This window comes from Micromonospora sp. NPDC092111 (assembly GCF_044755745.1).
In the GTDB taxonomy this organism is placed as follows: Bacteria; Actinomycetota; Actinomycetes; order Mycobacteriales; family Micromonosporaceae; genus Micromonospora.
In genome coordinates this window covers 1-112,211 of record NZ_JBIVRQ010000002.1, presented here as the reverse complement: position 1 = coordinate 112,211, position 112,211 = coordinate 1, and the positions used below count along the sequence as shown (strand labels likewise).

Below are 112,211 nucleotides of genomic sequence, written 5' to 3'. Positions count from 1 at the left end.
GAGGGGGTGGCGCATGGCCAGTCGAGACCAGCGGCGTAAGTCCACCGAACGCGCCTGGTTCATCACCGCACCCCTGGCCCTGTTCGCCATCGTCTTCAGCACTGCGATCGGCGTCATCTCCGACCGGCCCTTCGGGGACTGGGGTCTGGCGTTTCTGCTTTTCGTGGCGATGACGGGGATCAGCATCCCGGTGCTGAACCTCATCGTCCGGCGCCAGTCGGTCGGGGTGACGCTGACCGAGGTTCCCCTCGTCGTCGCGCTCTTCTTCCTGCCGCCGCTGACGGTCGTCCTGATCTACACGCTCTCCCTGCTGATCTGGAGCGCGTCGCACCGCTTCGCGCCGGCCAAGTTGTGGTTCAACGTGGCGAAGGCGGCGGCGGCCACCTCGCTGGCCGGGATGATCCTGCTGGCCCTGCCGCCGTTGCGCGGGGTCGGTCCGGGCACCTGGGGCAGCCTCTTCCTGGCGGTCAACAGCATCACCCTGGTCAGCCTGCTCTCGGTGGCCGGGGTGCACGTGCTGTTGCAGGGCTGGCCGGCCGGCCGGGAGGCGCTGCGTACCGCTCCCTCGGTCTTCCTCACCACCTCCATCAACGCCTCGGTCGGCCTGCTCGTCCTGATCGCGTTGCGGGCCACCTGGTGGTCGGCGTTGTTGCTGGCCGCGCTCTTCGCGGCGTTGGTCCAGGTCTACCGTTCGTACTCCCAGTTCTTCCGGCAGCACCGCACGCTGACCGGGATGTACGACCTGACCCGCCTGCTGAGCACCAGCGCGGAGGGAGCACTCGCCGACATCCTGCTCGACCGGGTCCGGGGCCTCATGCAGGCCGAGTACGCCACGCTCTGGCTGCCCGCCCAGGGCCGGCATCCCGAGGTGCTGCTGACCGCCCGGGTCGACACCCCGGGGCTGCTCGACTTCGCCCCCACCCCGGCGGTCTTCCGGGAACAGGCCCGCGGCCTGGCGAAGACCCTCTCGATCGGGCGGCTGCTCGGTGACGACACCGCGTTGCGTGGTGAGGTGAGCGCCAAGCAGGTCAAGGACGCCATCGTGGTGCCGCTGCGCTCCGGCCAGGCGGTGATCGGCACCTTGGAGGTGACCAACCGGCTCAGCGACATCGGCCACTTCACCCAGAGCGACATTCCGGTCTTCGAGACCGTCGCCGCGCACGCCGCCGTCGCCCTGGAGAACTCCCGCCTGGTCGACCGGCTGCGGCACGACGCCTATCACGACGCGTTGACCAAGCTGCCCAACCGGCGGCGGATCACCGCCGCGCTGGCCGAGGCGGTGAAGATCCGGGCCCCCGGCGAGGTGGTCGCCGTGCTCCTCTTCGACGTGGACGGGCTGCGGCAGGTCAACGAGTCGCTGGGGCACGCCGCCGGCGACAAGGTCCTCGTCGAGGTGGCCGAGCGGCTACGCGCCTGTGCCCCGTCGTCCGCCCTGGTGGGCCGACCCGGCGGGGACGAGTTCCTGGTGACCCTCCGGCTGGAGAACGCGGACGAGGCCCTGGAGCTGGCCGCCCAGTTGCGGGAGCAGATCCGCGACGAGATGGTCTTCGACGCGCTCACCCTCGACGTGGACACCGCGGTCGGCGTGGCGGTGCACCCCGACCACGGCAGCGACGCCGCGACCCTGCTGCAACGGGTGGACCTGGCGGCCACCGCGGCCAAGTCGGTCCCGGGCAGCGTGCAGATCTTCAACCCGGCGCTGGAGTCGCGGTCGCTGCGCCGGCTCGGACTCGCCGGGGACCTGCGCCGCGCCCTCGACGAGGGCAAGCTGGAGGTCTACTTCCAGCCCAAGGTGACGCTGCGGGACCGCCGGCTGCTGGGGGTGGAGTGCCTGGCCCGCTGGGAGCACCCGGCGCACGGCACGGTCGCCCCGGAGGATTTCGTCGCGGTGGCCGAGCACACCGGCCAACTCGGCCGGCTCACCGAGTTCGTCCTCCGGGAGGGCCTGCGACGCAGCCGGGACTGGAGCCAGACCGGCCAGCCGCTCGCCGTCGCGGTCAACATCGCCGCCCGTACGCTCACCGACCGGTACTTCCCGGACCGGGTGCGGGAGCTGCTGACCGAGTACGACGTGCCGCCGCAGCTACTGACCATCGAGATCCCGGAGTCCGGGGTGCTGGACGGCACCGAACGGCCGATCCCCACCCTGCGCCGCCTGCGCGACCTCGGCGTACGGCTCGCGCTGGACGACTTCGGCACCGGGAACTCGTCGCTGGCCCAGCTCCGCCGGCTGCCGGTGCACGAGGTGAAGGTGGACCGGTCGTTCGTGCAGGGGATGGCGACCGACCCGGGCGACCTGGCGATCGTGAACGCGGTGGTGACCCTCTCCCAGCAGTTCGGCCTGGCGGTGGTGGCCGAGGGGGTGGAGAGCGAGCTGACCCTGGAACTGCTCCAGGACATCGGCTGCGAGATCGGTCAGGGTTTCCTCTTCAGCCGTCCGCTGCCGTACGAGCGGCTGGAGGCGTGGTTCGGTGCCCAGGTGGACCAGGAGACGACCGCCGTCCCCGGCGAGCTGCCCCGGCTGCGTGTGGTGCCCTGAGCTGGGCGGACATGGCACCAGGGGATCCGATTTCACCGCCGGCGCGGGTCCGTGTAATGTATCCCCTGCGCGACGCCCTCCGGGGTGATCGGGTAGGCCCCCTTAGCTCAGTCGGCAGAGCGTCTCCATGGTAAGGAGAAGGTCTACGGTTCGATTCCGTAAGGGGGCTCAGAGGGTCCGGCTGGACCCGCCTGCGGCGGTGTAGCTCAGATGGTAGAGCAAGCGGCTCATAATCGCTGTGTCGCCGGTTCAAGTCCGGCCACCGCTACTCTCGTCCTCCGGGCCAGATCCCGGTGGTGGGTGGGACGGGCGCCACAGGCGCCCACTTTGCATGTCTGCGCAATACCTGCGTAAGCTCATGTGCTGAAGTAGTTACCTTAGCGAGGAAGGCACTCCGCCGTGGCGAAGGCGACCGATGTCCGGCCGAAGATCACTTTGGCGTGTGTGGAGTGCAAGGAGCGCAACTACATCACGCGCAAGAACCGTCGTAACGACCCGGACCGCATCGAGCTGAAGAAGTTCTGCCCCCGGGACGGCAAGCACACGGTCCACCGCGAGACCCGCTGACCCGCGGCCGGCACCGCCGGCCCGGTCCCGAAGCGATACCCGGACGCCGATCCGCACGGATGGCGCGGCCCTGAGCCGCCCTCCCGTACGGGTCGGCGTTCGTGCTTGCCGTGTAGGTTCGGCGGCATGTCCCTGGACCCGTCCTTCGTCGGCCGGAGCTATCCGCCGACCGCCCCCTACCAGGTGGGCCGAGAAAAGATCCGCGAGTTCGCCACCGCCATCGGCGCCACCGATCCGGCCCACCACGACCCGGCGGCGGCCCGGGTGCTCGGCCATCCGGACGTGGTCGCCCCGCCGACCTTCCCGGTGTTGGTCACCATGGCCGCCACCCAGCAGATCGTCGAGGATCCGGCGCTCGGCGTCGACTACAGCCGGGTGGTCCACGGCGACCAGCGCTTCGCGTACACCCGTCCGGTGGTGGCCGGGGACGAGCTGGTCTGCGTGAACACCATCGAGGAGGTCACCAACCGGGGTGGGCACGGCTTCCTGACCACCCGCACCGACGTGGCCACCGTGGCCGGTGAGCCGGTGGTCGCCGTCTGGTCCAAGATCGTCGTACGTGGGGAGTCCTGACGTGGAGCTGCCGACCCAGACGTTCCGGGTGACCCGGGCGGACCTGGTCCGCTACGCCGGCGCCTCGGGCGACTTCAACCCGATCCACTGGAGCGACCGGACCGCCACGAAGGTGGGCCTGCCCGGGGTGATCGCCCACGGCATGTTCACCATGGCCCTGGTCGGCCGGGCGGTGGCGGCGTGGGCCGGTGCGCCCGACGCGGTGGTCGACTTCGGCGTCCGGTTCACCCGCCCGGTGGTCGTGCCGGACGACGACGAGGGCACCGAGATCACCGTCGACGCGGTGGTCAAGGAGGTCACCGAGGACGGCCTGACCAGGCTCGACGTGACCGCTAGATGCCTGGGGGAGAAGGTTCTCTCGCAGGCCAGGGCGACGGTCCGGACCGCCGGCTGACCGGTCGTCCGGACGCGGTGGGTGGTACCGGTTGGGAAAGTCGGGGCGGTACCCGTACACTGGTCCGCCGTGGGGCAAGTGACCCCTGCCAGGTCGGTTGGACCGGGTGGGGCGAGCGTTGCCGCACAGGGGTGTAGCTCAATTGGCAGAGCAGCGGTCTCCAAAACCGCAGGCTGCAGGTTCAAGTCCTGTCACCCCTGCGCCTCAGGCCTGACCGTTCCCGTGGGTCGCGCCGCCAAACGGCGGCGTCCGGCCCGTGGTGGTGGCATCGGCGGGGTGGCTCCGAGGCAATCGGAGCCCTTCGTCCGGTCCGCCGGCCGCGGCCCGTCGCGGGACGGTTGGTCCGGCCGGCGTGACCAGCGCCGCGTACGCCGCCCGGGCGTACGACCCGACATCCCGCGACGGAGGGCGAAGTGGCCGAGAGTAAGCGGCGCGGCGAGGACGCCGGCGACGACGGTCGGCGCGACGAGCGCGACGAGATCGTCGACGAGGTGGCCGCCGACGACGACGCCACCGAAGCGGACGAGCCGGTTTCCCGGGGTGGCACCGCGACGCGTTCGCGGGCCCGCGCCGAGTCGGCCGACAGCAAGCCGAAGACCCGTACCGAGACCGGCCGAGTAGGGCCGTTCGCCCGCATCGCGCGTTTCTTCCGCGAGGTGGTCGCCGAACTGCGTAAGGTCATCTGGCCGACCCGCAAGGAGCTGCTGACCTACACGGCTGTGGTGGTCACCTTCGTCGCGGTGATGCTGACGATCGTGGGCCTTCTCGACTTCGCGTTCGCGAAGGGCGTGCTGTGGGTCTTCGGCAACCCCAGCTGACCGGCCGACTGAGCCGATAGTGACGGAAGTGAGCGAGCGTGCCTGAGTACGACGAGACCGCCGAGACCACGGACGAGCAGTCCACGGTGGCGACGGCGGCCAGTGACGAGTCGGTCGAGGCCGCCAGCGAGCCGGAGTTCCCGACCACGGAGCCGGCACCGGACGAGGACTACGACCCGGTCGCCGAGCTGCGCCAGAAGCTGCGCTACGCGCCCGGCGACTGGTACGTGGTGCACTCGTACGCCGGCTACGAGAACAAGGTCAAGACCAACCTCGAGACCCGGATCACCTCCCTGGACATGGAGGACTTCATCTACCAGGTCGAGGTGCCGACCCGGGAAGAGGTCGAGGTCAAGAACGGCAAGCGGTCCCAGATCCAGGCCAAGGTCTTCCCCGGCTACATCCTGGTCCGGATGGAGCTGACCGCGGAGTCGTACTCGTGCGTGCGCAACACGCCGGGGGTCACCGGCTTCGTGGGGGCCACCGACCGGGCCGACCGGCCGGCGCCGTTGAGCCTCGACGAGGTGCTCAAGTGGCTGGCCCCGGCGGTGGAGACCGAGCAGAAGAAGGCCAAGCCCGAGGTGCGGGTCCTCGACTTCGAGGTCGGCGACTCGGTCACCGTCACCGACGGCGCGTTCGCCTCGCTGCCGGCGACGATCAGTGAGATCAACGCCGACCAGCAGAAGCTCAAGGTGCTGGTGTCGATCTTCGGCCGGGAGACGCCGGTCGAGCTGAACTTCAACCAGGTCGCCAAGATCTGACGACGTACCGGCGCCGGCGGTGGGCAGACGGCCCGCCGCCGGCGCTGTCGTCGGGCCCTCCGCCGGGCCTCGGCGCGGGGGCGGTCGGAGGTTGCGCTACTCTTGAACGTCGCCGTTGTCGCACCGCGCTGACCGTGCGCGCCCGCGGCCGGCGCATTTCCCAGTTTCAAGCCCCAGGAAGTGACATGCCTCCGAAGAAGAAGCTCGTCAAGACGTTCACGCTTCAGCTCAAGGCGGGCCAGGCCACGCCGGCGCCGCCGGTCGGCCCCGCGCTCGGCCAGCACGGCGTGAACATCATGGAGTTCTGCAAGTCCTACAACGCGCAGACCGAGGCTCAGCGGGGCGACATCGTCCCGGCCGAGATCAGCGTGTACGAGGACCGGTCCTTCACCTTCGTGCTGAAGACCCCGCCCGCCGCCCGGCTGCTGCTCAAGGCCGCCGGCGTGGACAAGGGCTCGGGCGTCCCGCAGAGCCAGAAGGTCGGCTCGGTGAGCCAGGCCCAGGTGCGTGAGATCGCCGAGAAGAAGATGGTCGACCTCAACGCCAACGACATCGACCAGGCTGCGAAGATCATCGCCGGCACCGCCCGGTCGATGGGCATCGTCGTCAACGACTGACGTCGGCCTCCGACTCACCCGATCAGTTCGTGGGAGGGCGCGCGGACGCCGCGGCCCGCCAGAGACCACAGGAGTAATCAGAGATGCAGCGCAGCAAGACCTACCGCAAGGCCGCCGAGGTCATCGACCGGGCGAAGCTCTACACCCCGGCCGAGGCCGTGAAGCTGGCCAAGGACACCACCAGCACCAAGTTCGACGCCACGGTCGAGGTCGCCATGCGCCTCGGCGTCGACCCCCGCAAGGCGGACCAGATGGTCCGCGGCGTGGTCAACCTGCCGCACGGCACCGGTAAGACCGCCCGCGTGATCGTCTTCGCCGCCGGCGCGAAGGCCGAGGAGGCCGTCGCCGCCGGTGCGGACGAGGTGGGCACCGACGAGCTCGTCGCCCGCATCCAGGGTGGTTGGCTGGACTTCGACGCGGCGATCGCCACTCCGGACCAGATGGCCAAGATCGGCCGGATCGCGCGGATCCTGGGCCCGCGCGGCCTGATGCCGAACCCGAAGACGGGCACGGTGACCATGGACGTCACCAAGGCCGTTCAGGACATCAAGGGCGGCAAGATCACCTTCCGGGTGGACAAGCACTCCAACCTGCACCTGATCATCGGCAAGGCCTCGTTCTCCGAGACCCAGCTGATCGACAACTACGCTGCGGTGCTGGACGAGGTGCTGCGCGCCAAGCCGTCCGCGGCCAAGGGCAAGTACCTCAAGAAGGTCACCCTGACCACCACCATGGGCCCGGGCGTCCCGGTCGACCCGAACGTGGTGAAGAACCTCCAGGAGACCGGCGCCGAGGGCTGACCGACTCCCGCGAAGGGCCCCGCCACGGACCGTGGCGGGGCCCTTCCGTGTCCGCGGGTTGTGGCAGGCTCGTCCCATGCGACTGGAGGAGGTCTGGCTCCGGTACCACCGGGGCGGCTCCTGGGTGCTGCGCGGCGCCACGGCGCGGCTCGACCCGGGTGAGGTGGCGGTCGTACTCGGCCGCAACGGGGTGGGTAAGTCAACCCTGCTCCAGCTCTGCGCCGGGGTGCTCCGGCCGGTGCGTGGCCGGGTCGTCGACCGCCCCCGCCGGGTCGGCTGGGTACCGGAGCGCTTTCCGGCCGACCAGCCCTTCACCGTCGCCCGCTACCTGACCGGGATGGGTCGGGCGGCCGGGCTCGACCGGGCCGGTGCCGACCGGGCGGTCGACCACTGGACGGCCCGGCTGGGCCTGACCCGGTTCCGCACGGTCCGCCTGCCGGAGCTGTCCAAGGGCACCGCGCAGAAGGTCGGCCTGGCCCAGTCGATGCTCCGCACACCCGGACTACTGGTGCTGGACGAGCCCTGGGAGGGGCTGGACGCGGCAGCCCGGGAGCTGGTCCCGGAGTTGGTCGACGAGGTGCTGGCCGGTGGCGGATCGGTCCTGGTCAGCGACCACCGGGGGGAGACCGTCCGGCTGCCGGGCGCCCGCCGCTGGACGGTGGACGACGGGCTGGTGTCCGAGGAGCCCTCCGCCGGTCCGGAGGCCGTCGCGGTGGTCGAGATCGCCGTCCCGGCCGCGCGGGTCGCCGGCACCGTCGCCCGGCTGCGCGCCGAGGGCCACCACGTTCTCCGGGTACGCGACCACGCCGTCCCACCGCCGGGGACGGCTGCGCCGCCGCTACCCGGTCCGTCTGCTGGGGCTGCACTGGTGTCACCCGGTTCGGCCACCGGGGCTGGGCCGGTGCCGTCCGGTTCGGCCGGTGACGCTGTGCCGCCGCGGTCCGGTTCGTCTGCTGGCGCTGTGGCGCTGTTGCCCGGTTCGGCCGGTGACGCTGTGCCGTTGGTGCCCGGTTCGGCCGCCGGGGCTGGGCCGGTGCTGCTTGGTTCGGCCGATCGCGCTGTGCCGCTGCCACCCGGTTCCCCCGCCGGGGCGGTTCTGCCGGGCGCCGGCGACCCCGGTCCCGTCCCATCCCCTGCGGGCCGGTCCGTCGGTGACCTGGCGCGGGACGGCCGGCCGGGCGAGGTGCCCCGCTGAGCGCGCTGGTCCGACTTCGGCTGGCCGGCTTCCTGCGTACCGGTCGGGCGATGGCGCCGCTGCTGGCCGGCCTGCTCGCCCTGGGCGTCTTCTACGGCGGCGGCCGGGCCGAGCCGGCCGAGGCGTACGGCGTCTCTGCCGTGGTGCTCTTTCCGGTGCTGGCCTGGCAGACCAAGATCGTGCTGGACGTCGAGCCGGACATCCAGCGCCGGATGGCACTGGTGCTGGTGGGCCCGGCCCGGGAGCGGGTCGCCGGGCTGCTCGCGGCGGCGGTCGCGGGCGTGGCAACGGTGGTCGTGGCACTGGTCTTTCCCTGGCTGGTCGGCGGGGTGGCCGTGCCGGCACCGGGGGACCCCCCGTTGGTGGCCTCGCTCACCCTCGGGCTCTGGGCGCACCTGCTCGCACTGCTGCCGGCGGGGGCACTGGGTGCCCTGGCCAGCCGGGCACTGACCCGCACCGCCGGGTACGGCGTCGCGGTGCTCGCCGTGGGCGCGGTCGGCACCTTGGCGCTGGGCCTGCGCGGCTCGGTGGCGCCCTGGTTGGTGCCGCCGGTGCTGGCGACCGCACGGGCGCTCGCCAGCCCACTGCCGGCCCACACCGCCCTGCTGCTCTCTGGCTGGGCGGTCGCCTGGGCCGGCGTGGTGTTGGCGGGCTACGCCTGGCGGCGGCGGGTCCGCCCCTGACGGTGAGGAGGTGGGAGCAGAGCAGGTCACCCGGCCAGCTCTGACTCAGCCGCTGACAGTCGGCCCCTGCGCGCGGCCGGAAGCACCCATGGTCGGCGAGCCGGCCATCCTCGATCTTGTCAACGCGGCCCCTGACCGCCGATCTCCTCTGCCGGGCGCACCGCGCTGCTGGCTGGGCGCACCGGCGCCGAGGCACCGCTGCCGGGCGCACCGCGCTGCCGGCTGGGCGCACCGGCGCTGAGGGCAGCGGGGCGTGGCTCCCGGCGGAGCTACACCCGCATCAAGATCGTGCTGGATCCAGGATGTAGTGGCCTCACGCGACTCGGAGGCCACTACATCCTGGAAGTTGTGCGATCTTGGAGCTGGAGCTGGAGCTGGAGCTGGAGCTGGAGCTGGAGCTGGAGCTGGAGCTGAAGCCGGAGCCGGAACCGGAGCTGGAAGCCGGCACCGGCACCGGCACCGGCACCGGCACCGGCACCGGCACCGAAACCGGAAGCCGGGAGGCGTGAGGCGAGGCGCCAGCCGGGAGCCGCCAGCCGCCAGCCGGGGAGCCGGGAGCCGGGAGGGAGGCGTGAGCGGGGGCACTCCGGATGCGATTTGGAGATGGCGCGGCCCGTCACGTAACCTAGCCCGGTAGTTCCACCCAGAGACCGCTGGTCACCGTGCTCCGGCACGGTCGAAGGCCCCGCGATGACGGGCGACCCGCGCAGGGCGGCAAGCGTAACTCGGTTCCTACCGTGGTCCGCCGACCATGGTGATCAGGCCGGCCCTCGCCCCGCGCGCCCTGCGCCGGGGCTTTTCTCGTTGTCGTGATGCCTCCGGCGCCGTCGCAGAGCTTCCGCTCGTCGACGGCGACCAGCTCCGAGCAACGAGAGAGGAGGGACATGGCGGACAAGCCGATCCGGGCCGACAAGGCCACGGCCGTCGCTGAGCTGACCGAGAGCTTCCGCAACGCGGGCGCTGCGGTGCTCACCGAGTACCGTGGTCTGACGGTTTCCCAGCTCACCCAGCTGCGGCGCTCGCTCGGCAAGGAGACCACCTACACGGTCGCGAAGAACACGCTGGCCAAGCGTGCCGCGACCGAGGCGGGCATCTCCGGCCTCGACGAGCTGTTCACCGGTCCTACCGCGCTGACTTTCGTTTCGGGCGACGTCGTCGAGGCGGCGAAGGGGCTTCGCGACTTCGCGAAGGCCAACCCGAAGCTCGTCATCAAGGGCGGTGTCTTCGAGGGCAAGGCCATTTCCGCGGCCGAGGTCACGAAGCTCGCCGAACTGGAGTCCCGTGAGGTGCTGCTGGCCAAGCTGGCCGGCGCGATGAAGGGCAACCTGAGCAAGGCTGCGGCCCTGTTCCAGGCTCCGCTCTCCAAGACCGCCCGCCTGGCGGCCGCCCTGCAGGACAAGCGCGAGAAGGAGGGCGCCGAGGCGGCCTGAGGCCCTCCCGGCGCACCCACGTTCTTAGTTTCCATTGTGAGAAAGGACGCCAGACATGGCGAAGCTCAGCACCGACGAGCTGCTCGACGCGTTCAAGGAGATGACGCTGATCGAGCTCTCTGAGTTCGTGAAGCAGTTCGAGGAGACCTTCGAGGTCACCGCCGCGGCGCCGGTCGCGGTCGCCGCTGCCGGTGGCGCTGCCGCCCCGGCCGAGGCCGAGCCGGAGAAGGACGAGTTCGACGTCGTCCTCGAGGCCGACGGTGGCAAGAAGATCCAGGTCATCAAGGTCGTGCGCGAGCTGACCGGCCTGGGCCTCAAGGAGGCCAAGGACGCGGTCGAGTCCGCGCCGAAGGCCATCCTGGAGAAGGTCAACAAGGAGACCGCCGAGAAGGCCAAGGCCAAGCTCGAGGGCGAGGGCGCCAAGGTCACCCTCAAGTGACCTGAGGTCGACCTCGGGTCGACCTTGGCGCGAGCCCGGCTCACGTGAGCTGGGGCACACCGCGTCGTGGCGGGCGGTGATCCGGTGACGGATCACCGCCCGCTGTGCTTGGTGACTCCGGGTGTGAGTGGCGTGAGCAGGGCGTCCGCACGCGGTGTGCGGCGTGGTGGCGCCGTCCTGCGGTAGCCCGCCGGTGGGAAACCCGGCGGAGACCCGGGATGAGGCCCTTGACGCGGCCCGGGCCTGCCAGGCACGCTGACACCAGCAAGACCTTCCGCGCTTGCGACGGCCAACTCTTGGGTATGGCTGCGGTGGCACCATCAGCGCCGCCACGCCCGAGCGGCCCGACAGGAACGTTGCGTTCCGAGCGGCCCGGTGAGCCCCTGTTTCCGGGGGAGCCGAGGCGCGTTCCGCAATGACCTGCGGGATGGGCTGGACAGCGGTTAGCCTCTCGGCTACACTGCTAGTTTGCGCTGCCTTCCGACTTGACCCCTGCTCGGAAATGTCCGTTTACGGATATTTCTGGCGGGGTCATTGGAGTGCACGCGTACCAGCCGTTCTGCAGCACCGGTCCTCGGAAGGACGCATCTTGGCAGCTTCCCGCCCTGCGAAGACCAGTCGTACGTCGAGCGCTTTCGCTCCCCGCCGAGTTTCTTTCGGCAGGATCACCGAACACCTCGAGGTCCCCAACCTCCTCGCCATTCAGAACGAGTCCTTCGACTGGCTCGTCGGCAACGAGGGTTGGCAGGGCCGGTCGGCGGACGACCCGCACGCACGCTCGGGTCTCGCGGAGATCCTCGACGAGATCAGTCCCATTGAGGACTTCTCCGGCACCATGTCGCTCTCCTTCTCGGCACCGCGCTTCGACGAGGTCAAGGCCTCGATCGAGGAGTGCAAGGAGAAGGACCTGACCTACTGCGCCCCGCTGTTCGTGACCGCGGAGTTCACCAACAACACCACCGGCGAGATCAAGAGCCAGACGGTGTTCATGGGTGACTTCCCGATGATGACGCCCAAGGGCACCTTCATCATCAACGGCACCGAGCGCGTCGTGGTCAGCCAGCTCGTCCGGTCCCCGGGCGTCTACTTCGACAAGCAGCCGGACAAGACCTCCGACCGCGACCTCTCCAGCGTCAAGGTCATCCCGAGTCGGGGTGCCTGGCTGGAGTTCGACATCGACAAGCGCGACACGGTCGGCGTCCGCATCGACCGTAAGCGTCGGCAGGCCGTCACGGTCCTGCTCAAGGCCATCGGATGGTCCGCGGAGCAGATCCGCGAGAAGTTCGGCTGGTCCGAGCTGATGATGACCACGCTCGAGAAGGACCACATCGCCGGCCAGGACGAGGCCCTGCTCGACATCTACCGCAAGCTCCGCCCTGGCGAGCCGCCGACCCGCGAGAACGCCCAGACCCTGCTCGACAACCTCTTCTTCAACCCGAAGCGGTACGACGTCGCCAAGGTCGGTCGTTACAAGTTCAACAAGAAGCTCGAAGTGGGTGTGCCGATCACCACCGGCACGCTGACCGAGGACGACATCGTCGCCACCGTGGAGTACCTCTGCCGGCTGCACGCCGGTGAGGACGGCTACGAGGCCGACGACATCGACCACTTCGGCAACCGGCGTCTGCGTACCGTGGGCGAGCTGATCCAGAACCAGGTTCGGGTCGGCCTGTCCCGGATGGAGCGGGTCGTCCGCGAGCGGATGACCACCCAGGACGTCGAGGCGATCACGCCGCAGACCCTGATCAACATCCGCCCGGTGGTGGCGGCGATCAAGGAGTTCTTCGGTACGTCGCAGCTGTCCCAGTTCATGGACCAGACCAACCCGCTGGCGGGCCTGACCCACCGGCGCCGGCTGAGCGCGCTCGGCCCGGGTGGTCTGTCCCGGGAGCGGGCCGGCTTCGAGGTCCGTGACGTGCACCCGTCCCACTACGGCCGGATGTGCCCGATCGAGACGCCGGAAGGCCCGAACATCGGCCTGATCGGCGCGCTCTCCACCTTCGCCCGGGTCAACCCGTTCGGCTTCATCGAGACGCCGTACCGGAAGGTCGTCGAGGGTCGGGTCACCGACCAGATCGACTACCTGACCGCGGACGAGGAGGACCGGTTCGTCAAGGCCCAGGCCAACGCGCCGCTCAAGGCCGACGGCACCTTCGCCGAGGACCGGGTCCTGTGCCGCCGTAAGGGTGGCGAGACCGAGGACGTGGTGCCCGGCGCCGTCGACTACATGGACGTGTCGCCGCGGCAGATGACCTCGGTCGCGACCGCGATGATCCCGTTCCTGGAGCACGACGACGCCAACCGCGCGCTGATGGGCGCGAACATGCAGCGCCAGGCGGTGCCGCTGGTCAAGGCGGAGTCGCCGCTGGTCGGCACCGGCATGGAGTACCGCGCCGCGGTCGACGCCGGTGACGTGGTGGTGGCCGAGGTCGGTGGGGTCATCGAGGACCTCTGCGCCGACTACATCACCATCCACCAGGACGACGGCCACCGCCGGACGTACCTGCTGCACAAGTTCCGCCGCTCCAACGCCGGCTCCTGCGTCAACCAGAAGCCGGTGGTCTTCGAGGGCGACCGCGTCGAGGCCGGTCAGGTCATCGCCGACGGTCCGTGCACCGACGAGGGCGAGATGGCGCTCGGACGCAACCTGCTGGTGGCGTTCATGTGCTGGGAGGGCCACAACTACGAGGACGCGATCATCCTGTCGCAGCGCCTCGTGCAGCAGGACGTGCTCACCTCGATCCACATCGAGGAGCACGAGGTCGACGCCCGGGACACCAAGCTCGGCCCGGAGGAGATCACCCGCGACATCCCGAACGTCAGCGAGGAGATGCTCGCCGACCTCGACGAGCGCGGCATCATCCGGATCGGCGCCGAGGTCGTCCCCGGCGACATCCTGGTCGGCAAGGTCACGCCGAAGGGCGAGACCGAGCTGACCCCGGAGGAGCGGCTGCTCCGCGCGATCTTCGGGGAGAAGGCGCGTGAGGTCCGGGACACCTCGCTGAAGGTGCCGCACGGTGAGACCGGCACGGTCATCGGCGTGCGTACCTTCTCCCGCGAGGACGGCGACGAGCTGCCGCCGGGCGTCAACGAGCTGGTCCGGGTCTACGTCGCCCAGAAGCGCAAGATCCAGGACGGTGACAAGCTCGCCGGCCGGCACGGCAACAAGGGCGTCATCTCGAAGATCCTGCCGATCGAGGACATGCCGTTCCTGGAGGACGGCACCCCGGTCGACATCGTGCTCAACCCGCTGGGTGTGCCGTCCCGGATGAACATCGGTCAGGTCCTGGAGACCCACCTCGGGTGGGTGGCCAAGACCGGCTGGAGCGTGGCGGGCGACGACACCGACTGGAAGCGTCAGCTCCGGTCGATCGAGGCGCACGAGTCCGAGCCGGACACCAACGTGGCCACCCCGGTCTTCGACGGTGCCCGCGAGGAGGAGATCTCCGGTCTGCTCGCGTCGACCCTGCCCAACCGGGACGGCAAGCAGTTGATCGGTTCCTCCGGCAAGGCGCAGCTCTTCGACGGTCGCTCCGGCGAGCCGCTGCCGGACCCGATCGCGGTCGGCTACATCTACATCCTGAAGCTCAACCACCTGGTCGACGACAAGATCCACGCCCGGTCGACCGGTCCGTACTCGATGATCACCCAGCAGCCGCTGGGTGGTAAGGCGCAGTTCGGTGGTCAGCGCTTCGGCGAGATGGAGTGTTGGGCGATGCAGGCGTACGGCGCTGCCTACGCCCTGCAGGAGCTGCTGACCATCAAGTCCGACGACGTGCTGGGCCGGGTGAAGGTCTACGAGGCGATCGTCAAGGGCGAGAACATCCCCGAGCCGGGCATCCCGGAGTCGTTCAAGGTGCTGCTCAAGGAGCTGCAGTCGCTGTGCCTCAATGTCGAGGTGCTCTCCAGCGACGGTGTGGCCCTGGAGATGCGGGAGACCGACGACGAGGTGTTCCGGGCGGCGGAGGAGCTGGGCATCGACCTGTCCCGGCGCGAGCCGAGCTCGGTCGAAGAGGTCTGAGGTGGTGGTTCGGGGCCGGGTCACCCGGCCCCGAACCCCGCCGGTTAGCTAGCAGTACAGACGACGACATAGGGGACATAGTGCTCGACGTCAACTTCTTCGACGAGCTGCGCATCGGCCTCGCCACCGCTGACGACATCCGTCAGTGGTCGCACGGTGAGGTCAAGAAGCCTGAGACGATCAACTACCGCACCCTGAAGCCGGAAAAGGACGGGCTCTTCTGCGAGAAGATCTTCGGTCCGCAGCGGGACTGGGAGTGCTACTGCGGTAAGTACAAGCGGGTCCGCTTCAAGGGCATCATCTGCGAGCGCTGTGGCGTCGAGGTGACCCGCTCCAAGGTTCGTCGTGAGCGGATGGGGCACATCGAGCTCGCCGCTCCGGTGACCCACATCTGGTACTTCAAGGGCGTGCCGAGCCGGCTGGGCTACCTGCTGGACCTCGCCCCCAAGGACCTCGAAAAGATCATTTACTTCGCCTCGTACGTCGTGACGAGCGTGGACGCCGAGTCGCGTCACCGCGACCTCTCGACCATCGAGAACGAGATCCTCGCCGAGAAGCGGCAGTCCGAGAACAGCCGCGACTCGGAGATCGAGAAGCGGGCCGCGAAGCTCGAGGCCGATTTGGCCGAGCTGGAGGCCGAGGGCGCGAAGGCGGACGTCCGGCGCAAGGTCAAGGAGGGCGGAGAGCGCGAGATGCGCCAGATCCGCGACCGGGCCCAGCGCGAGATCGACCGCCTGGACGAGGTGCTCGACACCTTCCGCAAGCTGGAGCCGAAGCAGCTCGTCACCGACGAACTGCTCTACCGCGAGCTGCGCGACCGGTTCGGTGAGTACTTCACCGGCGGGATGGGCGCCGAGGCCATCAAGGCGCTGGTCCAGAACATGGACCTCGACGCCGAGGCCGAGAGCCTGCGCGAGACCATCCGCTCCGGCAAGGGCCAGCGGAAGATCCGCGCCCTGAAGCGGCTCAAGGTCGTCGCGGCGTTCCTGAACACCCGCAACTCGCCGCTGGGCATGGTGCTGGACTGCGTCCCGGTCATCCCGCCGGACCTGCGCCCGATGGTGCAGCTCGACGGTGGCCGCTTCGCGACCTCCGACCTGAACGACCTGTACCGCCGGGTGATCAACCGGAACAACCGGCTCAAGCGACTGATCGACCTCGGCGCACCCGAGATCATCGTCAACAACGAGAAGCGGATGCTCCAGGAGGCCGTCGACGCGCTGTTCGACAACGGCCGCCGTGGCCGGCCGGTCACCGGTCCGGGTAACCGCCCGCTGAAGTCGCTCTCCGACATGCTCAAGGGCAAGCAGGGCCGGTTCCGCCAGAACCTGCTCGGCAAGCGCGTCGACTACTCCGGCCGATCGGTCATCGTGGTCGGCCCGAAGCTGAAGCTGCACCAGTGCGGCCTGCCCAAGCAGATGGCCCTGGAGCTGTTCAAGCCGTTCGTGATGAAGCGGCTGGTCGATCTCAACCACGCGCAGAACATCAAGTCCGCCAAGCGGATGGTCGAGCGGCAGCGGCCGGTCGTGTGGGACGTGCTGGAAGAGGTCATCGGCGAGCACCCGGTGCTGCTCAACCGGGCGCCGACCCTGCACCGCCTGGGCATCCAGGCCTTCGAGCCGCAGCTCGTCGAGGGCAAGGCGATCCAGATCCACCCGCTGGTCTGCACCGCGTTCAACGCCGACTTCGACGGTGACCAGATGGCGGTGCACGTGCCGCTGTCGGCCGAGGCCCAGGCCGAGGCGCGGATCCTGATGCTGTCGTCGAACAACATCCTCAAGCCGGCCGACGGCAAGCCGGTCACCATGCCCACCCAGGACATGGTCATCGGCCTCTACCACCTGACCCACCTCACCCCGGGTGGTACGGGCGAGGGCCGGGCGTTCAGCTCGGACGCCGAGGCGCGGATGGCCTTCGACGCCGGTGAGCTGCACCTGCAGACCCCGGTCAAGATCCGGCTGCGCGGCGTGATCGGTGTCGACAACGGCGCCGGCGCCGAGCCGTGGGCCGCGCCCGAGGGCTGGGTCGAGGGCGAGGCGCTGACCGTGGAGACCACGCTCGGCCGGGTCCTGTTCAACGAGACGCTGCCGCAGGGCTACCGCTTCGTGAACTACGAGATCCGCAAGGGCCAGCTCTCCGCGATCGTCAACGACCTCGCGGAGCGCTTCCCGAAGGTGGCCCTCGCGGCCACCCTGGACGGCCTCAAGGAGGCCGGCTTCCACTGGGCCACCTGGTCCGGCGTCACCATCGGCATGGAGGACGTCATCGCTCCGCCGCGCAAGCGGGAGATCCTGGAGCGGTACGAGAAGGAAGCCGACCGGATCGACAAGCAGTACCAGCGTGGTCTGATGACCGCCGAGGAGCGTCGCGGCGAGCTCATCGAGATCTGGACCAAGGCGACCAACGAGGTCGCCAAGGAGATGGACACCGCGCTGCCGCAGGAGAACCCGCTGTGGAAGATGATCAACTCGGGTGCCCGCGGTAACCTGCTCCAGCTCCGGCAGATCGCGGCGATCCGTGGTCTGGTGGCCAACCCGAAGGGTGAGATCATCCCGCGGCCGATCAAGGCCTCGTACCGGGAGGGTCTGTCCGTGCTGGAGTACTTCATCTCCACGCACGGTGCCCGTAAGGGTCTCGCCGACACCGCGCTGCGTACCGCCGACTCGGGTTACCTGACCCGTCGTCTGGTGGACGTCTCGCAGGACGTCATCATCCGCGAGGAGGACTGCGGCACCGACCGGGCCATCCCGATGCAGATCGGCGAGCGCCTGGAGGGTGGCAGGCTGGTCGTGCACGAGCACGCCGAGACCAGCGTGCACGCCCGGACCCTGGCCGACGACATCAAGGGGCCGGATGGCACCGTCGTCGCCGAGCGGGGCCAGGACATCAACTCCATCGGGGTCGACAAGATCGTCGCCGCCGGGGTGGAGACGGTGCGGGTGCGCAGCGTGCTCACCTGCGAGTCGAAGCTGGGCGTCTGCGGCGCGTGCTACGGCCGTTCGCTGCCGACCGGCAAGACCGTGGACGTCGGCGAGGCGGTCGGCATCATCGCCGCCCAGTCGATCGGTGAGCCGGGTACCCAGCTCACGATGCGTACCTTCCACACCGGTGGTGTCGCGGGTGAGGACATCACCCAGGGTCTGCCGCGTGTCCAGGAGATCTTCGAGGCCCGGATCCCGAAGGGCAAGGCGCCCATCGCCGACACCCCGGGCCGGATCCGGATCGAGGACGGCGAGCGGTCGCGGAAGATCATCGTGGTGCCGGACGACGGCAGCGACGAGATCGTCTACGACAAGATCTCCAAGCGGGTCCGGCTGCGGACCCACGACGGGGATCACGTCGAGGTCGGCGAGAAGCTCACCGAGGGCACCATCGACCCGCACGAGCTGCTGCGCATCCTCGGCCCGCGCGCGGTCCAGGTCCACCTGACCCAGGAGGTCCAGGAGGTCTACCGCTCGCAGGGTGTGCTCATCCACGATAAGCACATCGAGATCATCATCCGCCAGATGCTCAAGCGGGTGACGGTCATCGACTCCGGCTCGACCGAGTTCCTGCCGGGTGTGCTGGTCGACCGGGCGCTGTTCGAGTCGGAGAACCGCCGGCTCGTCGGCGAGGGTGGCGAGCCCGCCGCCGGTCGCCCGGTGCTGATGGGTATCACCAAGGCGTCGCTGGCCACCGACTCCTGGCTCTCGGCGGCCTCCTTCCAGGAGACCACCCGGGTGCTGACCGACGCGGCGATCAACTCGCGTAGCGACTCGCTCGTCGGCCTCAAGGAGAACGTGATCATCGGTAAGCTCATCCCGGCCGGTACCGGCATCAGCAAGTACCGCAACGTCCGGGTCGAGCCGACCGAGGAGGCGAAGGCCAAGGTCTACTCGATGACCGGCTACCCGGAGACCGACTACGGCTTCGGGCCGGCCAGCGGCCAGGCGGTTCCGCTGGACGACTTCGACTTCGGGTCGTACCGCTAAACAGCACGCACGAAGGCCCCCGGCGTCCGCGCCGGGGGCCTTCGTCGTGCCCGGCTGGTCGGGGCCCGTTCGCCGGCGGGCGGGGCCGGGCATGATGGGGGGATGACGACCGCTCCGGGGCAGCTACCGGTGGCGCACCCGCCGCCCCGTCATCCGCTCGACCCTGACCCGGTCCGCGCGACGAAGGCCCGGGCGGTCTTCGCGCTCGGCCTGATCGGGGCGCTCACCGGGCTCTTCGTCGGCGGGGTGGTGCCCGCCACGGTCGCCCTGCGACTGGCCCGGCAGGCCCGGCGCGAGGCGTACGCCTCGGGTGGCTTCCTCACCGGGGCGGCCTGGCTGCGCCGGGGGGAGCGGCTGGCCTGGACGGGGCTGGTGCTGGTGGCGGTCGGCCTGGTCACGCTGGTGGTGATCGGGGTGGTGCGGCTGGCCGAAGCCCCGTACGGGCACGACTTCTCCCCGAACGTGGACTGACCGCCCGGTGATCGCCCGCGGCTGGCTCCGGTGGTGCACGTCGGCGGTAGCCTGGCCGGTGTCCGTCGCGCGACGGTGGACCCGAATTCTCGACAGGAGGACCCCGTGACGGAACCGGCGCCGCCGTCGGGAGGCGACCCGGGCGGGCCGCCCTCCGGATCCCCGCAGCCCGGCACCTCCGACCCGGCGGCGCAGGGCCGTCCGGATCCGTGGGCCGCCGGCCCCGGGGGGACCCCGTCCAGCGTCGGCCCGGTGCCCGGCGCCGGCATCCCGCCGGAGGCCGCCCCGATCGGGTACGCCCCACCGCCGGCCGCCTCACCGCCGGCCCCAACGCCGTCGGCCGCGCCGTACCCCGGGTCGGTGCCGGCCGGTGGGTACCTGCCCGGGTCGTACCCGGGGCGGTCGGCGCTCGGTGGTGGCTGGCCGGTGCCCTCGTCGCCCGGGCGTGGCCCGCTGCCTCCGCCGCCGCAGGAGCCGCCGCGTCCGCCGAAGCGGGTCGACCCGGTTCCGGGTACGCCCTTCGGCGTGGTGCACCTGGACGTGCCGGCGGTGACCTCCGGCCCGGCGGTGGGGTCGCTGGTCGCGGGGGTGGCCTCGATCCTGGTCTCGCTGCTGGTGATCTGCTTCGGCGTCGGGGGAGCGCGGCTCGGCGGGGCCTGGGCGGCCGGGGCGTTCACCGTGCCCGGTGTGCTGGCCGGCGCGGCGGCGATCGTCGCCGGGCTGCTGGCCCGCCGACAGATCCGCCGGGCGGCGCCGCCGCCGGCGGTGCGGTTCACCGGCCGGGGCCTGGCGACGGCCGGGATCAGCACCGGCGGGGTGGGGCTGTTGCTCAGCCTGATGGGTCTGGGGCTGGCGTTGCTGGTGCAGTTGGCGTGACGCCCGTCGCCCGGGGCCGACGGGTCGGTGCGCGGAGCAGCCGGTACACTTGGGTTCGTAGGTGCCCATCACGGGTGAGCAGGCAGGACGGAGCGGTCGACCGGCGGGGATCTGAGATCCGCCGGACCAACCCGTTTTGACCTGGGAGGCTGTGGTAGGTACTCTTTCCCCTTGTGCCCGGGCGTGCCCGGGCAACTCGTGCGTGCGCGGGACCCGGTTCATCCGGCGATCGAGCGGCCGTACGACACAGTCCAAGACCCGGCGCGCGGTCGATCACGTGCCGGTGACACAACCCGGTGCGCGCGCGAGCGACGGCACCGGGACCGTGAGCGGGGCGACACGCCCGACCGCGGGTGCCGGGGCCTCCGTGAGGTGGCCCTGGTCGGAATGTAGGAGAGCCGTCCACCAGGTCGGCTAACGAGTAGACGGCGCGGTCGCGCGAGCGGCCGAAGGGAGCGGAGAAACCCGGTGCCCACCATCCAGCAGCTGGTCCGAAAGGGCCGCCAGGCCAAGACGACCAAGACGAAGACCCCCGCGCTGAAGGGCAGCCCTCAGCGGCGCGGTGTGTGCACCCGCGTGTACACCACCACCCCCAAGAAGCCGAACTCGGCGCTCCGCAAGGTCGCTCGTGTCAAGCTCAGCAGCCAGATCGAGGTGACCGCCTACATCCCGGGCGTGGGTCACAACCTGCAGGAGCACTCGATCGTGCTCGTCCGCGGCGGCCGGGTGAAGGACCTCCCCGGCGTGCGTTACAAGATCGTTCGCGGTTCGCTGGACACCCAGGGTGTCCGCAACCGCAAGCAGGCGCGCAGCCGTTACGGCGCGAAGAAGGAGAAGAGCTGACATGCCGCGTAAGGGACCCGCTCCGCGGAAGCCGCTGGTCGCTGACCCGGTGTACAACTCGCCGCTGGTCACCCAGTTGGTGAACAAGATCCTGCTGCGCGGCAAGCGTCAGCTCGCCGAGCGCATCGTGTACGCCGCCCTGGAGGGCTGCCGCGAGAAGAGCGGCACCGACCCGGTCGTCACCCTCAAGCGGGCGATGGACAACGTCAAGCCGACCCTCGAGGTGCGCAGCCGCCGGGTCGGTGGCGCCACCTACCAGGTGCCGGTTGAGGTCCGTCCCGCCCGGGCGACCACGCTGGGCCTGCGCTGGCTGGTCAGCTACTCCCGCGCCCGTCGCGAGAAGACCATGATCGAGCGGCTGATGAACGAGCTGCTCGACGCGAGCAACGGTCTGGGTGCCGCCGTCAAGCGGCGCGAGGACACGCACAAGATGGCGGAGTCCAACAAGGCCTTCGCGCACTACCGCTGGTAACACCCTGGTTCCGGCGCCGGACCGGCGCCGGAACCGCCACCAGTTGTGTCGGGACGACGATAAGTAGGGATTGAAGTGGCCGCCGCAGACGCGCTCGCCAACGTACGCAACATCGGCATCATGGCGCACATCGATGCCGGTAAGACCACCACCACCGAGCGGATCCTCTTCTACACCGGCATCACGTACAAGATCGGTGAGGTCCACGAGGGCGCCGCCGTCATGGACTGGATGGAGCAGGAGCAGGAGCGTGGTATCACCATCACCTCCGCTGCTACCAAGTGTGAGTGGAAGGGCCACACGATCCAGATCATCGACACGCCCGGCCACGTCGACTTCACGGTCGAGGTCGAGCGGTCGCTGCGGGTGCTGGACGGTGCGGTCGCGGTCTACGACGGTGTCGCCGGCGTGGAGCCGCAGACGGAGAACGTCTGGCGTCAGGCCGACAAGTACCACGTCCCCCGGATGTGCTTCGTCAACAAGCTCGACCGGACCGGCGCCGACTTCTTCCGCTGCGTGCAGATGATGATCGACCGGCTGAACGCCACCCCGCTGGTGCTCCAGATCCCGATCGGCCTCGAGGGCGACCACATCGGTGTCGTCGACCTGATCGGCATGCGTGCCCTCACCTGGCGTGGGGAGACCCAGAAGGGTGAGGACTACGCCATCGAGGAGATCCCGGCCGGGCTGGCCGACTCCGCGGCGGAGTGGCGCGAGAAGCTGATGGAGACCCTGGCCGACGTCGACGACGCGGTGATGGAGAAGTACCTGGAGGGCGAGGAGATCTCCGTCGAGGAGATCAAGGCCGCCATCCGGCGGGCCACCATCGCCAGCAAGGCCAACCCGGTGCTCTGCGGCTCGGCGTTCAAGAACAAGGGCGTGCAGCCCATGCTCGACGCCGTCGTCGACTTCCTGCCGTCGCCGCTGGACGTTCCGGCGATCGAGGGTACGGCCGCCGACGGCGAGACCCCGCTGCAGCGGAAGCCGTCGAAGTCCGAGCCGTTCTCCGGCCTGGCCTTCAAGATCCAGACCGACAAGCACCTCGGCAAGCTCACCTACGTCCGGGTGTACTCCGGCGTGGTCGAGACCGGCACCCAGGTGGTCAACTCCACCAAGGACCGCAAGGAGCGGATCGGCAAGATCTACCAGATGCACGCCAACAAGCGGGAAGAGCGCGGCTCGGCCCAGGCTGGCGACATCATCGCGGTGCAGGGTCTCAAGCAGACCACCACCGGTGACACGCTGTGCGACCCGGCGAACCCGGTCATCCTGGAGTCGATGACCTTCCCGGAGCCGGTCATCGAGGTCGCCATCGAGCCGAAGACCAAGGCCGACCAGGAGAAGCTCAGCACCGCGATCCAGCGGCTGGCCGAGGAGGACCCGACCTTCCGCGTCAAGCTGGACGAGGAGACCGGTCAGACGGTCATCGCCGGCATGGGCGAGCTGCACCTGGACATCCTGGTCGACCGGATGCGCCGCGAGTTCAACGTCGAGGCGAACATCGGTAAGCCGCAGGTGGCGTACCGCGAGACGATCCGCCGCAAGGTGGACAAGATCGAGTACACCCACAAGAAGCAGACCGGTGGCTCCGGCCAGTACGCCCGCGTGATTGTGAGCATCGAGCCGCTGCCGCTGGACAACGAGTCGCCGACCTACGAGTTCGCCAACGCCGTCACCGGTGGCCGCATCCCCCGGGAGTTCATCCCGTCGGTGGACGCGGGCGCCCAGGACGCGATGCAGTACGGCATCCTCGCCGGCTTCCCGCTGGTGGGTGTCAAGCTGACGCTGCTCGACGGCCAGTACCACGAGGTCGACTCGTCGGAAATGGCATTCAAGATCGCCGGCTCGATGGTGATGAAGGAGGCGGCCCGCAAGGCCGACCCCGCGCTCCTCGAGCCGATGATGGCCGTTGAAGTCACCACTCCTGAGGAGAACATGGGTGACGTCATCGGTGACCTCAACTCCCGGCGGGGCATCATCCAGGCGATGGAGGAGCGCAGCGGCGCTCGCATCGTCCGGGCCCTGGTGCCGCTGTCGGAGATGTTCGGCTACGTCGGCGACCTGCGGTCGAAGACCCAGGGCCGGGCTAGCTACAGCATGCAGTTCGACTCCTACGCCGAGGTTCCGCAGAGCGTGGCGAAGGAGATCATCGCCAAGGCGACGGGTGAGTGACGCTCACCTGAGCTGATCCGGTGATCGATCCGGGGCCGGTCGCGGGAGGGAGTCCCCGCCCGCGACCACCTCGGTCGGGTTGTGTGAATCCGGGCCTGTAGGCTTCATCGCCGCAGAACCCACCAAGCTCTCCGGCCGTCAGGCCGGAAAGGCTGTCGACAGAGTCCTAAGCGCCGTCCGGCGCGCCGGGCGTACGAACCAAGAAGTCCACAGGAGGACACCAGTGGCGAAGGCGAAGTTCGAGCGGACTAAGCCGCACGTCAACATCGGCACCATTGGTCACATCGACCACGGTAAGACGACGCTGACGGCGGCCATCACGAAGGTCCTGCACGACCAGTTCCCGGACCTCAACCCGTACACGCCGTTCGACGAGATCGACAAGGCGCCGGAGGAGAAGGCCCGCGGCATCACGATCTCGATCGCGCACGTCGAGTACCAGACCGAGGCGCGGCACTACGCGCACGTCGACTGCCCCGGGCACGCCGACTACATCAAGAACATGATCACCGGTGCCGCGCAGATGGACGGCGCGATCCTGGTGGTCGCGGCGACCGACGGCCCGATGCCGCAGACCCGCGAGCACGTGCTGCTGGCCCGTCAGGTCGGTGTGCCGTACATCGTCGTGGCGCTCAACAAGAGCGACATGGTCGACGACGAGGAGCTCCTGGAGCTCGTCGAGCTCGAGGTCCGTGAGCTGCTGTCGGCGCAGGAGTACCCGGGTGACGACCTGCCGGTCGTCCGGGTCTCGGCGCTGAAGGCCCTCGAGGGTGACCCCGAGTGGACCGGCCGCCTCATGGAGCTGATGAACGCGGTCGACACCGCGATCCCGCAGCCGGAGCGCGAGACCGAGAAGCCGTTCCTCATGCCGATCGAGGACGTCTTCACGATCACCGGTCGTGGCACCGTCGTCACCGGTCGCGCCGAGCGCGGCATCCTCAAGCCGAACGAGGAGGTGGAGATCGTCGGCATCCGCGAGAAGTCGATGAAGACCACCTGCACCGGCATCGAGATGTTCCGCAAGCTGCTCGACGAGGCCCGCGCGGGCGAGAACGTCGGTCTGCTGCTGCGTGGCATCAAGCGCGAGGACGTCGAGCGCGGCATGGTGGTCGTCAAGCCGGGCACCAGCACCCCGCACACCGAGTTCGAGGCGACGGTCTACATCCTCTCCAAGGAGGAGGGCGGCCGGCACACCCCGTTCTTCCAGAACTACCGTCCGCAGTTCTACTTCCGGACCACGGACGTCACCGGTGTCGTCACCCTCCCCGAGGGCACCGAGATGGTCATGCCGGGCGACAACACCACGATGTCCGTGAAGCTGATCCAGCCCATCGCGATGGAGGACAACCTCAAGTTCGCGATCCGGGAGGGTGGCCGTACGGTCGGCGCTGGTCGCGTCACCAAGATCATCAAGTGAGCTAGGTAACCCCGATTAGCGTTGCCGCCGGTCGTGCGGCATACTAGTCAGGTTGCGTAACGACGGTTAGTCGCCCGTGTCCGGTGAAAGCTGGACCTCCGGGAAGACCAACAGTCGGGCGTAGGGTGGTTGATCGCCCATGGCGGTCAACCACCCTCGCACGGCGTCCAGATCGCTGTGATGCGATCGGCGCCTTGACCCACCGCGTGGTCAGAGAATCGCTCCGGAGTCCCGGGGCGGAGCCTGGTCCGAGGGCGCGACACGCCCGACCGCGGGGGTCGGCGAAGTGGGCCTGTACCAGCCGGTACAGGCGCCCGCAACACAGCGGCATCGAGAGAAGGAACAGAAGCCACCATGGCGGGACAGAAGATCCGCATCCGGCTCAAGGCCTATGACCACGAGGTCGTCGACTCCTCGGCTCGGAAGATCGTCGAGACGGTGACGCGTACCGGGGCGCAGGTCGCGGGGCCGGTGCCGCTGCCCACGGAGATCAACCGTTTCTGCGTTATCCGCTCGCCGCACAAGTACAAGGACTCGCGCGAGCACTTCGAGATGCGCACGCACAAGCGGCTGATCGACATCATCGACCCGACCCCGAAGACGGTCGACTCGCTCATGCGCCTCGACCTGCCGGCTGGCGTCGACATCGAGATCAAGCTGTAGGGACCGGACAAATGGACAGGCAAGTCAAGGGGATCCTGGGCGCAAAGCTCGGCATGACCCAGGTCTGGGACAACAACCGCGTTGTCCCGGTGACCGTGGTTCAGGCCGGCCCGTGCGTCGTGAGCCAGGTTCGTAGCGCCGAGAAGGACGGTTACTCCGCGGTCCAGCTCGCCTACGGCACGATCGACCCGCGCAAGGTGAAGAAGCCGATCAGCGGGCACTACGCGAAGGCGGACGTGGCGCCGCGCCGGCACATCGTCGAGCTGCGCACCGCGAACGCCGCGGACTACTCGCTGGGCCAGGAGGTCACGGTCGAGGAGTTCCCGGCCGGCGTGACCATCGACGTCACCGGCAAGACCAAGGGCAAGGGCTACGCGGGCCCGATGAAGCGGCACGGCTTCCACGGTCTGCGCGCCAGCCACGGTGTCGAGCGCAAGCACCGCTCGCCCGGCTCCATCGGCGCCTGCGCGACCCCGGGTCGCGTCTTCAAGGGCACCCGGATGGCGGGCCGGATGGGTGGCGTGCGCTACACCGTCCAGAACCTGACCGTCCAGGCGGTCGACACCGAGAACAACCTCCTGCTCGTCCGTGGTGCCATCCCCGGCCCCAAGGGCGCGCTGGTCCTGGTCCGCACCGCGGCCAAGACCAAGGTGAAGAAGGGCGGTGTGGCCAAGTGACCACCGTTGACGTCCTCAGCGTCGAAGGCGGCAAGACCGGCTCCGTCGAGCTGCCCGCCGACATCTTCGACGCCCAGGCCAACCTCGCGCTGATGCACCAGGTCGTGGTGGCCCAGCTCGCGGCGGCCCGGCAGGGCACCCACAAGGCCAAGACCCGCGGCGAGGTCGCCGGTGGCGGCAAGAAGCCGTACAAGCAGAAGGGCACCGGTCGGGCCCGCCAGGGCTCGATCCGCGCGCCGCAGTTCGCCGGCGGTGGCGTGGTCCACGGCCCGGTGCCGCGCGACTACAGCCAGCGGACCCCGAAGAAGATGAAGGCCGCCGCCCTCCGTGGCGCCCTCTCGGACCGGGCCCGCGCCGGCCAGGTGCACGTCGTCGAGGCGTTCGTCTCGGGCGAGAAGCCGTCGACCAAGGCCGCTCTGGCCACGCTGGCCAAGCTGACCGAGGCCCGTCGGGTCCTCGTCGTGCTGAGCAGCACCGACGAGCTGAACTGGGTGTCGCTGCGCAACGAGCCGCGGGTGCACCTGATCGAGGCCGGCCAGCTCAACACGTACGACGTGCTGGTGGCCGACGACGTGGTCTTCACCAAGGACGCCCTGGACGAGTTCCTCGGTGTTCCCGCCGAGACCACCGAGGAGGGTGGCAAGTGAGCACGATCGCCGACCCGCGGGACGTCATCGTCGCGCCGGTCGTCTCGGAGAAGAGCTACAGCGAGCTGAACCGGAACTGGTACACCTTCCTGGTGCACCCGGACGCGAACAAGACCGAGATCAAGATCGCTATCCAGCAGATCTTCAACGTCCGCGTCCTGACGGTCAACACGCTCAACCGCCAGGGCAAGCGCAAGCGCACGAAGACCGGCTTCGGTCAGCGCAAGGCCACCAAGCGGGCGATCGTCAAGCTGGCTGACGGTGACCGTATCGAGGCCTTCGGCGGCCCGGTCAGCTGAGGGGTGTAGACAATGGCTATCCGTAAGTACAAGCCGACGACGCCGGGCCGGCGTGGCTCGAGCGTCGCCGACTTCGCCGAGATCACCCGGTCGACGCCCGAGAAGTCGCTGCTGGCTCCGCTGCCGAAGAAGGGCGGACGCAACGCCCACGGCCGGATCACCGCCCGGCACCAGGGTGGCGGTCACAAGCGGCAGTACCGTCTGATCGACTTCAAGCGGGTCGACAAGGACGGCGTGCCGGCGAAGGTCGCCCACATCGAGTACGACCCGAACCGCACCGCGCGCATCGCGCTGCTGCACTACGCCGACGGCGAGAAGCGGTACATCATCGCGCCGAAGGACCTGAAGCAGGGCGACGCCGTAGAGTCGGGCCCGGGCGCCGACATCAAGCCGGGCAACAACCTGCCGCTGCGCAACATCCCGGTCGGTACCACGATCCACAACGTGGAGCTGCGTCCGGGTGGCGGCGCCAAGCTGGCCCGCTCGGCCGGCGTCGGCATCCAGCTCCTCGGCCGGGAGGGCGTCTACGCGACCCTCCGCATGCCGTCCGGTGAGATCCGGCGGGTCGACGTGCGCTGCCGCGCCAGCATCGGCGAGATCGGCAACGCCGACCAGTCGAACATCAACTGGGGTAAGGCCGGCCGGATGCGGTGGAAGGGCAAGCGCCCGACCGTCCGTGGTGTCGCGATGAACCCAGTCGACCACCCGCACGGTGGTGGTGAGGGTAAGACCTCCGGTGGTCGCCACCCGGTGAACCCGCAGGGTAAGCCCGAGGGCCGCACCCGTCGTAAGGGCCAGCCGAGCGACCGGCTGATCGTCCGCCGCCGCTACGCCACGCGTAAGCGCGGCTGAGGGAGATAGAGCATGCCTCGCAGCCTGAAGAAGGGCCCGTTCATCGACGACCACCTGCTCAAGAAGGTGGAGACGCAGAACGACAAGGGCTCGAAGAACGTCATCAAGACCTGGTCGCGGCGCTCGACGATCATCCCCGAGATGCTCGGGCACACGATCGCCGTGCACGACGGACGCAAGCACGTCCCGGTGTTCGTGACCGAGGCCATGGTCGGGCACAAGCTCGGCGAGTTCGCGCTGACCCGCACGTTCAAGGGTCACGAGAAGGACGACCGGAAGAGCCGCCGGCGCTGACGCCGCGGGCATACGGATAGAGGAACAAGGGGTTACAGCGATGCCAGGAAAGGGCGACGCTCCGGTGCTTCCGGGCGCGCGGGCGGTTGCGCGGCACGTGCGCATCTCGCCGATGAAGGCGCGCCGGGTGGTCAACCTCGTCCGCGGCCTGCCCGCGAAGGAGGCGCTCACGGTGCTGCAGTTCGCGCCGCAGGCTGCGAGCGAGCAGGTGTACAAGGTGCTCGCGAGCGCGATCGCCAACGCGGAGAACAACGAGCGGCTGGACCCCGATGCGCTGCTCGTCAGCGAGGCGTTCGTCGACGAGGGCCCGACCATGAAGCGGTTCCGGCCGCGGGCGCAGGGCCGGGCGTACCGGATCCGCAAGCGCACCTGCCACATCACCGTGGCGGTGGAGGCGGTCGCGCCGGCCGCGCCGAAGAAGTCCGCGGCGAAGAAGGCCGCCCCGGCGCAGCAGGCCGAGGCCGCTGAGACGGAGAGCAAGACGGAGGGCGCCGAGTAATGGGTCAGAAGGTTCACCCCACTGGATTCCGGCTCGGCATCTCGACCGACTGGAAGTCCCGCTGGTTCGCGGACAAGCTCTACAAGGACTACATCGGCGAGGATGTCAAGATCCGCCGGATGATGTCCAAGGGCCTCGAGCGCGCCGGTATCTCCAAGGTCGACATCGAGCGCACCCGGGACCGGGTCCGCGTGGACATCCACACCGCCCGGCCGGGCATCGTCATCGGCCGGAAGGGTGCGGAGGCCGACCGGATCCGCGGCGAGCTGGAGAAGCTCACCGGCAAGCAGGTGCAGCTCAACATCATCGAGGTGAAGAACCCCGAGTCGGACGCGCAGCTTGTCGCCCAGGGCGTCGCCGAGCAGCTCTCCAGCCGGGTCAGCTTCCGTCGGGCCATGCGCAAGTCCATGCAGTCGGCGATGAAGAACCCCGTCTGCAAGGGCATCCGGGTGCAGGTCTCGGGTCGTCTCGGCGGTGCCGAGATGAGCCGGACCGAGTTCTACCGCGAGGGCCGGGTTCCGCTGCACACGCTGCGGGCCAACATCGAGTACGGCTTCTTCGAGGCCCGTACCACCTTCGGCCGGATCGGCGTGAAGGTCTGGATCTACAAGGGCGACGCCGTCCCGGGCCGGGAGGCGCCGGCCGAGACCGGTCCGTCCCGCCCGCGCCGTGACCGCGGTGACCGGCCCGAGCGGCCGCGCCGTGGCCGGTCGGGTTCGTCCGGCACGACCGCCGGTGGCACCGAGGCCGGCCGGGCTGCCGCGACCACCATCGCGCAGCAGGCCGAGACGCCGAGTGGCGAGCCGATCGACAGCTCCGCTGTCGCCGCGGCCGCTTCTACTCCGGCAGAAACGCAGCAGGAGGGCTGACAGATGCTGATGCCGCGCAAGCCCCCGAAGGGCTTCCGCAAGCCGCACCACCCGGACCGCCACGGCGCGTCCAAGGGTGGTAACCGGGTGGTGTTCGGCGAGTTCGGGATCCAGGCTCTCGAGCCGGCGTACGTGACCAACCGCCAGATCGAGTCGGCGCGTATCGCGATGACCCGTCACATCAAGCGTGGCGGCAAGGTCTGGATCACGATCTTCCCGGACCAGGCCCTCACCAAGAAGCCGGCCGAAACCCGGATGGGTTCCGGTAAGGGCTCGCCCGAGTGGTGGGTCGCGAACGTCAAGCCGGGGCGGGTTCTCTTCGAGATGTCCTTCCCCAACGAGCAGATCGCGCGAGAGGCCATGCGTCGCGCGATCCACAAGCTCCCGATGAAGTGCCGCATTGTTACGCGCGAAGTGGGTGAATCCTGATGGCAGCGGGCGTCAAGCCTTCCGAGCTGCGTGAGCTCTCCGAGGAGGAGCTGGTCACGAAGCTGCGCGAGGCCAAGGCGGAGCTGTTCAACCTCCGCGTGCAGGCCGCGACCGGTCAGCTGGACAACAACCGGCGGCTGCAGGTCATCCGTCGGGAGATCGCCCGGATCTACACGATCATGCGTGAGCGCGAGCTGGGTCTCTCGGCCGCGCCGACTGAGGTGACTGCATCATGAGCGAGAACACCACCACCGCCGACACGCGGGCCCGCCGTAAGGTGCGTGAGGGCCTCGTGGTCAGCGACAAGATGGACAAGACCGTCGTGGTCGAGGTCGAGGACCGGGTCAAGCACGCGCTGTACGGCAAGATCATGCGCCGTACCCGCAAGCTGAAGGTGCACGACGAGCAGAACTCGGCCGGTATCGGCGACCGGGTCCTGATCATGGAGACCCGTCCGCTCTCCGCCACCAAGCGGTGGCGGATCGTGGAGATCCTCGAGAAGGCCAAGTAGCGAAGGCTCGAGCTCGGCCGGTTTCGGTCGGGCGCAGGTTCCGCCAGGCTCCGGCCGTCCGCGAGGGCGGCCGGAGAACCGGCAGACATAGGAGATAGACGTGATTCAGCAGGAGTCGCGACTGCGCGTCGCCGACAACACGGGTGCCCGGGAGATCCTGTGCATCCGCGTTCTCGGTGGCTCCGGTCGGCGCTACGCGAGCATCGGCGACGTCATCGTGGCCACCGTCAAGGACGCGATCCCGGGTGCCGGTGTGAAGAAGGGCGACGTCGTCAAGGCGGTCGTCGTCCGCACCGCCAAGGAGAAGCGGCGGCCGGACGGTTCGTACATCCGCTTCGACGAGAACGCTGCCGTCATCATCAAGGACGGTGGGGACCCGCGCGGTACCCGCATCTTCGGCCCGGTGGGTCGTGAGCTGCGGGACAAGCGGTTCATGAAGATCATTTCCCTCGCGCCGGAGGTGTTGTGACCGTGAAGGTCAAGAAGGGCGACACGGTCGTCGTCATCGCCGGCAAGGACAAGGGTGCCAAGGGCAAGGTCATCGCGGCCTACCCGCGGCAGGACAAGGTCCTGGTCGAGGGCGTGAACCGGGTCAAGAAGCACACCCGCATCAGCACCACCCAGCGTGGCGCCAAGACCGGTGGCATCGTCACCCAGGAAGCCGCGATCCACGTCTCGAACGTGCAGGTCCTGGACTCCGAAGGGAAGCCGACCCGGGTCGGTTACCGGATCGACGACAACGGCCAGAAGGTCCGCATCGCGCGTAGCACCGGTAAGGACCTGTGATGACCACGGCTACCGAAACCAAGACCATGCCGCGCCTCAAGGAGCGGTACCGCAACGAGATCGCGGCCAAGCTGCAGGAGCAGCACAGCTACGGCAACCCCATGCAGGTGCCGCGGCTGGTCAAGATCGTCGTCAACATGGGTGTCGGCGAGGCCGCTCGTGACGCCAAGCTGATCGACGGCGCGGTCCGCGACCTGGCCACGATCACCGGGCAGAAGCCTCAGGTGCGGCGGGCGACCAAGTCGATCGCGCAGTTCAAGCTGCGTGAGGGCATGCCGATCGGCGCGAAGGTCACCCTGCGCGGCGACCGGATGTGGGAGTTCCTGGACCGGCTGCTGTCGATCGCGCTGCCGCGTATCCGCGACTTCCGCGGCCTGGACGGGCGCAAGCTCGACGGGCACGGCAACTACACGTTCGGTCTGACCGAGCAGTCGGTGTTCCACGAGATCGACCAGGACCGGATCGATCGCCAGCGGGGCATGGACATCACGGTGGTCACGACCGCCACGACCGACGACGAGGGCCGGGCGCTGCTCAAGCTCCTGGGCTTCCCGTTCAAGGAGAACTGAGATGGCCAAGAAGGCGCTGATCCTCAAGGCGGCCGCGAAGCCGAAGTTCTCGGTTCGCGCGTACACCCGCTGCCAGCGGTGCGGGCGTCCGAAGGCGGTCTACCGCAAGTTCGGTCTCTGCCGGGTGTGCATCCGGGAGATGGCCCACCGCGGTGAGCTGCCCGGCGTGTCCAAGGCTTCCTGGTAATAGCCCGGCGCGCTTCGCGCGTCAGCTGAACTGTCTCTTCGCCGTAGGCCCCGGGCCGTGCCCGGGGAACCCCGGCGAGAAAGGTTGACGAATTCATGACGATGACCGACCCGATCGCAGACATGCTCACGCGTCTGCGTAACGCCAACCAGGCGTACCACGACCGGGTGACGATGCCCTACTCGAAGATCAAGGCGAACATCGCCGAGGTCCTCAAGACCGAGGGTTACATCGCCACCTGGTCGGTCGAGGAGCCCGAGGAGGGCGCCGTCGGCAAGCGACTGGTCGTCGAGCTGAAGTACGGCCAGAGCCGCGAGCGGAGCCTGGCCGGCATCAAGCGTGTGTCCAAGCCCGGTCTCCGGGTGTACGCCAAGTCGGACGGGCTCCCGCGGGTGCTCGGCGGGCTGGGCGTGGCGATCATTTCGACGTCCCAGGGGCTGCTCACCGACCGGCAGGCCCGCAAGCGGAGCGTTGGCGGGGAAGTCCTCGCCTTCGTCTGGTAACGGGAGACAGGTAGAAATGTCGCGTATTGGACGTAAGTCGATCCCGGTGCCTTCCGGCGTCGACGTCACCATCGACGGCCAGATCGTCAAGGTCAAGGGCCCGAAGGGCGAGCTGTCGCACACGCTCGCCGAGCCGATCACGGCGGAGCGCGCCGAGGACGGCCAGCTACACGTCAACCGGCCCAACGACGAGCGCAAGGCCAAGGAACTGCACGGCCTGAGCCGTACCCTGGTCGCCAACATGATCGTCGGGGTGACCGAGGGCTACCGTAAGAGCCTGGAGATCGCCGGCACCGGTTACCGCGTCACCGCCAAGGGCAAGGACCTGGAGTTCGCGCTCGGGTTCTCGCACCCGGTGCTGGTGCCCGCGCCGGACGGCATCACCTTCACGGTGGAGAAGCCGACGGTGTTCCACGTGGCCGGCATCGACAAGCAGCAGGTCGGTGAGGTCGCCGCCAACATCCGGAAGATCCGCCCGCCGGAGCCCTACAAGGGCAAGGGCGTCAAGTACCAGGGCGAGGTCATCCGCCGCAAGGCTGGAAAGGCAGGTAAGAAGTGAGCGCCACGCTGCTCAAGCGCCGCCGCGGCGTCGCCGCCAAGCGTGCCGTCGGGCGTGCGCGCCGGCACTTCCGGGTCCGCAAGAACGTCAGCGGCACCGCCGAGCGTCCTCGCCTCGTGGTCACCCGCTCGCTGCGGCACATCGTCGCCCAGATCGTGGACGACACCAAGGGTCACACCCTGGCGTCGGCCTCGACCCTGGACGCGTCGCTGCGTGGTGCGGAGGGCGACAAGAGCGCCCTGGCCGGCAAGGTCGGCAGCCTGCTCGCCGAGCGGGCCAAGGCCGCCGGCGTGTCCAAGGTCGTCTTCGACCGCGGTGGCAACCGGTACGCGGGGCGGGTCGCCGCGCTTGCCGACGCCGCCCGCGAAGCCGGGCTCGAGTTCTAGAAACCCCGTCACGAGAGATAAGGAAGGCTGCTGATGCCAGGTCAACAGCGCCGTGGCGGCGGGTCCGGTGGCAACGAGGGTGGTCGCCGCGACAACCGCCGTGAGGGCGGCCGCGGAAACGCGCCCGTCGAGAAGACCCCGCACCTTGAGCGGGTCGTCGCGATCAACCGCGTCGCCAAGGTCGTGAAGGGTGGTCGTCGCTTCAGCTTCACCGCCCTGGTGATCGTGGGCGACGGCGACGGCACGGTCGGCGTGGGCTACGGAAAGGCCAAGGAGGTGCCTGCGGCGATCGCCAAGGGTGTCGAGGAGGCCAAGAAGCACTTCTTCAAGGTGCCGCGGATCGGCCAGTCGATCCCGCACCCGATCCAGGGTGAGGCTGCCGCCGGCGTCGTGCTGCTCAAGCCGGCGTCCGCCGGTACCGGCGTCATCGCCGGTGGCCCGGTGCGTGCCGTGCTGGAGTGCGCGGGCATCCACGACGTGCTCTCCAAGAGCCTCGGCTCGTCCAACCCCATCAACATCGTGCACGCCACGGTGGCCGCGCTGAAGGGGCTCGAGTCCCCGGAGGCTGTCGCGGCCCGTCGTGGCCTGCCGGTCGAGGACGTCGCGCCGGCCGCCATGCTGGCGTCGCGGGCGGGGGTGGCGTCCTGATGGCACGCCTGAAGGTCACCCAGATCCGTTCCGAGATCGGGTCCAAGCACAACCAGCGGCACTCGCTGCGTTCGCTCGGCCTGAAGCGGATCAACGACGTGGTGGTCAAGGAGGACCGTCCCGAGATTCGGGGCATGATCTTCACGGTCAACCACCTCGTGAAGGTCGAGGAGGTCGAGTAATGACGATCAAGGTTCACCACCTGCGTCCGGCCCCGGGCGCCAAGACCGCGAAGACCCGGGTGGGTCGCGGTGAGGGCTCCAAGGGCAAGACCGCCGGTCGCGGTACCAAGGGCTCCAAGGCCCGCAAGAACATCTCAGCGGCGTTCGAGGGTGGGCAGATGCCCATCCACATGCGACTGCCGAAGATGAAGGGCTTCAAGAACAAGTTCAAGGTCGTCTTCCAGGTGGTCAACCTGGACCGGCTCGCTGAGCTGTTCCCGAACGGCGGCCAGGTCGGCCCGCTGGAGCTGGTCGAGGCCGGCGCGGTCCGCAAGGGCCAGCCGGTCAAGGTGCTCGGCACCGGCGATCTCGGCGGGGTGGCACTCCAGGTGTCGGCGCACGCGTTCAGTGCGTCGGCCAAGGAGAAGATCGCCGCCGCCGGTGGCTCCGTCACCGAGCTGTAAGTCAGGTACCCACGGCGCCCGCTCAGTTCTCTGTGACTGGGCGGGCGCCATGGTCTACCCGGGGCCTGTGCTCCGGGTAACATCGGATTCGGTTTATGTAGCCGGGCACATCTGCCCGGACGGGGATCGGGCTGTTAGAGTCCCTTCCCAGCCATGGATATCGGGCACTCGCCCGGCACCCACCCCGACCCGCCAGGGATCACCGGCGGCCCGCCTCGCGCAGGAGGAAGAAGTTGCTGTCCGCCTTTCTCAGTGCGTTCCGTACGCCTGACCTGCGCAAGAAGCTGCTGTTCACAGTAGGCATCATCGCGGTCTACCGGCTCGGCGCCACTCTGCCCAGCCCCGGCGTCTCGTACGGCAACGTGCAGAAGTGTCTCGACAGTCTGCAGGGCCAGAACACGGGCGTGCTCAACCTGCTAGACCTGTTCTCCGGCGGCGCGCTGCTGCAGCTCTCGGTCTTCGCGCTGGGCATCATGCCCTACATCACCGCGTCGATCATCCTGCAGCTGCTGACCGTGGTCATCCCCCGGCTGGAGCAGCTCCGCAAGGAGGGCCAGGCCGGCCAGGCGAAGATCACCCAGTACACCCGCTACCTGACCCTCGGCCTGGGCATCCTCCAGTCGTCGGCCTTCGTGGCGCTGGCCCGCTCCGGTCAGCTCTTCCAGAACCGGTGCGACCAGTTCCCGATCGTGCCCGAGGGCACCGGCATCCCGAACTGGCTGACGCTGGGCATCCTGGTCATGACGATGACCGCCGGCACCGGCATGGTGATGTGGCTCGGTGAGCTGATCACCGACCGCGGCGTCGGCAACGGCATGTCCGTCCTGATCTTCACCTCGATCGCGGCCCGGCTCCCCAGCGAGGGTTGGAAGATCAAGACCAACGAGGGCTGGCCGAAGTTCGCCCTGGTGATCGTGCTGGTCCTGCTGGTCATCACCGCGGTCTGCTTCATCGAGCAGGCGCAGCGCCGGATCCCGGTGCAGTACGCCAAGCGGATGATCGGCCGGCGGATGTACGGCGGCACCTCCACCTACATCCCGCTGAAGGTGAACCAGGCCGGTGTGATCCCGGTCATCTTCGCCTCGTCGCTGCTCTACCTGCCGCAGCTCGCGCTCCAGTTCTTCGACCAGACCAACCCGGGCAAGACCCAGGCCTGGATCCAGAACAACATCGTGCAGGCCGACTCGCCGCTGCACATCGTGATCTACTTCCTGTTGATCATCTTCTTCACGTACTTCTACGTGTCGATCACGTTCAACCCGACCGAGGTCGCGGACAACATGAAGAAGTACGGCGGCTTCGTGCCGGGCATCCGGCCCGGCAAGCCGACCGCCGACTACCTCGACTTCATCCTCAGCCGGATCACCCTTCCGGGCGCGCTCTACCTGGGCATCGTGGCGGTCCTGCCGAACTTCTTCTTCATCTGGCTGAACAGCCAGCAGTTCCAGAACTTCCCGTTCGGCGGCACCGCTGTGCTCATCATGGTCGGCGTCGGTCTGGAGACCGTGAAGCAGATCGAGAGCCAACTCATGCAGCGGAACTACGAAGGGTTCCTGCGGTAGATGCGACTCGTTCTGGTTGGCCCGCCGGGCGCGGGCAAGGGCACACAGGCGGAGTTCGTCGCCGCCCACCTCTCGGTGCCGAAGATCTCGACCGGTGACATCTTCCGGGCCAACGTCTCCCAGGGGACGCCCCTGGGGGTCGAGGCGAAGCGCTACATGGACGCCGGCAAGCTGGTCCCGGACGAGGTAACCATCAACATGGTCCGGGACCGGCTCGCCGAGCCGGACGCCGCCGAGGGGTTCCTGCTCGACGGCTTCCCGCGGACCACGCCGCAGGCCGCCGCGCTGGACAAGCTCCTTGCCGACCTGGGCACCGCACTGGACCTGGTGCTGGAGCTGGTGGTCGACGACGACGAGGTGATCCGGCGGCTCTCCGGCCGGCGTACCTGCCGGGGCTGCGGCAAGATCTGGCATGTCGAGTTCGACGCCACCACCCGGGAGGGCATCTGCGACCGGTGCGGGGCCGAGCTGTTCCAGCGGGACGACGACAAGCCGGAGACCATCGCGGCCCGGCTGCGGGAGTACGCCGAGAAGACCGCCCCGCTGGTCGACTACTACGGCGCCCAGAACAAGCTGGTCGGGATCGACGCCACCGGGCCGGTGGAGGACGTCACGGTCCGCGCCATCGACGCCTTGCGCTCGTACGGCGGGTGACCACCCGCCGGGATCCGGCGGATAGAGTGCGAACAGCGGGGTACGCGCGACGTGCCCCGCTGTTTCGCTGTTCGGCAACGAAAGGTGACCGCTCCATGCGTCGTCCCCAGCTGGACATCCAGCTGAAGACCCCTGACCAGATCGAGAAGATGCGGGCCGCCGGCCTGGTGGTCGCCGAGGCCCTGCGTCGGATGAGCGAGGCGGTCGCTCCCGGGGTGAGCACGGCCGACCTCGACGCGATCGCCGAGTCGACCATCCGGGCGGCGGGGGCGGTGCCGTCGTTCAAGGGCTACCACGGCTTCCCGGCCTCGATCTGTTCGTCGGTCAACGAGCAGGTGGTGCACGCGATCCCGGCACCCGAGCAGGTGCTCCACGACGGTGACCTGATCTCCATCGACTGTGGCGCGGTGCTGGACGGCTGGCACGGCGACGCGGCGGTCACCGTCGGGGTGGGCGAGGTCGATCCGGCGCTGCTGAAGATGGCCGCGGTCGCGGAGGACGCGATGTGGGCCGGTATCGCCGCCGCCGCGCGGGGTGCCGCCAGCGGCAGGGGACGGCTCACCGACATCTCCCACGCGGTGGAGACCGCGGTCCGCCGGGGCGGCCGGTACGGCATCGTCGACGGCTACGGCGGCCACGGCATCGGCACCGAGATGCACCAGGACCCGCACGTGCTCAACCACGGCCGCCCCGGCAAGGGCCCGCGCCTGGTGCCCGGCCTGGCGTTGGCGATCGAGCCGATGATCACCATGGGCTCACCGCGCACCGTGGAGTTGTCGGACGGCTGGACCGTGGTCACCCGGGACCGGTCGATGGCGGTGCACGTCGAGCACTCCATGGCGCTGCTGGAGGACGGGGTCTGGGTGCTGACCGCGTTCGACGGGGGACGGGCCCGCCTCGGCGACCTGGTCACCTCCCGGCAGCCGGCCGACTCACCGACCGCCTGAGTCGGCGCACCTACCGGCCTGCCGCACCTGCCGGCCCGCCGATCTGCCGGCCTCGCGGCAGGGGCGGGGCAGGCGGGCTGACTGGACGCCGCCTCGACCGGATCCGTCCGGCCGGCACCCCTCGCCGGAGCCACCCCTCGCCGGTTCCTGCCCGCCTGGGCCGGTCACGGCTCCTTTGGAGCTGATGTCGCAAACGATTCGGTGTGGCCGCCCTGCCCGAACGGGTCCGTGGAGTCGCCTGCAACTGCTCCTCGGTACGGGCGGAACCGGTCCACGGCGATCCTGCCGGCCTTCCCGGGCAGCGAACCGTCCGTCGTCCCGCAGGACGCCCACCGATCTGCCGACCCCGGCGAGGAACGCCGGACGCGGCTGGCTGCCGGAGACGCCCGCCCGCCCGGCCCGTACCGGGGGTCAGGGCGGCGTCGACGGGGCCGGCGGGAGGTCGGGGTCGGCGAGGTGGCGGGGCGGTGTCATGCTTGCCGGCATGGACGGGCGGGACCGGATGCGGGCGGCCGACACGGACCGGGAGACGACGGCGGAACGGCTCCGGGTCGCCCTGGAGGAGGGCCGGCTCGACCTGCACGAGTACGACGAGCGCCTGCAACAGACGTACGGGGCGAAGACCTACGCGGAGTTGGACGCCGTACTGGCGGATCTGCCCGGACCGGCTCCGGCCCAGCGGTCCGCCCTGACCCACCGGGAGCCCGCGCCCGCCCCGGCCGACCCGGCCGATCCGGGTCGGCCGCCGGTGACGGGGGCGCCGGTGAGCGGGGCGGTGGCCGTCGGCGGCGGTCCCGCCCGTCGGCTCGCCGAGGTGTGGGGTCCCTGGTTGCGGGTGGCGGCGATCCTCACCGCGATCTGGTTGATCTCCTCGCTGGGCAGTCGGGAGCTGTTGTTCTACTGGCCGCTCTGGGCGCTCGGCCCGTGGGGCGTCGTGCTGCTGTTCCGTACGGCGGGCGGGTTCGCCGCCGGTGCGCCCGGCCGGGACGTCGACCGCTGGGACCGCCGTCGGGCGGGACGTGAGGTGCGGCGGCGCCAGCGGTGGGAGCGCCACCGGACGCACCGGACCCGGCGGCGCGGGCGGTAGGGGTCCGTCGATCCTGAGCGGCCCTCGGAGCCGCGCCGGCGGACCGGGTGTCCGTTTTTCTCCAGTCGGGTGACGCCACGGGTGGCCGGTTTGGCGACCGCCCGCAGGCGGGCGTACACTTTCAGATCGGCGCACAGCGTCCACTCCGGCATGCCCACCCGCGCTTCGGTGGGAGTCGGAGCCGCGGCTGGCTCGGGCCTCCGATCATGGACGCCCGTGTAAGACGTTGTGGGCCGTCCGGAGTAACCGACGTCAGGACAGCGGAGGACATGCCGAAAAAAGACGGAGCCATCGAGATCGAGGGTCGGGTCATCGAGCCCCTGCCGAACGCCATGTTCCGGGTGGAGCTCGCGAACGGTCACAAGGTGCTGGCTCACATCAGCGGCAAGATGCGGCAGCACTACATCCGCATCCTGCCGGAGGACCGGGTCGTCGTCGAACTCTCGCCGTACGACCTGACCCGCGGGCGCATCGTCTACCGCTACAAGTAAGCCTGACGACGGCCGGGACGTCCCCGTGTCCGTCTTCGACGTCCGGAGTCGCGCTGAACCGCGTGTCGCCGGGCCAGATGGGAAGTAAGGCAACCGTGAAGGTCAAGCCGAGCGTCAAGAGGATCTGCAACAAGTGCCGGGTTATCCGCCGGCACGGCCGGGTCATGGTCATCTGCACCGACCCGCGCCACAAGCAGCGCCAGGGCTGATTCGTTCCCGCCGTCCGTGTCGAACGGAGGGCGGGCGACCGGCCCGGGTCGCGTAGATCCGACGACAACACGTCACCAGCTCGTCCCAGCCGCGGACCGTACGCAATGCGTACTTTCTCGTGGCCAACCCCCGGTCGGAGGCCGGGGCCCGCTCGGGCAGCGGCCGATCCCGGTCGCCGGCGCGCATCGCGTCGGAAGGACGGGAGACGTCGGTAGCGGGGTGGGACGGGTCCACACCTCCGTCACACATCACGAGGAGTACGCCCGCACATGGCACGTCTAGTCGGCGTGGATCTCCCCCGCGAAAAGCGGTTGGAGATCGCGCTCACCTACATCTTCGGGGTCGGTCGCACCCGCGCCCTGGAGACGCTCGCCGCCACCGGCATCTCGCCGGACAAGCGCGCTCGGGACCTCACGGACGAGGAGCTGGTCCAGCTCCGCGACCACATCGAGGGCAACTACAAGGTTGAAGGTGACCTGCGCCGCGAGGTCGCCGCGGACATCCGCCGCAAGGTCGAGATCGGCTGCTACGCCGGCATCCGGCACCGCCGGGGCCTGCCCGTGCGTGGCCAGCGGACCCGGACCAACGCCCGGACCCGGAAGGGCCCGAAGCGGACCGTCGCCGGCAAGAAGAAGCCCGGCAAGAAGTAGTTCTTAAACCGGAATTCTGGTCGTTCGCCGCCGAGGTAGGCCAGGCTCCAACCGGAACCGGTGTCTACGTAACCAACGGCGCGAAGAGCCAGCAGCCGATCGAGAACCCATACAGGAGCGCACAGACTTATGCCACCGAAGGCTCGTGCCGGAGCCGCTGTCAAGAAGGTCCGGCGCAAGGAACGCAAGAACGTCGCCCACGGGCAGGCGCACATCAAGAGCACCTTCAACAACACCATCGTGTCCATCACGGACCCGACCGGTGCGGTCATCTCCTGGGCCTCCGCCGGCCAGGTGGGCTTCAAGGGCTCCCGCAAGTCGACCCCGTTCGCCGCGCAGCTCGCCGCAGAGGCCGCCGCGCGTCGGGCGATGGAGCACGGCATGCGCAAGGTCGACGTGTTCGTCAAGGGCCCCGGCTCCGGCCGGGAGACCGCCATCCGCTCGCTGCAGGCCGTCGGGCTGGAGGTCGGCCAGATCGCCGACGTCACCCCGCAGCCGCACAACGGGTGCCGTCCGCCGAAGCGTCGTCGGGTCTGAGAGGTTAGAGAGAGATGGCTCGTTACACCGGTGCTGACTGCCGCCGTTGCCGGCGGGAGAAGATGAAGCTGTTCCTCAAGGGCAGCAAGTGCGATGGTCCGAAGTGCCCGTTCGAGTCCCGGCCGTTCCCGCCCGGGCAGCACGGCCGCGGCCGCACGAAGGAGACGGAGTACCTGCTCCAGCTCCGTGAGAAGCAGAAGGCCCGCCGCGTGTACGGCGTGCTGGAGAAGCAGTTCCGCGGTTACTACGAGGAGGCCGTGGCCAAGCAGGCCAAGACCGGTGAGGTCCTCCTGCAGATCCTCGAGTCGCGGCTGGACAACGTGGTCTACCGGGCCGGCTACGCGCACTCGCGTGACATGGCCCGTCAGCTCGTCAAGCACGGTCACTTCACGGTGAACGGCAAGAAGGTCGACATCCCGTCGTACCGCGTCAAGGAGCACGACATCATCGAGGTCCGGGGCAAGAGCAAGGAGCTCACCCCGTTCATCGTGGCGCAGGCTCAGGCCGGCTCGAAGACGGTTCCGGCGTGGCTGGAGGCGATCCCGAGCCAGATGAAGGTTCTGGTGCACTCGCTCCCGGCCCGCCAGGTGATCGACACCCAGGTCCAGGAGCAGTTGATCGTCGAGCTCTACTCCAAGTAAGGGCTCGTTGCGGTGGCCCGCCCTCCGGGGCGGGCCACCGGAACAGTTTGTGTCGTGGGCGTCATATAGCGGGCGTCCCGGAAGAGAAGAGAAGAAATGCTCATCAGCCAGCGACCGTCTCTCTCCGAAGAGTCGATCAACGAGACCCGTTCCCGGTTCACCATCGAGCCGCTGGAGCCCGGCTTCGGCTACACCCTGGGCAACTCGCTGCGGCGTACGCTGCTGTCGTCCATCCCAGGTGCCGCGGTCACCTCGATCAAGATCGACGGTGTGCTGCACGAGTTCACCACGATCCCCGGGGTCAAGGAGGACGTGGTCGAGCTCGTCATGAACATCAAGGAGCTCTGCGTCAGCTCCGAGCACGACGAGCCGGTCAGCATGTACCTGCGCAAGCAGGGCCCGGGCGACGTGACGGCGGGCGACATCCAGCCCCCGGCCGGCGTGTCGGTGCACAACCCCGACCTCAAGCTCGCCACCCTCAACGGCAAGGGCCGGCTCGACATGGAGCTGACCGTCGAGCGGGGTCGCGGCTACGTGACGGCGGCGCAGAACAAGCAGGCCGGCGCCGAGATCGGCCGGATCCCGGTCGACTCGATCTACTCGCCGGTGCTGAAGGTGACGTACCGCGTCGAGGCGACCCGCGTCGAGCAGCGGACCGACTTCGACCGGCTGATCATCGACGTCGAGACCAAGCCGTCGATGGGTCCGCGTACCGCGCTGGCCTCCGCCGGTTCGACGCTGGTGGAGCTCTTCGGCCTGGCCCGGGAGCTGGACGAGACCGCCGAGGGCATCGACATCGGGCCGTCCCCGCAGGACGCCCAGCTCGCGGCGGACCTGGCCCTGCCGATCGAGGAGCTGGACCTCACCGTCCGCTCCTACAACTGCCTCAAGCGCGAGGGCATCAACTCCGTTGGTGAGCTGATCGGGCGCACCGAGGCCGACCTCCTCGACATCCGGAATTTCGGTCAGAAGTCGATCGACGAGGTCAAGATGAAGCTCGCCGGGATGGGTCTGGGGCTGAAGGACTCGGCCCCGAACTTCGACCCGGCGCACGTCGTGGATGCCTTCGGCGAGGCCGACTACGACACCGACGACTACCGCGAGACCGAGCAGCTCTAGTCCGCGCTGCCGCCACACCTGAGGAGCACCAAGCATGCCCACGCCCACCAAGGGCCCCCGCCTCGGCGGCAGCCCCGCGCACGAGCGGCTGATGCTGGCCAACCTGGCCACCGCGCTGTTCCAGCACGGCAAGATCCAGACCACCGAGACGAAGGCCCGGCGGCTGCGTCCGCTGGCCGAGCAGCTCATCACCAAGGCCAAGCGCGGTGACCTCGCGTCCCGCCGGCGGGTGCTGGGCGTCGTCAAGGACAAGGACGTGGTCTACTCCCTGTTCGACCAGATCGCGCCCCGGTACGCCAACCGCAACGGTGGCTACACCCGGATCGTGAAGACCGGTCCGCGCAAGGGTGACGCCGCTCCGATGGCGATCATCGAGCTGGTCGAGGAGCTTCAGGTCGCCGAGCCCAAGGCGAACAAGAAGACCGCCGCCCGCAAGGCCGCCCAGCAGGACAAGGTCGAGGCGCTGGCCCCGACCGAGGAGACCCCGGCCCCGGCCGACCAGGACTCCGCGGCGCCGGTCTCGGCGTCCGGTGACACCGCCGCCGCCCGCGAGGACAGCGACGAGGCCACCGAGAACAAGGCCTGAGCACAGGCAGCATCGTCGGGCCCGGCATCCCTTCCTGGGGTGCCGGGCCCGACGCCGTGAACGGGAGGTACGAGGTGGACGAGCGGACCCGGCTGCGGCTGGACGTCTCGTACGACGGCACCGACTTCTCCGGCTGGGCCGTCCAGCCGACCCGGCGGACGGTCGCCGGAGTGCTCGTCGAGACGCTGGACCTGGTGCTCGGCGCGGGCACCGTCACCGGGCTGACGGTGGCCGGCCGGACCGACGCGGGGGTGCACGCCACCGGCCAGGTCTGCCACCTCGACCTGCCCGTCGAGGTCTGGCGGGAACACGGGGGAGGGTTGCTGCGCCGGCTGGCCCGGCTGCTCCCCACCGACGTGCGGGTGCCCGCCATGACCGAGGTGCCGGCCGACTTCGACGCCCGCTTCTCGGCGACGTTCCGCCGCTACGAGTACCGGGTCACCGACGCCCCCTGGGGTGCCGAACCGCTGCGCCGACACGACACCCTGGCCTGGCCGAAGCCGCTCGACCTGGCCGCCCTGAACGCGGCGGCGGCCGGCCTGGTGGGGGAGCACGACTTCGCCGCGTACTGCCGGCGCAAGGAGCACGCCACCACGCTGCGCGAGGTGACCCGGCTGGACTGGCGGCGCGACCCGGACGGCATCCTGGTCGCCACCGTGCAGGCCGACGCCTTCTGCCAGGCGATGGTGCGCAGCCTGGTGGGTGCGATGCTGGTCGCCGGGGACGGCCGGCGCCCCGTCGAGTGGCCGGCCGGCCTGCTCGCCCGGCGGGAACGGTCCAGCGAGGTGACCGTGGCGGCGGCGCGTGGGCTGACCCTGGTCGCCGTCGGCTATCCGGCCGATCCGGCCGAGTACGCCCGCCGCGCCGACCTCACCCGCCGGCTGCGGGTACCCGTCGAGTCCTGAGCAGCCCGGCGCGGGAACCCCCTACGCCGGGCCTCGTACGTCGGTGCCGCTCAGTCGCCCGGCAGCTCGTCGGTGTTGCGGTCGTCGCGGCTGGTGGCGGAGGTGCCGGTGGCCTTCGTGGTCGGCTGGGCGGCGCTGCCGTCGGTGGCCCGCCGCTCCAGCACGCCCTGGTCGAGGTGCAGCTCGATCAGGTCGTGGATGATCTCGCGGACCGTGGGGTCGCCGGCCGGGACAGCGCCGCCGTCGGCCCGGGTCACCAGGCAGTAGCCGACGTAGTGGCCGCGTACCTGCCAGGCGACCCGGGCGGCGGTGGTGGCGATCGACTCGGTGCCGTCCCCGGCGGGCATGCCCCGGAAGCGGCCCTGCCGGTCGTCGAGCAACTGCCGGATCCGGTCCCGGACGCGCTGCGCGGTGGCCAGGTCGGTCAGGTTGAACAGGCCGGCGGTCACCAGGTGGTCCCCGTCGGGGGAGCGCAGGGTGGCCCGGACCACCTGGCTGCACCCGAGCCGGACGAGCAGGTCGGCGATCTCGCCGGTGGCCGCGACCGCGCAGCTACCCCCGGAGTGGGTCTTGAGCACCTGGTACTCGCGCTTGTCGGCCCCGAGCACCAGCTTCTTGCCGGGGAAGACCTCCTTGGCGGTCAACGGCTGCTGGTCGGTGTCCCGGGAGTCGAGATCCCGGCGGTCGGTCTGCTCCGTCGGGTCGGCGGCGGCACCCGGCTGTGCCGTCGGGGTGACCTGGTTGTCCTGCGGCGAGTTGTCCGTCGGGGTGCGGTCGACGAGCAGGGCTGCGCCGCCGAGGCCGCAGAGGCCGAGCAGCACCAGTACGGCGGCACCGCCGACGACCACCTGCCACAGCCGGCCGCCCCGGCCGGCGGAGCCCGAGCGGCCGGATCGGGGCCCGTCCGCCGGGGGTGTGGGGGCGTACCCGGGGGTGGTCGCCGCGGATGGCGCCGGGGCGGACGAGCGGACCGGGACGGAGTCGGCGGCCGGAGGGGTCGGGCGGGTGGTCCGCGGCAGCGAGGGGGCGGGGAAGCGGGACGGGGACGGCCCGGCGGGCGTGGTCGGGGCGGTGTGGAACAGCGGCAGGTCCGACCCGGGCCGCGGGTACTCCTCGAAGGCGTCCTCATCGGACTCGTACCGATATACCATGTCGCCCAGAGTAGGGTCCATTGCCCCTTTAGAGGGTAATAACAGGAAATTGCGGCGCGCGGCGCGTCGACTCGACTCGACCGGGCGGCGGCGAACCCGTTCCGGGCCGGTGGAAGAATGCCGCGAGTGACCGGCGACCACTATTTCACCGCGGAACCCACCACCGCGGCCCATCCGCGCGAGGTCGAGTTCTCCGTCGCCGGGCGCGACTACACGCTCGCCTCCGCCGGCGGGGTCTTCTCCGCCGCCCGGCTCGACCCCGGCACCGCCGTGCTGCTGCGCAAGGCCGAGCTGCCGACCGCCGCCACCACCGGCGATCTGCTGGACATCGGCTCCGGCTTCGGCCCGATCGGCTGCGTGCTGGCCGACCACGCGCCCACCGCCACCGTCTGGGCGGTCGACGTCAACGAGCGGGCCCGCGCGCTGACCGCCGCCAACGCCGTCCGGATCGGCGCCGGTGACCGGGTCCGCGCGGTCGGCCCGGACGAGGTGCCCGCCGACGTCACCTTCGCCCAGATCTGGTCCAACCCGCCGATCCGGATCGGCAAGACCGAGCTGCACGAACTGCTGCGCCGGTGGCTGCCCCGGCTCGCCCCGGACGGCGTCGGCTGGCTGGTGGTGGCCCGCCACCTCGGCGGCGACTCGCTGCAACGCTGGCTGGTGGACGAGGGCTGGCAGGTCGACCGGCACGCCAGCCAGAAGGGGTACCGGGTGCTGCGGGTCACCCGGTAATCGAGTGTCGCCCGCCCCGGCCGGTCCGGCAGGATGCCGGCGTGGGTTACGTGGACGTGGCAGGGGCCGGGCACATCCTCCCGGACGGCCGGGAGCTCTTCGCCGAGGTGTCCTTCCGGGTCGGCGAGGGTGCCAAGGTGGCCCTGGTCGGGCCGAACGGCGCCGGCAAGACGACGCTGCTGCGGATGGTCGCCGGTGACCTGCCGGTGCAGACCGGCGTCGTCGCCCGCTCCGGTGGGCTCGGCGTGATGCGGCAGTTCATCGGCATGATCGGCGACGAGTCGACGCTGGCCGACCTGGCGCTCTCGCTGTCCCCGGCGGCGCTGTGCGAGGCCGGCCGCCGGCTCGCCGCCAGCGACGAGGCCATGCGGGCGGCCGAGCTGCGCGGCAAGTACAGCACCGCCGCCGGCAAGGCCCAACTCGCGTACGCGGACGCGCTCGCCGCCTGGGGCGAGGCCGGCGGGTACGACGCCGAGGTGCTCTTCGACACCGTCACCACCATCGTGCTCGACCTGCCCTGGGACGCCGCCCGGAGTCGGCCGGTCCGGACCCTCTCCGGCGGCCAGCAGAAGCGCTTCGCCCTGGAGCTGCTGCTGCGCGGCACCGAGGAGGTGCTGCTCCTCGACGAGCCGGACAACTTCCTCGACGTGCCCGGCAAGCGTTGGCTGGAGACCCGGCTGCGGGAGTCCGGCAAGTCGGTGCTGTACGTCTCGCACGACCGGGAGCTGCTGGCCCGCACCGCCGACCGGGTGGTCGCCGTCGAGGGCGGTAGCGCCTGGGTGCACCCGGGTGGCTTCGCCAGCTGGCACGACGCCCGGGTGGCCCGGCACGCCCGCCTGGACGAGCTGCGCAAACGGTGGGACGAGGAGCACCAGAAGCTGCGCGAGCTGATGCTGATGTACAAGCAGAAGGCCGCGTACAACTCGGACATGGCGTCGCGCTACCAGTCGGCGCAGACCCGGTTGCGCAGGTTCGAGGAGGCCGGGCCGCCGCCCGTACCGCCGAAGGACCAGGACATCCGGATGAAGCTGGCCGGCGGGCGGACCGGCAAGCGCGCGGTGATCTGCGAAGAGCTGGAGCTGGACGGCCTGACCTACCCCTTCGACCTGGAACTCTGGTACGGCGACCGGGTGGCCGTGCTCGGCGCGAACGGCACCGGCAAGTCGCACTTCCTGCGGCTGCTGGCCCGGGGCGGCACCGACCCCGACCCGGCCAACGGCCCGGTCGACGGTGCCGCCGCGCTGGCCCCGGTCAACCACGCCGGGGTGGCCCGGCTCGGCGCCCGGGTCCGACCCGGACACTTCTCGCAGACCCACGACCGGCCCGAACTGATGGCGAGGACGCTGGTCGACATCCTCTGGCGCGGCGACGAGCACCGGGCCGGGATGGACCGGCACGCGGCGATGGCCGCGCTCAGCCGGTACGAACTGGCCGGCCAGGGCGACCAGCGGTTCGGCACCCTCTCCGGCGGGCAGCAGGCCCGGTTCCTGGTGCTGCTGCTGGAGCTGTCCGGGGCGACCCTGCTGCTGCTCGACGAGCCGACCGACAACCTCGACCTGGCCTCCGCCGAGGCGTTGGAGGCGGGACTGGCGGCGTTCTCCGGGACGGTGGTCGCGGTCACCCACGACCGCTGGTTCACCCGTTCCTTCGACCGGTTCGTGCTGTTCCGGGGCGACGGCGACGTGGTGGAGACCCCCGAACCGGTCTGGGACGTCGGGTGATCCCCGCCGACCTCGCCGCGCGCCTCTGCGCGGCCACCGTCGTGGCCGCCCGCCGGCTGGCCGCCGACGTGCTGGGCTGAGCCCGAGTCGGGACGGGCCCGGCGCGGCCGGCATAGGGTGGATCTCGTGACTGAGATGACCTATCGCCGGTTGGGCGACTCCGGGCTGGTGGTGTCCGTGGTCGGTATCGGCTGCAACAACTTCGGCCGCAAACTCGACCTCGACGGCACCCGGGCGGTGGTCGACGCCGCACTCGACGCCGGGATCAACTTCTTCGACACCGCCGACATCTACGGCGAGCCGCAGGGCAGCTCCGAGGAGCTGCTCGGCCAGGCGCTCAAGGGCCGCCGGGACGACGTGGTGGTGGCCACCAAGTTCGGCATGGACATGCACGGCCGCAACGGCCCCGACTTCGGCGCCCGGGGTTCCCGGCGGTACCTCGCCCGTGCGGTCGAGGCGTCGCTGCGCCGGCTCGGCACCGACCACATCGACCTCTACCAGATGCACGAGCCCGACCCGGGCACCCCGATCGACGAGACCCTCGCCGCGCTCGACGACCTGGTCCGCGCCGGCAAGGTGCGCTACCTGGGCAACTCCAACTTCTCCGGCTGGCAGATCGCCGACGCCGACTGGGTGGCCTCGTCCAGCGGCCGGACCCGGTTCGTCAGCGCGCAGAACCACTACTCGCTGTTGGAACGGGGGGTGGAGACCGAGGTGATCGGCGCGTGCGAGCGGTTCGGCCTCGGCATGCTGCCCTTCTTCCCGCTCGCCAACGGCCTGCTCACCGGCAAGTACCAGCGGGGCGAGGCCCCACCCGCCGGTAGCCGGCTCGCCGGTGGCGGCCGGTACGCCGCGCGGCTGGCCGCCGCCCGGTGGGACACCATCGAGGCGATCGAGGCGTACGCGACCGAGCGGGGTCTCACCCTGCTCCAGGTGGCCATCGGCGGGCTGGCCGCCCGCCCGGCGGTGACCTCGGTCATCGCCGGAGCCACCACGCCCGAGCAGGTCCGGTCCAACGCCGCGGCGGGTGCCTGGCAGCCCACCGACGCCGACCTCGACGCCCTGGACGCCATCCTCTGACGCAGGGGGCCCGGGCATCCCCTCGATGCCCGGGCCCGGTCCAGCGACGGCGCCGGTCAGCCGGCCGTCCGGCGGCGGCGCAGCAGGTACAGCGGTCCCGCCACCGCCAGTACGGCGACCGCGAGGCCGCCGGCCAGCAGCGGCCACCATCCGATCCCCTGGTCTCCGGTCGCCCGCGCCGCGCCGCCGGCGACGACGGGCGGCCCGGCGGTGGGCGGCGACTGGGCAACTCGGGCCTGAACCTGGGCCGTCGCCGTGGTCCGGTACGGGGCCGGGGCGCTGACCGTCACCCGCCAGTGGCCCGGGGCGAGCAGCGGGCCACTGGTGTAGAAGCCCTGCCCCTCCCCGGCCGGTTCGAGTTGCAGCGGCCCGGCCGTACGGCCGCCCTCACCCTCGGCGGTCAGGGTGAGCCGGACCGCCTGATCCAGCCGGTGGCCGTCGGCGTGCACGGCCTGCACGGTCACCCCACCGGCCCCGTCACCGGCCACCGTCAGCTTGAGCTTCCCGCTGTGCGCCGCCGTCGGGGCCGCCGGCAGTGCCACCAGGCACGCGGCAACCAGCGCGGCGGCGCAGATCCTGAAGATACGCATCGACGTCTCCATCCGGTGTGGACAGGGCCGCCCCCGCCGTCGGTGGACGGCGGGAGCGGCCCCGTTTCCGCTACAGCGAACGGCCGGGGGCGATCCTGGTGGGATCGTCACCGAGCCGGCCGGCACCGTCGACCGGCGTGCCGTCGTTCGCCTTCACCCCGGCCTTGCTGGCCGTGCCGCCGAGCCGGACGATCATGGCGTCGGCGTCGCGGACCAGCACGTCCCGGACGTCGGCCTCGGTCACCAGGGTGGCGTCGGTGGCCAGCGCCTTGAAGGCGGTCAACTGCTGCACCGCCCGCTTGTCGTTGCCCGCCGCCTCGGAGACCCGCACCGCGTCCAGCTTGTTGGAGAGCTGACGGTGCGCCTTGGTGGAGAGCCGCCCGGTCGCCTTGAACCGGTCCAGCAGGTTCTGCATGTCCCGGAACGAGGTGGTGACGAAGAACCGGACCGTCGAGGTGGTGGAGTTGCCCGCCTTGTCGGTCGCGGTCACCGTCAGCTCGTGCAGGCCGAGCGGCAGCTCGTAGAGGGCCTGCAGGGTGCCGCTGGCGTACGCCCGGCCGTCCAGCACCCCGGTCGTCGTCCGGACGCCGGAGGTCGGGTCGACCGCCTGCCAGGAGATCCGCAGGTCCTGGCTGTCGCCGTAGAGCTGGCCGTCGGCGATGCCGGAGACCAGCAGCGTCGGCTTGGTGCCGTCGATCTTCACCACCGCCGACTTCAGCGTCTCGGCGTTGCCGGCGGTGTCGGTGGCCCGGTACAGCAGCTCGTGCGTGCCGTCCCCGGTCACCTCGACCGGCGTGGTGTACGCCGTCCAGGCGCCCCCGTCCAGCGACCACTCCAGCCGCTTCACGCCGGAACCGGCGTCGGTGGAGGTGATCACCACCGGGACGGTGCCGGCGTGCCAGCCGTCGTCGTTCGCCGGGGCGAACGCCGCCGAGCTGACCGGCGCGGTGGCGTCGATCTTCACGGCGACCTTCTTCGCCGTCTCCACGTTGCCGGCCTTGTCCGTCGACCGGAACCGCAGCTCGTGCGCGCCGTCCCCGGTGACCAGCACCGGTCCGGCGTACGCGGTCCACCCGGTGTCCCCGTCGAGCTGGTACTCGGTGCCCGCCACCCCGCTGCCGGCGGCCTCGTCGGCCGCCGCCAGGGTGACCGTGACCGGCCCGTTGTGCCAGCCGTCGGTCGCGGTGCCGGAGACCGTGGCGGTGGTCACCGGCGCGGTCGTGTCGACCACCCCGGTGGAGAGCCGGAAGTAGTCGAACGAGGCCGTCTTCGGGGTGGCCGCGTTCGCCCCGAGGGTGAACAGGCCCACCTTCGGGGTCGCCCCGACGGCGGTGCTGGTCAACGTCTCCAACGTCTTCCAGTCCTGCCCGTCGGCCGAGTACGACGCGGTGAAGGTGTTGCCGGTGCGGGCCAGCCGCAGGTGCCACACCGCCGAGGTCAGGTCACTGGCCTGGGGCTGCGGGTTCTGCACCGTCCCACCGACCTCGCTGCGGAACTCGATCCGCCGGGTGAGCGGCTGTCCGGCCTGGTTGTCCACGATGAAGTCGAACTTGACGTAGTTGTCGTCGTCGGCGTGGACGATCAGCCCGGCCTGCTGGTACTGCTCGGCCAGCAGGCTGCCGTCGACCTTCGTCTCCAGGGTCCAGTCGCCGGCCGGCGCGGTCTGCAGGACGAAGTTCGTCGGCCCGGTGTTGTCGGTGCCGTAGATGTCACCCTTCGGCACGTCGATCCGCAGCGCGCCGTCGGTCACCCGGTAGGCCGCCGGGTCCTCCCGCAGCACCGCGTTCCACCGGCACTTGTCCAGCGTGCTGCCGGTGAACTCGTCCGACGGGTCGACCGGGCCGGCCGGGGCGTCCGGCGAGACCTGGAACCAGTCGAACAGCGCGTCCACCACCGGGGCGGTGGTGGCGCCGTTGAGAGCGAACACGCCGATCCGGGGGTTGGTGATCCCGGCGAGCGCGGCGGACCGGCCGACCGGGGTGAACGTCGTCCCGTCGCCGGAGAACGCCGCGGTCAGGTTGGTGCCGTCGCTGATCAGCCGCAGGTAGACGGTGTCACCGGCGGGCGCGGCGGTGGCGTCCGCCCCCTCGTTGCGGGGCGAACCGGCGGTCTCCCGGATGAACTCCACCCGGCGGGAGCCGCTGTAGAGCAGGTCCAGCTTGGCGTAGTTGTCGTCGTCGCCGTAGATCAGCAGGCCGGCCTGCTGGTAGTTGGCGGTGACGGGCAGGGTGACCTTCGTGGTGGCCTGCCAGGCCCCGCTGGGCGCGGGCTGGAGGACCAGGTTGGTGGCGCCGTTGGTCGCGCCGTACAGGTCACCGGAGGCGGTGGGCAGCCGCAGCGACCCGCCGGAGACCGAGTAGAGCTGGTTCTCCCGGACCACCGTCCAGCGGTCCTTGTTCAGGCTGGTGCCGAGGAAGTCGTCCGAACGCGCCCCGAGGCAGGAGTTGTTCGGCGCGTCCACCTTCACCGGGACGGTCGCGTACGACTTCGCGCCCCGCTTGTCCGTCACCGTCAGGGTGGCGGTGAAGGTGCCCGGCACGGTGTACGTGTGGGTGGCGTCCAGGGTGGTCGCCGTCCCGCCGTCACCGAAGTCCCAGGCGTACGTCAGCGGGGTGTCGTTCTCGGCGTCGGTGGCCGTGCCCTTGAAGGCGACGGTGACCGGCGCGGTGCCGGTCGCCGGCGTGGCCGTGGCCGTCACCACCGGCGGCGCGTTGTCGGTGACGCCCCGACCGATGAAGTCCATCCAGTTGACGTTGAACAGCGAACCGGCACCACCGGCCGGGTCCTTGGCGACGAAGTACAACGCGCCCTCGGCCGCACCGGTCACCGGCGCGGTCACGTCGACGAACTGCTGCCAGCCGCCGGTGGCGGGCACGTTGGCCGTTGCCACCACCGGGCCGTCGACGGCACCTGCGTGCACGTCGATCCGGCCGCCCTGGACCGCCGAGGCCGCCCGGAACCGGATCTGGTCGACCCCGGTCAGGTTGGCCGGGACGAGCGACCACCAGTCGCCGTCCTCGATGAAGCCGATGTTCTGGCCGCCACCGGCGGTGTCGGTGGTGGTCTCCTTCTGCACGCCCGGGTCACCGCCGCCGGTGCTGCCCGGGGCCCGACCGGTGGCCGTGAAGTACTCGGCCTGCTTCCGCTTGGGCTGCAACACCTCGATCGCCCGGCCGGTCAGCGGGCCGGCCCCGCCGGTCCCGCCGTCGTCGGTGTAGGTGGCCTCGAAGACCGCGAAGACGTTCGCCTCCGCGCCGTGACCGGACGCCAGCGAGGTCTGCACGGTGCCGGTGCAACCGGTGTGCTGCTCCAGCGGGTGGGCGTGCTCGTCGTGGCCGAGCAGCACCTGGAGCTGGACCCGGTCACAGTCGATGGCGCCGTCCTCCGGGTCGGTCACCTTGATCGTGTACTTGACCTGGTCGCCCCACTCGAAGAAGCCGCCGCTGGGCGGGAACTCGATGGTCACCGTCGGGGCGGTGTTGCCGACCGTCACCGGTACGTTCGCCACCGCGGTACGGCCCTTGGGGTTGGTGACGGTGAGCTGCGCGGTGTAGTTGCCGGCCGTGGCGTACGTGTGGGTGGGGTTCGCCTCGGTGGAGGTCTGTCCGTCGCCGAACGCCCAGGCGTAGGTCAGCGTGCCGCCGTCCGGGTCACGGGAACCGGCGCTGGAGAACTTCACGGTCAGCGGAGCGGCCCCGGAGGTGGGGTCGGCGCTGGCCTCGGCGATCGGGGCCCGGTCACCGGCGGTGTAGTCGATCCGGTAGACCCCGGAGTCGTCGTTGTTGCCGCCGAAGCCGGTGCCCCACTCGATCAGGTAGAGCGCGCCGTCCGGCCCGAACTCGAAGTCCATCGGGCGGACCATGCTCATGCCGGTGAGCAACTGGTTGATGTCGATCAGCGTCTTGCCGTCCGCGCTGACCTGCATGGTGTACATCTTCGACTGGTTCCACTCGCCGAGGAGCGCCTTGCCGTCGTAGTACGCCGGCCACTTGCGGCTGGACGTGCTGTCGGCGTCGTACCGGTAGACCGGGCCACCCATCGGGGCGCCGCCGCCGCCGATCTCGGGGAAGCGCGGGTCACCGGCGTAGCCGTAGTCCACGGTCGCCGGGATGGCCGGCGGCAGGTTGGTCAGGCCGGTGTTGTTGGGCGAGTCGTTGACCGGTGCGGCGCAGTCGAACTTCGCCCCGCTCGGCCCGGACGGGAAGGTGTAGTCGTTGTACGCCCTGTTGTTGCCGGTGCAGTACGGCCAGCCGTAGTTGCCCGGCGTGCCGACGATGTTCCACTCGACCAGGCCCTCGGGGCCGCGGTTCGGGTTGGCCGAACCGGCGTCCGGCCCGTAGTCGGCGACGTAGAGGGTGTTGCTGGCCGGGTCGATGCCGATCCGGAACGGGTTACGGAAACCCATCGCGTAGATCTCGGGACGGGTCTTCGCGGTGCCCGGGGCGAACAGGTTCCCGGCCGGCACGGTGTAGGTGCCGTTGTCCTCCGGGTGGATCCGGATCACCTTGCCGCGCAGGTCGTTGGTGTTGCCGGAGCTGCGCTGCGCGTCGTAGTCCTGCCGACCGGCCCGCTCGTCGATCGGGGTGAAGGCGCTCGACTCGAACGGGTTGGTGTTGTCCCCGGTGGCCAGGTAGAGGTTGCCCAGCGAGTCGAAGGTCATGCTGCCACCGGCGTGGCAGCAGGTGTTGCGCTGGGTGTCGACCTGGAGGACGACCTTCTCGGTGGCCTTGTCGATGGTGTCACCGTTGACGGTGAACCGGGACAGGTAGTTGCGCGGGGCACCACCGGTTGGGGCGTAGTACAGGTAGATCCACTTGTTGGTGGCGAACTTCGGGTCGAGGCGCAGACCGATCAGGCCGTCCTCGTTGCCGGTGAAGACGTCCAGCCGGGTCGCGGTGACCGTGTTGCCGGTGTCCGGCTTGACGATCTGCACCCGGCCGTCGCGCTCGGCGTAGAACACCCGGCCGTCCGGAGCGATGTCCAGCTCCATCGGGTTGTTGGTGTTGCTGTCCAGGGTGACCTTCTCGAAGTTCGAGGTCTTCGTGGCGCCGCAGTCGGCGTTCTCGACCCCGGCGGCGGTGCGGATACCGCCGAGCAGGTGGGTGAGGAACTCCGGCTCGGTGTACGACGCCTGGGTGTGGCCGCCGCCGGTGTACCAGGAGCGACCGCCGTCGTAGTCCTGGCACCAGGCGGTGGGGTGGTCGGCGCCCATCGCGCCGGCCCCCGGGCTGTAGGTCTTCTCGTCCAGGCTGGCCAGCACGTGCACCTTGGAGCGCGGGTTGGTGCGGAAGTTGTACCACTCGTCGAACCGGGACCACCGGTCCGGCAGGGTGGCGGTCGACGGGTGCGCGTGGTCCTCGACCTTGACGGTGGCCTGCTGGTTGGCCGGGTGACCGGAGAAGTACGCGCCGACCAGGTTGCCGTACCAGGCCCAGTCGTACTCGGTGTCCGAGGCGGCGTGCACGCCGGCGTAGCCGCCGCCGGCCCTGATGTAGCGCTCGAACGCGGCCTGCTGGGTGCTGTCCAGGACGTCACCGGTGGTGGAGAGCCAGATCACCGCCTGGTACTTCGCCAGGTTGGCGTCGTTGAAGGCGGCCCCGTCCTCGGTGGCGTCGACGGTGAACCCGTTGTCGGTGCCGAGCTTGCGGATGGCGGCGAGGCCGGCCGGGATGGCGTCGTGCCGGAACCCGGCGGTCTTGGAGAAGACCAGGACCGAGAACGGTTCAGCGGCGGCGGGTGCCGGTGCCGGTGCCGCCTGCGGCTGGGGCTGGGCGGCGGGCGCGGCCTGGGCGGCGGTGCCGCCGACCAGGCCCGTGGCGAGTAGGGAGAGGGTGAGGAGGGCGGCACTGAAGGGACCGCGACGTGCGCGGCGATGGCGGGATGGAGACACTCCATGCTCCTTATGTCCGGACTGGACAGTGGTGGGCATGGGGACGACTCGCCGCAGACCGTCCCCGGCCGGACCGGTGCGGGCCACGCCGAGGCCCGTGCCGGTGGTGATTCGATGCGGGCCCGCCGAGGCCGCGCACCGAAATTATGTCGATCGGTTGAACAAATTAGCGCGGCTGGATTCGTTTCCGGCAAGGCATCCTCATGTAACGATTCGGTATCGGCGACTCGCTTTTCTGGCGAGTGTGGACAATCCGCCGAAAGTAGCCAGGCCGGCGCAGGGAGGAGAGCCGCCCTGCCGTCCGGCTGGCCCCCGGCGACCCGGTGCCGACCGCGCGGTGATCAAGAGGTTTACGTCAACCCGGGGGCCGGAACCTGACGTAAACCTCTTGATCACCGGGCGCTGGGGTGGGCGGGCTCAGGGGGTTCGGGCTGTGGGGTGGGTGGGGTTGTGAAGAAGCGGATGATGTCGTTTGCTGCGGTGGGGGAGAGGATCATTGCTTGGGCTCGGGCGGACAGTTCGGCGATCGGGTGGATTCTGGTGAACATTGCCTCCTCGTAGGTCCGGATCGCCGAGTTCGGGTCGGTGGGGTTGGCGGCGAGTTCGGCGGCGAGTTCGGCGGCGTCGAGCATGGCCTGGTTGGCGCCCTCGCCGACCGGCGGCATGAGGTGCGCGGCGTCACCGATGAGGGTGATGCCCGGCTGGTTGGCCCAGCGGGTACCGATGGGCATGGCTTCGATCCTGCGCGACGTCGGCGCGCTGTCGCCGGCCTCGATGAGTGCGGTGAGGCTTGGGTCCCAGCCTTCGAACAAGTCCAGCAGCGCCCGCTTGCTCCGGTATGTGTCGAGGTCGCGGTCCGCTGCGCGCAGTGAGATCCCGACTCGTACGCTGCCGTCGCCGAGGCGTTGCGCCGCAAGGATCTGGTTCACGCCGATGCACCACAGGTTCCCGGGGCCGACCAGCTCGGCGAGGTCCGGGTGACGCCGGTCGGCGTCGCTGATGGTCAGCTCCACCAGGGTGGCCACGTAGGACAGCTCCGCGTCGGTCAGCAGCGACCGGACGACCGAGCGCGCGCCGTCCGCGCCGACGAGGACGTCGCAGTCGGCTCCGGGGCGACCGTGAAACGTCAGCCCGAAGCCCCCGTCAGGTCGGGGCGTCGCCGCGACGAGCCGGTGCTGCCACGCGACCGCGTCGCCGGGGAGCGAATCGAGCAGAAGATCACGCAGTGCGCTCCGATCGATCTCGGGACGTCCGGAGAACGAGCCGGGTTGTGGCCTGTGGTGCACCAGGGTGCGTCCGGCCGGGTCGAGGATGCGATGTTCCTCGCCCTCGGGCCGCGCCTCGGACCGGAACCGGCCGGCGAGACCCGCCTCGGCCAGGGCCTGTTGCCCGGACTCCGGGTGCAGGTTGAGCATTCCGCCCTGCGGTCGCGCGGATCGGCTCGCCTCGCGTTCGTACACCACCGCCTCGATGTCGTGCCGGCGCAGGATCCGTGCCAGGGTCAGCCCGCCGAGGCCGCCACCGGCGATCGCGATTCGCACACTCAACTCCGTTACCGTACGCTGTATTTCGTGGATACGACGTACGGTAGCGAAGGGTTGCCCATTTGGGAACGGCCCGAGCCTCAGCCACGGGCGGCGCCCGTGCCGTTGAGCCGCGCGAAGATCGCCGCTACGGCGATCCGGCTGGCCGACGCGCACGGCCTCGACGGGCTGTCGGTTCGCAAGATCGCCAAAGAGCTGGGTGTCGGTCCGATGCGGCTCTACGACTACGTGACCAGCAGATCCGAACTGCTCGATCTGATGGTCGACGCCGTCTATGCCCGGATCGCCGAGGCCGGCCAGCACTCCGAGTGGCGCGCCACGGTCCTGGACATCGCGCACCGGACCCGTGCCGCCGCCCTTGACCATGAGTGGTTCTCCGACCTGCTCGGCGGAAGGCCACAACTGGGGCCCCATGCCCTCGCGGTGGGCGAATCGACCGCGGCGGCGCTCAGCCGGGCCCCCGGCGTGCGCGGCATCGACGACCTTCAGCGGGCCTTGGGCGCCCTCGACGCCTTCGTCATCGGAGCGCTCCGCAGGGAGGTCACCGAGCGGCGCGTCGCCCGCTCCACCGGCACCGACGTGTCCGCCTGGCAGGCCAGCCTCGGACCCTATCTGACCCGCATGCTCAGCACCGGCCGCTATCCCACCGTCGCCCGGCTCGTCGTCGACGGCGCCCACCTCACCGCCGAGGAGACCTTCGACCACAACCTGACCACCATCCTGGACGGCATCACCAGGCATCCCCACCCGTGATCGGCCGCTCGCGGGCCAGTGGTCGGCTGGACACCGACCCACCTCGATCGGACCCGCACCGCCGGGGCCGTGGCGCGCAGCGACCGGTCACCTGCCCACCTGCCGGGGGAGATCCGGCGGGGCGGCTCCCGCTGCCGGGAACACGGCCCGGCCCTGCTCAGTCGCGGTGGTGGCGGCCGCTGGAGCGCAGCGACCGCCGGCCGCTCTCCCGCTCCGGCTCGTTGTCGGCCACCGGCTTGCTCAGGCCGGCGACCCAGTCGACGTACTCCTCGTCCGGCGTCGCCAGTTCCGTGGTGGGTTCGGCCGCCGGCTCGCCCTCGGCGGACCGGCTGCGGCGGAACAGCCCGCGCCGACTCCGGGCCTTCCCGGCGGGCTTCTGCTCACCGCTGTCGATAGGGGCCGGGTCGGCGGGCGGGCCGTCCACCGGGGCGGCGCTGGTGTCGGCGGCCTCCCAGCGGAGGCTGACCGGGCCCGGGGCGCTGGTCCGCTCGGTGGTCTCCGGTTCGGGGAACGGCAGTGGCGTTCGCGCCGGGACGGGGTGGGGGGTGCCGACCCAGCCGCCCGTACCGCTCAGGTCGGGCAGTTGGTGCCGGGGGCGCGAACCCGGCGGGCTCGCCGACGTCGAGGCAGTCCCCTCGACACCGCCCGGTGCGATGTGCCGCAGCCCGGCAGCCGGCTCGGCCGTCCCGGTCACCCCGACCGGCGGGTCCGCGCTGCCGGGGTCTGCCGCACCTGATTGGGAGCTGCCCGGGTCGGGGGCGGTCGGGCCGGTGTCGGCGCTGGTCGGGGCGGGTCCGGCGGTGGCCGGTTTTCCGGCGGTGCGGCTTGGCGCTGCGGTGCTGCTCGCCCCGACGGGGGAGTCAGGGTCAGGTCGCCCGGTGGGGACGGCCGGGGCGTCGAGGTCGGCGGGACGGGCCCGGCGGGTCCGCGTCGCTCGGGGTTTCGGCGGGGACACCGGGCCGCCCCCGGCGACCGGCCCGACGGTCTCCGGCTGCTCCGCGCCGGTGGCCTCGGCCGGGATGACCTCGGTGGAGGTCGGCCCGGTCGCCCCGGTGGGCCCGGGCGGGGCGGCCCGGCCAGCCGGCTCACCGGCGGGGCCGAGCCGGGGTTCCGGACCGGCGGTGTCGGGCGCGGCGTTTCCCTCGACGGGCGCGAGGGGTCTCGCCTCGGCGGTCGCCCCGTCGGGCGCGGAGGACCGGGCCACCGGCTGGTCGGCGGCGGGAACGGGGGCGTCCGGCCAGTCCCAGTGGGCCGGGGTACGGCCCGTGCCCGGCGCGTCGGCCGAGGACCGCCCGAGGTCGGGGCGGACGCCGGCCATCGGTGCCGCCGCAGGGCGGTGGTCGTCCCGAGCCGACGCGGCCGAGGGGATGGTGGCGTCGGTCCGGTCCGAGCCGACGGTCCGGGCGGCGGCGGTCAGGTCCACGGTGCTGGGCTCGTCCGAGGTGGCGGCATCCGAGGTGGCGGCATCCGAGGTGGCGGCGGCCGGGGTGGCGGCGGCCGGGGTCGGCACTACTGGCAGCGGCGCGAGGATGTCGGTCGGCTCGATCGCCGCGCCGTCGGCGGCGCGGCGGGCCGGCAGCAGCGGCCAGCGCAGCAGGGTGGTGGCGGCCGACCCGAGCGTACCGGCCGCGACCGCGATCACCGCGCCGTAGTACGGGGCGAGCTGGTAACGGTCCACCGGGTCACCCGGACCGGCCGTGAGGTAGGCGAAGGCGAGCAGCACCGGCCCGGCCGCCCCGGCGGCACCGCCGACCAGCGGGACGTGCCCCCGGCGGCGGGCCAGCCCGCCGGTCACCGCGCCGGCCAGCAGCGCCACCACCGGCAGCAGCAGCATCGCCAGCCGTTGCGCCGCGTCCGCGTCGAGCCAGGACGGCTCCAGCACGCCCAGCCGTACGGTGCGCAGCGGCCCGGTGGACAGCACCCCCGGCGCGACCGAGACCAGCGCGGTGAGCCAGACCGCGCCGGCCAGCATGGCGACGTTCCAGCCCAGCGGGGGCCGGAGCAGGACGGCCGAGGCGGCACCCGCGCCGACCACCGCCCCGGCGACCGCGCAGATGCCGACCGCCCAGACCGGGTCGATGGTGCTCAGCTCGGCGGCCCGCGCGGGCTGCATGCAGAGCGGGGCGACGACGATCGCGCCGAGCGCGGCGGCACCGGAGATCGCGAGCTGCACCGAGGTGTGCTCCGGCAGCCCCTCCCGGCGGGCGAGCCGGCCGGCGACCACGGCACCGGCCACGGCGGCGGTCACCGCGAACCAGCCCACCCAGGCGAGCTGGGCCGGCCAGCGGTTGACGTCGGCGAACTCGCCGGTGAGTCGGACGATGCCGAAGCCGTACGCGATGCCGAGCTGACCGGCCCCGGCCAGCACGCTCACCGCGAGTGCGGTGAGCAGTAGTCTGCCCCACGTCCGAAAGGCCATGTCGCGCACGTTACGGCCCGGTGCCCCCGATCGCCACTGTGGCGCGGCGCGGCCCCGGCCAGGTGTTACCCAAGCTCCACCAGGCCGGAGGGGTCGGCTGCTACGTGAGCTCCACCAGGCGTGCCAGGTAGGTCGTGTCCCCGACATTGGTGAGCATGTGGACGGCCCCCGGGTCCCGGTAGACCACCCCGCCGGTCGGCTCGTCGGCGTCGATCCGGGTGCCGTCGATGGTCTGCACCACGTTCTTGGCGCCCTGGATCGCCACCACCAGGTACGGGTGGTCGTGCCGGTGCAGCGGCTGGCGCTCGCCCGGCTCCAGCCGGATGTGCCAGACCCGGACCCGGTCGTTCTCGTAGACGATCTCCTGGCCGACCGGGCCGAGTTCGAGGTCGTCGGCAACGTCGGTCATCGGGTTCCGTCCAGTTGGGGGAGCACCTCGGCGGCGATGAGCTCCAGGTGGTCGAGGTCGTCGATCTCGATCAGGCGCAGGTGCACCCGGGTGGCGCCGATCGCGGCGAACTCGCCGATCCGGTCGACGAGCTGGGCGGGGGAGCCGACCATCGGGTCCTCCGGCGGCAGGGCGCTCTTGACGTGCAGCGGCGCGGCTCGACGCCGGGCCTCCGCGTCGGTCCGGCCGACCGCCACCACGATCCCGGCGGAGAGGACCAGCGGGGCCCGCCCCGACTCGGTGCGCCCGGTCCGGTCGCACGCCTCCCGGACCCGGTCGTACGCCTCGGCGGTCTCCTCGACCGACTTGAACGGCATGTTGAACTCGTCGGCGTACCGGGCGGCCAGCTCGGGGGTGCGCTTCGGCCCGCTCCCGCCGACGATCACCGGCGGTCCGGGCTGCTGGACCGGCTTGGGCAGGGCGGGGGCGTCCACGAGCCGGTAGTGCTCGCCGGTCCAGTTGTACGTCTCGCCGACCGGGGTCCGCCACAGGCCGGTGACGATCTCCAACTGCTCGGCGAGCCGGTCGAAGCGTTCGCCGACCCGCGGGAACGGGATGCCGTACGCGGTGTGCTCCCGCTCGTACCAGCCGGCGCCGATGCCCAGCTCGACCCGGCCGCCGCTCATCTGGTCGACCTGGGCGACCATCACGGCCAGCGGGCCGGGCAGCCGGAAGGTGGCCGAGGTGACCAGGGTGCCGAGCCGGATCCGGGCGGTCTCCCGGGCCAGCGCGGCCAGGGTGAGCCACGCGTCGGTGGGCCCGGGCAGCCCGGGCTCGTCGCCCATCGCCCGGTAGTGGTCGGCCCGGAGGAAGCCGTCGAAGCCGCCCGCCTCGACCAGCTTGGCGAAGCGGAGCTGGTCGTCGTAGGTCGCGCCCCGGTGCGGCTCGGTGAATACCGCCACCCGCATGTTCATCGTCCCCCCGCCCCGGCCGCCGCCGACGCCTCGCGCTCCATCAGCAGCTCGTGCAGTTCGGCGCTGACCTGGGCGACGTCGGCCAGGTGGGCGTTGCGGCCGAGGGTGCGGGGTCGGGGGATGGTCACCTCGACGACCTTGCGGATCCGTCCCGGGCGGGGGCTGAGTACGACCACCCGGTCGGCCAGCAGCACCGCCTCGTCGATCGAGTGGGTGACGAAGACGATGGTCGTCCCGGTCTCCATGTGCACCCGTTGCAACTCGCCGGAGAGTTCCTCGCGGGTGAGCGCGTCGAGGGCGGAGAAGGGCTCGTCCATCAGCATCACCCGGGGCTCGCCGAGCAGCGACCGGCACAGCGACACCCGCTGCTGCATGCCGCCGGACAGCTCGTGCGGCAGCCGCTTCTCGAAACCGCCGAGGCCGGCGAGTTCCAGTAGCTGGCGGGCCCGCTCGCGGTGCTTGGCCCGGCTCCAGCCGAAGATCTCGGCCGGCAGCAGTACGTTGTCGAGCACGGTGCGCCAGGGCAGCAGGGCCGGCTTCTGGAAGAGCATCGCGACGTCCCGGCGGGGCCGGGTGATCGGGTTGCCGGCGACGGTGATCTCACCGCCGCTGACCGGCAGCAGGCCGGCGATCATGCGGAGCAGGGTCGACTTGCCGCATCCGGAGCGGCCGAGCACGGCGACGAACTCGCCCTCGGCGACCTCCAGGTCGATCCCGCGCAGCGCTTCGACCCGTCCGGTACGGCCGTCGAAGGTACGCGACACATCGGACAGTCGGATCATCTCCGTCGGGCCTCCCCTGAGTCGGCGGTCAGGAACCCGACAGAGGTTATCGGGCGTGTGTCTCTTGCGCACTGTCCGGGGTGGCATCGAGTTGTTTCCGTTCCGCAACCCGATCCGCCTGGCGTCGTGACCGTCGGTGTCTCGTACGCTGTGCCGCGAAGAGTCCCTTCACGACGGCGGCACCGGTGCCCCCCTCACGCCGGTGTCCTCCGAACCGACAACCCCCTCCGGGTGAACGACCCGGTCGGAAAGGACATGGTGCACTGATGAGAAGGCTGACCCGCACGGTCGCCGCGGCCGCCCTGGCCACCGCCCTCACCCTGGTCTCCGCCTGTAGCGGAGGGTCCGACACGACGGACAGCGCGAAGGGCGACGGCAAGGCCCTGGAGAAGGTGACCTATCTCACTTCCTTCGGCAACTTCGGCCGTGACTCGTACGCCTGGGTGGCAAAGGACAAGGGCTTCTTCAAGGAAGCCGGCTTCGACGTGGACATCAAGCCCGGTCAGGGCACCGGCGTGGTCATCCAGACCATCGTCGGCGGCCAGGCCGACTTCGGCCCGATCGACCTGACCGGTGGCCTGCTCCAGCTCGGCAACGGCCAGGCCAAGGACTTCGTGGCGGTGGCCGCGATCCAGCAGCGCACCATGGCGGCCATCGTCTCCGTCGAGGGCAAGAACATCGCCTCGCCGAAGGACCTGGAGGGCAAGAAGCTCGCCGACACCCCCAGCTCCGTCGTCCGCAACCTCTTCCCGACGTACGCCCGGCTGGCCGGCGTGGACGTCAACAAGGTGACCTGGGTCAACGGCGAGGCGCAGACCCTGATGGGCACCCTGGCCTCCGGCCAGGTGGACGGCATCGGCCAGTTCGTCGTCGGCCAGCCGACCGTCGAGGCGGTCACCAAGAAGAAGTCGGTCGTGCTGCCGTACAGCAACGTGATGCAGGACCTCTACGGCAACGCGCTGATCACCTCCAGCAAGATCGCCAAGGAGAAGCCGGAGATGGTGAAGAAGTTCACCGCCGCGCTGCTCAAGGGCCTGGAGTACGCGCTGGCCAACCCGCAGGAGGCCGCCGAGATCCTGAAGAAGAACGTCGACACCACCAACCCGGCCGCGGCCGCCGCCGAGCTCCAGCTCATGGCCGGCTACGTCCGGTCCAGCAACTCCGGCACCGCCATCGGCACCCTGGACAGCGACCGGGTCGCCAAGAGCATCGCGATCCTGCAGGGCGCCGGTGCGCTCAAGCAGAACATCACCCCGGACCAGATCATCGACTTCAACCTCGTGCCGAAGGCCTGATCGACGCCGACTGTGAGACGGGGGTGCGACCCAGCGGGCTGACCGGTGGGCCGCACCCCCGTCGCGTGCCGGCCACGTGCCGGCGGGATAGGAGGACTTTGTGACGGACACGATGCAAACCCGCTCCGCGATCGCCCCACTGGCCGCGCCGGCCGTGGCCATCCCGACCACCCCGCCGGCCGCCGGCGGATCGCCCTGGTCCCGGGTACGCCCCGGAGTCGTCGGGCTGCCGCTGCTCGGCCTGGTGGTCGCGGTGGCCCTCTGGTGGGTGGTCACCTCGGGGCTGCACCTGGTGCACCCGGCGTCCCTGCCGCCACCGCAGGCGGTCTGGACCTCGCTGACCTCGGCAGCGGCCGTGCTGTTCCCGGCGCTGGGCACCACCACCCTGATGACGCTGCTCGGCTTCCTGCTGTCGACCGTCGCCGGGGTGCTGATCGGGATGTTGCTGGCCGCCTCCCGGCGGGCCGAGCGGATGTTCGCGCCGCTGCTGGTGGCGATCAACGCGGTCCCGAAGATCGCGCTCGGGCCGTTGCTGGTGGTGTCGGTCGGTTGGGGCGCGAAGCCCATCCTGACCATGGTGTTCCTGCTCTGCTTCTTCCCGATCGTGCTGTCCACGGCGACCGGGCTCACCACCACCTCGGCGGACCTGGCCGAGCTGGCCCGGTCGATGAACGCCTCCTGGTGGCAGTCGTTCCGCAAGGTGCGGCTGCCGGCCGCGCTGCCGCAGATCTTCGTCGGGCTCAAGGTGGCGATGCCGCTGGCCGCGATCGGCGCGGTGATCGGTGAGTTCTACTCCGACAAGCCGGGCCTGGGATACCAGATCCTGCAGTACAACGGGGTCGGCGACACCGCCACCGCGTGGGCGGCGATCGTGCTGATCGCGGCGATGAGCATCCTGCTCTACACGGCGCTGTCGGTGGTCGAGCGGATCGCCCTGCCCTGGGTGCGCGCCACCACCTCGGCCCGCTGAACCGGCCGGGGCCAGCGACCGCCCCAGCCACGACCGGCCGACCCCCACCACCCCTGGGGGTCGGCCGGCCATTCACGCGTACGGGCCCGGGACGTGGCCCCGCCGCGACCGGCGCGGGGATCGAGGCCGGGCCGGAACCGCGCGGACGACCGGCGGCCCGGACCGCCCGGAGCCGGCCGTGGTGGGGTCACACCCACCACGGGCCGGGGAGCCTCCGTCCGGCGATCAGCTCGCCAACCGCCACCGTCCGCCCCGCGCCACCAGCGTGGTCAGCGCCTGTGGCATCAGGCCGGAGTGGTTGTCCGGGGTCATCCGGATCGGCCCGGAGAGGCCGTCGAGCTGGGACGTCTCCAGGACGTCCCGGATGCCGTCCCGGTTGACCCGGTCGGCCGGGCCGCCGGCGCGCAGCGAGGCGTCGGCGATGAGCTGGACCGCGTCGGCGGCGAACGACGAGAGACCGTTGTAGCCGCCGAACCGGGCGGTGTAGTCCTGGAACCACTGCCGGCGGGCGGCCTTGGCCGGGGTGGTGGCGATCACGTCGTCGATCACCATGGTCTGGGTGAAGATCAGGGTGGCCCGTTCGGTGGCCCGCCCGGAGCTGCCCAGGAAGAGGTCGCCGGCCGCGGCGGCGTCGAGGAAGAGCGACCCGGAGAAGCCGGTCTGGTCGGCGGCGGTGGCGGCGAGCGTGGCCTGCTCCGGCGGGGTCCAGATGATCAGGCCGTCGGGGTCGCCGGTGGTGAGCCGGCGGATCGGCTGGGCGAGTTCGGTGTCGGTGGTGCGGACCGCCTCGCCGCCGAGCAGCTTGATGTTGGCCTTGGCGAACTCGGCGCGCAGCGCCTTCAGGCCCTCGCGGCCGTAGTCGTCGTCGCTGTGCAGCACGCCGACCTCGCGGATCGCCCGGCGACGCAGCTCGGTGGTGAGCGCGCCGGCGCTGTCGGCCGCATTCGGTGCCAGCTTGAAGACGTACCGCCGGTCGGCGACCGGGCTGGCGACGGCGCTCGACGGGGCGAGCGCGATCGTCGGGATCTTCTTCTCGTTGACGGTGCGGACGGCGCCGACGGCGCATTCGTTGCAGCCGCCCATGATGATGGCGCTGACCTTGGAATCGTTGCTGAAGTCGCTGATGTTGCGTGATGACTCGCTGGCGTCGGATCGGTTGTCCTTGACCACCAGCCTGATCTTCCGGTCGCCCAGGGCGCCGGAGGCGTTCAACTGCTCGGTCTTCAGTTCCAGCGCGCGCTGGTACGCCTTGCCGACCGGCGCCGCGGCGCCGGAGAGTTCGAGGTCGACGGCGATGGTGATGGGGCTGCTGTCCTCCTGCCCCGCGCCGAATGAGCAGCCGGTGAGCGTGGTGGCCAGTACGGCCGATGCGAGCGCCACGATGGTCGCGGAGCGGATGGGGCTCAACTCAGTCCTCCAGGTGCGGCGCGGGACGATGCCCGATCACCGCCGCTAGTCCGTCCTCAGTGGAGAAACGGGATTGTGTGCCGTACGGTGTGCGCGAAAGCCTGCAAAACCTTGCCAATGCGGGGGCGCTGCGGTCAAGCGCGGATGCTGTCGGCGGTTTCGGGACGCGAATCTCACATTGTGGGGACATCAGATATTTACCTATGCTCACTCATCAGAGGCGTGCGAACACTCTGGAGTGACATGCCCTGTTCAGGGGTGGCCTGCTAACGAGGTCAAAAGGTAGCCAGCCCGCTGGCTGACCGTTTCCTACCTCACTGCGGCTTCCCAAGCAGGAACTTCTCTGATGAAATCGCGGCCGTGCCGCGCGTGGCGCTGTCCGCTGCACCAGGCGCGGGTCGGCGGGTCAGGCGTGTGGAAGATACGACGGAGGCGATGTCGTGAGCACCGGACCGACGACCCTGCCCGAGACAGGCGAAACCGCCGGACGAGACCGGGAGCGCCGGCTGCCCCGGCTGCGGGACGCTCGGATTCGTTCCAAGCTCGCCCTCATTCTTGTCGTACCGGTGGCCGCGGTCATCGCACTGGCAACTATCCGACTTGTCTCGACCACTGAGGGTGCGGTCGACGCCACGAGGATCCAGTCGCTGACCGCGCTCTCCATCGACGTCTCGGCGCTGGCCCAGGACCTGCACAAGGAGCGGATGGCCGCGGCCGGGTTCCTGGCCAACCCGCAGCTCCGCCCGGACGACTACAACCTGCGGGTCCGCGCCACCGGCAAGCGGATCGACGACTACCGGGCCGAGCGGTCGAAGATCGGCGACGTCCCGAGCGCCGTGCAGGACCGGCTCAAGGTGATCGACGACCACCTGCAGACGCTCGACGCGACCCGGCAGGAGGTGCTCGACCGCCGGCAGATGCCGGTCGCCGAGGCCACCCTCCGGTACGGCGTCATCCTCACCGACCTGGTCTCGTACGGCGACACCCTGGCCCAGCTCCCCGGCCAGGAGAGCCTCGCCGACGCCCGCCGCGCGGTGGCCGCGTTCAGCCGGGCCAAGTCCGCCGTCGCCGAGGAGGAGGCGGTCGCCTACACCGCGCTGGCCGCCGGCCGGCTGGACGAGGAGCAGTTCTCCTCCTTCGTGGCCACCCTGACCAGCCAGCAGGAAGCGCTGCTGTCGTTCTCCCTCGCCGCCGACCCGACCCAGCGGGCACTGGTCGACAGCGCGGTCTCCGGTGACGCGGTCGGGCTCGCCGACCGGGTCGCCGCCGACATCACCCGCTCGGTCGGGCAGCGGGCGCTGGTCAGCGCCGGCGACGCCAGCGCCTCGATCGGCGCGGTCAACGACCTGATGCGGTGGGCCGAGGGCCGGCTCCAGGACACCCTGCTGGACCGGACCGAGCAGGCCCGCAGCAACGTCATCCGGCAGGCCGTCACCGAGTCGGTGCTGGTGCTGCTCACCCTGATCGTCGCGATCACCCTCGCCGTGGTGCTGGCCCGCTCGCTCAACCACTCGCTGCGCCGGCTGCGCGAGGGCGCCCTGTCGGTGGCCAACCACGACCTGCCGGACGCGGTCAAGCGGCTGCAGACCATGGGCAGCGTCGGCGACGGCGGGGTGGAGGAGATCGTCCGGCAGGTCCGCGACCCGATCCGGCTGACCAACCGGGACGAGGTCGGCCAGGTGGCCCTGGCCTTCAACGTGGTCCACCGGGAGGCCGTCCGGGTCGCCGCCGAGCAGGCGGCCCTGCGGACCAGCGTCTCCGCGATGTTCCTCAACCTGGCCCGGCGCAGTCAGACCCTGGTCGACCGGATGATCGGCGAGCTGGACGCGATCGAGCGCGGCGAGGAGGACCCCAAGCGCCTCGCCCAGCTCTTCGAACTCGACCACCTGGCCACCCGGATGCGCCGCAACGACGAGAACCTGCTGGTCCTCGCCGGCGCCGACTCGGCCGTGCCGCGCCGCGACGACGCGCTGCTGGTGGACGTGCTGCGGGCCGCCCAGTCCGAGGTGGAGCTCTACAACCGGATCGAGTTCGGCACCGTCGACACCGACATCTCCGTCGCCGCCCACGCGGTCAACGACGTGGTCCGGCTCGTCGCCGAGCTGCTCGACAACGCCACCCGCTTCTCGCCGCCGACGACCACCGTGGTCGCCGACGGGCGGCGGATCCGGGACTACGTGCTGATCCAGGTCGAGGACCGGGGTCTCGGCCTCACCGACGAGCAGCTCGACTCGCTCAACCGCCGGCTGGCCGCCGCCGCGACCGTGGACGTGGCCGCCTTCCGCTTGATGGGTCTGGCCGTGGTGAGCCGGCTCGCCAGCCGGTACGGCATCCGGGTGGAGCTGCGCCGCAACGTCGAGGGCGGCACCGTCGCCCAGGTGACCCTGCCCAACGCCACCGTCGTGCTCCCCGCCCACCGGGGCCGGGACCAGGCGATCAGCCGGCCGCGCCAGCCGCTGGCGGTCGAGCAGCCGCCGCTCGCCCCGGCCGGTCACAGCGAGTCGCTGAACGGCGGACGGGCCGGCGCGGCGACGCTGACCGACCAGTGGCGTACCGCCCCGCCGGCCCCGGCCCCCTGGCAGCCGCCGGTGGACGCCCGGGACACCGCACCGGCCGTACAGTTCGGCGGCCCGGTGTCGGCCCCGCCGTACGCGCCGGTCTCGGCGGCTCCCGCCCCGGCCGACTCCGGGTTCGCCGCCTTCTCGGCCGGCAGCCCGACCATGGCGAACCCGACCATCGACCCGCTGCCGAGGCGGGCCTCGGTCGGCGGTGCCGCCCCGGTGCTCCCGGTCGGGCCGGTGGCCGGCGTGCCGGCCACCCCCGCGCCGGCCGATCCGTACGGCGCCCCGGCGATGCCGTTCGCCGGCGCACCCGCCGCGACGCCGTTCGCCGCCGCCCCGGTGGCCTCCTACCCTCCGGCCGCGACGCCGGCGGCACCGTACGCCGCCCCGGCGGCGGCCACCCCGGCCGCGCCGGTGGTGGCCCGGCCGGACCGCCCGGCCGACTCGCCGATCTTCCGGGAGATGGAGGCGGTGTGGTTCCGGTCCCACGGGGACGACGCCACCGCGATCTTCACCCGGCCCCGGTTCGACGAGGAGCCGCCGGCCGCCCCGGCCCGGGCCAACGGCGCGGCCACGCCGACCCGCCCGCCGCTGCCCACCCGGGTACCCGCCGCCCCCACGGCGGCCGGCACCCCGACCGTCGCCACCCCCACGATCACCCCCGAACCGCCGGCCGCCCCCGCGCCGCCGTCGTACGCCCCGCCGGTGGCCCCGCCCGCCCCGGAGACCTCCCCGGCCGCCGACGCGGACGCCTGGCGGACGGCCGCCGACGAGGGCTGGTCCCGGGCCACCCGGGCCGCCGAACCGTCCAACGCCGGCACCACCCGCTCCGGCCTACCGAAGCGGGTGCCACAGGCCCAGCTCGTCCCCGGCGGTATCGAGCCGAAGAGTGGCCGGGACCGCAGTCGTCGCACCCCCGACGAAGTACGCGGCCTGCTCTCGGCCTACCACCGCGGCGTGCAGCGCGGTCGCACGGCCGGCGCGGACGTCAACAGCACCTCGACCAAGGAGACGAACCGATGAACAGGCCAGCGGCCATGCAGGACATGGGTTGGCTGCTCACCAACTTCGCCGACAGTGTGGCGGGCATCGCCCACGTGGTGGCGGTGTCCGCGGACGGGCTGCTGCTCGCGTCCTCGCGGGACCTGCCCGCCGATCGGGCGGACCAGCTCGCCGCGATCACCTCCGGCGTGGTGAGCCTGACCGAGGGTGCCGCCCGGATGTTCAGCGCGGGCGGGGTGCTGCAGACAGTGATCGAGATGGACAGCGGGTACCTGTTCCTCATGTCGATCAGCGACGGCTCGTCGATGGCGGTGCTCGCCGCCCGTAGCTGCGACGTCGGCCAGGTCGGCTACGAGATGGCGCTGCTGGTCGAGCGGGTGGGCGCGGCGCTGGTGCCGCTGCCCCGAGACGCCGTGCGCTCGTAGCGCCGGCGAGTGGCGACGCCGGGCGCGACCGCGCCCGGCCGGAAGTACCAAGCATCCGGGGTCTGACCCCGGACGGGAGGAGGTGATCGCGGAATGGAACCCCGGCGGGACCCGCGCGGGGCGCTGGTGCGTCCGTACGCGGTCACCCGTGGCCGTACCGAGCCCAGTCGGGACATCGCGCTGGAGGCGGTGCTCACGTCGAGCCCAACCCAGGTCGCCGAGTCCCGCTTCGCCGGGCACGACAAACACCGCATCGCCACGGTCTGCGAGGGTCGCGCGCAGTCGCTGGCGGAGATCGCCGCGTACACCCGGATGCCGCTGGGCGTCGCCCGGGTGCTGGTCGCCGACCTGGTCGCCGATGGCCTGCTCACGCTACACACTGCCGCTCCCGCCGAGGGGTTCGAGGAGCGAATGGAAATCCTTGGAAGGGTGCTAAGTGGACTTCGCAGGCTATGACCCCGCCGGGGCGCGCCAGAGCCGGGGAATCGTCTCCGCGAAGATCGTGGTCGCGGGTGGCTTCGGCGTGGGCAAGACGACCCTGGTCGGCGCGATCTCGGAGATCACTCCGCTGACCACCGAGGCGTTGATGACCGCCGCCGGTGTCGGCATCGACGACCCGTCGAAGGTGCCGGGCAAGGAGACCACCACGGTCGCCATGGACTTCGGCCGGATCACCATGGCGCAGGACCTGATCCTGTACCTCTTCGGCACGCCCGGCCAGACCCGGTTCTGGTTCATGTGGGACGAGATCATCCGGGGTGCGGTGGGTGCCGCCGTCCTGGTGGACACCCGGCGGATCACCGACGCCTTCGCCCCGCTGGACTACTTCGAGAACCGCAAGCTGCCGTACGTGGTCGCGTTGAACCACTTCGACGACGCGCCACAGTACGCGCCGGAGGAGATCCGCGAGGCGCTGGCCATCTCGCGGGACGTGCCGCTGGTGATGTGCGACGCCCGGAACCGGGAGTCGGTCAGGCGGGTGCTGGTGACCGTGGTCGAGCACGCCATGCTCCGGCTCCAGGCCGAGCACGGCCGGGGCTTCCCGACCCCGGTGGGCTGAGGGGGCGGCCCCGCCGCGTCGTCCGGCGTCCGACCGGCCCGGTCAGTCCACCCGGAGCCGGTAGCCGCGCTTGACGACGGTCTGCACCACGCGCGGAGCCCGCAACCCGACCCGTAGCCGGGCCACCGCCATCTCCACCGCGTGCTCGTCCGCCCCCCGGGGCAGGGTGCGCAGCAGTTCGGTCCGGGACAGCACCCGTCCCGGACGGGTGGCGAGCGCCCGCAGTACCGCCATCGGCGCCGGTGCCAGCGGACGCAGTTCCCCGTCGATGACGGCGGCGTGCCCGCGCAGGGTCAGCAGGTGCCCGGCCGCCTTCACGGTGACGGTACGCCGGGGCAGCTCGTCCACGATCGTCCGGACCAGCGCGCCGAGCCGGGCGCGGCTGGGCGCGCTGACCGGCACCCCGCGCCGGACCAGCGGCTCGGCGGTGACCGCGCCGACGCAGCTTGCCAGCACGTCCCCGCGCAACGCCTCCAGCACCGTCTCGGTGCGGTCCCCGGCGGCGCGCAGCAGCGCCTCCGCCGCCGGGGCGGAGGTGAAGGTGACGGCGTCGACCAGCCGGCCGGCGACCAGGTCGATCAGCCGGTGCAGCGGGGCCGGATCGGTGGGTGGGGCCCAGCGGTAGACCGGCACCTCGATCACGGTGGCGCCGGCGGCCTCCAGCGCCTCGGTGCACTCCGGCTGCCGGTCGCCGTGCAACTGCATGGCGATCACCCGCCCGGCCACCCCGCGCCGGCAGAGGTGCTCGACCACCTCCTCGCAGCTCTCCGAGGCCGGCGACCACTGGTCGTGAAGGCCGGCGGCGCGGATCGCGCCCCGCGCCTTGGGGCCCCGGGCGACCACGTAGGCGCGGGAGAGGACGGCCCTCAACGGCTCGGCCAGTCCCCAGCCCTCGGCCGCCTCCAGCCACCCGCGCATCCCGATGCCGGTGTTGGCCATCAGCACGTCCGGTGGCCGGTCGAGGCAGGCCCGGGTGGCCTCCCGCAGGTCGGTGTCGTCGGCCAGCGGCACGATCCGCAGGGCCGGGGCGAGCACCACCCGGGCACCGCGCCGCTGGAGCAGCGCGGCCAGTTCGTCGCGCCGCCGGTCGGCGGTCACCCCGATGGTGAAGCCCGCCAGTTCGTCCCGCATCACTCCTCCTGTCGCAGCCCCACCTCGACCAGGCCGTCCCGGCAGCGGACGTCGTACCGGGGCGGGGTCACCCCGGGCAGGTCCAGGCGGAACCCGGTTCGCAGGTCGTGCGCCTGCTCGTGCAGGGGAGAGGCGACGGTGGGCGCCCCGCCCCGGTCGGGGTGCGGCCGGTCCAGCGGGCGGACTGCGGGCCGGGGGAGGGTGGCCGGGTCGCTCATCGCCGTACCTGGGGCAGGTCGCGGGTGCCCGGCTGGTGGGGTGCAGGTGGGACGAGATCATCCGGGGTGCGGTGGGTGCCGCCGTCCTGGTGGACACCCGGCGGATCACCGCCGCCGGGCGCTGCGGCGTGGCGCGGCACCGGGCCGTACCGGAGTGTGGGGCAGGGGCGGTGCACGGCCGTCTCCCCGGGGTCGGACCCCGGTCGTGTCGCGGCGCGCGCACCGTCTGTCATGTCGGGAAAGCGTGCCGCCGGGGGGTTTCCGACCCGGGTCCCTTCTGTTTCGGCCCTGTCACGGCCGGCGCACACCTGGCCGGGGTGGCCGAGCTATCGATCAGGTCTATGATATGGGACAGTTTTCCTATCATTCGGAATGGTGGACCATGGATGTGGCGGCGGCCTTCGACGCGGTGGCGGGCTCCTACGACCAGGCCCGGCGGCGTCTCGTCCCCTGCTTCGACGACTTCTACGGCACCGCGGTCGAGGTGGCCGCCCCGCCGCTGCGGGCCGCGTTCGCCGCCGGGCGTACCCCGGAGGTGCTCGACCTGGGCGCGGGCACCGGCCTGCTCTCCCTGCTGCTCGCGGCGGCGCTGCCCGGCGTCCGGGTGACCCTGGTCGACGGCGCGCAGCGGATGCTCGCGGTGGCCGCCGAAGGGCTGACCGCCCGGGGCGTGCCACATCGGACGGTCGTCGCCGACCTGGCCGCCCCGCTCCCCGCCGGCCGGTACGACGCGGTGGTCTCCGCGCTGGCCGTCCACCACCTCGACGACGCGGCCAAGCGCACCCTCTACCGGCGGGCGGCCGACGCGCTCCTCCCCGGCGGGGTGATCGTCAACGCCGAGCAGGTGGCCGGCCCCACCCCCGCACTCGACCAGCGGTACGACGACGTCTGGCTGGCCCAGGCCGCCGCGCTCGGCTCGGACGCCGCCGAGATCGCCGCCGCCCGGGACCGGATGCGGCACGACCGCCCGGCGTCGGTGGCCGACCAGTGTCGGTGGCTGGCCGACGCCGGCCTGGTCGACGTGGACTGCTTCTTCAAGGCGTGGCGCTTCGCCGTCCTCGGCGGCCACCGCCCCGCCTGACCACGCCGGAATCCGTCCGCTCCCTGGCCCGGGTCCGTCGGGCGTCGGCCCTGGTCCGGGTCCGGCCCTGACCCGCGCCGGATCGGGGAAACGGCGGGATCGGCCGGGTCGGATGCCGCACTTTCGCCGATCTGGAGTTGATCATGTCGACCGGTTTGGCCGGTTCGCTGGCTGGCGCGCGGGGGGATGACCGCCGGTCATACCAGCGGTAGGCTGATGGGCATGACTGCCAAGGTGACCCTCTCGTTCTCCGACGAGACGATCGAGGAGGCCCGCCGGTTCGCCAGGCGGGAAGGGCTCTCCCTGTCCGCCTGGATGGACCAGGCCGCCCGGGAGAAGGCGCTCCGCGAGGTCTTCACCGCGCACGCCGAGGCGGTCGGCCGGGCCGGGCTCGACCTCGAATCCGCCGCGCTCGCCGACGCCCGCGAGGTGGGGATGGTCGACGACGTGCTCTTCGGCGGTCGCCCGCGTGCTGCGTAGGGGAGAGGTCTGGCGGATCGAGGGCGCCCGGGAACGGCTCGGGCTGGTGGTCAGCTCCGACGTCTACAACTCCACCGACGTGCCGATCGTCATCGTCGCCGAGGTGGTCGAGGCCGCGCTGCTGCGCGACTCCCCGCTCGCCGTGCCGATGGGCGGCCACGTGGTGATGCCCGACCGGCTCTCCTCGCCGATGAAGAAGTGGTTCACCGAGTGCGTGGACGTCGCCGACACCGAGACCATGCAGCGGGTGGGCCGGGCGCTGCGCATCCTCCAGGAGCTCTGACCGCCACGCCTCCGGCCGGGGTGTGACCCTGGTCATCAGCCACGCCGGGTGACCCCCGTTTTGACCAGCAGACCGGGCGCCGGGTATCGTTGCCTGCTGTTGTACGACATCCAGAGGCGTGCCGCATCAGGTACGCTTGGTCGTTCGTGCGCGCCTGGTCACCTCGGCGCGCGACCCCAGACCGACGACGAGACAAGGTAGACCTGTGCGTACGTACAGCCCGAAGCCGGGTGAGATCGAGCGTCAGTGGCACGTTATCGACGCCTCTGATGTCGTGCTGGGCCGCCTGGCCACCCACGCCGCCACGCTGCTGCGCGGCAAGCACAAGCCGACTTTCGCGCCGCACGTCGACACGGGCGACTTCGTCGTCATCGTGAACGCGGGCAAGGTGGCGCTGACCGGCAACAAGCGGCAGACCAAGGTCGCCTACCGCCACTCCGGCTACCCGGGTGGCCTGAAGCAGATCGGCTACGACGAGCTGCTGACCAAGCGTCCCGAGCGGGCCATCGAGCTGGCCGTGAAGGGGATGCTCCCGCACAACAAGCTCGGCCGTCAGCTCATCAAGAAGCTGAAGGTCTACGCCGGTGCCGAGCACCCGCACCTCGCGCAGCAGCCGGTGCCGTTCGAGATCAAGCAGATCGCGCAGTGAGCGCGGGCGAAGGAAGCAGCATGACCGACATCACCGAGACCGAGGTTGCCCCCGAGGCCACCGAGGCGCCGGCGCCCGTCGCCCGCGCGCCGCGTGGTGACCGCCCGATCCAGACCGTCGGCCGCCGCAAGGAGGCCATCGTCCGGGTCCGCATCGTCCCCGGTAGCGGCAAGATCACCTGCAACGGCCGCGACCTCGAGGCCTACTTCCCGAGCAAGGTGCACCAGCAGCTCATCAAGGACCCGCTGGTGACCGCCGAGAAGCCCGAGGCGTTCGACGTCATCGCCAACCTGCGTGGCGGCGGCACCACCGGCCAGGCCGGTGCGCTGCGGCTGGCCATCGCCCGGGCGCTGATCGTCAACGAGCCGGACGACCGCCCGGCCCTGAAGAAGGCCGGCTTCCTGACCCGTGACGCCCGGGTCAAGGAGAGCAAGAAGTACGGCCTCAAGAAGGCCCGTAAGGCTCCTCAGTACTCGAAGCGCTGATCACCAACAGCGCGTTGTACTTCTGACGGACGGCCGGTCCGCCTCCCCTGGACGGGGAGGTGGACCGGCCGTTCCGCTTTCTCCTCTCATCGGCAGTTTCATCGGAGGTTGGCGGGTATGGGGCGGTTGTTCGGCACGGATGGCGTACGCGGGCGGGCGAACGCGGATCTCACCCCGGAGTTGGCGCTCGCGGTGGCGGTGGCCGCCGCCCACACGCTGGCCGAGTCGGACCGCAGCCACCCCCCGCTGGCGGTGGTCGGCCGGGACACCCGGGCCAGTGGCGAGATGCTGGAGGCCGCCGTGGTCGCCGGCCTGACCAGCGCCGGCGCCAACGTGGTCCGGGTCGGCGTGCTGCCCACCCCCGCGGTGGCGTTCCTGACCGCCGAGGCCAAGGCCGACCTGGGCGTGATGCTCTCCGCCTCGCACAACCCGATGCCCGACAACGGGATCAAGCTCTTCGCCGCCGGCGGTCACAAGCTGCCCGACGAGATCGAGATGCGGATCGAGGCGGCCGTCGAGGCGAACGCCACCACCGCGTGGAAGCGGCCGGTCGGGGCCGGCGTCGGCCGGGTGCACGACCTGCTCGACGGTGCCGACCACTACGTGCAGCACCTGGTCGGCACGGTGCCGCACCGCCTCGACGGGATCAAGGTGGTGGTCGACTGCGCCAACGGCGCCGCCGCCGACGTCGCCCCGGTGGCCTACCGGGAGGCCGGCGCCGAGGTCATCGCGATCCACGCCGAGCCGGACGGCCTCAACATCAACGACGACTGCGGCTCCAACCACATCGACAGCCTGCGCGCCGCCGTGGTGGAGCACGGCGCCCACCTCGGCATCGCCCACGACGGCGACGCCGACCGGTGCGTCGCGGTCACCGCCGACGGCGAGGAGGTCGACGGCGACCAGGTGATGGCGATCCTCGCCCTGGCCATGCGGGAGGCCGGGGAGCTGACCCAGGACACCCTGGTCGCCACGGTGATGAGCAACCTCGGCCTGCGGCTGGCCATGTCCGGGCAGGGCATCCGGCTGGTCGAGACCAAGGTCGGCGACCGGTACGTCCTGGAGGAGCTGCGCGCCTCCGGCCTCGCCCTCGGCGGCGAGCAGAGCGGCCACATCGTGATGCCCGCGTACGCCACCACCGGCGACGGCGTGCTGACCGGGCTGCACCTGATGGCGCGGCTGGCCGCCACCGGCCGGTCGCTGGCCGAGCTGGCCTCGGTGGTCACCAAGCTGCCGCAGGTGCTGATCAACGTGCCGGTGGGCGACCGGACGGCCGGCGCGGCGGCTCCCGCCGTCCGGGCCGAGGTCGAGCGGGCCGAGGCCGAGCTGGGCGAGACCGGCCGGGTGCTGCTGCGCCCGTCCGGCACCGAGCCGCTGGTGCGGGTGATGGTCGAGGCCGCCACCGAGGCGACCGCCCAGTCGGTGGCCGAGCGGATCGCCGAGCACGTCCGCGCCGCCAGCCCGACGGCCTGACGCTCCACCCGGCCCCGGCCCCGGACGGGGACGGGGACGGTCAGGACGCTACCGAGCTGATGGCGTCGACGGATCACCGGTCGCGGCCCGGCTCCCGCCGCTGGCGGTGGAGGCCGGCGTCCGCGCCGGCCAGGGCGCGGAGCCGGGTGACCGCCTCGGTCAGTACCTCGGGCCGCTTGCAGAAGGCGAACCGGACCAGCCGCCGGCCGGCCTCCGGGTCGTCGTAGAAGACCTGCGTCGGTACGGCCACCACACCGCAGCGCTCCGGCAGTGACCGGCAGAACTCCACCCCGTCCCGCCCGCCGAGCGGGCCGACGTCGGCGGTGACGAAGTACGTCCCCTCCGGGGTGAGCACCCCGAACCCGGCGTCGGTCAGGCCGGCGGCGAGCAGGTCCCGCTGCCGCTGGAGCCCGTCCCGGAAGCCGGTGAAGTAGGCGTCCGGCAGGGCCAGCGCCACGGCGACCGCCGGTTGCAGTGGCGCCGCGTTGACGAAGGTGAGGAACTGCTTGATCCGCAGCACCGCCGCGACCAGCGGAGCCGGACCGCTCACCCAGCCGACCTTCCAGCCGGTGCAGGAGAACGTCTTGCCGGCCGACGAGATGCGCAGGGTGCGCTCCCGCATCCCCGGCAGGGTGGCCAGCGGCAGGTGCCGGGCGGCGGCGTCGGTGAAGACCAGGTGCTCGTACACCTCGTCGGTGACCGCGTACCCGTCGTGCTCCTGACAGAGCGCGGCGACCAGCGCTAACTCCTCGGCGGTGAAGACCTTGCCGGTCGGGTTGTGCGGGGAGTTCAGCAGGACCAGCCGGGTGCGGGGCCCGAACGCGGCGCGCAGCTCCGCCGGGTCGAAGGCGTACCGGCCGTCGTCGCCGGGGCGCAGGGTGACCGGTCGGCGCACCGCGCCGGCCAACGCGATCGAGGCGGCGTACGAGTCGTAGTACGGCTCGAAGCACACCACCTCGTCGCCCGGCTCGCAGAGGGCGAGGATGCTGGCGGCGATCGCCTCGGTGGCGCCGGCCGTGACGACGACCTCGCCGTCGGGGTCGTACGTCAGGCCGTGGAAGCGGCGCTGGTGGTCGGCGACGGCCCGGCGCAGCGCGGGGATCCCCGGGCCCGGCGGGTACTGGTTCTGCCCGCCGCGCAGCGCCTCCGCGGCGGCGGCCAGCATCTCCGGTGGCCCGTCCGTGTCCGGGAAGCCCTGGCCCAGGTTGACCGCGCCGGTGCGCACGGCGAGCGCGGACATCTCCGCGAAGATGGTCGTCCCGAACGGGCGCATCCGGGCCACCAGCGGGTCGACATCGGTCGGCGTCGTCACGTCCGCCAGCCTACGACCCGCAGCCACCGGTTCACCTGATCGGTCTGCCGTGGCATTCCACCAGCCAGAAGTCTTCGCCGGCCACCCTGGTCACCGGGGGCCGGCCGGCCAGGGTGGTGGTGCACCGGAACGCCCCGTCGTTGCCGGCCGTCCGCCGGGCGGTGACCAGCACCCGGTTCGGGTCGTCGGTGCGGATCTTCATCCGCCAGGGCAGCCGGACCCGGTCCTGTTGGATGAAGTAGCCGTCGCCGTCGTAGTACTGGATGTCGACCGGGCCGGTGCCGGTCACCTCGTAGGTCACCGGGTACCGGCCCGGCCCGCCGGACGGCTTCGTGGCGGGTGCCGACGGCTGGTAGGGCTGCGGCGGGCTCCAACTGGGTTCGGGCTCCGCCTCGGGGTAACCGTCGTCGAAGGGGTCACCGTACGGTTCCTCGGCCACCGGCTCCGGTGCGTAGCGTCCGAGCAGCAGGCCGCCCACCCCGAGACAGCCGCAGAGCCCCACGGCGAGCACCGCGACCACGGCCACCACGATGCCCACCACCCGGCCGGTGCCGGTGGAGGTTTGCCCGCCCCGCGCGGGGTACCCGGGGTGGGCGAACGGCGGCGGGTAGCCCGGCGGCGGCCAGCCGGTCGCCGGCCCGTCGAAGGTGGCGCCGGGAAACGTCGTCGGGTGTCCGGGTGGCCCGGCGGGAACGGTCGGAGGGCCGGCTGGTGCCGCTCCGGGCGGTGCCGCGGGCGCGGGGCCGGCGGGAACGGTCGGAGGGCCGGCTGGTGCCGCTCCGGGCGGTGCCGCGGGCGCGGTGCCGTCCCACGGGCCGGTGGCCCACGGGTCGGGCGGCGCCCAGGGCTGCGGCACGGCGAGCGGGTCCGGCGGGGTCCAGGCGGGTGTGGAGGAGGGCGCGGCGGCGGACTGGTCCGGGGTGGGGGTGCCGGAGCCACCGGCGGGGGTCGGCTGCTCGCCGGTGGCTGACGGGTCGGACATGGGTGCTCCGGAGCGGGGGAGGGGACACATGGTGGGAGCGGGCCGTCCCAGGGACGTTCCGGGCCGCCGAGAGACTGTCGTACCGGCGCGCCCCCCGCAACCCCGTACTCGCCGCACGGGGCGGACGATCGTCCGGTTGCCGCCCGTCGTGGGCCGATCGCTCAAATTCAGTGATTGTTTACCCGACTTCTGCGCACGCGAGGTGAGCGAAACTGGGTTAGGCTGCGGACCATGTGTGGAATCGTGGGTTACGCCGGCTCCCGCCCGGCGCTCGGCATCGTGCTCGACGGACTGCGGCGGCTGGAGTACCGGGGCTACGACTCGGCCGGGGTCGCGATCGTCTGCGACGACGAGCTGCTGACCGAGAAGAAGGCCGGCAAGCTGGCCAACCTGGAGAAGGTCCTCGCCGAGCGGGCCGCCGGCGACCCCACCGCCTGCGCCGCCAGCCCGATCGGCATCGGCGACGGCACCACCGGTATCGGCCACACCCGCTGGGCCACCCACGGCGGCCCGACCGACCGCAACGCCCACCCGCACCTCGCCCCCGACGGCCGGGTGGCCGTGATCCACAACGGCATCATCGAGAACTTCGCCAAGCTCCGGGCTGAGCTGGAGGACGACGGCGTCCAGTTCGCCAGCGACACCGACACCGAGTGCGCCGCCCACCTGCTGTCCCACGCGCTCGCCGAACTGCGCGCGGCCGGCGAGGCCGACGGCCCGAAGCCGCTCGCCGCCGCCATGCGGGTGGTCTGCCGGCGGCTGGAGGGGGCGTTCACCCTGCTCGCCGTCGACGCCGCCGTGCCCGGCGCGGTGGTCGGCGCCCGACGCAACTCGCCGCTGGTGGTCGGCCGGGGTGACGGCGAGAACTACCTGGCCAGCGACGTGGCGGCGTTCATCGAGCACACCCGCGAGGCGGTCGAGCTGGGCCAGGACCAGATCGTGCTGATCACCGGCGACAGCATCGAGATCACCGACTTCGACGGCCAGCCCGCCACCGGCAAGGACTTCCACATCGACTGGGACTCCTCCGCCGCCGAGAAGGGCGGCTACGACTGGTTCATGCTCAAGGAGATCGAGGAGCAGCCGCAGGCCATCGCGGACACCCTGCTCGGCCGGCTCACCGAGACCGGCGAGATCGCCCTCGACGAGGTCCGCCTCAGCGACCAGGACCTGCGCGACGTCGACAAGATCTTCATCGTCGCCTGCGGCACCGCGTACCACTCCGGGCTGGTCGCCAAGTACGCCATCGAGCACTGGACCCGGATCCCGTGTGAGGTCGAGCTGGCCAGCGAGTTCCGCTACCGCGACCCGGTGCTCGACCGGTCGACGCTGATCGTGGTGATCTCGCAGTCCGGCGAGACCATGGACACCCTGATGGCGCTCCGGCACGCCAAGGAGCAGAAGGCCCGGGTGCTGGCCATCTGCAACACCAACGGCTCCACCATCCCGCGCGAGTCCGACGCGGTGCTCTACACCCACGGTGGCCCGGAGATCGCGGTCGCCTCGACCAAGGCGTTCCTCACCCAACTGGTGGCCTGCTACCTGATCGGCCTGCACCTGGCCCAGGTGCGCGGGATCAAGTTCGCCGACGAGGTGGGCGCGGTGGTGGCCCAGCTCCAGGAGATGCCGGGCAAGTTGCGCGACCTGCTCGCGCGGATCGAGCCGGTGCGGGAGCTGGCCCGGGAGCTGAAGTCCGAGCCGACGGTGCTGTTCATCGGCCGCCACGTCGGCTACCCGGTGGCGCTGGAGGGCGCGCTCAAGCTCAAGGAGCTGGCGTACATGCACGCCGAGGGGTTCGCCGCCGGCGAGCTGAAGCACGGCCCGATCGCCCTGATCGACAAGGGCACCCCGGTGATCTGTGTGGTGCCGTCCCCGGTCGGCCGGGGCATGCTGCACGACAAGGTCGTCTCCAACATCCAGGAGGTCCGCGCCCGGGGTGCCCGGACCATCGTGATCGCGGAGGAGGGCGACGAGGCGGTGGTCCGCTACGCCGACCACCTGATCTACGTGCCGCGCACCCCGACCCTGCTCGCACCGCTGGTCACCACCGTGCCGTTGCAGGTGTTCGCGGCCGAGATCGCCGCCGCCCGGGGGCACGACGTCGACCAGCCGCGCAACCTGGCGAAGTCGGTCACCGTCGAGTAGCTGCCGCCACGTCGCAGCCGGTGCCCCGCCGCCCGTGCCCACGGCCGGTGGGGCACCGTCGTTCCCGGCCCGTGTCGATGGGGCCCCGTCGTTCCCGGCGCGTGTCGGTGGGGCACTGTCGTTCCCTGCCGGGACACCGTCGTTCCCGGCCATCCGGGGACCGGTCATCGGCCCAGCACGATCCGGGCCATGCCGTCCAGGGCCGGATTGCCGGGCTCCCAGTAGCCGGTGTGGCCGTACCGGCCGCTGGGGAAGGTACGGCCGCCGAAGGCGGGATCGCTCGGATCGTGCCCGAACCACAGCCGGTGGTCGTCGGGGCGGAGCAGCCAGCCGGCACTGGCCAGCGGCGAGGCGGCGAGCACCGCCCGGCCGGCCAGCTCCCGGGGCGGCTCGACCAGCCGGATCACGTCGTTCGGGGCGGTGCTCGCCCAGACCCGGTCCGCCGGGAGGCCCAGCGCCCCGGCCCGGTCCACCCCGACGCCGGGTGCGCCGACGAAGGCCAGCGCGTCGGCGTCGAGCCCGTAGTCCCGGGCGGCGCTGCCCACCACCAGCGAGCCGTAGGAGTGCCCCAGCACCGTCTGTCGGGCCGCCGGCCCCTCGTGGGTGGCGCGCAGCCCCTCCTGGAAGCGGTGCAAGGCCGGCCCGGCGTCCCGGGCCTGGGCCGCGCCGGCCGCCTCGGTGAGGAAATCAGGGGCGTCGTAGTCCAGCCAGAGCACCGCGGCCGTCTCCTCGCCGGGAGCGAGGTCGCCGCACCGGGCCTGCACCCGAGCGGCCCGCCCCAGCTCGCCGGGGACGTCGGCGAGGTCGGTCGTCATCCCCGGCACGTAGGTCAGCACCCGGGCGGCCCGGTCCGGGTTGCCCAGCGCCACGATCGCCCGCCCGTCGCCGCGTGGGTCCAGCCCCAGCAGGTACGCCCGGGGCGGCGTCGACGCGAGCCGCCCGGCGAGCCGGTCCAGTACGGTCAGGGCCGCCGCGACCCGGCGCAGGCCGGCCCGGTCGCGGGGGACCCGGCCGGCCAACGCCCGGCGCTCGGCCAGCAGGGCCTCCCGGCGGCCGGCCAGCAGCAGCCGGTTCGCCTGGTCCCGGGCGGCGGCCGGCACCCCGTCGAGCCGGCCCACCCAGCCCGGCTCGTGGACCACCAACCACCGCCGCTGTGCCGGGCTCAGACCAGCCCACCAGGCCCGGACCGCCGCCGGGGCGGCGTCGCCCGCCGGTCGCCCCGGCGGTGGCCCGTCGACCCAGCCGGTGCGGGCCGCCAGGGACAGCTCGACCAGCCGGGCGGCGGCCTCCCGGTCGGCCGCGTCGGCGAGGGTGAGCGCGTCCCGGACCGCCGCCGCCACCCGGTCGAGTGCCGCCCGGTCACCCCCGGCCCGGCCGCCGGGGAGTTCCGCCGAGCCGCCCCGGCCGACCGGGCCACCCGGGACGGCTCCCGACTCCGGGCCACGCCACACCGGGACGGCCGGGCCCACCCCACCGTGCCGGTCGACCGCCACGCCGGTGCGGTCGGCCAGCGCCACCGCGTCGGCCAGCCGGGCCTTCGCCACCCGGAGCCGGCCGGCGAACTCGGCGAGCACCTGGTCGGTCTCGACCAGCGCCGGCAGCACCGTGACCAGTTCCGCCCGGAGCCCGTCGATCCGCCCGCCGGCCGCCGTGGCCGCGCCGCCGGACCAGCCCGCCCGCAGCGCCGCCGCCCGGTCGGCCAGCCCGGCCCGCCGTCGCCGCACCGGCTCGGCCAGCCCGCGCCAGGCCACCCCGGCCTCGTCCCAGCTCCCCGGGGCGGCCGCCCAGAGCTGGGCGTATCCGGTCACCGGGGCCGCCCGGCCAGCCGCCCGGCGGCCCGGTCGTCGGCCGCCGCGTACGCCTCGGCGGCGGCGCGCAGGGCGGTGCCGGTCTCCGCCACCCGGACGCCCAGCGCCCCGTGCCAGGCGTGCACCGCCGACTCCAGCCGGACCAGGGCGGCGGCGGCCCGCCAGCCCGGCGCGGACACCACCAGACCCGGCCCGCCCGCCAGCCCGTGTGCCAGCGCATACGCCTCGTCGGCCAGCCCGCCCGCCGTCGCCCGCAGCACCGACAGGTCCACCGCCACCGGCTCCTCGCCCATCCCGCGCCCTCCTCCGCCCCCGTGGTCCGCCCGACGTTAGGCCGCCGGTCGGGTGCCGGATCGACCCTGTGGACGACGGGCGGTGGTCGTACCCGGAGGTTTTCCACAGGCATTGCCCACCGTGGAGTCGGCGGCTAATCTGCCCCCTCGGCGCCGGTAGGGTGAGTCTCGTGATCGTCGCGGTCGGTATCGACGTCGTGCTGGTGGACCGGTTCGCCCGGGCCCTGGCCCGGACGCCGCTGCTGGCCGACCGGCTCTTCACCGCGGGAGAGCGGTTCACCGGCTCGGGCAACCCGCGTTCGCCGGAGTCCCTGGCGGCCCGGTTCGCCGCCAAGGAGGCGGTCGCCAAGGCGCTCGGCGTTCCGGTCGGGTTGAGCTGGCACGACTGTGAGATCGTGGCCGACCCGGACGGCCGACCCTGGCTCACCGTCGCCGGCACGGTGGCGGCGGCGGCGACCGAACGCGGGATCAACCGCTGGCACCTCTCGCTGTCCCACGACGGCGGGATCGCCTCGGCCATGGTGGTCGCGGAGGGCTGATCGACCGGGCGGGCCACCCCGGTCCGCCCCAGGTGACGGACGGGACGGGGTGGCATGGAACCGGTGTGGCGGGTGGCGGACGTACGCGCGGCGGAGGCCGGCCTGATGGCCACCGTGCCGCCCGGGACGCTGATGCAGCGGGCGGCGGCCGGGCTGGCCCGCCGCTGCGCCCTGCTGCTCGCCGACCGGGGCGGGGTGTACGGCGCCCGGGTGCTGCTGCTGGTCGGCACCGGCGACAACGGCGGGGACGCGCTGTACGCGGGTGAACGGCTGGCCCGCCGGGGCGCGCTGGTCTCGGTGCTGCCGCTCACCCCCGGGCGGGCGCACGCCGAGGGGCTGGCCGCGCTGCGGGCCGTCGGCGGCCGGCTGGTCGACGCCCCGCCGGCCACCGTCGACCTGGTGCTCGACGGGATCGTCGGGATCGGGGGCACCGGCGGGTTGCGGGAGGCGGCCGACCGGCTCGCCGTCGACCTGCCCGCGCTGCGCGGCCGGGACGGCGGCCGGGCCACCGTGGTGGCGGTGGACGTGCCCAGCGGGGTGGCGGTGGACACCGGGCACGTGCCGCTGGACGCGTCGGGTCGGCCGGGCGCGGTCCGGGCGGACGTCACGGTGGCCTTCGGCGGGCTCAAGCCGGCCCTGGTGGTCGGTCCGGCGGCCCCGCTCGCCGGGCACGTGGAGCTGGTCGACATCGGGCTCGGCCCGTGGCTGCGCGGCACCCCGGCGCTGTCGGTGACCGAGTGGTCGGACGTGGTCGACTGGTGGCCGCGTACCGGCCCGTCCACCGAGAAGTACCGCCGGGGGGTGGTCGGGGTGGCCACCGGCTCCCGGACGTACCCGGGGGCGGCGGTGCTGTCGGTGGGCGGCGCGCTGGCCGGCCCCACCGGCCTGGTCCGGTACGCCGGTGGGGCCCGGGACGAGGTGGTGCGGGAGCACCCGTCGGTGATCGCCACCGACCGGGTCGCCGGGGCCGGCCGGGTGCAGGCCTGGGTCTGCGGCTCCGGCCTGGGCACCGGGGAGCAGGCCGGCGCGGAGCTGCGGGCGGTGCTGGCCGCGCCGGTGCCGGTGGTGCTCGACGCGGACGCGCTGACCCTGCTGGTGGACGGCTCGCTGGCCGACCGGCTGCGCCACCGGGACGCCCCGATCGTGGTCACCCCGCACGACCGGGAGTTCACCCGGCTGTGCGGCGAGGAGCCGGGGGCCGACCGGGTCGCCGCCGCGCTGCGGCTGGCCGCCTGGATGAACGCCACGGTGCTGCTCAAGGGGGACCGCACGGTGGTCGGCACCCCGGACGGCCGGGCGTACGTCAACCCGACCGGCAGCCCGGTGCTGGCCACCGGGGGCACCGGGGACGTGCTGGCCGGGCTGCTCGGCTCGCTGCTCGCCGCCGGGCTGGCCCCGGAGCGGGCGGCGGTCGTCGCGGCGTACCTGCACGGGTTGGCCGGGCGGGAGGCGGCCCGGAGCGGGCCGGTGACCGCGCCGGACGTGGTGGCCGCGCTGCGCCCGGTGGTCGCGCCGCTGCTCTGACCGGGCGCTCCGGTCCGCGTCCGTCGGCCGGTTGATCACTGACGCAAGTAGGCTGGGCGTATGTGGCAGGCCGAGGTGCGCGTCGATCTGGACGCGATCCGTGACAACGTGGCCCGGCTCCGGTCGGGCACCAGCGCCGAGCTGATGGCGGTGGTGAAGGCCGACGGGTACGGCCATGGCATGGTCCCGTCCGCCCGGGCCGCGCTCGACGCCGGGGCGGACTGGCTCGGGGTGTGCACCCTCGACGAGGCGCTGACCCTGCGCCGGGCCGGGATCACCGCGCCGGTGCTGGCCTGGCTGCTCGACCCGGGGCTGCCGCTGCACGAGGGGGTGGCCGCCGGGGTGGACCTGGCCGCCGCGAGCCTGCCGCAGCTCGACGAGATGGTCGAGGCGGGTCGGGCCGCCGACCGGCCGGCGCGGCTGCACCTGAAGATCGACACCGGGCTGGCGCGCGGCGGGGCCACCGTCGCCGACTGGCCGGCCCTGCTGGAGGCCGCCGCGAAGGCCCAGGCCGGCGGCCTGGTCGAGGTGGTCGGGGTGTGGAGCCACTTCGTGTACGCGGACTCGCCCGGCCACCCCACCACCGATCGGCAGTTGGCGGTCTTCCACGAGGGGCTGGACATGGTCGAGCGGGCGGGTCTGCGCCCCCGCTACCGGCACCTGGCCAACTCGGCCGCCACCCTGACCCGCCCGGACACCCACTTCGACCTGGTCCGGCCCGGGATCGCCGTGTACGGGCTGTCGCCGGTCGCCGGTGCGCAGTTCGGGCTGCGGCGGGCGATGACCGCCCGGGCCCGGGTGATGCTCACCAAGCGGGTCCCCGCCGGCACCGGCGTCTCGTACGGCCACACGTACACCACCGAGGCGGCGGCGAACCTGGCGGTGGTCCCGCTCGGCTACGCCGACGGGGTGCCCCGGCACGCCTCCAACGTCGGCCCGGTGCAGCTCGGCGGGAAGCGGCGCACCATCTCCGGCCGGGTCTGCATGGACCAGTTCGTGCTGGACTGCGGCGAGGACGAGGTGGCCGCCGGTGACGTGGCCACCCTGTTCGGCAGCGGCGTCGACGGCGAGCCCACCGCCGACGACTGGGCCGAGGCGGTCGGCACGATCAACTACGAGATCGTCACCCGGTTCGGCGGGGTCCGGGTGCCCCGGGTCTACGACGGCGAGCGCCGGTGAGCGCCCCGCACCGGTTCCGGGTGCCCCGGCCGAGGAGCGCCGCCGGGAAGGTGGCCGGCGTGGTGGGGGCCGCGGTGGGGGTGGCCGCCGCCGGGCTGGCCGCCGGGGTCGCCACCGAACGCGCGCTGATCCGCCGGCTCAAGGCCGACCCCGCCGACCCGTACGCCGGTGAGGACTTCGGCACGCAGCGGTACGACGAGGCGTTCCGGCTGGAACTGCCGGACGGCACCGACATCCACGTCGAGGTGGTCGAGCCGACCCGCCCGGTCCAGGGGCAGCCGACGGTGGTGCTGGTGCACGGCTTCTGCCTGGACATGGGGACGTTCCACTTCCAGCGCCAGTTGCTCGCCGCGCGCGGCGACTACCGGATCGTCGCGTACGACCAGCCGGGGCACGGTCGGTCGGGGCGGTTGGTGACCGGCGAGTACGACCTCGCCGCGCTGGGCCACACTTTGCGCCGGGTGATCGACCGGACCGCCCCGGAGGGGCCGCTGGTGCTGGTGGGTCACTCGATGGGCGGGATGACCATCATGGCCTTCGCCGAGGCGTACCCGGAGATGTTCGGCGACCGGGTGGTCGGCACGGTGCTGATGGCCACCTCGGGCGGCCTGCTGGCCGAGACCAAGCTGGTCGCGCCGGCGCTGCTCGGCCGGGTCGGCTCACCGGTGCTCTACATGATGAGCAACGCCACCCGGTACGGCGGCCTGGTGATCGACCGGGCCCGGAAGTCCACCTCCAACGTGGCCTGGCTGCTGACCCGCCGGTACGGCTTCGGCACCCCGAAGCCGAGCCCGAGCCTGGTGTCGTACGTCGAGCGGATGAACTCCCGTACCTCGGCCGACACGGTGACCCGCTACCTGCGGACCCTCGCCACCCACTCCCGGTTCCCGGCGCTGGCCGCGCTGAGCGGCACACCGGTGCTGGTAGTGGTGGGGGACAAGGACATGATCACTCCGGTGACCCACTCGGAGGAGATCGTCCGCCGGCTCCCGCACGCCGAGTACGTCAAGATCCACGACAGTGGGCACGTGGTGATGCTGGAGCACGCCGACGAGGTCAACGCCGCACTGGAACGTTTCCTGGAGGGGCTGTGACCGTGACCGTCACGCTGCCGACGGTCGAGGACACGCACGCCTTCGGCCGCCGGCTGGCCGGGCTGCTGCGCGCCGGTGACCTGCTGCTGCTCACCGGCCCGCTGGGGGCCGGCAAGACCGCGCTGACCCAGGGACTCGGCGCCGGCCTCGGGGTACGCGGCGACATCACCTCGCCGACCTTCGTGATCGCCCGGGTGCACCGGCCCGATCCGGCGCGCGGCGGCACGGTGGCCTTGGTGCACGCCGACGCGTACCGGCTGGGCGACGCCACCGACCCGCGCGCCGAGATCGACGACCTGGACCTGGACGCCTCGGTGGACGACTCGGTGACCGTGGTCGAGTGGGGCGAGGGCCTGGTCGAGCAACTCGTCGACGCCCACCTGCGGGTGCGGATCGACCGGCGGGACGACGACACCCGGTTGGTCGCGCTGGAGCCGGTCGGTGGCGACTGGGCGCAGCGGCTGGCCCCCCTGCGCTGATCCGCCCGCGTTCGACACCGGACGGTCCGCAGGCGCACCGTCGGAGCGGCGGCCCGGCCTGGGCGGCGGCCCGGCGCGGGGCGGCGGCGGAGGGCGGGGCCCGGCGCGGGGCGGCGGCGGAGGGCGTGGCCCGGTGCCGGGCGTTGTCAGACCCGCTGCCTACAGTGCCGGGGAAACCGACTGCGAAAGGTTGCCGATGCCCGACGACGCCCCCACCCTCGACCTGCTGGCGCTGCTGCCGGAGGCGTGGCGTGCCGTGCTCACCCCGCACCTGGACCCGGGCCGGACGGCCGCGCTGGCCGACTTCGTCGCCCGGGAGTACGCCACCCACACGGTCTTCCCGCCGATCGAGGACCTCTTCTCCGCGTACCGGCTGTGCGGGCCGGAGCAGTGCCGGGTGCTGATCCTCGGGCAGGATCCGTACCACAAGGCGGGGCAGGCGCACGGGCTGAGCTTCAGCGTGCGTGAGGGGGTGTCGGTGCCGCCGTCGTTGCGCAACGTCTTCAAGGAGCTGGGCGAGGACCTGGGCGTGCCGAAGCCGCGCGGCGGCAACCTGGACGGCTGGGCGGCGCAGGGGGTGCTGCTGCTCAACTCGGTGCTCACCGTCCGCCAGGCCAGCCCCGGCTCGCACGGCAACAAGGGGTGGGAGGAGTTCACCGACGCCACCATCCGCGCCCTGGACGCCCGCGACGAGCCGGTGGTCTTCCTGCTCTGGGGCGGGTACGCCCGCAAGAAGGCCGCCCTGGTCACCAACCCCCGGCACGTGGTGCTGGAGGCCGGCCACCCGAGCCCGATGAACCCGCGCGGCTTCCTCGGCAGCCGCCCGTTCAGCGCCGCCAACAAGGCGCTCGCCGACGCCGGTCTGCCCACCATCGAGTGGGAACGCTCAGCCGGCTGATCCGGCCCGGTCGGCGGTCCGGCGCTCACGCTGGCGCTGACGGTGGCGGTGGAGCAGGTCGGCGGCGCGCGGGTCGCAGGCGGTGAACCGGGCGGAGTCGCGCCAGCGGACGGCGATCTCGACCGCGTCGGCCGGCACCGGGGCGCCCTGGAGCAGCGCGGCGGTGCTGCCGGTCAGCAGGTGTGGCAGGTCACCCAGCCGGTCCAGCAGGCGGTCCAGGCTCAGCTCGTCGATCCGGTCGACGAGTGGCTGGGCGGCGAGGGCGTCCAGCCGCGCGTCGAGGTGGGCTGTCCAACTCCTCGACGGTGACGGCGAGTTGCAGGTCGAGGGCGGCGAAGAGCCGTTCGAGCAGCGGAATCGCCGGCACCCGGCCGCCCCGCTCGAACCGGGCCACGGCGCTCTGGCTCGTCCCGGCCCGGTCTGCCAACTGCTGCTGGGTGATCCTCCGGGACTCGCGTTCCCGGCGGAGGGTCGTGGCGATCTCGGTGGCGAGGCGACTACTCTCGGGCATCTTCGCATGATGGTGTGTCGGGGTGAGCGATATGCCGCTCTGGCATGTTTATGCCTCACCGGCATATCGCTCGCCGAGACACGTGGGTGATGAGCCGAGGCCCGGTCCCGGGTCGTGGCATGTGTGCCGGCCCGGGCCCCGGAGCCGGGGTCGTGGGAGTGAGCCGGGGTCGGAGCCGGAGGCTGAGGGGGCGAGGGCCAGCGGGCGGGGTGTGACCGGGTGTCACGGGCGGACGGCTAGGCTGGCTTACCGTGCTCGTACTGGTGGTGGACTCCTCGACCCCCGCGGTGACCGCGGCGCTGGCCGAGGTCACGGCGGACGGCGTCGCATTGCGCGCGTACCGGTGCACGGTCGACGCGCGGGCCCACGGCGAACTGCTCGCCCCGCACGTCGACGCGGTGCTCACCGACGCCGACGCCAGGCCGGGTGACCTCGCCGCGATCGTCGCCGGCCTCGGGCCCGGCCCGTTCACCGGGCTCCGGGTGGGGCTGGTCACCGCGGCCACCATGGGCCAGGTGCTCGGCATCCCCACGTACGGTGTCTGCTCGCTGGACGGCATCGGCCACCCGGCGGCGGCCGGCGAGCCGGTGCTGGCCGCCGGCGACGCCCGCCGCCGGGAGGTCTACTGGGCGGTCTACGACGGCGCGGGTCAGCGGATCGCCGGGCCGGACGTGGACGCCCCGGCGGTCGCCGCCGCCCGCGCCCGCGACCTGGCCGTCACCGGGGCGGTGGGGGACGGCGCCCACCGCTACGCCGACGTGCTCGGCCTGCCGCTGCGCGCCGAACCCCGCTACCCGGACCCCGCCGCGCTGGTCACCCTGGCCGCCGAGCGGATCCGGGCCGGCGCGCCGACCGAGGCGCTCACCCCGCTGTACCTGCGCCGGCCGGACGCGGTGGCCGCGACGGCCCGCAAGCCGGTGCTGCCGTGACCGTGCGACTCGACCGGTTCCGCTGGTGGCACATCGACGAGGTGCTGCCGATCGAGGCGGACCTCTTCGGCGCCGAGCAGTGGTCGGCGGCCATGTTCTGGAACGAGTTGGCCAGCGGGCACCACTACCGGGTCGCCCTGGACGCCGACGGTGGCCTGCTGGGCTACGCCGGGCTGACCGTCGAGCCGGGCGGCGAAGTGGGCGGCGAGGCGTGGGTGCAGAACATCGCGGTCCGCCGGGACGCCCAGCGGCGTGGGGTGGGCCGGGCCCTGCTGACGGACCTGCTGGCCGAGGCGGCCCGGCGGGGCGCGGGCAGCGTCCTGCTGGAGGTCGCCGCCGACAACGCCCCCGCCCAGCGGCTCTACGCGGCGTACGGCTTCGAGCCGATCGGCGTGCGCCGCGGCTACTACCAACCGAGCAACACCGACGCGCTGGTCATGCGGCGCGACCAGGACTGAGGAGCCATGGCTGACGAACCCCTGATCCTCGGCATCGAGACCTCCTGCGACGAGACCGGCGTGGGCATCGTGCGCGGGCACACCCTGCTCGCCGACGCGTTGGCCTCCAGTGTGGACGAGCACGCCCGGTTCGGCGGGGTGGTGCCCGAGGTCGCCAGCCGCGCCCACCTGGAGGCCATCGTGCCGACCATGGACCGGGCGCTGCGGGAGGCGGGGGTGACCATCGCCGACATCGACGCGATCGCGGTCACCTCCGGTCCCGGCCTGGCCGGTGCCCTGCTGGTCGGGGTGGCCGCCGCCAAGGGCTACGCGCTGGCCGCCGAGAAGCCGGTGTACGGGGTGAACCACCTCGCCGCGCACGTCGCGGTGGACACCCTGGAGCACGGCCCGCTGCCCGAGCCGGCGATCGCCATGCTGGTCTCCGGCGGGCACTCCTCGCTGCTGCTCGTGGACGACCTGGCCCGGGGGGTCACCCCGCTCGGGGCGACCATCGACGACGCGGCGGGGGAGGCGTTCGACAAGGTGGCCCGGCTGCTCGGGTTGCCGTTCCCCGGTGGCCCGTACATCGACCGGGAGGCGCGCGCCGGTGACCCGGCGTCGATCGGCTTCCCGCGTGGCCTCACCGCCGCGAAGGACCTCGCCGCGCACCGGTACGACTTCTCCTTCTCGGGGTTGAAGACGGCGGTGGCGCGTTGGGTGGAGGGGCGGCAGCGGGCCGGCGAGCCGGTGCCGGTGGCCGACGTGGCCGCGTCCTTCCAGGAGGCGGTCTGCGACGTGCTCACCGCCAAGGCGCTCGCCGCGTGCCGGGCGCACGGGGTGGACACGCTGGTGATCGGCGGGGGAGTGGCGGCCAACTCGCGGCTGCGGGCGATGGCCGAGCAGCGGGCGGAGAAGTACGGCGTCCGGGTCCGGGTGCCCCGGCCGGGGCTCTGCACCGACAACGGGGCGATGGTGGCGGCGCTCGGCGCGCACCTGGTCGCCGCCGGGGTGGCGCCGAGCCGGCTGGACCTGCCCGCCGACTCGGCGATGCCGCTGACCACGGTCAGCGTGTGACGGGAGGGACGGCCGACGTGATCGTGCGGATGTGGGAGGCGCGGGCGGAGCCGTACGGCGTCGCCGACCTGATCACCTGGGTGTGCGAGACCGCGCTGCCCGAGTTCGAGCACGACCCGCTGCACCTGTCCAGCGAGGTCTTCTCGTCCACCGACCACCGGGTGGTGGTGATCTCGAAGTGGCGCAGCGGGCCGCGCGCCCTGCCGGAGCCACCGGCCACGCTGGTGGCCCGACCCCCGCACTCCTGGGACTTCACCCAGGTCGACCGCTGATCCGGCGACGGCCCGAGGCGTACCGCCCCGGGCCGTCCGTACCGGCGTCAGGTCAGCTCCGGCGCATGATCCGCCAGGTGGCGTAGCCACCGGTGCCGAGCGCGAGCAGGAACACCGCCCAGACCACGGTGGTGCTGGCCGCGATCGACGGCCCGGAGGTGGCGCCGGCCTGCGCCGCGGCGATCAGCGAGTCGCTCTGCGCGGGAGGCAGCGCGGCCGGGGGCATCTGCTGCCAGCGGACCAGCCCGGTGCTCTCCAGCATCGCCATGTGGTCGTTGACGAACTTGTTGGCCTCGTCGGCGAGCTTGCGGACGGTGGCGTCCCGGGTGCTGGCCCGGACCGCGCCGATCACCGGGAAGATCTTGCCGTGGGCCACCCGGAGCCGGGTCACGAAGATCTGGTCGAACTGGGCGCCGGTGGCGGCCTGCATCTCGGCCAGCCACCCCTTCTGCTCGGCGCTGGGATCGGTCGGCAGGGTCGTGCCCAGCTTGTTGGCGGCCTGGACCACCAGTTCGTCGAGGACCCCGTGCTGCCGGGCGATCTCCGCCCCGACCTCCCGTACCTTGGCGGACTGGCCCTTCTCGGCGGCCATCTGGCCGGCCGGCATCTCCCACAGGCCGGCGAGCCGGACGCCGTTGAGCAGCGTCATGTCGGCGGCGTTCAACTGGGAGCCGGGTGCGGCGACGGCCATGCCGGGCAGGACGACGAGCCCGGCCAGGAGCGTGACGAGCAGCACCGCCACCCGGTGGGTCCGGTGCCCTCGCCGACGACGTGCGGATTCCAGCGGTGCCATGCTGCGGTGCCTCCTCGGTCCGGGCCGATCTGTCCTGCGGGGCAGCGACCCGCAGGCTGCCCGTCCGTCCACTGGTACGGATCACCGGGCCGATCAGTTCACCGGGACTCAGGAAGTGCTGAGTGGCGACTCAGCCGACGTCGAGGGGGTCGGCGAGGAGGCGCTCGAAGGCCAGCTCGGCCGCGCCGATCAGCGCGGCGTCGTCACCGAGCTTGGGGGTGCGCAGCCGGACGTGCTCCAGGCAGGCGGGCAGCCCGATCTGGTTGAGCCGGCTGCGGACCTGGGCGGCGGCGGCCAGGTAGAGGTCCCGCATGGTGCCGCCGAAGATGACCATCTCGGGGTTGAAGATGTTGACCAGGTTGGCCACCCCGAACCCGAGCCAGTCGCCGGCCTGCCGTACCGCGGTCTGGGCACGGGCGTCACCGCGGTCGGCCGCGTCGAAGACGGCCAGCAGCGCGTCCCGGCCCCGGGCGTCGGAGCGGCTGGCGGCCCGGAGCAGCCCGTGCTCGCCGATCTCGGTCTCCCAGCAGCCCCGGGAGCCGCACTCGCAGGGCGTGCCGTCCCGCACCACCACCATGTGCCCGACCTCGCCGCTGTACCCGCCGTGGCCGGTCAGCCGCCGGCCCCCGGCGATGATGCCGGCGCCCACGCCGACGTCGCCGTACAGGTAGATGACGTTGTCGCAGCCGGCGGCGACGCCCCGGGCGTGCTCGGCGAACGCGGCCACGTCGGCCACGTTGCCGACCGTGACCGGCACGTCCACGCCCAGTTCGTCGGCGAGCGCGCCGCCGATCGGCTCGTCCACCCACCCGGTGGACGGGCCGAGCCGGACCAGCCCGTCCGCCTTGCGGACCATGCCGCAGACGGCGACCCCGGCACCGACGCAGATCGACCCCGCCGGCACCCGCTCGCGCATCTGCTTGAGGGCGCCGGCCAGCAGCGGCGCGGTCTCCCCGGCGTCCAGGCCACGCGGCCGGTCCAGGTCGTGGCGGTCCAGCACCTCACCGCCGAGACCGACCCGCGCGGCCCGCAGCCGGTCCACCTCGATCGAGTACGCGTACGCGTAGACCCGGGCCGACTCGGGCCGGACGACCAGCGACGGCCGTCCGGCCCGACCGGTCTCCTTCGGTGTCCCCTCGCTGACCAGACCGACGCCGGCCAGGTCGGCGGTGAGCGCGCCGATGGTGCTGCGGTTGAGCCCGAGGGTGTTGGTGAGCTCGGCACGGGAGGTGGCGCCGTGCACGTGCACGTGCCGCAGCAACGCACCGAGGTTCTGCCGCCGGATCTCGTCCTGGCTCGGTCCTACCCGCATCGTTCCTGGCACTCCGTGTCCCCGCCGCTCAGCGTGGCGCGCGGTCAGCGCGTGCCGGTGGACGCGGTACGCCGGCGGGACAGCGCGTCCACGCTGGCCGCGAGGAGCAGCACCACACCCGTCACCACGTACTTGACTCCCGAGCTGTAACCCATCAGGCCCATGCCGTTGTCGATGACGGCGACCACGGCGCCACCGAGCACCGCGTCGAGGACACGGCCCTTGCCGCCGAAGAGGCTGGTGCCACCGATCACCGCCGCGCCCACGGCGTACAGCAGTACGTTACTGCCCCCGGTGTTCGGGTCGACGGAGTTGGCCCGGCTGGCGGCGACGATGCCGCCGACGGCGGCCATCGCCGAGCAGATCACGAAGACCGAGATGCGGATCCGGTCCACGTCGATGCCGGCCCGCCGGGCGGCCTCCTTGTTGCCGCCGACGGCGTAGACGTGCCGGCCGTAGCTGGTCCGCTGGAGCACGAAGGTCCAGGCGATCAGCAGCACCGCGATGACCGGCACCACGATCGGCACGCCCTTGAGCGAGCTGACCAGGACGTTGCGGCTGCGCTCCAGGTTGAGCACGTAGACGGCGGTGCCGAGGATGACCGCCAGCGCGAGGATCCGGCCCAGCACCACGGCCACCGGGTCGGTGACCAGACCTCGGGTGGCGCGGGTGCGGTGCTGGAGGAGCTGCACGGCGGCGTACCCGCCGACGCCGAGGACGGCGAGCAGCCAGCCGATCACCGGGGGCAGGTTGCGGTTGGCGATGGCGACCAGCACGTCGTCGCGCACCGAGATGTTGCTGCCCTCCTTCATCAGCATCAGCACGATGCCCTGGAAGGCGAGGAAACCGGCGAGGGTGACCACGAAGGACGGGATGCCGACCTTGGCGACCAGCAGGCCGAGGGCGGTGCCGATGACGACGCCGGTGGCGATGGCGGCGAGCACCGCCACGTACCACGGGTAGCCGAGCACCGTGGCGACGTTGGCCAGGATGGCCGCGCAGACGCCGCTGGCGAAGCCGGCGGAGAGGTCGATCTCGCCGAGCAGCAGGACGAAGACGAGCCCCATCGCGATCAGGGTGACCGCGGCGCCCTGGGTGAACAGGTTGGCGAAGTTGCCGGCGGAGAGGAACGACGGTCGCATGATCGAGAAGACCGTGCAGAGCACGATCAGGCCGAGCACCGCGGGGAGGGCGCCGATGTCGCCGCCGCGGACCCGACCCCAGTAGTTGCGGGCGTGGCTGCCGACGGTGGCCGGCGGTGTGACCGACGCCGGGCCCTCCTGCTTGACGGCGGTGGTGGTCATCGGACGGCTCCCGAGGTGGTGTCGGTGGACCCCGTGGCGTTACCGGCGTTGCCGGCACCCGACTCGGCGAGGCCGAGGGAGCCCGAGCGGCCGGCGGTGATCAGCTCGACCACCTGCGAGTGGGTGATGTCGATGGTCTTCACCTGGGCGACCATCTGCCCGAGGTAGAGCGCGGCGATCCGGTCGGAGACGGCGAAGACGTCGTTCATGTTGTGCGAGATCAGCACCACGGCCAGACCCCGGTCGGCGAGCCGGCGGACCAGCTCCAACACCTGGGCGGTCTGGGCGACGCCGAGCGCGGCGGTCGGCTCGTCGAGGATGACCAGCTTGCTGTTCCAGAGCACCGCCTTGGCGATGGCCACGGTCTGCCGCTGGCCGCCGGAGAGGCTGGAGACGTGCTGCCGCAGGGACTTGACCGTGCGGACGCTGAGCCCGGCCAGGGTCTCGGCGGCGAGCTGCTCCATGGTGGGCTCGTCGAGCACGATCCCGCTGCGCTTCTCCCGACCGAGGAACATGTTCTGCACGATGTCCAGGTTGTCGCAGAGCGCGAGGTCCTGGTAGACGACCTCGATGCCGAGCGCGGCGGCGTCCCGGGGGCTGTTGATGGTGACCGGACGGCCCTCGAAGAGGAACTCGCCGGAGTCGGTCGGGTAGATGCCGCTGATGCACTTGACCAGGGTCGACTTGCCGGCACCGTTGTCGCCGACCAGCGCGGTCACCTCACCGGGGTGGGCGGCGAGGGCGACGTCGCGCAGCACCTGGACGGGACCGAAGCTCTTGTCGATCCCGCGCAATTCCAGCAGGGGGGTCGCGGACACGGGGGTCTCCTTTGCGCGGAGGGGAGGTCTCGGAGCCCGTCCGACGGCGGGGCGTCGCCCGGCACGTGACAACCGTGCCGGGCGACGCCGCCGGGAGCGGGGGTGGGTACGGGTCAGCTCACGCCGGCGTCGGCGCAGAGCTTGGCGTACGCCCCGGCGCAGACCTCGTCCTTCGTGACGAAGCCGTCGGCGATGACGTCCTTGACGCTCTCCTTGTAGATGGCCTTCGGGGTGAGCAGCACGGCGGCCACGTCCCGGCCACCCTCCGGGTCCTTGACCGTCTGGCCGGTCTCCTTCTTCTCCCCCTTGGCGAGTGCGATGGCCAGGTCGGAGGCGGCCTTCGCCTCCTCCCGGATCGCCTTGTAGACGGTCATGCACTGGTCACCGGCGAGGATGTTCTGTAGGCCCTGCGGGGTGGCGTCCTGGCCGGTCACCGGGACCTTGCCGTTGAGCTTGTTCTTCTTCAGCACCGAGATGGCCGCGTTGCCGAGGCCGTCGTTGGCGGCGAGCACGCCGTCGATCTTGCCGTTGGCCGAGGTGAGCTGCTGCTCGAAGATCGTCGCGGCCTGCGCGTTGTCCCACTCCGGGACGGCCTGGTCCGGGCCCTTGGTGTATTCCTTCGAGTCGAACTTCGGCTTGAGCACCGAGTCGTACCCGTTCTTGAACAGGGTGGCGTTGTTGTCGGTCGGCGAGCCGTTGAGGTACGCGACGACCGGGTTCTTGGCGCCCTTGTCGGTGAGGCACTTGGCCAGGCCCTCGCCCTGGAGCTTGCCGACGGCCTCGTTGTCGAAGCTGACGTAGTACTGCGCGGAGCCGCCCAGGGTGAGCCGGTCGTAGTCGATGGTGGCCACGCCCTGCGACTTGGCCTTGTCGAGCACGGCCTTGCCGGTGCCGGAGTCCAGGTTGACGATCATCAGGGCGGTGACCCCGTTGGTGATCATCTGGTCGGCGATGGTCTGGAACTGGGTCTTGTCGCCCTGCGCGTTCTGGATGTCGTACTGGACGCCGGCGGCCTTGAACGCCTCCTCCAGGAACTTGCGGTCCGCGCCCTCCCAGCGGGCGGAGGACTTGCTGTCCGGCAGGATCACGCCGATCTTCGGGGTCTTGCTGTCGGAACCGCCGGCCTGGTCGCCGGAGCCGTCGCCGCAGGCGGCCATGCTGCCGGTGGCCAACACGCCGACGGCGGCGAAGGTGAGGAAGCCCTTGCGCATGTGCACGGGTCCTTTCGGTGGTGGGGGAAGAGTGGTGGCGGTGTTTGTTGTGTCCGGCAACGTATTCCCGCTCACATCCCACACGCAAGACTGCCGAGTTCGGAAGTTTGTTGGCGGCAGTAACAATTCAGCAACGCGGTCGTCACTCCCAGGACACTCCCCCTGGAAGCGCTCCCCGTGCCGGTCCGGCAGCGCTCCCGCCGACCCGGAACTGTTGCCGCGACACGCCGGTCACGACTCGCCGGGACGGGTCGGTCAGGCAGTGCCGAGCGGGGCCGTGACGGCCCCGGTGAGGGCGACCAGATCGGTCGGGGCGAGTTGGAGCTGCAAGCCACGGCGGCCGGCCGAGACGTAGATGGTCTGGTGGGTCAGCGCCGAGGAGTCGAGCACCGTGGGCAGCCGCCGCCGCTGGCCGAGCGGGCTGATCCCGCCCCGCACGTAACCGGTCGCCCGCTCGGCGGCCACCCGGTCGGCCATCGTGGCGCGCTTGCCGCCGCAGGCCGCCGCCAGCGCCTTGAGGTCCAGCTCGCCGGTGACCGGGACGACGGCCACCGTCAGCGCCCCGTCCACCTCGGTGACCAGTGACTTGAACACCCGTTCCGGCGGCGCCCCGAGCGCCGCCGCGACCAGCGCGCCGTAGTTCGGCGCGTCCGGCGACACGTCGTACGGGTGGGTGCTGTGCGCGATCTTCCGCTGTGCCAGCAGCGCCGTCGCCGGAGTGCCCCGTCCCGCCATGCGGCTCACGCTAACCCGCCGCGACGCCGTCCGCGAGCGGCCGGCAGACCAGCACCGTCGGTGCTCCGGCGACCCGGGTCAGCACCAGGCTGGCCGGCGCCTCACCGGCCAGCCGCAGGTCGCGGCGCAGCCGTTCCGGCTCCAGCGCCGAGCCCCGCTTGAGGATCTCCACCCGGCCGACCCGACGCTCCCGCAGCAGCGCGCGCAGCCGCTTCAGCGAGAACGGCAGCACGTCGGTGACCTCCAGGCAGCGCCCGAACGGGGTCGCCACCGGGGTGTCCGCGTACAGGTAGGCGATGCTCGGGTCGGCCAGCGTCGCGCCCAGCACGTCGGCCAGCTCGGCGACCAGGTGGGCGCGGACCACCGCGCCGTCCGGGTCGTACAGGTACCGCCGTACCGGGCCGACCGCCGCCTCCGCGTCACCCGCGCCGGTCAGCTCGTGCGCCTCGGCGGCGGGGTGCCCGCCGGCCGGCCCCGGCCGCAGCACCGTCGCGCGCCGGGGCACCCCGGCCAGCCGGCCGCACCACAGCGTCGCCTCCACCAGGTCGCCGTCCACGCTGACCCACTCCGCCTCGGCGCCTGCCGGGATCAGCGCGTGGTCGATGCCGGGGGCCACCTTCACCACCGGGTGCGGCACCCGCGCGGCCAGCCCGGTGACGAAGTCCCACGGCGGGGAGTAGGCGTTCGGGTCGAAGATCCGCCGCCCGGTGCCCGCCCGGCGTCGCGCCGGGTCGCAGAAGGCGGCGTCCACCCCGGTCACGTCGAACGTGGTCGCGTCGCCGACCGTCACGGTGAACAGGTCGGCCAGCCCGGCCGCACCGGCGTTCGCGGCGGCTGTCGCCGCGGTGACCGGATCGGCCTCCACGCCGTACACCCGGATGCCGGCCCGGGCGGCGGCGAGCGCGTCCGCGCCGAGGCCGCAACCCAGGTCGGCGAGGGTGCGTACCCCGGCGGCGGCCAGCCGGGCGGCCCGCCGGTCGGCGACCGGCCGGCGGGTGGCCTGCTCCAGGCCCGCGCGGGTGAGGAACATCGCCGCCGCCTCCGGGCCGAACTTGCCGACCGCCCGGCGGCGCAGCTCGGCCTGGGTCAGCGCGGCGGCGGCCAGCCCGGCCGGCACGCCACGCGACCGCAGCGCCGCCGCCGCGACCAGCGGGTCACCGCCGGCCACCTCGGTCGCCGCGGCGAGCGCGGCCGACCCCTCGGGGGTACGCAGGGCGGCGAACTGGTCGAGATCCACCCCGCCATTGTCCCCGGCGGGGGCGACGCGCCGGGCGGCGGGCTGGCACTCTCCTTGACGGAGTGCTAGCCGAGGAATAACCTGCGATTAGCACTCTCACCCTGAGGGTGCCAGCTCCCGGATCATCCGGTCCGGGTGCTGAACGCCAGGCGGACCGGCACCCGCGACGACGGCCCCGCCCGGTGGCATGTGGCAGATTGACGCCGGTCGGACTCTCGACCGGCAACGAAACCAAGTACCCCAGGAGGGTATGCCCGTGACTACCGCGACCAAGGTTGCGATCAAGCCGCTCGAGGACCGGATCGTGGTCCAGGCGAACGAGGCTGAGACCACCACGGCGTCGGGCATCGTGATCCCCGACACCGCCAAGGAGAAGCCGCAGGAGGGCACCGTCCTCGCTGTCGGCCCGGGCCGGATCGACGACAAGGGCAACCGCGTGCCGCTCGACGTCAAGGTCGGCGACACCGTCCTCTACTCGAAGTACGGCGGCACCGAGATCAAGTACGCCGGCGAGGAGTACCTGGTGCTCTCCGCCCGTGACGTTCTCGCGGTCATCGAGAAGTAACCAACCGATTCCAGTGTCGTCGCCCCGGTCCGGCTCGCCGGGCCGGGGCGACGTCGCTTCGAAGGGACATTCATGGCGAAGATCCTGAGCTTCTCGGACGACGCCCGGCACCTGCTGGAGCACGGTGTCAACGCCCTCGCGGACACGGTCAAGGTCACCCTCGGCCCGCGCGGGCGCAACGTCGTCCTGGACAAGAAATTCGGTGCGCCCACGATCACCAACGATGGTGTGACCATCGCCAAGGAGATCGAGCTCACCAACCCGTACGAGAACCTCGGCGCGCAGTTGGTCAAGGAGGTGGCGACCAAGACCAACGACGTCGCCGGCGACGGGACCACCACCGCGACCGTGCTGGCCCAGGCGATGGTCCGCGAGGGCCTGCGCAACGTGGCCGCCGGGGCCAACCCGACCAGCCTCAAGCGGGGCGTCGACGCGGCGGCCACCAAGGTCTCCGAGGCGCTGCTCGGCCGGGCCGTCGAGGTGGCCGACCGGGAGTCGATCGCGCACGTGGCGACGATCTCCGCGCAGGACGCCACCATCGGCGAGCTGATCGCCGAGGCGATGGAGAAGGTCGGTCGCGACGGCGTCATCACCGTCGAGGAGGGCTCCGCGCTCACCACCGAGCTGGAGGTGACCGAGGGCCTCCAGTTCGACAAGGGCTTCATCTCGCCGAACTTCGTCACCGACGCGGAGTCGCAGGAGTCGGTCCTGGAGGACCCGTACATCCTCATCACCACGCAGAAGATCTCGGCGATCGAGGAGCTGCTGCCGCTGCTGGAGAAGGTTCTCCAGAACAACAAGCCGCTGCTGATCGTCGCCGAGGACGTCGAGGGCCAGGCGCTGTCGACCCTGGTGGTCAACGCGATCCGCAAGACCCTCAAGGTCTGCGCGGTCAAGGCCCCCGGCTTCGGCGACCGCCGTAAGGCGATGCTCCAGGACATGGCGGTCCTGACCGGTGCCGAGCTGGTCGCCCCCGAGCTGGGCTACCGGCTCGACCAGGTCGGCCTGGAGGTGCTCGGCACCGCCCGACGGGTCGTGGTCGACAAGGAGAACACCACGGTCGTCGACGGCGGCGGCCAGTCCGCCGAGGTCGCCGACCGGGTCGCCCAGATCCGCAAGGAGATCGAGGCCTCGGACTCCGAGTGGGACCGGGAGAAGCTGGCCGAGCGGCTGGCGAAGCTCTCCGGCGGCATCGCGGTGATCAAGGCGGGCGCGGCGACCGAGGTCGAGATGAAGGAGCGCAAGCACCGCATCGAGGACGCCATCGCCGCGACCAAGGCCGCGGTCGAGGAGGGCACGGTCCCCGGCGGCGGTGCCGCGCTGACCCAGATCCAGTCGGTGCTCGACGACGACCTGGGCCTCACCGGTGACGAGAAGGTGGGTGTCTCGATCGTGCGCAAGTCGCTGGTCGAGCCGCTGCGCTGGATCGCCCAGAACGCCGGCCACGACGGCTACGTGGTGGTGCAGAAGGTCGCCGACAAGGAGTGGGGCCACGGCCTCGACGCCGCCGTCGGCGAGTACGTCGACCTGGTGAAGGCCGGCATCATCGACCCGGTGAAGGTGACCCGCAACGCGGTCACCAACGCCGCGTCGATCGCCGGCCTGCTGCTGACCACCGAGAGCCTCGTGGTGGAGAAGCCGGAGAAGCCGGAGCCGGCCGCCGCCGGTGGACACGGCCACGGTCACGGCCACCAGCACGGCCCGGGTTTCTGACCCGGTCGTACGGCACAGCTCAGGGCGCGCCGTCCCGGTGACGGCGCGCCCTGACGCGTCCGGGACGCGATCACGGAACGCGACCGTCGTTGGCGGGCCGGGCGTCCGATCGACAACACTGGTCCGATGCGCACCACCCCTCGCCGCTTCGCCGCGCTGGCCGGGATCACCGCCGCCGCCGTGGCCATCGGTGTCGCCGAGCCGGTCGCCGTCCTCACCGGGCCACGGTCCGCCCCGCTGATCGCGGTCGGCGGGTTCGTCGTCGACGTGGTCCCCGAGCCGCTCAAGCAGTTCGCCATCGCAGTCTTCGGCAGGTACGACAAGACCGCCCTGCTGGTCGGTACGGCGTTGCTGCTGGCGGCCTTCGCCGCCGGGCTCGGCGTGCTCGCCGCGCGGCGGCTCCGGGCCGGGCTGGCCGGCATCGCGGTGTTCGCCGCCGGCGGGGTCGCCGCCGCGCTGACCCGGGCCGGCGCGGACGCCGCCGACGCGCTTCCCTCGCTGGTCGGGGCGGCCCTGGGTGGGCTGGTGCTCTGGGCCTTGCTGGCCGGTCCGTTGCAGCTCGACCCCTGGCCGTGGCACCCGCCCACCCCGCCGCCACCCGCCGTCGAGCCCGTGCCCGCCGTCGAGCCCGTGCCCGGTGGTAAGCCCGTGCCCGGGGTCGTCGCCGGGGTGGCGTCGGCCGGTGCGGACGCCGGGTGGGAGCCGCTGGAGCGCACCGATCCCGAGTCCCGGCGGCGCTTCCTGCGCGGCGTGGGGGCGCTGGCCGGTGCGGCTGCCGTGGCCGGGTGGGGCGGGCACTGGCTGGCCGGCCGGCGGGGCGTCTCGGCGGCCCGGAACGCGGTCGCGCTGCCCACCCCGTCGGCGGTGGCCCCGGTGGTGCCGGCCGGGGCCGACCTGTCGTTGGCCCAGCTCGCCCCGTACACCACGCCGAACAGCGGGTTCTACCGGATCGACACCGCGCTGGTGGTGCCGCAGGTGGACCCGGAGACCTGGCGGCTGCGCGTCCACGGCCGGGTCCGCAACCCGATCGAGCTGAGCTTCGCCGACCTGCTCGCCCGCCCGATGGTCGAGCGGTACGTCACGCTGGCCTGCGTCTCCAACGAGGTGGGCGGGGACCTGATCGGCAATGCCCGCTGGCTGGGCGTACCCATCAGGGAACTGCTCGACGAGGCCGAGCCGGAGGAGGGCGCGGACCAGGTGGTCGGGCGTTCGGTCGACGGCTGGACCTGCGGCACCCCCACCGCCGTGCTGCGGGACGGGCGGGACGCGCTGCTCGCGGTCGGCATGAACGGTGAGCCGCTGCCGGTCGAGCACGGCTTCCCGGTGCGGATGGTGGTGCCCGGCCTCTACGGCTACGTGTCGGCCTGCAAGTGGGTCACCGAGCTGGAGCTGACCAGCTTCGCCGACTTCGACGCGTACTGGGTGCCGCGCGGCTGGTCGGCGCAGGGGCCGGTGAAGACGCAGTCCCGGATCGACGTGCCCCGGACCCGGAACCGGCTGACCGCCGGCGAGGTGACGGTGGCCGGGGTGGCCTGGGCCCAGCACCGGGGGATCAGCCGGGTGGAGGTCCGGGTCGACGGCGGCCCCTGGCAGGAGGCGACGCTCGCCCCGACGGTGTCGGTGGACACCTGGGTGCAGTGGTCCTGGCGGTGGCGGGCGACACCCGGCGAGCACACCCTCCAGGTGCGCTCGACGGACCGCACCGGGCAGACGCAGACCGCCCTGCGCCGCCCGGTCGAGCCGGACGGGGCGACCGGCTGGCACTCGGTGGGGGTGACCGTCCGCTGACGCGCCGACGCCGCGTCCGCTGGTGTGGGACGCGGCGTCGGCGAGGTCTGCGGGTGGCGGTCAGGCGATCTTGCGCTGGGCCGGCACCGTCGTCCGGTGCGGGCTGCCGAGGCGGTTCTCCAGGCGGGCCACGTCGACCCGGGTCTGCCGGCGGTCGGCCAGGTCCTCCCAGCCGAGCGCGAGCAGTCGCAGCCGCTCGGACTCGCTGAAGCCGCCCCACACCCCGTACGGCTCGCGGACCGACAGGGCGTGCGCCGCGCACTCGGCGCGTACCGGGCAGGCCCGGCAGACGGCCTTCGCGTTGGACTCCCGGCGCAGCCGGGACGAGCCGCGCTCGCCGTCCGGGTGGAAGAACTGGGCGCTGTCCTTGCCCCGGCAGGCACCGAGACGCTGCCAGTCCCACAGGTCGACGATGGGTCCGGGCAGTCTACGTACGTTCGACATCAGCACCCCTCCTCCCGCGCGGCACCGCGGAGATCCTCGTTGCACCGGCATCCGGCTGTGGTCCGCGCTGGCGTACCGCGTGTCCGGCCTGGGTCCTCGGTACCCGGGTGGTGGTCGACTCACACGTCTGAGATCGAAAAGCTCGGACAACATGCGGCAAATGCCCCAGATGTCGGAAAAGTTCGGAGGATTGCCCGGAACCTCCTCCCCGGTGGACCCCGCCATGGTCTGCTCGTGTCCGGAGAGGAGACCACAGTGCGTACTGTTCTCGTGTGCGTTCGGACACCGCTCGCCGCACAGCAGTTGACCAAGGCGGCGGCGCGGCTCGGCCTTGCCGCGGTCGTCCGGACGGCCGTCTCCGATCCCGAGGTGATGCTGCGCCTCGCCGAGCGCCCGGTCGACGTGGTGCTCGCCGACACGGCGCTCACCCGGCCGGACAGCGCCGGCTTCGTCCGGCGGGTGCTGGCCCGCGCCCCGCAGGCGGCGGTGCTGCTGCTCGGCACCGAGGAGTCGGAGGCGGCGGCGGCCACCATCAACGCCGGCGCCCGGGGGCTGATCCAGGGCGCCGACCACGATCTGACCAGCGCGGTGGCGAAGGCCCTGCTGCTGCTCTCCGCACCCGGCCGGGCCGCCCGGCACCGGGTGGCCGACCCCGCGCGGGACACCGCCGCGGTCGGTGCGCCGCCCCGGCCCGCCGGCCGTACGCCGGGAGCGGCCTGGTCCCCGGCGTCGGCCGAGGGACCGGGCGGCGGGCCGTCGGTGGTTCCCGTGCAGCGCGGTGACGACGAGGGCGAGGGGGAGACCGAGGCCGGTACGGCCGAGCCGGCCCCGGCCGGCCCCGGACAGCGGTCGGCCCCCGGGGCGCGGAGCGGCCGGAGCCCGGTCGGGCTGACCGAACGGGAACTCCAGGTGCTGCTCGGCATGGCCGAGGGCAAGAGCAACGCGGAGATCGGCCGGGAGCTCTTCGTCTCGGAGGACACCGTCAAGACGCACGCCCGCCGGCTGTTCCGCAAGCTCGGGGCCCGGGACCGGGCGCACGCGGTGGCCGCCGGCTTCCGCGCCGGCCTGGTGGCCTGAACCCCGCCGGCCCGCCCGCCACGACCTGGGGCGGCCCGCCCGGCCATGACCCCGGTGGTCGTCCGCGCCCCGCCCGGTCGGTCAGTCGTCCGGGTCGGTGTCGCCCTCGGTGGCCTCGGTCAGGGTGTCGTGCACCCCGTCGGCGTAACCACGGGCATAGTCCCAGGTGACGTAGTGGTCCGGGTCGGGGTCGTAGGCCGGCTCGTGCACCCGGGGGCGGCCGGAGCTGAGCAGGTGGCGCAGGTTGCCCCGGAGCAGGTCCCAGTCGAAGTAGTGCGGCTCGCGGCAGTCCTCGCACTCGATGACCAGCCCGCGTACCCCGATCGGTGCCAGTAGGGCCTGGTAGATCTCCAGATCGGCCAGGTCCTCCAGGACGTCCTGCCGCTCGACCTCGGTCAGCGGGTCGAGCGCGGCGTCGTCGCCCGGATCGTCCAGCCCCGCTGCCGGATCGGCCGGGTCGCCGTTGAAGGGGTCGATGGGCTCGTCGTGCACCCCCTCACCGTAGACCCCAACCCCCGGGGCACGCGTCCCCCCGGCGGTCGCTGTGGCGCTGCCGACGGCGGCCGGTCGCCGACAGGTGCGGCCCTGCTCAATGGGTACGATGAAGCGACTCGCCGTCACCCCGGCGTGCGCCGGTGCCCGCGCGCGCCGCCTCGCTGAAGCCCGTCCGAGCAGCTCAGGGGAGCAATCGTGGAGAATTCGCCCAGCACCGATCTTCCGGCCGGCGCCGACCACGGCGAGCTGGGGGGCCACCTGCCGGAGCTGCCCGCCGGCTCGGCCCGGGTGGTGCCGCTCGGGCTGACCTTCGACGACGTGCTGCTCCAGCCCGGCGAGTCGGACGTGGTGCCCAGCCGGGTCAACACCCGGACGAGGCTCACCCGCAACGTCGAGCTGACCGTCCCGCTGCTGTCCAGCGCGATGGACACCGTCACCGAGGCCCGGATGGCGATCGCGATGGCCCGCCAGGGCGGCATCGGCGTGCTGCACCGCAACCTCTCCCTGGAGGACCAGGCCCTCCAGGTCGACCTGGTCAAGCGCTCCGAGTCCGGCATGATCACCAACCCGGTGACGGCCAGCCCCGACGACACCCTGCGCGAGGTCGACGAGCTGTGCGGCCGGTACCGCATCTCCGGCGTCCCGGTGGTCGACGGCGACGGCCAGCTCGTCGGCATCGTCACCAACCGGGACATGCGCTTCGTCTCCGACCCGGCCACCCCGGTGCACGCGATCATGACCCGGACGCCGCTGGTCACCGCCCCGGTCGGGGTGAGCAAGGACGACGCGTTGGCGCTGCTGCGCCAGCACAAGGTCGAGAAGCTGCCGATCGTGGACGGCGCGGGCCGGCTGCGTGGCCTGATCACCGTCAAGGACTTCACCAAGAGCGAGCAGTACCCGGACGCCAGCAAGGACGACGCGGGCCGGCTCCGGGTCGCCGCCGCCATCGGCGTGGGCGAGGACGCCTACAAGCGGGCCCGCGCGCTGGTCGACGCGGGCGTCGACGTGCTGATCGTGGACACCGCGCACGGCCACCAGCGGGCCGTGCTGGAGATGGTCCGCCGGCTCAAGAAGGACGTCACGATCGACATCGTGGGCGGCAACGTGGCCACCTACGCCGGCGCGAAGGCGCTGGTCGACGCCGGTGCCGACGGCGTCAAGGTGGGCGTCGGCCCGGGTGCCATCTGCACCACCCGGATCGTCGCCGGGGTCGGTGTGCCGCAGATCACCGCGATCATGGAGGCGGCCCGGGCCGCCCGCCCGGCCGGCGTCCCGGTGATCGGTGACGGTGGCATCCAGTACTCGGGCGACATCGCCAAGGCCCTGGTGGCCGGTGCCGACACGGTGATGCTCGGCAGCCTGCTGGCCGGCTGCGAGGAGAGCCCCGGCGAGCTGATCTTCGTCAACGGCAAGCAGTACAAGGCGTATCGCGGCATGGGTTCGCTCGGTGCGATGCAGTCCCGGGGGCAGGCCAAGTCGTACAGCAAGGACCGCTACTTCCAGCAGGACGTGCTCAGCGACGACAAGCTGGTCCCGGAGGGCGTGGAGGGTCAGGTGCCCTACCGGGGCCCGCTGTCCCGCGTGGCCCACCAGCTCATCGGCGGGTTGCGGCTGGCGATGGGGTACGCCGGCGCGGAGAACATCCCCGACCTGCACCGCCGGGGCCAGCTCATCCGGATCACCGCGGCCGGGCTCAAGGAGAGCCACCCGCACGACATCCAGATGACCGTCGAGGCGCCCAACTACCACACCCGCTGACCCACCACCCCCAACCACCTGGAGTCCCCATGCGTGACGTGGTCGAGATCGGGCTGGGCAAGACCGCGCAGCGCGGCTACCACCTGGACGACATCGCCATCGTGCCGAGCCGCCGGACCCGGGACGTCGACGACGTCTCCACCGGCTGGCAGCTCGACGCGTACCAGTTCGGCATCCCCTGTGTCGGGCACCCGTCGGACGCCACCATGAGCCCCGCCTCGGCGGTGCGCCTCGGCCAGCTCGGCGGCCTCGGCGTGCTCAACGTCGAGGGTCTCTGGACCCGGTACGAGAACCCGAGCAAGATCCTGGAGGAGCTGGCCGGTCTCGGCGAGGACGCCCGGGCGACCAAGCGGCTCCAGGAGGTCTACGCCGAGCCGCTCCGCCCCGACCTGATCGCCGAGCGGGTGCGGGAGCTGCGGGCCGGTGGCAGCACGGTGGCCGTCCGGGTCTCCCCGCAGCACACGCTGGCGCTGGCCCCGGTGATCCTGGACGCGGGCGTGGACATCCTGGTCATCCAGGGCACCATCGTCTCGGCCGAGCACGTCTCGACCACCGACGAGCCGCTGAACCTCAAGGAGTTCATCGCCGACCTCGACCTGCCGGTGGTCGTCGGCGGCTGCACCGACTACAAGACGGCGCTGCACCTGATGCGGACCGGCGCGGCCGGCGTGATCGTCGGCATCGGCGGCGACGAGTGGTCGACCACCGAGTCGGTGCTCGGCATCCGGGTGCCGATGGCCACCGCGATCGCCGACGCCGCCGCGGCCCGCCGGGACTACCTGGACGAGACCGGCGGCCGGTACGTCCACCTGATCGCCGACGGCGACATCCAGACCTCCGGCGACATCGCCAAGGCGCTGGGCTGCGGTGCGGACGCGGTGATGCTCGGCGAGCCGCTGTCGCTCTGCGCGGAGGCCCCGGCCGGCGGCGCCTGGTGGCACTCGGCGGCCAGCCACCCCTCGCTGCCGCGCGGCGCGTTCGAGGTGGCCGGCGAACCGCTCGGCTCGATGGACCAGTTGCTCTTCGGCCCGGCCGACGAGCCGGACGGCCAGCTCAACCTCTTCGGCGGCCTGCGCCGGGCGATGGCCAAGTGCGGCTACCGCGACCTGAAGGAGTTCCAGAAGGTCGGTCTGGTCCTCGACCGCTGACCGCTGACCGCCGCTCCGGGGCCGGCTGACCGGCCGCCCCCGGAGCGGCCGATCCGCCGCGCCCCGGCCCGGCCCTGGCTAGGCTCGTCCCGATGGACGGCACGACGAGCGCCCGTACCGGCCGGGCACCGGCCCGGCGTCGCCCGCTGCCCGGGACGGCCCTGCTCACCGCCGTCGTGGTGCTGCTGGCCGGCGGCTGCACCGGTCACGACGACGACTTCCGTCCGGGGGCGGCCGACGTCGGGGACCCGTACGTCCCCGGGCACGGCAACGGCGGTTACGACGTCTCGGCGTACCGGCTGAAGGTGCGCTACGACCCGGCCACCGACCGGCTGACCGGCCACGCCAGCGTCACCGCCACGGCCACCGCCGCGCTCTCCCGGTTCAACCTGGACCTGGTCGGGCTGGCCGTCTCCCGGGTCGCCGTCGCCGGCACGCCGGCCCGACACCGGCGCGACGGCGACGAACTGGTGGTCACCCCGCGCCACGGGCTGCGCCGGGGTGCCGGGTTCACCGTGGAGGTCGACTACGCCGGGGTGCCCACCGCCGTCGCCGACCGTCAGCTCGGTCGTACCGGCTGGCTGCACACCGCCGACGGCGCCATCGCGCTCGGCCAGCCCGACTCGGCCGCCACCTGGTTCCCGGTCAACGACCACCCGTCCGACAAGGCGACGTACGCCGTCGAGGCGACCGTCCCGGACGGGCTCGCCGCCATCGCCAACGGGGTGCCGGGGGAGCGCGACAGCGCGGACGGCTGGACGACCTGGCGGTGGACCGAGTCCGCGCCGATGGCCAGCTACCTGACCACCCTGGTGATCGGCGACTACCGGGTCGAGACCGGCACCCACGCCGGCCGGCCGATGGTCACCGCGGTCGCCGCCGGGCTGCCCGCCGACGGCCCGGCGGCCCGTTCGATCGCCCGTACCGGGGTGATCGCCGACTTCCTGGCCAGCCGCTTCGGGCCGTACCCGTTCGACGCGTACGGCGGGGTGGCGGTCGCCGACGAACGGATCGGGTACGCGCTGGAGACCCAGTCCCGCCCGGTCTACGGGCCCGGCTTCTTCCGGGCCGGCCAGCCGGACGAGTCGGTCGTCGCCCACGAACTGGCCCACCAGTGGTTCGGCGACAGCGTCTCGCTGGCCCGGTGGAGCGACATCTGGCTGAACGAGGGCTTCGCCACCTACGCCGAGTGGCTGTGGGCGGAACACACCGGCGGCCCGACCGCCCAGCGCGCCTTCGCCCGCCAGTACGCGGTCACCGACTGGTCGAAACCCTCGGTCGACCCGGGCCGGGCCGACCTCTTCGGCAGCGCGGTCTACCGGCGCGGGGCCCTGGCGGTGCACGCCCTGCGCCGCAGCGTCGGCGACGAGACCTTCTTCCGGATCCTGCGCGGCTGGACCGCCGAGCGCCGCGACGGCACCGCCACCACCGCCGACTTCGTCGGGTACGCCGAGCGGGTCGCCGGCCGTCCGCTGGGTCCGCTGCTCGACGCCTGGCTGGTCGGCGGCGCCGCCCCCGCCCTGCCCTGACCGCCGGGCGGGCGCGGGACCGGTGGCTGCCCGCCCGCCGGGCGGTGTCCGCCGGGGCGCGGGCGGCGAGCCCGGTCGGTAGGCTGCCGCGGACGGCGAACGGGGGGACGGTGACCATGGGCCGGATGCGGCGCGGTGTCGGTCTGCTGGTGGTCGGGGCGCTCGGCCTCGCGGGGTGCACCGCCGACCCGACGCCCCGGGAGGCTCCCCGGCCGGTCCCGACGAAGAGCCCGAGCGTGCCGCCCGGCCCGGCCGGCGTCGGCGACCCGTACTTCCCGACCGCCGGCAACAGCGGCTACGACGTCGACCGGTACACCCTGAAGGTGCGCTACGACCCGGCCACCGACAAGCTGGCCGGCACCGCCACCGTGCGGGCCACCGCCACCGCCGACCTCCCGCTGTTCCACCTCGACCTGGCCGGTCTGACGGTGCGTCGGGTGACCGTCGACGGCAGGCCCGCCCGGCACGCCCGGGAGGGCGCCGAGCTGGTGGTCACCCCCGCCGCGTCGGTCCGCTCCGGTGCCGCCTTCACCGTCGAGGTCGGCTACGACGGCCGGCCGGTGGCGCTGCGCAACGAGGCGATCGGCGAGGGCGGCTGGCTGCACACCGCCGACGGGGCGGTCGCGCTCGGCCAGCCGGAGTCGGCGAGCACCTGGTTCCCGGTCAACGACCACCCTTCCGACAAGGCCGCCTACGACTTCGAGATCACCGTGCCGAAGGGGCTGGTCGCGGTCGCCAACGGGGTACCGGAGGGGCAGCGTCCGGCACCGGGTGGGTGGACCACCTGGCGCTGGTCCGAGGCCGCCCCGATGGCCAGCTACCTGAGCACGGTGGTGATCGGGAGGTACCGCACCAGCACCGCCGAGCACAAGGGACGGCCGGTGTTCAGCGCGGTCGCCACCACCCTGCCCCGGGGTGCCGCGGACGAGTCGATCGCCCGCACCGTCGAGGTCGCCGACTACCTGGAGAGCGTCTTCGGGCCGTACCCGTTCGGCGCGTACGGCGGGGTGGTGGTCGACGATCCCCGGATCCGCTACGCGTTGGAGACGCAGAGTCGGCCGGTCTACTCGGCCGGCTTCTTCCGCTCCGGGGAGAACACCGGGGTGGTCGCCCACGAGCTGGCCCACCAGTGGTTCGGCGACAGCGTCTCGCTGGCCCGCTGGGAGGACATCTGGCTCAACGAGGGGCTGGCCACGTACGCCGAGTGGCTGTGGGCGGAGCACCAGGGCCGGGGCACCGCGCAGGCCGCGTTCGAGCAGCGGTACGCCACGTCGTCCGACCGGATCTGGCAGGTGCCGCCGGGGCGGCCGGGGGTGGCGAACCTGTTCGGCGAGTCGGTCTACCAGCGCGGTGGGATGACCGTGCACGCGCTGCGGGTGGCCGTCGGCGACGAGGCGTTCTTCCGCCTCCTGAAGACCTGGGCGGCGGAGAAACGGGACGGCAACGCCACCACCGCCGAGTTCGTGGCCACCGCGGAGCGGGTCGCCGGCCGGCAGCTCGACGACCTCTTCGCCGCCTGGCTCGACGGCACCGAACGGCCGCCGCCGCCGACCCGTCGGTAGCCGTCGGTAGCCGTCGACAGCACGCCGACCCGTCGGTGGCCGTCGACAGTACGCCCGGCCCGTCGGTAGCCGTGTCCGCCGGGACGGGCAGGCTTGCCAGTGGTCGCCCCGAGGGGCGAGCGTGACCCCCCGCCAGCACCCACCGAGGGCACCCGCGCTAGTGTCCTGAGTCGTTAATTCGGCCGCAGTATGTGGCGAGGTTGTTCAGGATCTCGTCGGCGGTTCTGGTCCAGACGAACGGCTTGGGGTCG

At 72.0% G+C, this 112,211-nt stretch carries 114 protein-coding genes, 3 tRNA genes and 2 pseudogenes; 93 read left to right on the top strand and 26 right to left on the bottom strand.

What is annotated here, in order from left to right; translation table 11 throughout:
- Positions 1-13 precede the first annotated feature (13 nt).
- The 57 genes from ACIQG9_RS06540 (at position 14) to truA (ending at position 44,451) form a co-directional block, all read left to right on the top strand.
- A complete protein-coding gene (locus ACIQG9_RS06540) occupies positions 14-2,539 on the top strand; it encodes a putative bifunctional diguanylate cyclase/phosphodiesterase (protein ID WP_400398890.1) in 2,526 nt (841 codons plus the stop codon).
- 96 nt (positions 2,540-2,635) lie between these two features.
- Positions 2,636-2,708: transfer RNA gene (locus ACIQG9_RS06535), tRNA-Thr, on the top strand.
- 26 nt (positions 2,709-2,734) lie between these two features.
- Positions 2,735-2,807, top strand: a tRNA-Met gene (locus ACIQG9_RS06530).
- A gap of 131 nt (positions 2,808-2,938) precedes the next feature.
- A complete protein-coding gene (gene rpmG, locus ACIQG9_RS06525) occupies positions 2,939-3,106 on the top strand; it encodes a 50S ribosomal protein L33 (RefSeq protein WP_013288652.1) in 168 nt (55 codons plus the stop codon).
- A 126-nt stretch (positions 3,107-3,232) separates the two neighbouring features.
- The gene (locus ACIQG9_RS06520) at positions 3,233-3,679 is read left to right on the top strand and encodes a MaoC family dehydratase N-terminal domain-containing protein (RefSeq protein ID WP_400398889.1); all 447 of its coding nucleotides are present in this window, start codon (positions 3,233-3,235) and stop codon (positions 3,677-3,679) included.
- A gap of 1 nt (position 3,680) precedes the next feature.
- Positions 3,681-4,073: a MaoC/PaaZ C-terminal domain-containing protein gene (locus ACIQG9_RS06515; protein WP_400398888.1), complete on the top strand. Its 393-nt coding sequence runs from the start codon at positions 3,681-3,683 to the stop codon at positions 4,071-4,073.
- Between the two features lie 127 nt (positions 4,074-4,200).
- A tRNA-Trp gene (locus ACIQG9_RS06510) sits at positions 4,201-4,273 on the top strand.
- 213 nt (positions 4,274-4,486) lie between these two features.
- On the top strand, positions 4,487-4,891 hold the full coding sequence (gene secE / locus ACIQG9_RS06505; RefSeq protein ID WP_400398887.1) for a preprotein translocase subunit SecE: 405 nt from the start codon (positions 4,487-4,489) through the stop codon (positions 4,889-4,891).
- A gap of 38 nt (positions 4,892-4,929) precedes the next feature.
- Positions 4,930-5,652, top strand: coding sequence for a transcription termination/antitermination protein NusG (nusG, locus tag ACIQG9_RS06500; RefSeq protein WP_400398886.1), 723 nt, complete (start codon positions 4,930-4,932; stop codon positions 5,650-5,652).
- Positions 5,653-5,837: 185 nt separating this feature from the next.
- Positions 5,838-6,269 carry a 50S ribosomal protein L11 gene (gene rplK / locus ACIQG9_RS06495; protein ID WP_208568215.1) on the top strand — a complete coding sequence of 144 codons (432 nt, stop codon included), beginning with the start codon at positions 5,838-5,840 and terminating at the stop codon, positions 6,267-6,269.
- A gap of 83 nt (positions 6,270-6,352) precedes the next feature.
- On the top strand, positions 6,353-7,069 hold the full coding sequence (rplA, locus tag ACIQG9_RS06490; protein ID WP_400398885.1) for a 50S ribosomal protein L1: 717 nt from the start codon (positions 6,353-6,355) through the stop codon (positions 7,067-7,069).
- Positions 7,070-7,145: 76 nt separating this feature from the next.
- Positions 7,146-8,264, top strand: coding sequence for an ATP-binding cassette domain-containing protein (locus ACIQG9_RS06485; protein WP_400398884.1), 1,119 nt, complete (start codon positions 7,146-7,148; stop codon positions 8,262-8,264).
- Positions 8,261-8,947, top strand: a complete 687-nt coding sequence (locus tag ACIQG9_RS06480; RefSeq protein WP_400399277.1) for a hypothetical protein — start codon at positions 8,261-8,263, stop codon at positions 8,945-8,947. The genes ACIQG9_RS06485 and ACIQG9_RS06480 overlap by 4 nt, the downstream gene beginning before the upstream one ends.
- A gap of 356 nt (positions 8,948-9,303) precedes the next feature.
- Positions 9,304-9,456 carry a hypothetical protein gene (locus ACIQG9_RS06475; RefSeq protein ID WP_400398883.1) on the top strand — a complete coding sequence of 51 codons (153 nt, stop codon included), beginning with the start codon at positions 9,304-9,306 and terminating at the stop codon, positions 9,454-9,456.
- Positions 9,457-9,831: 375 nt separating this feature from the next.
- Positions 9,832-10,377 (top strand): 50S ribosomal protein L10, encoded by a 546-nt coding sequence (rplJ, locus tag ACIQG9_RS06470; RefSeq protein ID WP_400398882.1) that lies wholly within the window; start codon positions 9,832-9,834, stop codon positions 10,375-10,377.
- 55 nt (positions 10,378-10,432) lie between these two features.
- A complete protein-coding gene (gene rplL, locus ACIQG9_RS06465; RefSeq protein ID WP_400398881.1) occupies positions 10,433-10,816 on the top strand; it encodes a 50S ribosomal protein L7/L12 in 384 nt (127 codons plus the stop codon).
- A 589-nt stretch (positions 10,817-11,405) separates the two neighbouring features.
- Positions 11,406-14,837 carry a DNA-directed RNA polymerase subunit beta gene (locus ACIQG9_RS06460; RefSeq protein WP_400398880.1) on the top strand — a complete coding sequence of 1,144 codons (3,432 nt, stop codon included), beginning with the start codon at positions 11,406-11,408 and terminating at the stop codon, positions 14,835-14,837.
- Between the two features lie 80 nt (positions 14,838-14,917).
- Positions 14,918-18,808 (top strand): DNA-directed RNA polymerase subunit beta', encoded by a 3,891-nt coding sequence (locus ACIQG9_RS06455; protein ID WP_400398879.1) that lies wholly within the window; start codon positions 14,918-14,920, stop codon positions 18,806-18,808.
- 102 nt (positions 18,809-18,910) lie between these two features.
- Positions 18,911-19,279: a hypothetical protein gene (locus ACIQG9_RS06450; protein WP_400398878.1), complete on the top strand. Its 369-nt coding sequence runs from the start codon at positions 18,911-18,913 to the stop codon at positions 19,277-19,279.
- Between the two features lie 453 nt (positions 19,280-19,732).
- Positions 19,733-20,155: a hypothetical protein gene (locus ACIQG9_RS06445; protein WP_400399275.1), complete on the top strand. Its 423-nt coding sequence runs from the start codon at positions 19,733-19,735 to the stop codon at positions 20,153-20,155.
- 468 nt (positions 20,156-20,623) lie between these two features.
- A complete protein-coding gene (gene rpsL, locus ACIQG9_RS06440; protein WP_007465318.1) occupies positions 20,624-20,998 on the top strand; it encodes a 30S ribosomal protein S12 in 375 nt (124 codons plus the stop codon).
- A 1-nt stretch (position 20,999) separates the two neighbouring features.
- Positions 21,000-21,470, top strand: a complete 471-nt coding sequence (rpsG, locus tag ACIQG9_RS06435; protein ID WP_400398877.1) for a 30S ribosomal protein S7 — start codon at positions 21,000-21,002, stop codon at positions 21,468-21,470.
- Positions 21,471-21,545: 75 nt separating this feature from the next.
- The gene (gene fusA / locus ACIQG9_RS06430; protein ID WP_400398876.1) at positions 21,546-23,642 is read left to right on the top strand and encodes an elongation factor G; all 2,097 of its coding nucleotides are present in this window, start codon (positions 21,546-21,548) and stop codon (positions 23,640-23,642) included.
- 223 nt (positions 23,643-23,865) lie between these two features.
- The gene (gene tuf / locus ACIQG9_RS06425) at positions 23,866-25,059 is read left to right on the top strand and encodes an elongation factor Tu (RefSeq protein ID WP_400398875.1); all 1,194 of its coding nucleotides are present in this window, start codon (positions 23,866-23,868) and stop codon (positions 25,057-25,059) included.
- 354 nt (positions 25,060-25,413) lie between these two features.
- The gene (gene rpsJ, locus ACIQG9_RS06420) at positions 25,414-25,722 is read left to right on the top strand and encodes a 30S ribosomal protein S10 (protein WP_007073037.1); all 309 of its coding nucleotides are present in this window, start codon (positions 25,414-25,416) and stop codon (positions 25,720-25,722) included.
- An 11-nt stretch (positions 25,723-25,733) separates the two neighbouring features.
- On the top strand, positions 25,734-26,399 hold the full coding sequence (rplC, locus tag ACIQG9_RS06415) for a 50S ribosomal protein L3 (protein ID WP_400398874.1): 666 nt from the start codon (positions 25,734-25,736) through the stop codon (positions 26,397-26,399).
- The gene (rplD, locus tag ACIQG9_RS06410; protein ID WP_400398873.1) at positions 26,396-27,046 is read left to right on the top strand and encodes a 50S ribosomal protein L4; all 651 of its coding nucleotides are present in this window, start codon (positions 26,396-26,398) and stop codon (positions 27,044-27,046) included. The genes rplC and rplD overlap by 4 nt, the downstream gene beginning before the upstream one ends.
- Positions 27,043-27,345, top strand: a complete 303-nt coding sequence (gene rplW, locus ACIQG9_RS06405; RefSeq protein WP_067301418.1) for a 50S ribosomal protein L23 — start codon at positions 27,043-27,045, stop codon at positions 27,343-27,345. Before rplD ends, rplW begins: the two co-directional genes overlap by 4 nt.
- A gap of 12 nt (positions 27,346-27,357) precedes the next feature.
- On the top strand, positions 27,358-28,197 hold the full coding sequence (gene rplB, locus ACIQG9_RS06400) for a 50S ribosomal protein L2 (protein ID WP_400398872.1): 840 nt from the start codon (positions 27,358-27,360) through the stop codon (positions 28,195-28,197).
- A gap of 12 nt (positions 28,198-28,209) precedes the next feature.
- The gene (gene rpsS, locus ACIQG9_RS06395; RefSeq protein ID WP_088647003.1) at positions 28,210-28,491 is read left to right on the top strand and encodes a 30S ribosomal protein S19; all 282 of its coding nucleotides are present in this window, start codon (positions 28,210-28,212) and stop codon (positions 28,489-28,491) included.
- A 40-nt stretch (positions 28,492-28,531) separates the two neighbouring features.
- Positions 28,532-28,990: a 50S ribosomal protein L22 gene (gene rplV / locus ACIQG9_RS06390; protein WP_357106439.1), complete on the top strand. Its 459-nt coding sequence runs from the start codon at positions 28,532-28,534 to the stop codon at positions 28,988-28,990.
- Complete coding sequence (gene rpsC / locus ACIQG9_RS06385; protein ID WP_400398871.1) at positions 28,990-29,859, top strand: 30S ribosomal protein S3; 870 nt, start codon at positions 28,990-28,992, stop codon at positions 29,857-29,859. The genes rplV and rpsC overlap by 1 nt, the downstream gene beginning before the upstream one ends.
- 3 nt (positions 29,860-29,862) lie before the next feature.
- Positions 29,863-30,288, top strand: coding sequence for a 50S ribosomal protein L16 (rplP, locus tag ACIQG9_RS06380; protein ID WP_073834927.1), 426 nt, complete (start codon positions 29,863-29,865; stop codon positions 30,286-30,288).
- Complete coding sequence (gene rpmC / locus ACIQG9_RS06375; protein WP_013288628.1) at positions 30,288-30,524, top strand: 50S ribosomal protein L29; 237 nt, start codon at positions 30,288-30,290, stop codon at positions 30,522-30,524. The genes rplP and rpmC overlap by 1 nt, the downstream gene beginning before the upstream one ends.
- Positions 30,521-30,799, top strand: a complete 279-nt coding sequence (rpsQ, locus tag ACIQG9_RS06370) for a 30S ribosomal protein S17 (protein ID WP_400398870.1) — start codon at positions 30,521-30,523, stop codon at positions 30,797-30,799. Before rpmC ends, rpsQ begins: the two co-directional genes overlap by 4 nt.
- Positions 30,800-30,899: 100 nt before the next feature.
- A complete protein-coding gene (gene rplN / locus ACIQG9_RS06365; RefSeq protein ID WP_007073026.1) occupies positions 30,900-31,268 on the top strand; it encodes a 50S ribosomal protein L14 in 369 nt (122 codons plus the stop codon).
- On the top strand, positions 31,265-31,585 hold the full coding sequence (gene rplX / locus ACIQG9_RS06360) for a 50S ribosomal protein L24 (protein WP_400398869.1): 321 nt from the start codon (positions 31,265-31,267) through the stop codon (positions 31,583-31,585). Before rplN ends, rplX begins: the two co-directional genes overlap by 4 nt.
- Positions 31,585-32,154: a 50S ribosomal protein L5 gene (gene rplE / locus ACIQG9_RS06355; protein ID WP_400398868.1), complete on the top strand. Its 570-nt coding sequence runs from the start codon at positions 31,585-31,587 to the stop codon at positions 32,152-32,154. The genes rplX and rplE overlap by 1 nt, the downstream gene beginning before the upstream one ends.
- Before the next feature lies 1 nt (position 32,155).
- Positions 32,156-32,341 carry a type Z 30S ribosomal protein S14 gene (locus tag ACIQG9_RS06350; protein ID WP_007073023.1) on the top strand — a complete coding sequence of 62 codons (186 nt, stop codon included), beginning with the start codon at positions 32,156-32,158 and terminating at the stop codon, positions 32,339-32,341.
- Between the two features lie 95 nt (positions 32,342-32,436).
- Positions 32,437-32,844 carry a 30S ribosomal protein S8 gene (rpsH, locus tag ACIQG9_RS06345; protein ID WP_161685893.1) on the top strand — a complete coding sequence of 136 codons (408 nt, stop codon included), beginning with the start codon at positions 32,437-32,439 and terminating at the stop codon, positions 32,842-32,844.
- A gap of 16 nt (positions 32,845-32,860) precedes the next feature.
- Entirely contained in the window at positions 32,861-33,403 is a 543-nt protein-coding gene (gene rplF, locus ACIQG9_RS06340; protein ID WP_400398867.1) for a 50S ribosomal protein L6, read from the top strand.
- Positions 33,400-33,789 carry a 50S ribosomal protein L18 gene (gene rplR, locus ACIQG9_RS06335; protein ID WP_088646997.1) on the top strand — a complete coding sequence of 130 codons (390 nt, stop codon included), beginning with the start codon at positions 33,400-33,402 and terminating at the stop codon, positions 33,787-33,789. The genes rplF and rplR overlap by 4 nt, the downstream gene beginning before the upstream one ends.
- Positions 33,790-33,822: 33 nt before the next feature.
- On the top strand, positions 33,823-34,437 hold the full coding sequence (gene rpsE, locus ACIQG9_RS06330; protein ID WP_088646996.1) for a 30S ribosomal protein S5: 615 nt from the start codon (positions 33,823-33,825) through the stop codon (positions 34,435-34,437).
- Positions 34,437-34,619: a 50S ribosomal protein L30 gene (gene rpmD, locus ACIQG9_RS06325; protein ID WP_400398866.1), complete on the top strand. Its 183-nt coding sequence runs from the start codon at positions 34,437-34,439 to the stop codon at positions 34,617-34,619. Before rpsE ends, rpmD begins: the two co-directional genes overlap by 1 nt.
- Positions 34,619-35,062 (top strand): 50S ribosomal protein L15, encoded by a 444-nt coding sequence (rplO, locus tag ACIQG9_RS06320; protein WP_400398865.1) that lies wholly within the window; start codon positions 34,619-34,621, stop codon positions 35,060-35,062. The genes rpmD and rplO overlap by 1 nt, the downstream gene beginning before the upstream one ends.
- Before the next feature lie 233 nt (positions 35,063-35,295).
- On the top strand, positions 35,296-36,624 hold the full coding sequence (gene secY / locus ACIQG9_RS06315) for a preprotein translocase subunit SecY (RefSeq protein ID WP_400398864.1): 1,329 nt from the start codon (positions 35,296-35,298) through the stop codon (positions 36,622-36,624).
- The gene (locus tag ACIQG9_RS06310; protein ID WP_400398863.1) at positions 36,625-37,278 is read left to right on the top strand and encodes an adenylate kinase; all 654 of its coding nucleotides are present in this window, start codon (positions 36,625-36,627) and stop codon (positions 37,276-37,278) included.
- A gap of 95 nt (positions 37,279-37,373) precedes the next feature.
- Positions 37,374-38,225 (top strand): type I methionyl aminopeptidase, encoded by an 852-nt coding sequence (gene map, locus ACIQG9_RS06305; RefSeq protein WP_400398862.1) that lies wholly within the window; start codon positions 37,374-37,376, stop codon positions 38,223-38,225.
- Between the two features lie 484 nt (positions 38,226-38,709).
- Positions 38,710-39,312, top strand: a complete 603-nt coding sequence (locus ACIQG9_RS06300; RefSeq protein WP_400398861.1) for a DUF1707 domain-containing protein — start codon at positions 38,710-38,712, stop codon at positions 39,310-39,312.
- 269 nt (positions 39,313-39,581) lie between these two features.
- Positions 39,582-39,803 (top strand): translation initiation factor IF-1, encoded by a 222-nt coding sequence (infA, locus tag ACIQG9_RS06295; protein ID WP_007073013.1) that lies wholly within the window; start codon positions 39,582-39,584, stop codon positions 39,801-39,803.
- A gap of 95 nt (positions 39,804-39,898) precedes the next feature.
- Positions 39,899-40,012, top strand: coding sequence for a 50S ribosomal protein L36 (gene rpmJ, locus ACIQG9_RS06290; protein WP_012184307.1), 114 nt, complete (start codon positions 39,899-39,901; stop codon positions 40,010-40,012).
- 270 nt (positions 40,013-40,282) lie between these two features.
- Positions 40,283-40,663 carry a 30S ribosomal protein S13 gene (gene rpsM, locus ACIQG9_RS06285; protein ID WP_400398860.1) on the top strand — a complete coding sequence of 127 codons (381 nt, stop codon included), beginning with the start codon at positions 40,283-40,285 and terminating at the stop codon, positions 40,661-40,663.
- A 129-nt stretch (positions 40,664-40,792) separates the two neighbouring features.
- Positions 40,793-41,200, top strand: a complete 408-nt coding sequence (rpsK, locus tag ACIQG9_RS06280) for a 30S ribosomal protein S11 (RefSeq protein WP_030329919.1) — start codon at positions 40,793-40,795, stop codon at positions 41,198-41,200.
- A gap of 14 nt (positions 41,201-41,214) precedes the next feature.
- Complete coding sequence (gene rpsD, locus ACIQG9_RS06275) at positions 41,215-41,841, top strand: 30S ribosomal protein S4 (protein WP_067301470.1); 627 nt, start codon at positions 41,215-41,217, stop codon at positions 41,839-41,841.
- Positions 41,842-41,937: 96 nt separating this feature from the next.
- The gene (locus ACIQG9_RS06270) at positions 41,938-42,960 is read left to right on the top strand and encodes a DNA-directed RNA polymerase subunit alpha (protein ID WP_007073009.1); all 1,023 of its coding nucleotides are present in this window, start codon (positions 41,938-41,940) and stop codon (positions 42,958-42,960) included.
- Between the two features lie 34 nt (positions 42,961-42,994).
- A complete protein-coding gene (rplQ, locus tag ACIQG9_RS06265; RefSeq protein WP_400398859.1) occupies positions 42,995-43,546 on the top strand; it encodes a 50S ribosomal protein L17 in 552 nt (183 codons plus the stop codon).
- Positions 43,547-43,620: 74 nt separating this feature from the next.
- Positions 43,621-44,451 carry a tRNA pseudouridine(38-40) synthase TruA gene (gene truA / locus ACIQG9_RS06260; RefSeq protein WP_400398858.1) on the top strand — a complete coding sequence of 277 codons (831 nt, stop codon included), beginning with the start codon at positions 43,621-43,623 and terminating at the stop codon, positions 44,449-44,451.
- A 50-nt stretch (positions 44,452-44,501) separates the two neighbouring features.
- Here the strand turns inward: truA and ACIQG9_RS06255 are convergent, their stop codons facing one another.
- Complete coding sequence (locus ACIQG9_RS06255) at positions 44,502-45,602, bottom strand: hypothetical protein (protein ID WP_400398857.1); 1,101 nt, start codon at positions 45,600-45,602, stop codon at positions 44,502-44,504.
- Positions 45,603-45,728: 126 nt separating this feature from the next.
- On the opposite strand from ACIQG9_RS06255, the gene ACIQG9_RS06250 reads away from it, so the two are divergent.
- The 3 genes from ACIQG9_RS06250 (at position 45,729) to ACIQG9_RS06240 (ending at position 49,135) form a co-directional block, all read left to right on the top strand.
- Complete coding sequence (locus tag ACIQG9_RS06250; protein ID WP_400399273.1) at positions 45,729-46,334, top strand: class I SAM-dependent methyltransferase; 606 nt, start codon at positions 45,729-45,731, stop codon at positions 46,332-46,334.
- A gap of 41 nt (positions 46,335-46,375) precedes the next feature.
- Positions 46,376-48,055: an ATP-binding cassette domain-containing protein gene (locus ACIQG9_RS06245; protein ID WP_400398856.1), complete on the top strand. Its 1,680-nt coding sequence runs from the start codon at positions 46,376-46,378 to the stop codon at positions 48,053-48,055.
- 117 nt (positions 48,056-48,172) lie between these two features.
- Positions 48,173-49,135: an aldo/keto reductase gene (locus tag ACIQG9_RS06240; protein WP_400398855.1), complete on the top strand. Its 963-nt coding sequence runs from the start codon at positions 48,173-48,175 to the stop codon at positions 49,133-49,135.
- Positions 49,136-49,191: 56 nt separating this feature from the next.
- Here ACIQG9_RS06240 and ACIQG9_RS06235 read toward each other — a convergent pair whose 3' ends face one another.
- From ACIQG9_RS06235 to ACIQG9_RS06225, 3 genes are all read right to left on the bottom strand, one after another.
- The gene (locus tag ACIQG9_RS06235; protein WP_400398854.1) at positions 49,192-49,725 is read right to left on the bottom strand and encodes a hypothetical protein; all 534 of its coding nucleotides are present in this window, start codon (positions 49,723-49,725) and stop codon (positions 49,192-49,194) included.
- A 70-nt stretch (positions 49,726-49,795) separates the two neighbouring features.
- Entirely contained in the window at positions 49,796-55,654 is a 5,859-nt protein-coding gene (locus ACIQG9_RS06230) for a ThuA domain-containing protein (RefSeq protein WP_400398853.1), read from the bottom strand.
- Between the two features lie 353 nt (positions 55,655-56,007).
- Complete coding sequence (locus ACIQG9_RS06225) at positions 56,008-57,156, bottom strand: FAD-dependent oxidoreductase (protein ID WP_400399271.1); 1,149 nt, start codon at positions 57,154-57,156, stop codon at positions 56,008-56,010.
- A 30-nt stretch (positions 57,157-57,186) separates the two neighbouring features.
- On the opposite strand from ACIQG9_RS06225, the gene ACIQG9_RS06220 reads away from it, so the two are divergent.
- Positions 57,187-57,912 carry a TetR/AcrR family transcriptional regulator gene (locus ACIQG9_RS06220; RefSeq protein WP_400398852.1) on the top strand — a complete coding sequence of 242 codons (726 nt, stop codon included), beginning with the start codon at positions 57,187-57,189 and terminating at the stop codon, positions 57,910-57,912.
- Positions 57,913-58,069: 157 nt separating this feature from the next.
- Here ACIQG9_RS06220 and ACIQG9_RS06215 read toward each other — a convergent pair whose 3' ends face one another.
- The 4 genes from ACIQG9_RS06215 to ACIQG9_RS06200 form a co-directional block, all read right to left on the bottom strand.
- Complete coding sequence (locus ACIQG9_RS06215; RefSeq protein WP_400398851.1) at positions 58,070-60,331, bottom strand: hypothetical protein; 2,262 nt, start codon at positions 60,329-60,331, stop codon at positions 58,070-58,072.
- 100 nt (positions 60,332-60,431) lie between these two features.
- Positions 60,432-60,740, bottom strand: a complete 309-nt coding sequence (locus ACIQG9_RS06210; protein WP_400398850.1) for a cupin — start codon at positions 60,738-60,740, stop codon at positions 60,432-60,434.
- Positions 60,737-61,687: an LLM class F420-dependent oxidoreductase gene (locus ACIQG9_RS06205; RefSeq protein WP_400398849.1), complete on the bottom strand. Its 951-nt coding sequence runs from the start codon at positions 61,685-61,687 to the stop codon at positions 60,737-60,739. Before ACIQG9_RS06205 ends, ACIQG9_RS06210 begins: the two co-directional genes overlap by 4 nt.
- 2 nt (positions 61,688-61,689) lie before the next feature.
- Positions 61,690-62,475, bottom strand: coding sequence for an ABC transporter ATP-binding protein (locus tag ACIQG9_RS06200; RefSeq protein ID WP_400398848.1), 786 nt, complete (start codon positions 62,473-62,475; stop codon positions 61,690-61,692).
- 266 nt (positions 62,476-62,741) lie between these two features.
- On the opposite strand from ACIQG9_RS06200, the gene ACIQG9_RS06195 reads away from it, so the two are divergent.
- Positions 62,742-63,770: an ABC transporter substrate-binding protein gene (locus ACIQG9_RS06195; protein WP_400398847.1), complete on the top strand. Its 1,029-nt coding sequence runs from the start codon at positions 62,742-62,744 to the stop codon at positions 63,768-63,770.
- A gap of 100 nt (positions 63,771-63,870) precedes the next feature.
- Complete coding sequence (locus ACIQG9_RS06190; protein WP_400398846.1) at positions 63,871-64,740, top strand: ABC transporter permease; 870 nt, start codon at positions 63,871-63,873, stop codon at positions 64,738-64,740.
- A 225-nt stretch (positions 64,741-64,965) separates the two neighbouring features.
- Here ACIQG9_RS06190 and ACIQG9_RS06185 read toward each other — a convergent pair whose 3' ends face one another.
- Positions 64,966-66,147 carry an ABC transporter substrate-binding protein gene (locus ACIQG9_RS06185; RefSeq protein ID WP_400398845.1) on the bottom strand — a complete coding sequence of 394 codons (1,182 nt, stop codon included), beginning with the start codon at positions 66,145-66,147 and terminating at the stop codon, positions 64,966-64,968.
- 440 nt (positions 66,148-66,587) lie between these two features.
- On the opposite strand from ACIQG9_RS06185, the gene ACIQG9_RS06180 reads away from it, so the two are divergent.
- From ACIQG9_RS06180 to ACIQG9_RS06165, 4 genes are all read left to right on the top strand, one after another.
- Positions 66,588-69,731: a nitrate- and nitrite sensing domain-containing protein gene (locus tag ACIQG9_RS06180; protein ID WP_400398844.1), complete on the top strand. Its 3,144-nt coding sequence runs from the start codon at positions 66,588-66,590 to the stop codon at positions 69,729-69,731.
- On the top strand, positions 69,728-70,135 hold the full coding sequence (locus tag ACIQG9_RS06175; protein WP_030329975.1) for a roadblock/LC7 domain-containing protein: 408 nt from the start codon (positions 69,728-69,730) through the stop codon (positions 70,133-70,135). Before ACIQG9_RS06180 ends, ACIQG9_RS06175 begins: the two co-directional genes overlap by 4 nt.
- 93 nt (positions 70,136-70,228) lie before the next feature.
- Positions 70,229-70,591, top strand: coding sequence for a DUF742 domain-containing protein (locus ACIQG9_RS06170; RefSeq protein ID WP_400398843.1), 363 nt, complete (start codon positions 70,229-70,231; stop codon positions 70,589-70,591).
- A complete protein-coding gene (locus tag ACIQG9_RS06165; RefSeq protein WP_400398842.1) occupies positions 70,572-71,195 on the top strand; it encodes a GTP-binding protein in 624 nt (207 codons plus the stop codon). Before ACIQG9_RS06170 ends, ACIQG9_RS06165 begins: the two co-directional genes overlap by 20 nt.
- 42 nt (positions 71,196-71,237) lie before the next feature.
- Here the strand turns inward: ACIQG9_RS06165 and ACIQG9_RS06160 are convergent, their stop codons facing one another.
- Positions 71,238-72,326, bottom strand: a complete 1,089-nt coding sequence (locus tag ACIQG9_RS06160) for a uroporphyrinogen-III synthase (protein WP_400398841.1) — start codon at positions 72,324-72,326, stop codon at positions 71,238-71,240.
- A pseudogene (locus ACIQG9_RS06155) lies at positions 72,326-72,481 on the bottom strand (nitrite reductase (NAD(P)H) small subunit); the annotation flags it as partial. The pseudogene ACIQG9_RS06155 and the gene ACIQG9_RS06160, both read right to left, overlap by 1 nt.
- Positions 72,482-72,588: 107 nt before the next feature.
- Here ACIQG9_RS06155 and ACIQG9_RS06150 point away from each other — a divergent pair.
- The 7 genes and pseudogenes from ACIQG9_RS06150 to glmM form a co-directional block, all read left to right on the top strand.
- Positions 72,589-72,660 (top strand): annotated as a pseudogene (locus ACIQG9_RS06150) (ATP-binding protein); the annotation flags it as partial.
- 266 nt (positions 72,661-72,926) lie between these two features.
- Positions 72,927-73,625: a class I SAM-dependent methyltransferase gene (locus ACIQG9_RS06145; RefSeq protein ID WP_400398840.1), complete on the top strand. Its 699-nt coding sequence runs from the start codon at positions 72,927-72,929 to the stop codon at positions 73,623-73,625.
- Positions 73,626-73,847: 222 nt separating this feature from the next.
- On the top strand, positions 73,848-74,105 hold the full coding sequence (locus ACIQG9_RS06140; RefSeq protein ID WP_400398839.1) for a DUF6364 family protein: 258 nt from the start codon (positions 73,848-73,850) through the stop codon (positions 74,103-74,105).
- Positions 74,095-74,388 carry a type II toxin-antitoxin system PemK/MazF family toxin gene (locus ACIQG9_RS06135; protein ID WP_400398838.1) on the top strand — a complete coding sequence of 98 codons (294 nt, stop codon included), beginning with the start codon at positions 74,095-74,097 and terminating at the stop codon, positions 74,386-74,388. Before ACIQG9_RS06140 ends, ACIQG9_RS06135 begins: the two co-directional genes overlap by 11 nt.
- A gap of 205 nt (positions 74,389-74,593) precedes the next feature.
- Positions 74,594-75,037 (top strand): 50S ribosomal protein L13, encoded by a 444-nt coding sequence (gene rplM / locus ACIQG9_RS06130; protein WP_053653864.1) that lies wholly within the window; start codon positions 74,594-74,596, stop codon positions 75,035-75,037.
- Between the two features lie 20 nt (positions 75,038-75,057).
- Positions 75,058-75,522: a 30S ribosomal protein S9 gene (gene rpsI / locus ACIQG9_RS06125; RefSeq protein ID WP_088998399.1), complete on the top strand. Its 465-nt coding sequence runs from the start codon at positions 75,058-75,060 to the stop codon at positions 75,520-75,522.
- Between the two features lie 117 nt (positions 75,523-75,639).
- Positions 75,640-76,995, top strand: a complete 1,356-nt coding sequence (glmM, locus tag ACIQG9_RS06120; RefSeq protein ID WP_400398837.1) for a phosphoglucosamine mutase — start codon at positions 75,640-75,642, stop codon at positions 76,993-76,995.
- Positions 76,996-77,068: 73 nt separating this feature from the next.
- Here the strand turns inward: glmM and ACIQG9_RS06115 are convergent, their stop codons facing one another.
- Together ACIQG9_RS06115 and ACIQG9_RS06110 are read right to left on the bottom strand one after the other, a co-directional pair.
- Positions 77,069-78,307 carry a pyridoxal phosphate-dependent aminotransferase gene (locus ACIQG9_RS06115; protein ID WP_400398836.1) on the bottom strand — a complete coding sequence of 413 codons (1,239 nt, stop codon included), beginning with the start codon at positions 78,305-78,307 and terminating at the stop codon, positions 77,069-77,071.
- A 31-nt stretch (positions 78,308-78,338) separates the two neighbouring features.
- Complete coding sequence (locus tag ACIQG9_RS06110) at positions 78,339-79,289, bottom strand: MmpS family transport accessory protein (RefSeq protein WP_400398835.1); 951 nt, start codon at positions 79,287-79,289, stop codon at positions 78,339-78,341.
- A gap of 231 nt (positions 79,290-79,520) precedes the next feature.
- On the opposite strand from ACIQG9_RS06110, the gene glmS reads away from it, so the two are divergent.
- The gene (gene glmS, locus ACIQG9_RS06105; protein WP_400398834.1) at positions 79,521-81,434 is read left to right on the top strand and encodes a glutamine--fructose-6-phosphate transaminase (isomerizing); all 1,914 of its coding nucleotides are present in this window, start codon (positions 79,521-79,523) and stop codon (positions 81,432-81,434) included.
- A 164-nt stretch (positions 81,435-81,598) separates the two neighbouring features.
- Here the strand turns inward: glmS and ACIQG9_RS06100 are convergent, their stop codons facing one another.
- Together ACIQG9_RS06100 and ACIQG9_RS06095 are read right to left on the bottom strand one after the other, a co-directional pair.
- Positions 81,599-83,242, bottom strand: a complete 1,644-nt coding sequence (locus ACIQG9_RS06100; RefSeq protein ID WP_400398833.1) for an alpha/beta hydrolase — start codon at positions 83,240-83,242, stop codon at positions 81,599-81,601.
- Positions 83,239-83,535, bottom strand: coding sequence for a hypothetical protein (locus ACIQG9_RS06095; RefSeq protein ID WP_400398832.1), 297 nt, complete (start codon positions 83,533-83,535; stop codon positions 83,239-83,241). Before ACIQG9_RS06095 ends, ACIQG9_RS06100 begins: the two co-directional genes overlap by 4 nt.
- Before the next feature lie 170 nt (positions 83,536-83,705).
- Here ACIQG9_RS06095 and ACIQG9_RS06090 point away from each other — a divergent pair, with 170 nt between their 5' ends.
- From ACIQG9_RS06090 to ung, 6 genes are all read left to right on the top strand, one after another.
- Complete coding sequence (locus tag ACIQG9_RS06090; protein WP_400398831.1) at positions 83,706-84,074, top strand: holo-ACP synthase; 369 nt, start codon at positions 83,706-83,708, stop codon at positions 84,072-84,074.
- Between the two features lie 54 nt (positions 84,075-84,128).
- Complete coding sequence (locus ACIQG9_RS06085; RefSeq protein WP_400398830.1) at positions 84,129-85,598, top strand: NAD(P)H-hydrate dehydratase; 1,470 nt, start codon at positions 84,129-84,131, stop codon at positions 85,596-85,598.
- A gap of 60 nt (positions 85,599-85,658) precedes the next feature.
- A complete protein-coding gene (gene alr / locus ACIQG9_RS06080) occupies positions 85,659-86,777 on the top strand; it encodes an alanine racemase (protein ID WP_400398829.1) in 1,119 nt (372 codons plus the stop codon).
- On the top strand, positions 86,774-87,871 hold the full coding sequence (locus ACIQG9_RS06075; protein WP_400398828.1) for an alpha/beta fold hydrolase: 1,098 nt from the start codon (positions 86,774-86,776) through the stop codon (positions 87,869-87,871). The genes alr and ACIQG9_RS06075 overlap by 4 nt, the downstream gene beginning before the upstream one ends.
- Positions 87,868-88,350 (top strand): tRNA (adenosine(37)-N6)-threonylcarbamoyltransferase complex ATPase subunit type 1 TsaE, encoded by a 483-nt coding sequence (gene tsaE, locus ACIQG9_RS06070; protein ID WP_400398827.1) that lies wholly within the window; start codon positions 87,868-87,870, stop codon positions 88,348-88,350. Before ACIQG9_RS06075 ends, tsaE begins: the two co-directional genes overlap by 4 nt.
- Positions 88,351-88,546: 196 nt before the next feature.
- On the top strand, positions 88,547-89,248 hold the full coding sequence (gene ung / locus ACIQG9_RS06065) for a uracil-DNA glycosylase (protein WP_400398826.1): 702 nt from the start codon (positions 88,547-88,549) through the stop codon (positions 89,246-89,248).
- Here the strand turns inward: ung and ACIQG9_RS06060 are convergent.
- Together ACIQG9_RS06060 and ACIQG9_RS06055 are read right to left on the bottom strand one after the other, a co-directional pair.
- Positions 89,237-89,386 carry a hypothetical protein gene (locus tag ACIQG9_RS06060; protein ID WP_400398825.1) on the bottom strand — a complete coding sequence of 50 codons (150 nt, stop codon included), beginning with the start codon at positions 89,384-89,386 and terminating at the stop codon, positions 89,237-89,239. The two genes, ung and ACIQG9_RS06060, sit on opposite strands and share 12 nt — an antisense overlap.
- A 52-nt stretch (positions 89,387-89,438) precedes the next feature.
- Positions 89,439-89,759: a helix-turn-helix domain-containing protein gene (locus tag ACIQG9_RS06055; protein WP_400398824.1), complete on the bottom strand. Its 321-nt coding sequence runs from the start codon at positions 89,757-89,759 to the stop codon at positions 89,439-89,441.
- Positions 89,760-90,010: 251 nt separating this feature from the next.
- Here ACIQG9_RS06055 and tsaB point away from each other — a divergent pair, with 251 nt between their 5' ends.
- Genes tsaB through ACIQG9_RS06035 form a run of 4 tightly spaced genes read left to right on the top strand, consistent with a single transcriptional unit; the run spans position 90,011 to position 92,471 of the window.
- Positions 90,011-90,688, top strand: coding sequence for a tRNA (adenosine(37)-N6)-threonylcarbamoyltransferase complex dimerization subunit type 1 TsaB (tsaB, locus tag ACIQG9_RS06050; protein ID WP_400398823.1), 678 nt, complete (start codon positions 90,011-90,013; stop codon positions 90,686-90,688).
- Positions 90,689-90,690: 2 nt separating this feature from the next.
- Positions 90,691-91,146 (top strand): ribosomal protein S18-alanine N-acetyltransferase, encoded by a 456-nt coding sequence (rimI, locus tag ACIQG9_RS06045; protein ID WP_400399269.1) that lies wholly within the window; start codon positions 90,691-90,693, stop codon positions 91,144-91,146.
- A gap of 6 nt (positions 91,147-91,152) precedes the next feature.
- Positions 91,153-92,199, top strand: coding sequence for a tRNA (adenosine(37)-N6)-threonylcarbamoyltransferase complex transferase subunit TsaD (gene tsaD, locus ACIQG9_RS06040; RefSeq protein ID WP_400398822.1), 1,047 nt, complete (start codon positions 91,153-91,155; stop codon positions 92,197-92,199).
- 17 nt (positions 92,200-92,216) lie between these two features.
- On the top strand, positions 92,217-92,471 hold the full coding sequence (locus ACIQG9_RS06035) for a hypothetical protein (RefSeq protein WP_400399267.1): 255 nt from the start codon (positions 92,217-92,219) through the stop codon (positions 92,469-92,471).
- 52 nt (positions 92,472-92,523) lie between these two features.
- Here the strand turns inward: ACIQG9_RS06035 and ACIQG9_RS06030 are convergent, their stop codons facing one another.
- From ACIQG9_RS06030 to ACIQG9_RS06000, 7 genes are all read right to left on the bottom strand, one after another.
- The gene (locus ACIQG9_RS06030; protein WP_400398821.1) at positions 92,524-93,264 is read right to left on the bottom strand and encodes a DUF4142 domain-containing protein; all 741 of its coding nucleotides are present in this window, start codon (positions 93,262-93,264) and stop codon (positions 92,524-92,526) included.
- Positions 93,265-93,394: 130 nt separating this feature from the next.
- A complete protein-coding gene (locus ACIQG9_RS06025; protein WP_400398820.1) occupies positions 93,395-94,576 on the bottom strand; it encodes an ROK family protein in 1,182 nt (393 codons plus the stop codon).
- Positions 94,577-94,620: 44 nt separating this feature from the next.
- Positions 94,621-95,880, bottom strand: a complete 1,260-nt coding sequence (locus tag ACIQG9_RS06020) for a sugar ABC transporter permease (protein WP_400398819.1) — start codon at positions 95,878-95,880, stop codon at positions 94,621-94,623.
- A complete protein-coding gene (locus ACIQG9_RS06015; RefSeq protein ID WP_400398818.1) occupies positions 95,877-96,698 on the bottom strand; it encodes an ATP-binding cassette domain-containing protein in 822 nt (273 codons plus the stop codon). Before ACIQG9_RS06015 ends, ACIQG9_RS06020 begins: the two co-directional genes overlap by 4 nt.
- A 113-nt stretch (positions 96,699-96,811) precedes the next feature.
- On the bottom strand, positions 96,812-97,909 hold the full coding sequence (locus ACIQG9_RS06010) for a sugar ABC transporter substrate-binding protein (RefSeq protein ID WP_400398817.1): 1,098 nt from the start codon (positions 97,907-97,909) through the stop codon (positions 96,812-96,814).
- A gap of 255 nt (positions 97,910-98,164) precedes the next feature.
- Positions 98,165-98,644: a Cys-tRNA(Pro) deacylase gene (gene ybaK, locus ACIQG9_RS06005; protein ID WP_400398816.1), complete on the bottom strand. Its 480-nt coding sequence runs from the start codon at positions 98,642-98,644 to the stop codon at positions 98,165-98,167.
- Positions 98,645-98,654: 10 nt separating this feature from the next.
- Positions 98,655-99,881 carry a methyltransferase domain-containing protein gene (locus tag ACIQG9_RS06000; protein WP_400398815.1) on the bottom strand — a complete coding sequence of 409 codons (1,227 nt, stop codon included), beginning with the start codon at positions 99,879-99,881 and terminating at the stop codon, positions 98,655-98,657.
- Positions 99,882-100,131: 250 nt separating this feature from the next.
- On the opposite strand from ACIQG9_RS06000, the gene groES reads away from it, so the two are divergent.
- The 3 genes from groES to ACIQG9_RS05985 all read left to right on the top strand — a co-directional run bounded on the left by groES (position 100,132) and on the right by ACIQG9_RS05985 (position 103,947).
- Complete coding sequence (gene groES / locus ACIQG9_RS05995) at positions 100,132-100,446, top strand: co-chaperone GroES (protein WP_084261531.1); 315 nt, start codon at positions 100,132-100,134, stop codon at positions 100,444-100,446.
- Positions 100,447-100,518: 72 nt separating this feature from the next.
- Positions 100,519-102,159: a chaperonin GroEL gene (groL, locus tag ACIQG9_RS05990; RefSeq protein WP_400398814.1), complete on the top strand. Its 1,641-nt coding sequence runs from the start codon at positions 100,519-100,521 to the stop codon at positions 102,157-102,159.
- 126 nt (positions 102,160-102,285) lie between these two features.
- Positions 102,286-103,947 carry a molybdopterin-dependent oxidoreductase gene (locus ACIQG9_RS05985; protein WP_400398813.1) on the top strand — a complete coding sequence of 554 codons (1,662 nt, stop codon included), beginning with the start codon at positions 102,286-102,288 and terminating at the stop codon, positions 103,945-103,947.
- Between the two features lie 60 nt (positions 103,948-104,007).
- Here the strand turns inward: ACIQG9_RS05985 and ACIQG9_RS05980 are convergent, their stop codons facing one another.
- Positions 104,008-104,391: a WhiB family transcriptional regulator gene (locus tag ACIQG9_RS05980; protein ID WP_400398812.1), complete on the bottom strand. Its 384-nt coding sequence runs from the start codon at positions 104,389-104,391 to the stop codon at positions 104,008-104,010.
- A gap of 255 nt (positions 104,392-104,646) precedes the next feature.
- On the opposite strand from ACIQG9_RS05980, the gene ACIQG9_RS05975 reads away from it, so the two are divergent.
- Positions 104,647-105,468 carry a response regulator transcription factor gene (locus tag ACIQG9_RS05975; RefSeq protein ID WP_400398811.1) on the top strand — a complete coding sequence of 274 codons (822 nt, stop codon included), beginning with the start codon at positions 104,647-104,649 and terminating at the stop codon, positions 105,466-105,468.
- 81 nt (positions 105,469-105,549) lie between these two features.
- Here ACIQG9_RS05975 and ACIQG9_RS05970 read toward each other — a convergent pair whose 3' ends face one another.
- Complete coding sequence (locus tag ACIQG9_RS05970; RefSeq protein WP_400398810.1) at positions 105,550-105,960, bottom strand: DUF5319 domain-containing protein; 411 nt, start codon at positions 105,958-105,960, stop codon at positions 105,550-105,552.
- 198 nt (positions 105,961-106,158) lie between these two features.
- Between ACIQG9_RS05970 and guaB the strand changes: the two genes are divergently transcribed.
- From guaB to ACIQG9_RS05950, 4 genes are all read left to right on the top strand, one after another.
- The gene (guaB, locus tag ACIQG9_RS05965; protein ID WP_400398809.1) at positions 106,159-107,721 is read left to right on the top strand and encodes an IMP dehydrogenase; all 1,563 of its coding nucleotides are present in this window, start codon (positions 106,159-106,161) and stop codon (positions 107,719-107,721) included.
- Between the two features lie 29 nt (positions 107,722-107,750).
- Complete coding sequence (locus ACIQG9_RS05960) at positions 107,751-108,869, top strand: GuaB3 family IMP dehydrogenase-related protein (protein WP_400398808.1); 1,119 nt, start codon at positions 107,751-107,753, stop codon at positions 108,867-108,869.
- 92 nt (positions 108,870-108,961) lie between these two features.
- The gene (locus ACIQG9_RS05955) at positions 108,962-110,398 is read left to right on the top strand and encodes a M1 family metallopeptidase (RefSeq protein WP_400398807.1); all 1,437 of its coding nucleotides are present in this window, start codon (positions 108,962-108,964) and stop codon (positions 110,396-110,398) included.
- Positions 110,399-110,514: 116 nt separating this feature from the next.
- On the top strand, positions 110,515-111,960 hold the full coding sequence (locus ACIQG9_RS05950) for a M1 family aminopeptidase (RefSeq protein ID WP_400399265.1): 1,446 nt from the start codon (positions 110,515-110,517) through the stop codon (positions 111,958-111,960).
- The last annotated feature ends 251 nt before the right edge of the window (positions 111,961-112,211 follow it).

Bases quoted from the DNA above. Each gene is read 5' to 3' on its own strand.
- ACIQG9_RS06540 (WP_400398890.1), top strand. From the start codon at position 14: ATGGCCAGTCGAGACCAGCGGCGTAAGTCCACCGAACGCGCCTGGTTC.
- ACIQG9_RS06520 (WP_400398889.1), top strand. From the start codon at position 3,233: ATGTCCCTGGACCCGTCCTTCGTCGGCCGGAGCTATCCGCCGACCGCC.
- rplK (WP_208568215.1), top strand. From the start codon at position 5,838: ATGCCTCCGAAGAAGAAGCTCGTCAAGACGTTCACGCTTCAGCTCAAG.
- rplA (WP_400398885.1), top strand. From the start codon at position 6,353: ATGCAGCGCAGCAAGACCTACCGCAAGGCCGCCGAGGTCATCGACCGG.
- ACIQG9_RS06485 (WP_400398884.1), top strand. From the start codon at position 7,146: ATGCGACTGGAGGAGGTCTGGCTCCGGTACCACCGGGGCGGCTCCTGG.
- rplJ (WP_400398882.1), top strand. From the start codon at position 9,832: ATGGCGGACAAGCCGATCCGGGCCGACAAGGCCACGGCCGTCGCTGAG.
- rplL (WP_400398881.1), top strand. From the start codon at position 10,433: ATGGCGAAGCTCAGCACCGACGAGCTGCTCGACGCGTTCAAGGAGATG.
- ACIQG9_RS06450 (WP_400398878.1), top strand. From the start codon at position 18,911: ATGACGACCGCTCCGGGGCAGCTACCGGTGGCGCACCCGCCGCCCCGT.
- rpsG (WP_400398877.1), top strand. From the start codon at position 21,000: ATGCCGCGTAAGGGACCCGCTCCGCGGAAGCCGCTGGTCGCTGACCCG.
- rpsJ (WP_007073037.1), top strand. From the start codon at position 25,414: ATGGCGGGACAGAAGATCCGCATCCGGCTCAAGGCCTATGACCACGAG.
- rplC (WP_400398874.1), top strand. From the start codon at position 25,734: ATGGACAGGCAAGTCAAGGGGATCCTGGGCGCAAAGCTCGGCATGACC.
- rplB (WP_400398872.1), top strand. From the start codon at position 27,358: ATGGCTATCCGTAAGTACAAGCCGACGACGCCGGGCCGGCGTGGCTCG.
- rpsS (WP_088647003.1), top strand. From the start codon at position 28,210: ATGCCTCGCAGCCTGAAGAAGGGCCCGTTCATCGACGACCACCTGCTC.
- rplV (WP_357106439.1), top strand. From the start codon at position 28,532: ATGCCAGGAAAGGGCGACGCTCCGGTGCTTCCGGGCGCGCGGGCGGTT.
- rpsC (WP_400398871.1), top strand. From the start codon at position 28,990: ATGGGTCAGAAGGTTCACCCCACTGGATTCCGGCTCGGCATCTCGACC.
- rplP (WP_073834927.1), top strand. From the start codon at position 29,863: ATGCTGATGCCGCGCAAGCCCCCGAAGGGCTTCCGCAAGCCGCACCAC.
- rpmC (WP_013288628.1), top strand. From the start codon at position 30,288: ATGGCAGCGGGCGTCAAGCCTTCCGAGCTGCGTGAGCTCTCCGAGGAG.
- rpsQ (WP_400398870.1), top strand. From the start codon at position 30,521: ATGAGCGAGAACACCACCACCGCCGACACGCGGGCCCGCCGTAAGGTG.
- rplE (WP_400398868.1), top strand. From the start codon at position 31,585: ATGACCACGGCTACCGAAACCAAGACCATGCCGCGCCTCAAGGAGCGG.
- ACIQG9_RS06350 (WP_007073023.1), top strand. From the start codon at position 32,156: ATGGCCAAGAAGGCGCTGATCCTCAAGGCGGCCGCGAAGCCGAAGTTC.
- rpsH (WP_161685893.1), top strand. From the start codon at position 32,437: ATGACGATGACCGACCCGATCGCAGACATGCTCACGCGTCTGCGTAAC.
- rplF (WP_400398867.1), top strand. From the start codon at position 32,861: ATGTCGCGTATTGGACGTAAGTCGATCCCGGTGCCTTCCGGCGTCGAC.
- rpsE (WP_088646996.1), top strand. From the start codon at position 33,823: ATGCCAGGTCAACAGCGCCGTGGCGGCGGGTCCGGTGGCAACGAGGGT.
- rpmD (WP_400398866.1), top strand. From the start codon at position 34,437: ATGGCACGCCTGAAGGTCACCCAGATCCGTTCCGAGATCGGGTCCAAG.
- rplO (WP_400398865.1), top strand. From the start codon at position 34,619: ATGACGATCAAGGTTCACCACCTGCGTCCGGCCCCGGGCGCCAAGACC.
- ACIQG9_RS06310 (WP_400398863.1), top strand. From the start codon at position 36,625: ATGCGACTCGTTCTGGTTGGCCCGCCGGGCGCGGGCAAGGGCACACAG.
- map (WP_400398862.1), top strand. From the start codon at position 37,374: ATGCGTCGTCCCCAGCTGGACATCCAGCTGAAGACCCCTGACCAGATC.
- ACIQG9_RS06300 (WP_400398861.1), top strand. From the start codon at position 38,710: ATGGACGGGCGGGACCGGATGCGGGCGGCCGACACGGACCGGGAGACG.
- infA (WP_007073013.1), top strand. From the start codon at position 39,582: ATGCCGAAAAAAGACGGAGCCATCGAGATCGAGGGTCGGGTCATCGAG.
- rpsM (WP_400398860.1), top strand. From the start codon at position 40,283: ATGGCACGTCTAGTCGGCGTGGATCTCCCCCGCGAAAAGCGGTTGGAG.
- rpsK (WP_030329919.1), top strand. From the start codon at position 40,793: ATGCCACCGAAGGCTCGTGCCGGAGCCGCTGTCAAGAAGGTCCGGCGC.
- rpsD (WP_067301470.1), top strand. From the start codon at position 41,215: ATGGCTCGTTACACCGGTGCTGACTGCCGCCGTTGCCGGCGGGAGAAG.
- ACIQG9_RS06270 (WP_007073009.1), top strand. From the start codon at position 41,938: ATGCTCATCAGCCAGCGACCGTCTCTCTCCGAAGAGTCGATCAACGAG.
- rplQ (WP_400398859.1), top strand. From the start codon at position 42,995: ATGCCCACGCCCACCAAGGGCCCCCGCCTCGGCGGCAGCCCCGCGCAC.
- ACIQG9_RS06255 (WP_400398857.1), bottom strand. From the start codon at position 45,602: ATGGTATATCGGTACGAGTCCGATGAGGACGCCTTCGAGGAGTACCCG.
- ACIQG9_RS06235 (WP_400398854.1), bottom strand. From the start codon at position 49,725: ATGCGTATCTTCAGGATCTGCGCCGCCGCGCTGGTTGCCGCGTGCCTG.
- ACIQG9_RS06230 (WP_400398853.1), bottom strand. From the start codon at position 55,654: ATGCCCACCACTGTCCAGTCCGGACATAAGGAGCATGGAGTGTCTCCA.
- ACIQG9_RS06215 (WP_400398851.1), bottom strand. From the start codon at position 60,331: ATGGCCTTTCGGACGTGGGGCAGACTACTGCTCACCGCACTCGCGGTG.
- ACIQG9_RS06210 (WP_400398850.1), bottom strand. From the start codon at position 60,740: ATGACCGACGTTGCCGACGACCTCGAACTCGGCCCGGTCGGCCAGGAG.
- ACIQG9_RS06205 (WP_400398849.1), bottom strand. From the start codon at position 61,687: ATGCGGGTGGCGGTATTCACCGAGCCGCACCGGGGCGCGACCTACGAC.
- ACIQG9_RS06200 (WP_400398848.1), bottom strand. From the start codon at position 62,475: ATGATCCGACTGTCCGATGTGTCGCGTACCTTCGACGGCCGTACCGGA.
- ACIQG9_RS06195 (WP_400398847.1), top strand. From the start codon at position 62,742: ATGAGAAGGCTGACCCGCACGGTCGCCGCGGCCGCCCTGGCCACCGCC.
- ACIQG9_RS06175 (WP_030329975.1), top strand. From the start codon at position 69,728: ATGAACAGGCCAGCGGCCATGCAGGACATGGGTTGGCTGCTCACCAAC.
- ACIQG9_RS06170 (WP_400398843.1), top strand. From the start codon at position 70,229: ATGGAACCCCGGCGGGACCCGCGCGGGGCGCTGGTGCGTCCGTACGCG.
- ACIQG9_RS06160 (WP_400398841.1), bottom strand. From the start codon at position 72,326: ATGCGGGACGAACTGGCGGGCTTCACCATCGGGGTGACCGCCGACCGG.
- ACIQG9_RS06145 (WP_400398840.1), top strand. From the start codon at position 72,927: ATGGATGTGGCGGCGGCCTTCGACGCGGTGGCGGGCTCCTACGACCAG.
- ACIQG9_RS06140 (WP_400398839.1), top strand. From the start codon at position 73,848: ATGACTGCCAAGGTGACCCTCTCGTTCTCCGACGAGACGATCGAGGAG.
- rpsI (WP_088998399.1), top strand. From the start codon at position 75,058: ATGACCGACATCACCGAGACCGAGGTTGCCCCCGAGGCCACCGAGGCG.
- glmM (WP_400398837.1), top strand. From the start codon at position 75,640: ATGGGGCGGTTGTTCGGCACGGATGGCGTACGCGGGCGGGCGAACGCG.
- ACIQG9_RS06110 (WP_400398835.1), bottom strand. From the start codon at position 79,289: ATGTCCGACCCGTCAGCCACCGGCGAGCAGCCGACCCCCGCCGGTGGC.
- glmS (WP_400398834.1), top strand. From the start codon at position 79,521: ATGTGTGGAATCGTGGGTTACGCCGGCTCCCGCCCGGCGCTCGGCATC.
- ACIQG9_RS06095 (WP_400398832.1), bottom strand. From the start codon at position 83,535: ATGGGCGAGGAGCCGGTGGCGGTGGACCTGTCGGTGCTGCGGGCGACG.
- ACIQG9_RS06085 (WP_400398830.1), top strand. From the start codon at position 84,129: ATGGAACCGGTGTGGCGGGTGGCGGACGTACGCGCGGCGGAGGCCGGC.
- alr (WP_400398829.1), top strand. From the start codon at position 85,659: ATGTGGCAGGCCGAGGTGCGCGTCGATCTGGACGCGATCCGTGACAAC.
- ung (WP_400398826.1), top strand. From the start codon at position 88,547: ATGCCCGACGACGCCCCCACCCTCGACCTGCTGGCGCTGCTGCCGGAG.
- ACIQG9_RS06055 (WP_400398824.1), bottom strand. From the start codon at position 89,759: ATGCCCGAGAGTAGTCGCCTCGCCACCGAGATCGCCACGACCCTCCGC.
- tsaD (WP_400398822.1), top strand. From the start codon at position 91,153: ATGGCTGACGAACCCCTGATCCTCGGCATCGAGACCTCCTGCGACGAG.
- ACIQG9_RS06030 (WP_400398821.1), bottom strand. From the start codon at position 93,264: ATGGCACCGCTGGAATCCGCACGTCGTCGGCGAGGGCACCGGACCCAC.
- ACIQG9_RS06025 (WP_400398820.1), bottom strand. From the start codon at position 94,576: ATGCGGGTAGGACCGAGCCAGGACGAGATCCGGCGGCAGAACCTCGGT.
- ACIQG9_RS06020 (WP_400398819.1), bottom strand. From the start codon at position 95,880: ATGACCACCACCGCCGTCAAGCAGGAGGGCCCGGCGTCGGTCACACCG.
- ACIQG9_RS06010 (WP_400398817.1), bottom strand. From the start codon at position 97,909: ATGCGCAAGGGCTTCCTCACCTTCGCCGCCGTCGGCGTGTTGGCCACC.
- ybaK (WP_400398816.1), bottom strand. From the start codon at position 98,644: ATGGCGGGACGGGGCACTCCGGCGACGGCGCTGCTGGCACAGCGGAAG.
- groES (WP_084261531.1), top strand. From the start codon at position 100,132: ATGCCCGTGACTACCGCGACCAAGGTTGCGATCAAGCCGCTCGAGGAC.
- groL (WP_400398814.1), top strand. From the start codon at position 100,519: ATGGCGAAGATCCTGAGCTTCTCGGACGACGCCCGGCACCTGCTGGAG.
- ACIQG9_RS05985 (WP_400398813.1), top strand. From the start codon at position 102,286: ATGCGCACCACCCCTCGCCGCTTCGCCGCGCTGGCCGGGATCACCGCC.
- ACIQG9_RS05980 (WP_400398812.1), bottom strand. From the start codon at position 104,391: ATGTCGAACGTACGTAGACTGCCCGGACCCATCGTCGACCTGTGGGAC.
- ACIQG9_RS05960 (WP_400398808.1), top strand. From the start codon at position 107,751: ATGCGTGACGTGGTCGAGATCGGGCTGGGCAAGACCGCGCAGCGCGGC.
- ACIQG9_RS05955 (WP_400398807.1), top strand. From the start codon at position 108,962: ATGGACGGCACGACGAGCGCCCGTACCGGCCGGGCACCGGCCCGGCGT.
- ACIQG9_RS05950 (WP_400399265.1), top strand. From the start codon at position 110,515: ATGGGCCGGATGCGGCGCGGTGTCGGTCTGCTGGTGGTCGGGGCGCTC.